Origin of the sequence: Posidoniimonas polymericola, from assembly GCF_007859935.1 — a bacterium.
Taxonomy (GTDB): domain Bacteria; phylum Planctomycetota; class Planctomycetia; order Pirellulales; family Lacipirellulaceae; genus Posidoniimonas; species Posidoniimonas polymericola.
Genome location: NZ_SJPO01000004.1, coordinates 173,015 through 284,799, shown reverse-complemented (window position 1 = coordinate 284,799; position 111,785 = coordinate 173,015). Strand labels below are relative to the sequence as shown.

General features: G+C 67.0%; 102 protein-coding genes and 3 tRNA genes (1 of these 105 cut by a window edge). 62 read left to right on the top strand and 43 right to left on the bottom strand.

From position 1 onward, the window contains the following. From Pla123a_RS10235 to Pla123a_RS10220, 4 genes are all read left to right on the top strand, one after another. Window positions 1-827, top strand: the 3' portion of a protein-coding gene (locus Pla123a_RS10235) for an aspartate-semialdehyde dehydrogenase (protein ID WP_146586526.1). 190 nt of this gene lie to the left of the window's left edge; 827 of the gene's 1,017 nt are visible here — the last part of the coding sequence; its start codon lies off the left edge, out of view; the stop codon is at window positions 825-827. A gap of 5 nt (window positions 828-832) precedes the next feature. Further along, on the top strand, window positions 833-1,570 hold the full coding sequence (gene truA, locus Pla123a_RS10230) for a tRNA pseudouridine(38-40) synthase TruA (RefSeq protein ID WP_146586524.1): 738 nt from the start codon (window positions 833-835) through the stop codon (window positions 1,568-1,570). Window positions 1,571-1,747: 177 nt separating this feature from the next. Continuing rightward, window positions 1,748-3,934 carry a GH92 family glycosyl hydrolase gene (locus Pla123a_RS10225; RefSeq protein WP_146586522.1) on the top strand — a complete coding sequence of 729 codons (2,187 nt, stop codon included), beginning with the start codon at window positions 1,748-1,750 and terminating at the stop codon, window positions 3,932-3,934. Window positions 3,935-3,972: 38 nt separating this feature from the next. Further along, window positions 3,973-4,431, top strand: coding sequence for a hypothetical protein (locus Pla123a_RS10220; RefSeq protein WP_146586520.1), 459 nt, complete (start codon window positions 3,973-3,975; stop codon window positions 4,429-4,431). 22 nt (window positions 4,432-4,453) lie between these two features. Here Pla123a_RS10220 and Pla123a_RS10215 read toward each other — a convergent pair whose 3' ends face one another. Next, window positions 4,454-6,823: an outer membrane protein assembly factor BamB family protein gene (locus tag Pla123a_RS10215; RefSeq protein WP_146586518.1), complete on the bottom strand. Its 2,370-nt coding sequence runs from the start codon at window positions 6,821-6,823 to the stop codon at window positions 4,454-4,456. Window positions 6,824-7,849: 1,026 nt separating this feature from the next. On the opposite strand from Pla123a_RS10215, the gene Pla123a_RS10210 reads away from it, so the two are divergent. Further along, a complete protein-coding gene (locus tag Pla123a_RS10210; protein WP_146586516.1) occupies window positions 7,850-8,713 on the top strand; it encodes a hypothetical protein in 864 nt (287 codons plus the stop codon). A 33-nt stretch (window positions 8,714-8,746) separates the two neighbouring features. Here Pla123a_RS10210 and Pla123a_RS10205 read toward each other — a convergent pair whose 3' ends face one another. After that, entirely contained in the window at window positions 8,747-9,325 is a 579-nt protein-coding gene (locus Pla123a_RS10205; protein WP_146586514.1) for a hypothetical protein, read from the bottom strand. A gap of 234 nt (window positions 9,326-9,559) precedes the next feature. Here Pla123a_RS10205 and Pla123a_RS10200 point away from each other — a divergent pair, with 234 nt between their 5' ends. Together Pla123a_RS10200 and Pla123a_RS10195 are read left to right on the top strand one after the other, a co-directional pair. Beyond that, window positions 9,560-10,165, top strand: a complete 606-nt coding sequence (locus Pla123a_RS10200; RefSeq protein WP_146586512.1) for an LOG family protein — start codon at window positions 9,560-9,562, stop codon at window positions 10,163-10,165. Between the two features lie 65 nt (window positions 10,166-10,230). Continuing rightward, window positions 10,231-10,866 (top strand): hypothetical protein, encoded by a 636-nt coding sequence (locus tag Pla123a_RS10195; protein ID WP_146586510.1) that lies wholly within the window; start codon window positions 10,231-10,233, stop codon window positions 10,864-10,866. A 70-nt stretch (window positions 10,867-10,936) separates the two neighbouring features. Here the strand turns inward: Pla123a_RS10195 and Pla123a_RS10190 are convergent, their stop codons facing one another. Next, window positions 10,937-11,371 (bottom strand): hypothetical protein, encoded by a 435-nt coding sequence (locus tag Pla123a_RS10190; protein ID WP_197527846.1) that lies wholly within the window; start codon window positions 11,369-11,371, stop codon window positions 10,937-10,939. Between the two features lie 330 nt (window positions 11,372-11,701). Between Pla123a_RS10190 and Pla123a_RS10185 the strand changes: the two genes are divergently transcribed. From Pla123a_RS10185 to Pla123a_RS10175, 3 genes are all read left to right on the top strand, one after another. Then, a complete protein-coding gene (locus Pla123a_RS10185; protein WP_146586508.1) occupies window positions 11,702-12,613 on the top strand; it encodes a serine/threonine-protein kinase in 912 nt (303 codons plus the stop codon). A gap of 162 nt (window positions 12,614-12,775) precedes the next feature. After that, entirely contained in the window at window positions 12,776-13,735 is a 960-nt protein-coding gene (locus tag Pla123a_RS10180; RefSeq protein WP_146586506.1) for an acetyl-CoA carboxylase carboxyltransferase subunit alpha, read from the top strand. 11 nt (window positions 13,736-13,746) lie between these two features. Further along, window positions 13,747-14,100, top strand: coding sequence for a hypothetical protein (locus Pla123a_RS10175; protein WP_146586504.1), 354 nt, complete (start codon window positions 13,747-13,749; stop codon window positions 14,098-14,100). Window positions 14,101-14,346: 246 nt separating this feature from the next. Here the strand turns inward: Pla123a_RS10175 and Pla123a_RS10170 are convergent, their stop codons facing one another. The 4 genes from Pla123a_RS10170 to Pla123a_RS24570 form a co-directional block, all read right to left on the bottom strand. Next, a complete protein-coding gene (locus Pla123a_RS10170; RefSeq protein ID WP_146586502.1) occupies window positions 14,347-15,363 on the bottom strand; it encodes a zinc-binding metallopeptidase family protein in 1,017 nt (338 codons plus the stop codon). 171 nt (window positions 15,364-15,534) lie between these two features. Then, window positions 15,535-16,869 carry an NAD(P)/FAD-dependent oxidoreductase gene (locus Pla123a_RS10165; protein WP_231956384.1) on the bottom strand — a complete coding sequence of 445 codons (1,335 nt, stop codon included), beginning with the start codon at window positions 16,867-16,869 and terminating at the stop codon, window positions 15,535-15,537. A 171-nt stretch (window positions 16,870-17,040) separates the two neighbouring features. Then, complete coding sequence (locus tag Pla123a_RS10160; RefSeq protein ID WP_146586500.1) at window positions 17,041-17,280, bottom strand: hypothetical protein; 240 nt, start codon at window positions 17,278-17,280, stop codon at window positions 17,041-17,043. Window positions 17,281-17,299: 19 nt separating this feature from the next. Beyond that, window positions 17,300-17,593: a hypothetical protein gene (locus Pla123a_RS24570; RefSeq protein WP_197527845.1), complete on the bottom strand. Its 294-nt coding sequence runs from the start codon at window positions 17,591-17,593 to the stop codon at window positions 17,300-17,302. 478 nt (window positions 17,594-18,071) lie between these two features. Here Pla123a_RS24570 and Pla123a_RS10150 point away from each other — a divergent pair, with 478 nt between their 5' ends. Together Pla123a_RS10150 and Pla123a_RS10145 are read left to right on the top strand one after the other, a co-directional pair. Then, complete coding sequence (locus Pla123a_RS10150) at window positions 18,072-19,841, top strand: glutamine--tRNA ligase/YqeY domain fusion protein (RefSeq protein WP_146586498.1); 1,770 nt, start codon at window positions 18,072-18,074, stop codon at window positions 19,839-19,841. A gap of 76 nt (window positions 19,842-19,917) precedes the next feature. Then, a complete protein-coding gene (locus Pla123a_RS10145) occupies window positions 19,918-20,133 on the top strand; it encodes a hypothetical protein (protein ID WP_231956383.1) in 216 nt (71 codons plus the stop codon). 153 nt (window positions 20,134-20,286) lie between these two features. Here the strand turns inward: Pla123a_RS10145 and Pla123a_RS10140 are convergent, their stop codons facing one another. Further along, window positions 20,287-21,147: a PP2C family protein-serine/threonine phosphatase gene (locus Pla123a_RS10140; RefSeq protein WP_146586494.1), complete on the bottom strand. Its 861-nt coding sequence runs from the start codon at window positions 21,145-21,147 to the stop codon at window positions 20,287-20,289. A 1-nt stretch (window position 21,148) separates the two neighbouring features. Next, entirely contained in the window at window positions 21,149-21,352 is a 204-nt protein-coding gene (locus tag Pla123a_RS10135; protein WP_146586492.1) for a hypothetical protein, read from the bottom strand. Window positions 21,353-21,604: 252 nt separating this feature from the next. Between Pla123a_RS10135 and Pla123a_RS10130 the strand changes: the two genes are divergently transcribed. Further along, window positions 21,605-23,884 carry a GH92 family glycosyl hydrolase gene (locus Pla123a_RS10130; RefSeq protein WP_231956382.1) on the top strand — a complete coding sequence of 760 codons (2,280 nt, stop codon included), beginning with the start codon at window positions 21,605-21,607 and terminating at the stop codon, window positions 23,882-23,884. Window positions 23,885-23,921: 37 nt separating this feature from the next. On the opposite strand, the gene Pla123a_RS10125 is transcribed toward Pla123a_RS10130, so the two are convergent. The 4 genes from Pla123a_RS10125 to Pla123a_RS10110 form a co-directional block, all read right to left on the bottom strand. After that, window positions 23,922-24,329, bottom strand: a complete 408-nt coding sequence (locus Pla123a_RS10125; RefSeq protein ID WP_146586488.1) for a hypothetical protein — start codon at window positions 24,327-24,329, stop codon at window positions 23,922-23,924. 26 nt (window positions 24,330-24,355) lie between these two features. Further along, complete coding sequence (locus Pla123a_RS10120; RefSeq protein WP_146586486.1) at window positions 24,356-25,774, bottom strand: Gfo/Idh/MocA family protein; 1,419 nt, start codon at window positions 25,772-25,774, stop codon at window positions 24,356-24,358. Between the two features lie 3 nt (window positions 25,775-25,777). After that, window positions 25,778-26,527, bottom strand: a complete 750-nt coding sequence (locus Pla123a_RS10115) for a 3-keto-disaccharide hydrolase (RefSeq protein WP_197527843.1) — start codon at window positions 26,525-26,527, stop codon at window positions 25,778-25,780. A gap of 158 nt (window positions 26,528-26,685) precedes the next feature. Continuing rightward, entirely contained in the window at window positions 26,686-26,970 is a 285-nt protein-coding gene (locus tag Pla123a_RS10110) for a hypothetical protein (protein ID WP_146586482.1), read from the bottom strand. Between the two features lie 223 nt (window positions 26,971-27,193). Here Pla123a_RS10110 and Pla123a_RS10105 point away from each other — a divergent pair, with 223 nt between their 5' ends. Further along, window positions 27,194-27,739 carry a DUF421 domain-containing protein gene (locus Pla123a_RS10105; protein WP_146586480.1) on the top strand — a complete coding sequence of 182 codons (546 nt, stop codon included), beginning with the start codon at window positions 27,194-27,196 and terminating at the stop codon, window positions 27,737-27,739. Window positions 27,740-27,864: 125 nt separating this feature from the next. Here the strand turns inward: Pla123a_RS10105 and Pla123a_RS10100 are convergent, their stop codons facing one another. Beyond that, window positions 27,865-28,815, bottom strand: coding sequence for a PEP-CTERM sorting domain-containing protein (locus Pla123a_RS10100; protein WP_146586478.1), 951 nt, complete (start codon window positions 28,813-28,815; stop codon window positions 27,865-27,867). Window positions 28,816-29,502: 687 nt separating this feature from the next. Here Pla123a_RS10100 and Pla123a_RS10095 point away from each other — a divergent pair. Further along, complete coding sequence (locus Pla123a_RS10095; protein WP_146586476.1) at window positions 29,503-31,239, top strand: DUF1559 domain-containing protein; 1,737 nt, start codon at window positions 29,503-29,505, stop codon at window positions 31,237-31,239. A gap of 173 nt (window positions 31,240-31,412) precedes the next feature. On the opposite strand, the gene Pla123a_RS10090 is transcribed toward Pla123a_RS10095, so the two are convergent. Together Pla123a_RS10090 and Pla123a_RS10085 are read right to left on the bottom strand one after the other, a co-directional pair. Then, on the bottom strand, window positions 31,413-32,057 hold the full coding sequence (locus Pla123a_RS10090) for a GNAT family N-acetyltransferase (RefSeq protein ID WP_146586474.1): 645 nt from the start codon (window positions 32,055-32,057) through the stop codon (window positions 31,413-31,415). Beyond that, complete coding sequence (locus Pla123a_RS10085) at window positions 32,012-32,731, bottom strand: YwaF family protein (RefSeq protein WP_197527842.1); 720 nt, start codon at window positions 32,729-32,731, stop codon at window positions 32,012-32,014. Before Pla123a_RS10085 ends, Pla123a_RS10090 begins: the two co-directional genes overlap by 46 nt. A 273-nt stretch (window positions 32,732-33,004) precedes the next feature. Between Pla123a_RS10085 and Pla123a_RS10080 the strand changes: the two genes are divergently transcribed. From Pla123a_RS10080 to Pla123a_RS10040, 9 genes are all read left to right on the top strand, one after another. Beyond that, entirely contained in the window at window positions 33,005-33,604 is a 600-nt protein-coding gene (locus tag Pla123a_RS10080; RefSeq protein ID WP_146586470.1) for a GDSL-type esterase/lipase family protein, read from the top strand. A 119-nt stretch (window positions 33,605-33,723) separates the two neighbouring features. Continuing rightward, a complete protein-coding gene (locus tag Pla123a_RS10075) occupies window positions 33,724-34,632 on the top strand; it encodes a PfkB family carbohydrate kinase (protein ID WP_146586468.1) in 909 nt (302 codons plus the stop codon). 101 nt (window positions 34,633-34,733) lie between these two features. Beyond that, window positions 34,734-35,297 (top strand): RNA 2',3'-cyclic phosphodiesterase, encoded by a 564-nt coding sequence (thpR, locus tag Pla123a_RS10070; protein WP_146586466.1) that lies wholly within the window; start codon window positions 34,734-34,736, stop codon window positions 35,295-35,297. A 238-nt stretch (window positions 35,298-35,535) separates the two neighbouring features. After that, on the top strand, window positions 35,536-36,669 hold the full coding sequence (gene recA / locus Pla123a_RS10065) for a recombinase RecA (protein WP_146586464.1): 1,134 nt from the start codon (window positions 35,536-35,538) through the stop codon (window positions 36,667-36,669). A gap of 60 nt (window positions 36,670-36,729) precedes the next feature. Further along, entirely contained in the window at window positions 36,730-38,352 is a 1,623-nt protein-coding gene (locus tag Pla123a_RS10060) for a trypsin-like peptidase domain-containing protein (RefSeq protein ID WP_146586462.1), read from the top strand. 11 nt (window positions 38,353-38,363) lie between these two features. Next, window positions 38,364-39,392: an esterase/lipase family protein gene (locus Pla123a_RS10055; RefSeq protein ID WP_146586460.1), complete on the top strand. Its 1,029-nt coding sequence runs from the start codon at window positions 38,364-38,366 to the stop codon at window positions 39,390-39,392. Between the two features lie 125 nt (window positions 39,393-39,517). Continuing rightward, window positions 39,518-40,849 carry a phosphomethylpyrimidine synthase ThiC gene (gene thiC, locus Pla123a_RS10050; RefSeq protein WP_146586850.1) on the top strand — a complete coding sequence of 444 codons (1,332 nt, stop codon included), beginning with the start codon at window positions 39,518-39,520 and terminating at the stop codon, window positions 40,847-40,849. A 104-nt stretch (window positions 40,850-40,953) separates the two neighbouring features. Next, entirely contained in the window at window positions 40,954-41,319 is a 366-nt protein-coding gene (locus Pla123a_RS10045) for a heavy-metal-associated domain-containing protein (RefSeq protein WP_146586458.1), read from the top strand. 118 nt (window positions 41,320-41,437) lie between these two features. Beyond that, complete coding sequence (locus Pla123a_RS10040; RefSeq protein ID WP_146586456.1) at window positions 41,438-42,295, top strand: ThuA domain-containing protein; 858 nt, start codon at window positions 41,438-41,440, stop codon at window positions 42,293-42,295. Window positions 42,296-42,334: 39 nt separating this feature from the next. Here Pla123a_RS10040 and Pla123a_RS10035 read toward each other — a convergent pair whose 3' ends face one another. From Pla123a_RS10035 to yajC, 3 genes are all read right to left on the bottom strand, one after another. After that, window positions 42,335-43,003: a hypothetical protein gene (locus Pla123a_RS10035; RefSeq protein WP_146586454.1), complete on the bottom strand. Its 669-nt coding sequence runs from the start codon at window positions 43,001-43,003 to the stop codon at window positions 42,335-42,337. Between the two features lie 188 nt (window positions 43,004-43,191). After that, window positions 43,192-46,440: a protein translocase subunit SecD gene (gene secD / locus Pla123a_RS10030; protein WP_146586452.1), complete on the bottom strand. Its 3,249-nt coding sequence runs from the start codon at window positions 46,438-46,440 to the stop codon at window positions 43,192-43,194. 83 nt (window positions 46,441-46,523) lie between these two features. Continuing rightward, entirely contained in the window at window positions 46,524-46,895 is a 372-nt protein-coding gene (yajC, locus tag Pla123a_RS10025) for a preprotein translocase subunit YajC (protein ID WP_197527841.1), read from the bottom strand. A gap of 598 nt (window positions 46,896-47,493) precedes the next feature. Between yajC and Pla123a_RS10020 the strand changes: the two genes are divergently transcribed. Together Pla123a_RS10020 and Pla123a_RS10015 are read left to right on the top strand one after the other, a co-directional pair. Continuing rightward, a complete protein-coding gene (locus Pla123a_RS10020) occupies window positions 47,494-48,636 on the top strand; it encodes a BBP7 family outer membrane beta-barrel protein (RefSeq protein WP_231956379.1) in 1,143 nt (380 codons plus the stop codon). A gap of 173 nt (window positions 48,637-48,809) precedes the next feature. Further along, on the top strand, window positions 48,810-49,757 hold the full coding sequence (locus Pla123a_RS10015; protein ID WP_146586435.1) for an aldo/keto reductase: 948 nt from the start codon (window positions 48,810-48,812) through the stop codon (window positions 49,755-49,757). A gap of 12 nt (window positions 49,758-49,769) precedes the next feature. Here Pla123a_RS10015 and Pla123a_RS24565 read toward each other — a convergent pair whose 3' ends face one another. Together Pla123a_RS24565 and Pla123a_RS10005 are read right to left on the bottom strand one after the other, a co-directional pair. Further along, a complete protein-coding gene (locus Pla123a_RS24565; RefSeq protein WP_197527840.1) occupies window positions 49,770-51,011 on the bottom strand; it encodes a 3-keto-disaccharide hydrolase in 1,242 nt (413 codons plus the stop codon). A 205-nt stretch (window positions 51,012-51,216) separates the two neighbouring features. Next, window positions 51,217-51,702 carry a hypothetical protein gene (locus Pla123a_RS10005; RefSeq protein WP_146586433.1) on the bottom strand — a complete coding sequence of 162 codons (486 nt, stop codon included), beginning with the start codon at window positions 51,700-51,702 and terminating at the stop codon, window positions 51,217-51,219. Window positions 51,703-51,969: 267 nt separating this feature from the next. Here Pla123a_RS10005 and Pla123a_RS24560 point away from each other — a divergent pair, with 267 nt between their 5' ends. Beyond that, window positions 51,970-52,140 (top strand): hypothetical protein, encoded by a 171-nt coding sequence (locus tag Pla123a_RS24560; RefSeq protein WP_197527839.1) that lies wholly within the window; start codon window positions 51,970-51,972, stop codon window positions 52,138-52,140. A gap of 17 nt (window positions 52,141-52,157) precedes the next feature. On the opposite strand, the gene Pla123a_RS10000 is transcribed toward Pla123a_RS24560, so the two are convergent. Both Pla123a_RS10000 and ilvD read right to left on the bottom strand, forming a co-directional pair. Then, a complete protein-coding gene (locus tag Pla123a_RS10000; protein ID WP_146586431.1) occupies window positions 52,158-53,084 on the bottom strand; it encodes a hypothetical protein in 927 nt (308 codons plus the stop codon). 520 nt (window positions 53,085-53,604) lie between these two features. Then, on the bottom strand, window positions 53,605-55,287 hold the full coding sequence (gene ilvD / locus Pla123a_RS09995) for a dihydroxy-acid dehydratase (RefSeq protein WP_146586429.1): 1,683 nt from the start codon (window positions 55,285-55,287) through the stop codon (window positions 53,605-53,607). Window positions 55,288-55,503: 216 nt separating this feature from the next. Here ilvD and Pla123a_RS09990 point away from each other — a divergent pair, with 216 nt between their 5' ends. The 4 genes from Pla123a_RS09990 to Pla123a_RS09975 all read left to right on the top strand — a co-directional run bounded on the left by Pla123a_RS09990 (window position 55,504) and on the right by Pla123a_RS09975 (window position 59,396). After that, entirely contained in the window at window positions 55,504-56,292 is a 789-nt protein-coding gene (locus Pla123a_RS09990) for a hypothetical protein (RefSeq protein WP_146586427.1), read from the top strand. Between the two features lie 183 nt (window positions 56,293-56,475). Next, a complete protein-coding gene (locus Pla123a_RS09985) occupies window positions 56,476-57,957 on the top strand; it encodes a B12-binding domain-containing radical SAM protein (RefSeq protein WP_146586426.1) in 1,482 nt (493 codons plus the stop codon). 48 nt (window positions 57,958-58,005) lie between these two features. Continuing rightward, window positions 58,006-58,629, top strand: coding sequence for an HAD family hydrolase (locus Pla123a_RS09980; protein ID WP_146586424.1), 624 nt, complete (start codon window positions 58,006-58,008; stop codon window positions 58,627-58,629). Between the two features lie 173 nt (window positions 58,630-58,802). Continuing rightward, a complete protein-coding gene (locus Pla123a_RS09975; RefSeq protein ID WP_146586422.1) occupies window positions 58,803-59,396 on the top strand; it encodes a peroxiredoxin in 594 nt (197 codons plus the stop codon). A 149-nt stretch (window positions 59,397-59,545) separates the two neighbouring features. Here the strand turns inward: Pla123a_RS09975 and Pla123a_RS09970 are convergent, their stop codons facing one another. From Pla123a_RS09970 to Pla123a_RS09955, 4 genes are all read right to left on the bottom strand, one after another. After that, window positions 59,546-59,908 carry a response regulator gene (locus Pla123a_RS09970; protein WP_146568323.1) on the bottom strand — a complete coding sequence of 121 codons (363 nt, stop codon included), beginning with the start codon at window positions 59,906-59,908 and terminating at the stop codon, window positions 59,546-59,548. 269 nt (window positions 59,909-60,177) lie between these two features. Further along, window positions 60,178-60,480 carry a polyhydroxyalkanoic acid system family protein gene (locus tag Pla123a_RS09965; protein WP_146586420.1) on the bottom strand — a complete coding sequence of 101 codons (303 nt, stop codon included), beginning with the start codon at window positions 60,478-60,480 and terminating at the stop codon, window positions 60,178-60,180. Between the two features lie 218 nt (window positions 60,481-60,698). Then, window positions 60,699-60,905, bottom strand: a complete 207-nt coding sequence (locus tag Pla123a_RS09960) for a hypothetical protein (protein ID WP_146586418.1) — start codon at window positions 60,903-60,905, stop codon at window positions 60,699-60,701. Between the two features lie 312 nt (window positions 60,906-61,217). Further along, the gene (locus tag Pla123a_RS09955; RefSeq protein ID WP_146586416.1) at window positions 61,218-61,967 is read right to left on the bottom strand and encodes a (5-formylfuran-3-yl)methyl phosphate synthase; all 750 of its coding nucleotides are present in this window, start codon (window positions 61,965-61,967) and stop codon (window positions 61,218-61,220) included. A 261-nt stretch (window positions 61,968-62,228) separates the two neighbouring features. Here Pla123a_RS09955 and Pla123a_RS09950 point away from each other — a divergent pair, with 261 nt between their 5' ends. The 4 genes from Pla123a_RS09950 (at window position 62,229) to Pla123a_RS09935 (ending at window position 66,901) form a co-directional block, all read left to right on the top strand. After that, complete coding sequence (locus Pla123a_RS09950; RefSeq protein ID WP_146586414.1) at window positions 62,229-63,941, top strand: sodium:proton antiporter; 1,713 nt, start codon at window positions 62,229-62,231, stop codon at window positions 63,939-63,941. 93 nt (window positions 63,942-64,034) lie between these two features. Next, window positions 64,035-65,237, top strand: a complete 1,203-nt coding sequence (locus Pla123a_RS09945) for a ribonuclease D (RefSeq protein WP_146586412.1) — start codon at window positions 64,035-64,037, stop codon at window positions 65,235-65,237. 341 nt (window positions 65,238-65,578) lie between these two features. Continuing rightward, window positions 65,579-66,340 (top strand): Crp/Fnr family transcriptional regulator, encoded by a 762-nt coding sequence (locus Pla123a_RS09940; protein ID WP_146586410.1) that lies wholly within the window; start codon window positions 65,579-65,581, stop codon window positions 66,338-66,340. A gap of 141 nt (window positions 66,341-66,481) precedes the next feature. Then, window positions 66,482-66,901, top strand: coding sequence for a zf-HC2 domain-containing protein (locus Pla123a_RS09935; protein WP_146586408.1), 420 nt, complete (start codon window positions 66,482-66,484; stop codon window positions 66,899-66,901). Window positions 66,902-66,919: 18 nt separating this feature from the next. On the opposite strand, the gene Pla123a_RS09930 is transcribed toward Pla123a_RS09935, so the two are convergent. Next, window positions 66,920-67,402: a DUF420 domain-containing protein gene (locus Pla123a_RS09930; RefSeq protein WP_146586406.1), complete on the bottom strand. Its 483-nt coding sequence runs from the start codon at window positions 67,400-67,402 to the stop codon at window positions 66,920-66,922. Window positions 67,403-67,544: 142 nt separating this feature from the next. Between Pla123a_RS09930 and Pla123a_RS09925 the strand changes: the two genes are divergently transcribed. Beyond that, window positions 67,545-67,630 (top strand) — tRNA-Leu (locus Pla123a_RS09925). A gap of 113 nt (window positions 67,631-67,743) precedes the next feature. Beyond that, window positions 67,744-67,950, top strand: coding sequence for a LuxR C-terminal-related transcriptional regulator (locus tag Pla123a_RS09920; protein WP_146586404.1), 207 nt, complete (start codon window positions 67,744-67,746; stop codon window positions 67,948-67,950). Window positions 67,951-67,985: 35 nt separating this feature from the next. Here Pla123a_RS09920 and Pla123a_RS09915 read toward each other — a convergent pair whose 3' ends face one another. The 4 genes from Pla123a_RS09915 to Pla123a_RS09900 form a co-directional block, all read right to left on the bottom strand. Next, complete coding sequence (locus tag Pla123a_RS09915; protein ID WP_146586402.1) at window positions 67,986-69,092, bottom strand: serine hydrolase domain-containing protein; 1,107 nt, start codon at window positions 69,090-69,092, stop codon at window positions 67,986-67,988. A gap of 149 nt (window positions 69,093-69,241) precedes the next feature. After that, window positions 69,242-70,192, bottom strand: a complete 951-nt coding sequence (locus Pla123a_RS09910) for a DUF1559 family PulG-like putative transporter (RefSeq protein ID WP_197527838.1) — start codon at window positions 70,190-70,192, stop codon at window positions 69,242-69,244. Then, a complete protein-coding gene (locus Pla123a_RS09905) occupies window positions 70,182-70,994 on the bottom strand; it encodes a hypothetical protein (protein WP_146586400.1) in 813 nt (270 codons plus the stop codon). Before Pla123a_RS09905 ends, Pla123a_RS09910 begins: the two co-directional genes overlap by 11 nt. Further along, window positions 70,991-71,566: an RNA polymerase sigma factor gene (locus Pla123a_RS09900; RefSeq protein WP_146586398.1), complete on the bottom strand. Its 576-nt coding sequence runs from the start codon at window positions 71,564-71,566 to the stop codon at window positions 70,991-70,993. The genes Pla123a_RS09905 and Pla123a_RS09900 overlap by 4 nt, the downstream gene beginning before the upstream one ends. 354 nt (window positions 71,567-71,920) lie before the next feature. Between Pla123a_RS09900 and Pla123a_RS09895 the strand changes: the two genes are divergently transcribed. Both Pla123a_RS09895 and Pla123a_RS09890 read left to right on the top strand, forming a co-directional pair. Continuing rightward, entirely contained in the window at window positions 71,921-72,730 is an 810-nt protein-coding gene (locus tag Pla123a_RS09895; protein ID WP_146586396.1) for a PEP-CTERM sorting domain-containing protein, read from the top strand. Window positions 72,731-72,869: 139 nt separating this feature from the next. After that, window positions 72,870-74,174 carry a PEP-CTERM sorting domain-containing protein gene (locus tag Pla123a_RS09890; protein WP_146586394.1) on the top strand — a complete coding sequence of 435 codons (1,305 nt, stop codon included), beginning with the start codon at window positions 72,870-72,872 and terminating at the stop codon, window positions 74,172-74,174. A 22-nt stretch (window positions 74,175-74,196) separates the two neighbouring features. Here the strand turns inward: Pla123a_RS09890 and Pla123a_RS09885 are convergent, their stop codons facing one another. Continuing rightward, a complete protein-coding gene (locus tag Pla123a_RS09885; protein ID WP_146586392.1) occupies window positions 74,197-75,201 on the bottom strand; it encodes an ABC transporter ATP-binding protein in 1,005 nt (334 codons plus the stop codon). Between the two features lie 177 nt (window positions 75,202-75,378). Between Pla123a_RS09885 and Pla123a_RS09880 the strand changes: the two genes are divergently transcribed. The 3 genes from Pla123a_RS09880 (at window position 75,379) to Pla123a_RS09870 (ending at window position 78,736) form a co-directional block, all read left to right on the top strand. Further along, window positions 75,379-76,170 (top strand): rhomboid family intramembrane serine protease, encoded by a 792-nt coding sequence (locus Pla123a_RS09880; protein ID WP_146586390.1) that lies wholly within the window; start codon window positions 75,379-75,381, stop codon window positions 76,168-76,170. Between the two features lie 135 nt (window positions 76,171-76,305). Then, a complete protein-coding gene (locus tag Pla123a_RS09875; protein ID WP_146586388.1) occupies window positions 76,306-77,751 on the top strand; it encodes a Gfo/Idh/MocA family protein in 1,446 nt (481 codons plus the stop codon). A 121-nt stretch (window positions 77,752-77,872) separates the two neighbouring features. After that, window positions 77,873-78,736: an alpha/beta hydrolase gene (locus Pla123a_RS09870; protein ID WP_197527837.1), complete on the top strand. Its 864-nt coding sequence runs from the start codon at window positions 77,873-77,875 to the stop codon at window positions 78,734-78,736. 11 nt (window positions 78,737-78,747) lie between these two features. Here the strand turns inward: Pla123a_RS09870 and Pla123a_RS09865 are convergent, their stop codons facing one another. From Pla123a_RS09865 to Pla123a_RS09845, 5 genes are all read right to left on the bottom strand, one after another. Then, a complete protein-coding gene (locus tag Pla123a_RS09865) occupies window positions 78,748-80,169 on the bottom strand; it encodes a 3-deoxy-D-manno-octulosonic acid transferase (protein WP_146586384.1) in 1,422 nt (473 codons plus the stop codon). 55 nt (window positions 80,170-80,224) lie between these two features. Further along, complete coding sequence (locus tag Pla123a_RS09860; protein ID WP_146586382.1) at window positions 80,225-80,521, bottom strand: type II toxin-antitoxin system RelE/ParE family toxin; 297 nt, start codon at window positions 80,519-80,521, stop codon at window positions 80,225-80,227. Further along, the gene (locus Pla123a_RS09855; protein ID WP_146586380.1) at window positions 80,509-80,709 is read right to left on the bottom strand and encodes a hypothetical protein; all 201 of its coding nucleotides are present in this window, start codon (window positions 80,707-80,709) and stop codon (window positions 80,509-80,511) included. Before Pla123a_RS09855 ends, Pla123a_RS09860 begins: the two co-directional genes overlap by 13 nt. Window positions 80,710-80,788: 79 nt before the next feature. Further along, a complete protein-coding gene (locus tag Pla123a_RS09850) occupies window positions 80,789-81,073 on the bottom strand; it encodes a hypothetical protein (RefSeq protein ID WP_146586378.1) in 285 nt (94 codons plus the stop codon). Between the two features lie 160 nt (window positions 81,074-81,233). Then, window positions 81,234-84,944, bottom strand: coding sequence for a preprotein translocase subunit SecA (locus tag Pla123a_RS09845; protein WP_146586376.1), 3,711 nt, complete (start codon window positions 84,942-84,944; stop codon window positions 81,234-81,236). Window positions 84,945-85,320: 376 nt separating this feature from the next. Here Pla123a_RS09845 and Pla123a_RS09840 point away from each other — a divergent pair, with 376 nt between their 5' ends. The 16 genes from Pla123a_RS09840 to Pla123a_RS09765 all read left to right on the top strand — a co-directional run bounded on the left by Pla123a_RS09840 (window position 85,321) and on the right by Pla123a_RS09765 (window position 105,287). Then, window positions 85,321-85,785: a HAMP domain-containing protein gene (locus tag Pla123a_RS09840; protein WP_146586374.1), complete on the top strand. Its 465-nt coding sequence runs from the start codon at window positions 85,321-85,323 to the stop codon at window positions 85,783-85,785. 46 nt (window positions 85,786-85,831) lie between these two features. Beyond that, window positions 85,832-86,254 carry a TadE/TadG family type IV pilus assembly protein gene (locus Pla123a_RS09835; RefSeq protein WP_146586373.1) on the top strand — a complete coding sequence of 141 codons (423 nt, stop codon included), beginning with the start codon at window positions 85,832-85,834 and terminating at the stop codon, window positions 86,252-86,254. A gap of 3 nt (window positions 86,255-86,257) precedes the next feature. Next, window positions 86,258-87,394 carry a VWA domain-containing protein gene (locus Pla123a_RS09830; RefSeq protein WP_146586371.1) on the top strand — a complete coding sequence of 379 codons (1,137 nt, stop codon included), beginning with the start codon at window positions 86,258-86,260 and terminating at the stop codon, window positions 87,392-87,394. A gap of 5 nt (window positions 87,395-87,399) precedes the next feature. After that, the gene (locus Pla123a_RS09825) at window positions 87,400-87,822 is read left to right on the top strand and encodes a TadE/TadG family type IV pilus assembly protein (RefSeq protein WP_146586369.1); all 423 of its coding nucleotides are present in this window, start codon (window positions 87,400-87,402) and stop codon (window positions 87,820-87,822) included. 310 nt (window positions 87,823-88,132) lie between these two features. Then, window positions 88,133-89,647 carry a hypothetical protein gene (locus Pla123a_RS09820; RefSeq protein WP_146586367.1) on the top strand — a complete coding sequence of 505 codons (1,515 nt, stop codon included), beginning with the start codon at window positions 88,133-88,135 and terminating at the stop codon, window positions 89,645-89,647. A gap of 74 nt (window positions 89,648-89,721) precedes the next feature. Continuing rightward, on the top strand, window positions 89,722-91,803 hold the full coding sequence (locus Pla123a_RS09815) for an outer membrane protein assembly factor BamB family protein (RefSeq protein WP_146586365.1): 2,082 nt from the start codon (window positions 89,722-89,724) through the stop codon (window positions 91,801-91,803). A gap of 97 nt (window positions 91,804-91,900) precedes the next feature. Beyond that, window positions 91,901-92,449 (top strand): YqgE/AlgH family protein, encoded by a 549-nt coding sequence (locus tag Pla123a_RS09810; protein WP_146586363.1) that lies wholly within the window; start codon window positions 91,901-91,903, stop codon window positions 92,447-92,449. Between the two features lie 4 nt (window positions 92,450-92,453). Continuing rightward, entirely contained in the window at window positions 92,454-92,897 is a 444-nt protein-coding gene (locus Pla123a_RS09805; RefSeq protein WP_146586361.1) for a GNAT family N-acetyltransferase, read from the top strand. Window positions 92,898-93,224: 327 nt separating this feature from the next. Continuing rightward, window positions 93,225-94,178, top strand: a complete 954-nt coding sequence (epsC, locus tag Pla123a_RS09800; RefSeq protein WP_146586359.1) for a serine O-acetyltransferase EpsC — start codon at window positions 93,225-93,227, stop codon at window positions 94,176-94,178. A gap of 161 nt (window positions 94,179-94,339) precedes the next feature. Continuing rightward, window positions 94,340-96,184, top strand: coding sequence for a sigma 54-interacting transcriptional regulator (locus tag Pla123a_RS09795; protein ID WP_231956378.1), 1,845 nt, complete (start codon window positions 94,340-94,342; stop codon window positions 96,182-96,184). Window positions 96,185-96,652: 468 nt separating this feature from the next. Continuing rightward, window positions 96,653-98,413, top strand: a complete 1,761-nt coding sequence (locus tag Pla123a_RS09790; protein WP_146586356.1) for a SulP family inorganic anion transporter — start codon at window positions 96,653-96,655, stop codon at window positions 98,411-98,413. A gap of 215 nt (window positions 98,414-98,628) precedes the next feature. After that, window positions 98,629-100,095 carry an HD-GYP domain-containing protein gene (locus Pla123a_RS09785; protein ID WP_146586354.1) on the top strand — a complete coding sequence of 489 codons (1,467 nt, stop codon included), beginning with the start codon at window positions 98,629-98,631 and terminating at the stop codon, window positions 100,093-100,095. Between the two features lie 194 nt (window positions 100,096-100,289). Beyond that, on the top strand, window positions 100,290-101,288 hold the full coding sequence (locus Pla123a_RS09780; RefSeq protein WP_146586352.1) for a DUF6666 family protein: 999 nt from the start codon (window positions 100,290-100,292) through the stop codon (window positions 101,286-101,288). A 605-nt stretch (window positions 101,289-101,893) separates the two neighbouring features. Further along, window positions 101,894-103,162 (top strand): outer membrane protein assembly factor BamB family protein, encoded by a 1,269-nt coding sequence (locus tag Pla123a_RS09775; protein ID WP_146586350.1) that lies wholly within the window; start codon window positions 101,894-101,896, stop codon window positions 103,160-103,162. Window positions 103,163-103,181: 19 nt separating this feature from the next. Beyond that, window positions 103,182-104,486 carry a phenylacetate--CoA ligase family protein gene (locus Pla123a_RS09770; RefSeq protein ID WP_146586348.1) on the top strand — a complete coding sequence of 435 codons (1,305 nt, stop codon included), beginning with the start codon at window positions 103,182-103,184 and terminating at the stop codon, window positions 104,484-104,486. A gap of 24 nt (window positions 104,487-104,510) precedes the next feature. Then, entirely contained in the window at window positions 104,511-105,287 is a 777-nt protein-coding gene (locus Pla123a_RS09765) for a M90 family metallopeptidase (protein ID WP_146586347.1), read from the top strand. A gap of 30 nt (window positions 105,288-105,317) precedes the next feature. Here the strand turns inward: Pla123a_RS09765 and Pla123a_RS09760 are convergent. Next, window positions 105,318-105,402, bottom strand: a tRNA-Ser gene (locus tag Pla123a_RS09760). Window positions 105,403-105,607: 205 nt separating this feature from the next. On the opposite strand from Pla123a_RS09760, the gene Pla123a_RS09755 reads away from it, so the two are divergent. Further along, window positions 105,608-105,799 (top strand): DUF6800 family protein, encoded by a 192-nt coding sequence (locus Pla123a_RS09755; RefSeq protein WP_146586345.1) that lies wholly within the window; start codon window positions 105,608-105,610, stop codon window positions 105,797-105,799. Between the two features lie 141 nt (window positions 105,800-105,940). On the opposite strand, the gene clpB is transcribed toward Pla123a_RS09755, so the two are convergent. Then, window positions 105,941-108,592, bottom strand: a complete 2,652-nt coding sequence (gene clpB / locus Pla123a_RS09750; protein ID WP_146586343.1) for an ATP-dependent chaperone ClpB — start codon at window positions 108,590-108,592, stop codon at window positions 105,941-105,943. Window positions 108,593-108,819: 227 nt separating this feature from the next. Here clpB and Pla123a_RS09745 point away from each other — a divergent pair. Continuing rightward, a tRNA-Pro gene (locus tag Pla123a_RS09745) sits at window positions 108,820-108,894 on the top strand. On the opposite strand, the gene Pla123a_RS09740 is transcribed toward Pla123a_RS09745, so the two are convergent. The 3 genes from Pla123a_RS09740 to Pla123a_RS09730 are packed head-to-tail and all read right to left on the bottom strand — an operon-like array spanning window position 108,876 to window position 110,839. Next, entirely contained in the window at window positions 108,876-110,369 is a 1,494-nt protein-coding gene (locus tag Pla123a_RS09740) for a recombinase family protein (protein ID WP_146586341.1), read from the bottom strand. The genes Pla123a_RS09745 and Pla123a_RS09740 overlap by 19 nt on opposite strands. Then, window positions 110,341-110,577: a hypothetical protein gene (locus tag Pla123a_RS09735; RefSeq protein WP_146586339.1), complete on the bottom strand. Its 237-nt coding sequence runs from the start codon at window positions 110,575-110,577 to the stop codon at window positions 110,341-110,343. Before Pla123a_RS09735 ends, Pla123a_RS09740 begins: the two co-directional genes overlap by 29 nt. 55 nt (window positions 110,578-110,632) lie before the next feature. Further along, the gene (locus Pla123a_RS09730) at window positions 110,633-110,839 is read right to left on the bottom strand and encodes a hypothetical protein (protein WP_146586337.1); all 207 of its coding nucleotides are present in this window, start codon (window positions 110,837-110,839) and stop codon (window positions 110,633-110,635) included. A 210-nt stretch (window positions 110,840-111,049) separates the two neighbouring features. Here Pla123a_RS09730 and Pla123a_RS09725 point away from each other — a divergent pair, with 210 nt between their 5' ends. Next, window positions 111,050-111,379, top strand: a complete 330-nt coding sequence (locus Pla123a_RS09725) for a hypothetical protein (RefSeq protein ID WP_197527836.1) — start codon at window positions 111,050-111,052, stop codon at window positions 111,377-111,379. Window positions 111,380-111,390: 11 nt separating this feature from the next. Continuing rightward, the gene (locus tag Pla123a_RS09720; RefSeq protein WP_146586335.1) at window positions 111,391-111,696 is read left to right on the top strand and encodes a hypothetical protein; all 306 of its coding nucleotides are present in this window, start codon (window positions 111,391-111,393) and stop codon (window positions 111,694-111,696) included. Window positions 111,697-111,785 lie beyond the last annotated feature (89 nt).

Genomic DNA, 111,785 nt, shown 5'->3' with positions numbered 1-111,785 from the left:
ACATCGACCTGGCGATCGGCAGCACGCCGGACGACGTCGCCCAGGAGTTCTGCCCGTGGGCGGTCGAACGCAACTGCGTGGTGGTCGACGAGTCGGGTTACTGGCGGATGGACCCAAAGGTGCCGCTGGTCGTCCCCGAGATCAATCCGGAGGCGGCGCTCAAGCACCAGGGCATCATCTCCAGCCCGAACTGCAGCACCACGCAGATGGTGCTCGCCATGAAGCCGCTGCACGACGCCGGCAAGATCCGCCGCGTGATCGTCAGCACCTACCAGGCGACCAGCGGCGCGGGCGTCGCGGGGCAGCGTGACCTCGACAACGGCTCGCGGGCGTACCTCGACGGCAAGCAGCACGACTACGAAGTTTTCGCCCACCCGATCGCGTTCAACCTGATCCCGCAGATCGGCTCGCACAAGGAGCAGGGCTACACGTCCGAAGAGATGAAGATGGTCTACGAGACCCAGAAGATCTTCGGCGATGACTCGATCAAGGTGTGCCCGACCTGCGTCCGCGTGCCGGTGAGCAACTGCCACAGCGAGAGCATCCTGGTCGAGACCGAACGCAAGATCACAGTCCATCAGGCCCGCGAGCTGTTCGCCGCCACGCCCGGCATCAAGGTGGTCGACGATCTGGGCGCCGGTCAGTACCCAATGCCGCAGACCTGCGCCGGCGACGACAACACGTTCATCGGCCGTATCCGCGAGGACCTGTCCTGCGACAACGGCCTGGCGTTCTGGTGCGTCAGCGACAACCTCCGCAAGGGCGCCGCGACCAACGCGGTGCAGATTGCCGAGCTGCTGGTCAAGCAGGCCGCCGGTGCGGTTTAGCTCGGATGCCGCGCGTCAAGCTCACCATCGCCTACGACGGGGCCGCCTACGCGGGCTGGCAGGTCCAGCCCGCGCGGCGGACCGTGCAGGGCGAGGTAGAGCGTGCCTGGCGTGAGATCACCGGCGAGGAGGTCCGCCTGACCGCTAGCGGCCGTACCGACGCCGGCGTGCACGCGCTGGGGCAGGTGGCTGGAGTGGAGACCCAGACCATGATCGCGACCGAGCAGATCGCCCGGGCGCTCAACGCCCACCTGCCGGACGACATCGTGGTGGTTTCCTCCGAAGCCGCGCCGCCCAACTTCCACGCCACGCACGACGCGCTCCGCAAGACCTACCGGTACCAGATCCACAACAGCCGCACCCGGCCGCTGATGGACCGCGGCTACGTGTGGCACTTCCCCGCCGGCGAGCTCGACGCCGAGCTGATGCGGCAGGGCGGCCAGCACCTGCTCGGGCGGCACGACTTCGTCAGCTTCGAGTCGACCGGCTCCGAACGCGCGACCACGGTCCGGACCATCCTCCGACTCGACATCACGCAGCGCGGCGAGCGGTTCGAAATCGAGGTCACCGGCGACGGCTTCCTCTACAACATGGTCCGCGCGATCGCCGGCACGCTGGTCGAGGTCGGCCGCGGCGCAAAGCCGCCCGAGTGGGTCGCCGAGGTGATCGCTGCCCGCAGCCGCAAGGCCGCCGGGCCGACGGCCCCGCCGCAGGGGCTGGTGCTGGTTTCGGTGGAGTACTAGCGGCAGGAGCGGCACGCGTGGCGGAGCCGCTGTTTGCTGTATGCGCGGCGGAGCCAAGGGTGCTGTATGCGCGGCGGAGCCGCGACGCTTCCTAATTGCGTTCGCTTCTGGGGAGTGGGATAGGCTAGAATTGGAAGCTGAGCCCTCCTAACTACCCTACCTGAGTCGCGAGCATCGATGAACGCCGCACGAGTTCTTGCCGTACTTACTTCACTTGCGCTGTGCGCGGCCGCCGGCGCCCAGCAGCGTCCGGTCGACCTGGTCGACCCCTTCCTCGGCACGGCGCCGCTGACGGATCCGGCGGACATTGGCTTTGAGCCGCCGTACCGCGTGTGGGCGGGGCTGACGTTCCCCGGCGCGTCGCGGCCCAACGCGATGGTGCAGCTCAGCCCGATGACCGAGTACCGCAGCGGCGCGGGCTACGAGTACGAGGACGAGCGGATCCTCGCCTTCACGCACACCAACAAGGGGCACTGGAACCTCTGCTACCTGCCGGTGCTGCCGGTTACTGGCGAGATCGACACGCGACGCGAGGGCAGGGGAGGGCCGCGCGGCGAGTTGCTCGGCTCGCGGTTCCGGCACGAGGAGGAGTCGGCCTCGCCCGGCTACTACCGCGTGCGGCTCGACGACTACGGCGTCGACGCCGAGCTGACCTCCACGCTCCGCTGCGGTCTGCACCGCTACCGCTACCCGGCAGGGCAGGAGGCCAAGATAGTGTTCGATATCGCCCGCTCCAACGAACGCGTGCGGGATTTCGAGCTCGAGCAGGACGGGTTCCACGCGGTGTCGGGCTTTCAGCAGGCAAACGAGAAGGTCTACTTCTACGCGACCGTTAGCCGCGACATCGAAGAGTTTGAGACCATCGACCTAGGCCGCGGCCGCTGGGGCCGCCCGCTCAAGGTGCTCCGCCTGGCCGCGGGTGACGAGCCGGTCGAGCTGCGGATCGGCTTGTCGTTTGTGAGCGTCGAGAACGCGCGACGCAACCTCGAGGCCGAGCTCGACGGCCGCTCGTTCGACGAGGTCCGCCGCGAGGCGACCGACGAGTGGAGCACGCTGCTCTCCAAGGCCGAGGTTGCCGGCGGCACGCCGCGGCAGCGGGGGCTGTACTACTCGTGCCTGTACCGCTCGTTCCTGTGGCCCGCCCTGCGGTCCGACGCCAACGGCGAGTTCACCGACGCCCAGGGCCGGGTCGTGCGGAAGGAGTTCCGCTACTACACCAAGCCCTCGCTGTGGGACGACTACCGCAACAAGCTGGTGCTGCTGGCGATGCTCTCGCCCGATGTCACGGCGGACGTGATCTCGTCGCTGGTCGACCGGGGCGAGATCGAGGGCTACATGCCGACCTTCTTCCACGGCGACCACGCGGCGCCGTACATCGCCGGCTGCTACTTGCGCGGCGTCCGCGGTTACGATGTTCACGCCGCTTATCAGCTGCTCAAGAAAAACGCCACGGTCCCCGGCCGCGGCGGGCGGCCCCACCTGAGGGAGTACGACGAGCGGGGCTACATCGCCACGCCGCCGGTCGACCGCCCCGAGGTCGAGACCAAGGCTAAGGCCGGCGTCACCAAGACCCTCGAGTACGCCTACGATGACTACGCCGTCGGCCTGCTGGCCCGCGAGCTTGGCGACGGCGCCACGCGGCTGCAGATGGAAGACCGCGTGAAGAACTACGCCAACGTGTTCGACCCCGCGACCGGGCTAATGCGGGGGCGGCTCGACGACGGGCAGTTCGTCACCCCGTTCGATCCCGAGCAGCCGTACTACGAGTACATGTACCGCGAGGCGAACGCCTGGCAGAGCACGTTCTTCGCCCCGCACGACACGGCCGGCCTGGTCGAGCTGTTCGGCGGCAAGCAGGCGTGCGAGGCCCAGCTCGACCGGCTGTTCACTATCCCTTGGAACCCGCGGCATATCGCGCGCAACGTGTCGTGCTTCCTGGGGCAGTACTGCCACGGCAACCAGCCGGACCATGGGTTCCCGTACGTCTACTACTGGGTCGACCGTCAGGAGAAGTGCCAGGCGGTGCTCAATACGCTGATGGACCGCTTCTACGGCATGGCGGGCGGCCACGCCCTGTGCGGCATGGACGACGCCGGCGAGATGTCCTCGTGGTACGTGATGAACGCGATCGGCCTTTACTCGTACTCGCCGGCGGATCCAGAGTACGTCGTGACCGTGCCGCTGTTCGACGAGGTCAAGCTGACACTGCCGAACAATACGGTGACGATCAAGCGTCGGGGCGCCGGCGAGAAGATCCGCCGCGTGACGCTGGACGGAACGCCGCTGGACGGCTGGATCGTGACGCATGACGATCTGACCCGCGCCGGCGAACTCGTCATCGAAGCCGAAGCAACCCGCAATTAGCGCGGGCCGCCAGGCCGCCTCCCTCATTGAGCACGCCGATGCGCACCGTCCTCCGTTTCGTCGCCGCCGTGGTGTTAGGGCTCGCGTTGTCGCTGATCGGCGTGATCGCGGTCGAGTTCTACAGCTCGATTGTGCACCCCTTCCCGCCGGGGATTCAGCAGATGGAGGACCCCGAGAAGCAGATGGAGGCGATGTGCGTGCACGTCGCCAACTACCCGGGCTGGGTGCTGGCGAGCGTCGTGCCGATGTGGCTGGGCACGGTCTGCCTGGGCGTCTACGCCGCGCGGCGGATCCAGGGCGTCGCCGCGGCGTTGACGGTCGCGGCGCCGCTGTTCTTGGCCCTCGGATTGAACCTGTCGATGCTGCCCTACCCGTGGTGGTTCACGGCGGCGATGCTGGTGGGCTTTCCGATCGCAGTGTGGCTAGTCTTTACGGCGTCGCAGCCGAGGGCGGTAGGCGAAGGCCCGGAGCAAGACGCAAAGGAAGTCGCTGTGTAGCGGCTCGCTATCTCCTGCCCGGTTACGCGACGCCGGTCGCCTCGAGCCTCGTCACCACGCCGTCCATACCGGTGACCCACCACCGCCGGCCGTTGCCAGCGGCCGCTGGTGGCGCGAGCACGAACAAACGCGGCGTCGCCGAGTGCCGGTGCAGAACTGCGCCGCCTTCGCCGGCCAGCAGTGTCACCAATCCGCGGTCGGACACGCAGCAGTAGGTCTGCTGGTTGGGCGCCGGGCTGGTTACTGCTACGCCGCGGGGGCAGCGGCCGGTCTCGACGTGCTGCTCCCACAGCGTCTCGCCCGTTGGTGTTAGCTTTACGACCCGGTCGTCGAGGTGCGTAACGACGACCGCAGGCGAATCAGTGGCGGTAGCGGTAACGCCGGCAACCTGCTCGGCCACGATCCCTAAGAACTCGCCGGTCGCCGCCACGTAGCGGCCGAGCCGGTAGCCGCGGTCAACGATCCACAGCTCCTCGCCAACCATCACCGGCGAGCAGTCGCCCGCCGCGTAGTAGCGGCTCTTGGACTGCACCTGCCCGGTTGGCGCCGCCGCGGACCAGACGAGCTCGCCGCTCTCGGGATCGAATGCGTACAACTGGCCGTCCCACGCGCCGCAGCCGATCAGGCCACTCGCGCCGAGCGGCGATGGGGCGGCCTCGAACGCGAAGCCCGCCAGGTCCCGCGACCAAGCGATCTTGCTGCTGGCCAAATCGAATGCGTGCATCGCGCCATTTGCGTCGCCAAGCAATGCCCGGCCGCCAACGACGAGGGCCGCCGCGAACAGCGGGGCGGGGAGCTGCTGCCTATTTCGCACCTCGCCCGACGCGGCGTCGAGCAGCCATAGACCGCCGTCCGAGTCCCCGACGATTAGCAGCCCTCGCTCGGCTTCGTGCGCCAGCGAGTGCAGCACCTCGCGGCCGGTCTGCCGCCGCCACATGGGCTGCATCGTCTCGGTGTCGAGGGCCGTGACCAGGCCGGCGGTGTCGGCGAACACGAGCAAGTTACCGTCGGCGCCGCTTACCTGAAGCAGTTCGGTCTTGATGCCGGCGGCGTTGGCGTAGGTCGAGGCCTCGTACCGGCCGCTCTTGTCGGGCCAATCGAATTCGACCGCCTGCTCGTTGACCACGGCCTGCGGCGGGATGTCGAGGTCGGTGTCGAGTCGGACCTCGCCGCCCGGCGCGGCCATGCGGACTTTGATAAAGTGCCGACCCGCGACCAGACCCTCGGCCGGCAACAGCGCGGTGTAGTGCACGGCGGCCGTGTTGGCATTGATCGCCGGCTTTGGCCGCTTGGCGGCCTGCAGCTTGTGCGGCTGCGTTGCATCGCCGTCGATGGTCGCCACCACGCGGGCGTGCTCGGGCGGGTGGTCGATCGAGAGCGGCTCAACCCACGCGTGCAGCCGGACCGAACTGGGGTGCTTCGGCGCCTGCCGCGCCTGCAGCTCGGCGCGGAAGCCGACCCGCGGCTCGGCCAGCGGCAGACGCAGCGTCGTGACGTCGCGCGGGCCGCCTGCGGCCGACTCGTGGAAGTGGTAGCGGTGGGTCAGCCGCCCGCCGGCCACCGCGACCGTCGCGTAGCCGGGGTTCTTGCGGAAGGTCTCGCCGCCGTTGATCCGCGGGGTGTTCTGCCACGTCCGGGCGTCGACCTGGTGCCAGTGCCCGTCGAGCATCAGCCGCAGGTTGTGGCCGCGGAGCGCCTCCCACAGGCGGAGCTTGTCGTACTCGCTGGCGTAGCCGGCATTGCCGCTGAGCGGGTGGTGCAGGCAGAGGATCAGCGGCGTCGACGGGTCGACCTGCTCGAGGTCCGACCGCAGCCAGCCGAGCGTCCGCTGGTCGATGCAGGGGAGCGGGTCGAGCGATCCGGCCGAGTTGAGGCAGACAAAGTGCACGCCGCCGTGGTCGAAGCTGTACGAGTCGCCGCCGTGCCGCTCGCGGAGGTAGCGGCCGATCATCGACCAGGTGTTGTCGTGGTTGCCGGCGACGCAGTACACCGGCAGGCCGAAGCCGTCGATCGCCCGGCCCCAGTCGTCCCAGCAGTCGTCGACCACGCTGTACTCGAACACGTCGCCGGTGTGCAGGGCGAACGCCGGCGTCAGCGGCCCGCCCTCGACCGCTTCATCTTTGACCGGCTGGGCGTCGGCACCGATCGGCCGCGCGGCCCGTTCGGCGAACCAGCCCAGCACGCCGACGCTACGCCCGCCGCCGGTGTACGCCTGGCCCGCCGGCCGCGGGTCGAGGTGGGTGTCGGACAGGTGGATGAACGCGAAGTCGTCGACCAGCGGCGCATCGGCCGCCGCTCCCACCGCGGCGTGGCTCGATCGTTTTGCGAGCACCCTACCAGCGGTGAGCGAGGAGAGCACCTGAGCAAACCGGCGGCGGGACAATCCAAACATGGCGAGCTCCAAGAGGGCAGGGCGGGGAGTTCGATTCTACCGCGCCGGGCCCGACGATTTACGGAGGCGGGGCGTCCTGGTTGCGCAGAAATAGGCGGGTTATCGGCCTAAAATGGGAATAGAAGGACGCGGAGGGAACGAAGAGAATTGGAGGCGGACAGGTCACGGCGGTTCTTTGTTTTCTTCGTTAGCTTCTGTTCTACTGGCACGGAGTTCTAAGGAGTCGGCCACTTGCTGGCGGCGCACCGCCAAACTGGTACCTGCTGTAACTCGGTTAGCCATGCGCGATCTGACGCACCCCATTAAGGCGGAAGACTTCAAGACGCATGTAGATGATCGCGCGGCAGTTGAATCGCTCTCTCAGTCGAACGCAAGGTTCCAGGTAACCCGCCGCGGCCGAGTGTATGGCGTCTGCATGGGCGGGCTAGGAGACATGGAGTCCCTGGTGTGGCTTCACTCACTGCCGAAGTTGAGGAGCTTCTCGGTAGCGACGATCGGCGCCCGCAAGTGGTTTGGCGATGCAGAACTTGCCGCGGTTGTTGCGGTTCCGCAGCTCAGGGCAGTCGCCGCGTGCACCTGCGAACGGGTCACTGCTTCGAGGGTTTGCGCCTCTGGTCGGTTTGATCACATTCGATGGCTGGCTCTCCCTAGTTGCCAAGTCGCCGACGAAGGCGTGAACGAAATTCAACGCCTGTCAAATCTGTTCAGTCTGTCACTGATCGGCAGTACTTCGTCGGACAAAGTATTGAAGGGCCTTGACTCCCTACGCAACCTCTGGCGGCTCCACTTAGGGGTAACCAACGCCAGTCCGACGACGATCGACCATCTCGCTGCTTCGTTGCAGCGGTGTCAGATCTACATGCCAGATCGAAGTTTCAGGGAACGCGGGCGCCGAGGGCGTTCCAGGTAGAACCTCGCTGCGATGCACAATTCGGCGGTGGTCCATCGCGTTTCTTTGTTTTCTTCGTTTGCTTCTGTTCTACTGAGTGCAGTACCTCAGGGCCCGCTCAAATAGAGAGGATTCGAATGAAGACGAACACCGTTGTGGAGGTTCTGCGATCCATTGTGTTCGTAGCAGCTCTCGTCGGAGCCGCTTCCAGCGAGGCCGACTTCTGGGGCCGTTTTGAAGAGACCGAGTTCTACTCAGCCAACAACACCCACCTGCTGCAGGTCAAGCCGCACGACGATTGGTCGAGCAAGCCCGGGCATTGCCTGGCCACACTCTATCGAGTGGACGGCGAGGAGCGCATAGAGTTGTGGTCGCGGAACCTCATCAACGACTACGCGCCTGTTCGTGTGTTAGTTGCCGACTCTGGCGACTACGTCGTGACGATGGACGAGTGGGGCGAACTGGGGACTCTGCCTGTCGTGATCTATGGCCGCGCGGGCCGTTTGATCCAGGTTCACAGTATTGAGTCGCTCGGGCTCGCGTCCGACCAGTCCCATATCCGGCGAACAATTTCGAGCTCTTGGTGGAGCGAAGGGGCAATGAGTTTCTTACGGCCCGATGAGGAGACGCTCTGGATACGGCTTCATTGGGGCAAGAAAATCGCTATCGAACTTCGCGGTGGCGAATTGATGGACGCCGAGTGGCGCAAGCTAGTGCGAGGTTGGCATCTAAGCGACGAGAAGTGGCAATCGCTCGAGGCGTTCGCAAACAAGCAAGTCCCTGAGCGTGCCCTCCGGTGGTTGGACTCCGAAGATTCCAGCCGCCGCGAGTGGGGCGCCAAGATCTGCGGGCAGGAACGTATCCGAGGGGCGATCCCACGTCTGCGCGAGCTGCTGAATGATGAGAAGTCGGTGCTGGTAGGCAATAGCAGCGGCTCTTCGGAGGTGTTTCCTGTTCGCGTTGCAGCCAAGCAGGCGTTGGAATCACTCGAGGCTCAGTGAGTTCTGATGGCACGCGGCCGTGTGATCCGCAAATCACACCAGCAAGGCCGCCTGCATCTCTAGCGGCGTGCAAGTTGCGCAGCTCAGCATCGCCTCAGCCTCGATCTTTCTTCCCGACGCCAGCAGGCCGGCACACCATTGGCCGACCAGCCCTGGAAGGTCGTCGATGAATTGCTGCACCAGCGGCAGGGCGGCGGTTTCCTGCTCGTTGAGGTTGATAAGCAGGCTGTCGTTCCGTGGCGTGCCGGTCGCCTGCAGCAGATCATCAGAGAGGCCCGTGTACTCAATCGGCAGCCGCTGACGCAGCCACGCGAAGGTTAGGAGATCGACCGGGTCCGCGTCGCCGAGAAATACGAACCGCCGCTCTCCGACGAACTGACGCATCCAGTCGACCTCGTGATCGGCTGGCAAGAAGCCACGGGCGATGGCGGCGAATCGGCGGTTCTCGCCGAGTCTTTGAATAAGCCACCGAAAGGTTGTGGTCTTGGAGAAGTAGACGACCACGTTAGTGTCGTGATCAGGCGGCAAGACAGAAAACGCATTGATAGGCTCGGCGACGAAGAAGTCGCCGCCGTTGGTCTTTGCAAAGTATTCGCGGATTGGGCAGTCCATGCGACGTATCGTAGTCGATTGGCGGGTGCCCGGGGCGCTCCTGCTAGGGAAGCCCCGGAGAGGTACTCGTCAGCGTTAGTACATCGCGGGGGCTTCCGCTGCTGCGGAGCGCCCCCGGCACCCGCCGGATTTCTTCTTCGTTGCCCCCTCTGTGACCTCTGTGCCCTCTGTGGTTAAATCGGCGTCAGCAACGCCCCCCCACGGTTCCCCCTCGTTGTGTCCGACGCCGCTCCTATGCCTGCTGCTGCCTCACCCCGTGTTTGTGTTTACTGCGGTTCGAGTCCTGCCTGCGACGCGGCGTTCCTGGAGGGCGCGCGGCGGTTGGGGCGGGTGCTGGCCGACGCGGGGATTGGCGTGGTATACGGCGGGGGCGGGATCGGCTCGATGGGCGAGCTGGCCGAGGGCGTGCTCGAGCGGGGCGGCAAGATTACGGGCGTGATCCCGCGGTTCATGATCGAGCTCGAGTGGGCCCACTCGCGGCTCGAGGAGCTGCAGGTGGTCGAGGACATGCGGACCCGCAAGCACCTGATGCTCGAGGGGAGCGCGGCCGCCATCGCCCTGCCGGGCGGCTGCGGCACCTTCGAGGAGCTGATGGAGGCGATCACCCTCAAGCGGCTCGGCATCTACCTGCAGCCGATCGTGCTGGTCAACCAGCGGGGCTACTTCGACCCGCTAATCACGATGCTCGAGCGGGCCGCCGCTGAGCACTTCATGGCCGACAAGCACCTGCAGATGTGGACCGTGGTCGACGAGCCGGAGGACGCACCGGCGGCGATCGCCGACGCCCCGGCTTGGGACGCCGACGCGCGGCGGTTTGCGAATTTGCGGGATCAGGCTTAGGCTAGGAATAGACTGCCGAAGCCACTCGGCTGCTGAGAATCCGCCTTCTCGAATGGAAACCGGAAATGAAATTCTCGCTACAACCTGTCATCGTTTCCGCCCTTCACATCGCAGTGCTAGTGGGCTCAACCAGCGCCGAGGATTTCGTTGTGACAATGCTTTCGAACGGTGAAGAACTCAGCCGTTCTCGGCTCTCGATAGAGCCGGATGCCGCAACTTTGCGTGTTGGGGATGAGGTCGAATCGTTTGACTTGAAGGGCACTCGGTGGCTTGATGGCAGGAGCGGCGTATGGGTGACTCTAGCGCAGTGTGAAGCTTGGGCCAAACAGACCGTGGCGATCACAAAGCAGAGCGTCGCCGACGCGCCGGCCAATATTCGTCAGTTTGTGTCGTGGACGATCGAGCCGTCATTCGAGATACAGGATCGCGGTGCCGGCACGCTGACCTTGACTTCAGGGGTTGTCGACTACGCCATCGCAGGGGAGCAGCGCGAAGAAGGCCTCTCGAACTTCTTCCGGTACGCGAAGTTGAATGCGTACAAGAAGGCGATGGTTGAGAGGAAAGTCGCCCCGTTCGCAGAATTGAAGGTGATAGAAGAACTCGAGCGTCGTCGGCTGTTCCCGGTTGTGATGTCAGTTGAGATTCCCGGAGTTCCTAGTGCGCCTGCGTTCGAGATTCGCACCGAGGCGGTAGCCGATTGAGTGACCTGCGAACCTGCAGGATTTCCGCGCGGCTTGTGCGCGGCTCGGAGAACCGCGGGTACATTGGCGGCTACGCTCGCCAGCCGCCGGGCGGCCGGCGGCAGTCGTCGTGGTTGTAGGCCTCGACCTCGAACGGGTTGTCGCGGTAGGGCCGCGGTGAGCGTCGCAGCCAGAGCCAGACCGAGCAGCCGATGTAGGCCGGGCCCATCAGCGGGCCCCAGCGTTCGAACTGGCGGACGTGCACGTGCTCGTGCTCGCGGGCCAGGTCGAGCGCGGCGGTGGTCTGGCCGAGGATCGTGTGGCCGAGGGTCATCGCCATCGCCCCGCCGATGCCGGGGACCCGCTCTAGCAGCCAGCGGACCAGGCCGCCGTGGAACTCGAGGGCGCCGCGGCGGAGCTGGGCGCCGCCGCCGGTCGCCAGTCCGAGCACCCCCACCAGCACGCCCAGCAGCGTGTAAGGGCTGGCCCAGACTAGCTTTAGGATTCGGGCGAAGGGGCAGCACACGGGCGGTTCGGCCTTTGCGGGGCCGCCGGAGGGGGATAAACTGGGGGGCTGTCCTCGGGACGGTTCCGCCCCCTGTCACGCCTGGGGTCGCGAACACCGTAAGTGGCGCGGCATCCTCGGCGTGCGTTCATGACGGGGCCGCCCGCAGCCCCCGGCTCTGTCGGGGGCTGGATTGATTCCGAACAAACGAACACGAAGCAGATCCCTCGGCAGAGCCGGGGGCTACGAGTCTTGCCGTAGGCTAACCGATCGAGTGGGCTTCCAGGAAGCGCAGGGCGGCGGCCACGACGAAGACCGACGCGTCGCCGGAATGGCGAGAAAGGGCCGAGTGTGGCTGCAGCGAACGAGATGGTCGGCGAGTACCGCCTGTTCTACTTGATCAGGGCGGGCGCCACGTTCGAGATCTGGGCGGTGCGTCACCGCTCGGAAACCGAGGCCTACGCCATCAAGTTTCTCAAGAAGGGCTCGAAGTACAGCCGCACGACGGTCGCGGAGTTGAAGCACGAGTTCAACGTCGGCAAGGCGCTCGACCACCCGTCCGTTATCGAGACCCACGACTTCGGCGTGGCGAAGGAGGGCGCGTGGCTGCGGATGGAGCTGTTCAAAGAGCTCAGCATCAAGCAGCAACTGGTCGCCTGCAAACAGACGCCCGCCCTCAAGACCAAGCTCACCTACCGGATGAAAGAGATCCTCACCAAGTGCGCGGCGGGCATCGCCCACATGCACGAGAAGGGGTGGGTGCACCGCGACATCAAGCCAGACAACTTCTTGCTGAGCGACGCGACCGACGTGCGGTTGATCGACTTCACGATCGCGGCCAAGCCGACCGGCGGGCTCGGCAAGCTGCTCGGCGGCAAGACCAAGATCCAGGGCACCTACAGCTACATGTCGCCCGACCAGATCCGCGGCAACGGCGTCGACCCGCGTGACGACGTCTACAGCTTCGGCTGCATGGTGCACGAACTGATGTGCGGCGCGCTGCCGTTCACGGCCAACAGCCCCAACGAGCTGATGCAGAAGCACATCAAGAGCCGCCCGCCGTCGCTGGTCGTGGCGGACAAGAACATCAACCCCGACTTCGCCGCCTACGTGCAGCGGATGCTCGCCAAGGACCGCAAGGAGCGGCCGGAGAGCATGAAAGAGGTGATGATGAAGATCAAGGCCGACCGCATCTTCTACCAGACGCCCGACCCGCCGGCCGAGGGCGCCGAGGACGCCGCGCCGGAAGAGGACGAGGGCTAGAAGACCAGTACTCCCTCCCCCTCTGGGGGAGGGCCGGGGAGGGGGTGAAGTAGGTACACGGCTCGCCAGTGAAATGGCAGACCCGGTACTCGACACACCCCCACCCTAACCCTCCCCCAATGGGGGAGGGGATAACAATCGACAAGAACCAAACGACCAACCATGCAGCAACTCGAATTCGAACAGCCGCTCTACGAGCTAGAAGACAACATCCGCGAGCTCGACGCCGTGGCCGACAAGACGGCCGAGCAGCACGAGCGGCTGCGGGCGCTCAAGAAGGAGCTGCTCGACAAGACTCGCGACCTGTACTCCGACCTCGACCCGTGGGACACGGTCCGCGTGGCGCGGCTGCAGGACCGGCCGAAGTTCACCGACTACGTCGACACGGTGTTCGAGGAGTTCGTCGAGCTGCACGGCGACCGATTCTTCGGCGACGACCGCGCCCTGCGGACCGGCTTCGCCAAGCTCGACGAGCACAAGGTGATGGTGGTCGGCCACCACAAGGGGAAGACCTTCAAAGAACGCACCGAGTGCTACTTCGGCTGCGCCCACCCCGAGGGCTACCGCAAGGCGATGCGGAAGATGAAGATGGCCGCCAAGTACGGCATGCCGATCATCTGCTTCATCGACACGCCTGGCGCCTACCCCGGCATCGGCGCCGAGGAACGCGGCCAGGCCCAGGTGATTGCCGAAAGCATGCTCGAGATGTCGCGCCTGCCGACGCCGATTATTTGCGTGGTGATCGGCGAGGGGGGCTCCGGCGGTGCGCTGGGCATCGGCGTGGGCGACCGCGTGGCGATGCTGCAGCACGCTTACTACTCGGTGATCAGCCCCGAGGGGTGCGCTGGCATCCTCTGGAAGAGCCACGACTTCGCCGAGAACGCCGCCCGCGCGCTGCGGCTGACCTCCAAGCACCTGTCCGAGCTGGGCGTCATCGACGACGTGATCGAAGAGCCGGTGGGCGGCGCGCACCGCGACCACTACCAGATGGCCGCGCGGCTGAAGATGTACCTCGGCCGCACGCTCCGCGAGCTGGTCGACATCCCCACCGACGAGCTGGTCGCCCAGCGGTACGAGAAGTTCCGCAACATGGGGCAGTACTTGGAAGGCGACCAGGCTTAAGGGTAAGACGCATGGGTCTTTTTGACTGGCTATTCCCGCGCAAACCCCCCGCTGAAATGGCAGGTCCAGAGCAGGCAGTGATTGTTTACTTCCAGTACTCTGGCCCGGACTTGGAGGACCTCTTCACGCTGGAAGAGCGGCTTGAGAAGGCCATCGCGAAAGAGGGCGTTGGGGAATACGATGGGAATGAAGTTGCTGTCGATGGCAGGGACGGCTATCTGTACATGTACGGGCCGGACGCCGATCGACTGTTCGAAGTCGTGAAGCCTGTTCTTGCGGCGTCGTCCGAGATTGGGAAAGCGGTTGCCCGCCTGCGATACGGGCCGCCTGAAGATGGTGTGAGAGAGACTCATGTACGCATCTGATCGTCGACGCTTCAGCGGATGAGCCGGGCAGCGAGTCGAAAACGGGGGCTGGCTCGAAGCGTCGTTGGAGCGTGAAGGCGAGCCGCGTAAGACCGCGCCGTGGCTGTCCCCGTTTTCGACGCACCCTTCGCGTGGCCCGCTTGAGATCGGGACAGGCACACGACCGCAGCGATGCCCTCACCAGGGCGAGCCGCCTTCGTGCGGTCGAGAGCCAGCCCCCGTTTCAAGCTCGCTGACCGCTGCGTGTTAAACCGACGCCAGCAGCTCGGCGTGCACCGGAAACAGCCCGTGGACAAATCGGAGCTTCTCACGGACCGGCTCGTTGACCACCTCGGGGACCAGGTCGGTGAGGCCCATCGTGCGGTTGATCTCGTTGAGCGTGAGCCCGGCCTCGATGTAGGCGTCGAGCAGCTCGTCGAGGTCGGCGCCGCGGCGGACCGACAGCGAGCGGACACTCTGGTGCTCCAGCGTGTCGAGCACCGCCCGCATGTCGAGGTAGAAGCCGCAGGTTTCTGCGAAATCTTCCCACGGGTGGCTCGACGCGTACTGGCTGATGTAGTTGGCCTGCCAGTTGGGGTCGGGACCCTCGGCGTAGTAGCGGTCCATCGCCTCGCCGTAGGGCGGGTTCTCGTGGTCGCCAAATAGCCGGACGCAGTCGTCGTGGGGCGCTTCGTTCTCCACCAGCCGCATCCACAGGAAGTGACCCACCTCGTGCCGGAAGTGCCCGATGATGGTCCGCTGCGGCTCGCCAAACTGCTGGCGGCCCTTTTCGCGGACCACCGGGTCGGCCTCGGCGAGGTTGATCGTGATCACGCCGTCGGCGTGGCCGGTAATGATGTGCTCGTCGGGCGTGTCGGCCAGGAACCGGTAGGTGAGTGGCGGCTCGGCGTCGAGCTGCTGGTCGGTCACGCCGATCAGGGCCAGGTCGTAGTGCAGCCGGCGCTTGCCGCGCTCGAGGGCCCGCCACTGCGTGAGGTTGCGGGCGTCGGACGGATCAGGGGCATGCGTGGTCCGCTGGCAGCCGCGGCACAGGGCGCCAGATCCGGCGTCGGCGGAGACCATCGCGTTGCAGACCTCGTAGGCGTCGCGGTTGGCGCAGGGCTGAAGCCTTTGCCCGCAGCCGGGCGTCTCGCACTGGCCGGACTTGGAAACCGAGGTCACCGCGCGGCACGCGTCGCACCAACCAACCGTGCGTCCGCAGGTGTGGCAGTGGGTGTTGGTGAAGAACAGCGTTGCTCCGCATGAGCAGTCGTAGGTACGCATCGGATGTGCCGGGGCCGGTAAGGGGAGGGAATCAGGATGTTCCGCGGAATGCGAATGCCGTGCCGTCGGCAATATCGGGAGCCGGCGGGCGGTCTTGGCAGCGCGGGCGGGCGTCCGTCCTACTAGCGAGGTGGTCAGAAGGCGATCATTGTGACGCAGGGCGAGCCAACCTCAGCCCGCCACGGCCTCCTCCACCTCGTGCGGCGCGGCCCTGTCGGCGCGATGCTCGTGGGTCCGGGTGATGAGCCGGGCCGAGCGGCCCCGCGTCACGTAGCTCCACGCCCACTGCATCAGCACCAGCACGCGGTTCTGGAAGTTCACCAGCTGCATCAGGTGCACGAACAGCCACGTCAGCCAGGCGAAGAAGCCGGCGAACTTGAGCTTGCCCATGCTGACCACCGCCGCCGAACGGCCAACGGTCGCCATGGAACCCATGTCGAAGTACTTGAAGGGCTTGGTCGGTTGGCCGCGGAGCAGGTTCTTGATCCGCTTGGCGGCGTGCTTGCCCTGCTGAATGGCGACCGGCGCCACGCCGGGCAGGGGGCGGCCGTCCTTGCCGGTGAAGCTGGCCATGTCGCCGATGACCATTACCTCGTCGTGCCCGGCGAGGCTCAGGTTCTCGTCGACAGCGACGCGGCCCGCGCGGTCTGCCTGCAGGCCGGCCGCGTCGGCCAGCCGCCGCGCCAACGGCGAGGCCGCGACGCCAGCGGCCCACAGGATCGTCTCGGCCTGAATCGAGCTGGCGCCTGTGTCGTTTTCGATCTCGACGCAGTCGTCGGTGATTTTCGTGACGCGGACCCCGGTGTGGACCTCTACGCCCAGCCGGTCGAGGAACGCGCTCGCCTTCTCCGACAGGCTCTCCGGGTAGACCGACAGCACCCGCGGCGAGGCGTCGATCAGCACGATGCGGGCCTCGGCCGGGTCGATGCTGCGGAACTCGCCCTTGAGCGTGTGCCGCGACAGCTCCGACAGGGCGCCTGCCATCTCCACGCCGGTCGGGCCGCCGCCGACGATCACAAACGTCAGCAGCCGGCGGCGTTCGGCCGGGTCTTCGATGCGCTCGGCCTGCTCGAACGCCGAGAGCACCTGGGCGCGGATCTCCGTGGCGTTGTCGAGCGTCTTGAGGCCGGGGGCGTGCTCGGCCCACTCGTCGTGCCCGAAGTAGCTGTGGGTCGAGCCGGCCGCCACAATCAGGTAGTCGTACGGCAGCTCGCCTTCGGCGAGCAGTAGGCGCCGGCGGTCGAGGTCGAAGTCGTCGACCTCGGCCTGCAGCACTTTGGCGTTGGTCTGGGAGCGGAGGATCCCGCGGAGCGGAGCCGCAATGTTGGCCGGCGATAGGCCGCCGGTCGCGACCTGGTAGAGCAGCGGCTGGAACAGGTGGAAGTTGGCCCGGTCGACCAGCGTCAGGTCGACCTCGGCGTGTCGCAGGGCGCGGGCGGCGTGCAGGCCGCCGAAGCCGCCCCCGACGATCACGACCCGGGGGCGTTTTGCTTGCTTGTTGGCCACGGTTGGGGCCTCGGTGCTTATTGGGTAGGCACGGTTTCGGCCGTCGAGCCTGGGATACTCGGGCCGGGTAGGAACGGCCGCAATCATTGCAAACGCCGCGCCGAGTCGACCGGCGTTGGCCCGCGTGTCGCACCAGCAGGACACCTGCCGCTGCGGGCGGTTCGGGGGCGGTTAGGAAGCATATAGGGAGTCGCGCCATTCGAACCGCAGCCAGCCGCGGGTCTTGCTCTGCAGGCCGAACGTATTGTACTCACCGCGGAGCACCATCGCGGCTGCAAACCACTGCACACCGACTGCAAGCCGCGGGCGGCACAGGATGCGGTTGGCGCCGCGCACAAAAAAAGCCGCCCCGGACGACGCTGTCCGGGTCGGCTTCTTGATCAGAGCGGTGGGAAGCGTCTCGCGTGGCACACGCGGCGCAGTCGGTGGCTCAATAGCCCCACACCGGCGCGTAGCCGACGCGGGTGCGGGTCACGGTGCCGCCCAGGAACGGGCGCCAGCGGGTCCGCGTCACGGCCACCGGGGCGACCACGGGCCGGGCGACCGAATAGGTCACCGGAGCCGGGTACACCGGCGCCGCGTAGACCGGCGCAGGGCGGTAGACGACCGTCGGCGCTGGGGCCACGACGGGCGAGTAGTAGGTCACGTACTGGGCGGCGGCCTCTTGCTGCGACATCAGCAGCAGGGCCATCGCGACGGCAGACGCCAAGGCGAGCTTTTTCATGGTTCTAGGCAGGATTGGAGTGGGGGGACGGGAAATCACCGCTCACCGGGCATTATCGCTCCGCGGCGGTTGGCAATCAAATCGATAAAGACCATTGGGCAACTCGCGGGCCAGTACGCGGATCTAGAGCGTATCTCAGGAATCCGGCCATTCTCCCGCCAAAAGCATAGCTCACGCCTGGCCACCCAGGCTTCAATCTGACTGCCCAAGGCCTAGGTTGCTGGCATTGGCCACCCCCGAGTCTCCGCAGGCCCGCATTGCCCAGGGCAGCAGGGCGCCGCAGGCCCGCCTGAAGTCACAGAGCGCCCGCGGAATCGCCCCGCAACGGGTCTGCTAATGACGCAACCGGCCTGCTAGGGAACCTTTGCATCTGCTAAGTTGTCTGCCAGCAGGGCCAGTAGGCCCGACCCATCTGGCCCAGCTTAACGCCCCGTTGAGCGGCCAACTCAGGCGACGATCACGGACACGAAACACCACTATGGCAGCCGACGCCCCCAAACCCAACAAGACCGCTGGAGCCAACGACAAGGGAGGCCTCGGGGCAGACTCGAAAGCCGCCTCGCGGAACTTCATCCAGCAGATCATCGATGCCGACATTGCCGCCGGCAAGTACAAGCCGGCCGAGATCCACACCCGGTTCCCTCCCGAGCCCAACGGCTACCTGCACATCGGCCACGCCAAGAGCATCTGCCTGAACGCGGGCCTGGCGCGTGAGTTCGGCGGACGCTTCAACCTCCGCTTCGACGACACCAACCCGGTCAAGGAAGAGCAGGAGTACGTCGACGCCATCATGGACGACGTCCGCTGGCTCGGCGGCGAGTGGGAGGACCGTTTGTTCCACGCGTCCGACTACTTCGACACGCTGTACGACTGGGCGGTCGCGCTGATCAAGGCGGGCAAGGCGTTCGTTTGCGACCTCGACGCCGACCAGATGCGCGAGCACCGCGGCACGCTCACCGAGCCCGGCAAGGAGTCGCCGTTCCGCGACCGCACGGTGGACGAGAACCTCGAACTGTTCGCCGCCATGAAGGCCGGCAAGTTTAAGGACGGCGAGCGCACGCTACGCGCCAAGATCGACATGGCGTCGTCCAACATCAACCTCCGCGACCCGGTGATGTACCGCATCAAGCACGCCCACCACCAGCGGACCGGCGACAAGTGGTGCATCTACCCTTCGTACGACTACACACACGGGCAGTCGGACGCGCTCGAGGGCATCACGCACTCGATCTGCACGCTGGAGTTCGAGAACCACCGCCCGCTGTACGACTGGTGCCTGGACCAACTCAACGAGCTCGGCCTGCTGCCGGCGGGGCGGCCGCGGCAGATCGAGTTCGCGCGGCTCAACCTGACCTACACGGTGATGAGCAAGCGGAAGCTGCTGCAGCTCGTGCAGGAGAAGCACGTCAGCGGCTGGGACGACCCCCGCATGCCGACCATCCGCGGGCTCCGCCGCCGCGGCTACACCTCAGAGTCGATCCGCGCGTTCTGCGAGCGGATCGGCGTGGCCAAGTTCAACAGCACGATCGACATGCTGTGGCTCGAGGACGCGCTCCGCGAGCACCTCAACGAGGTCGCGCTGCGCCGCATGGCGGTGCTCGAGCCCCTGAAGGTCACGCTGGTCGACGACGCCGGCCAGCCGCTAGCGGACGAAGTGGTGAAGACCTGCAGCCTCGCCAACCACCCGCAGGACCCGTACCAGGGCGAACGCGAGATCCCCCTCGGCCCGATGATCTACATCGAGCAGGGCGACTTCATGGAGGAGGCCCCCAAGAAGTTCTTCCGCCTCAAGCCGGGCGGCCCGGTCCGGCTCCGCGGCGCGGGCATCATCGTCTGCCAGGAGGTGGTGAAGGACAGCGCCGGCAAGGTGACCGAGCTCCGCTGCACCTTCAACCCCGACACCAGCGCCAAGATCGACGACAAGAAGGTCAAGGGCACTGTTCATTGGGTCGACGCCGCCACCGCGGTGGACGCGCCGGTGCGGATGTACGACCACCTGTTCGGCGTCGAGAACCCCGACAAGGCGCCCGAGGGGGGCACGTTCCTCGACAACCTGAACCCCAACTCGCTGGCGACCCTCACCGCCAAGCTCGAGCCCGCCCTGGCCGAAGCGGCCGCCGGCGACACCTTCCAGTTCGAACGCCTGGGGTACTTCACCGCCGACACGGTCGAATCGAAGCCGGGCAAGCCCGTGTTCAACCGCACGGTGACGTTGCGGGATACGTGGGGGAAAGAAAGCGGGAAGTGATTGTGGTGGCAGGTGTGCCATGAATCGACCGGTCGCATACGAGTTGCTGTCGAACAGTCTGGGCTCACTCAAGGCAATGCCCGCGGTAGAACTGCTGGGGTTGGAGGAAACGTCCCTCGAAGAGACGACCCGTGGCGTCGACGGCGTTGAATACGCGATCGAGGTTCGCGTGACCAGAGATCCTGACGATGCTTCCCGGCTGAGAGTATCTGGCAGCGTCAGTGAGGCCGCGTGGGGATCGCCCCACGATCAGCTAGCCGAGTCGTTCACGATTGAGCTGCCGACGGGGTGACTGGGAGCCGGGAACGCTCTGCGACCTTGCCTTAGTAGCCGATGGATTACATCCATCGGAGGCCCCGATGTACGCTAGCCTGTGGGCGGAGCTCTTCTCCACTTCCTCCGACGGATGTAATCCGTCGGCTAATGATGGTCGCGACGATCGCCGCTAAGCCAGCGTCGTCCGGTCGCGGACCGGGCGGAGCAGCCTCAGCGGGGCTTTGAGGTTGTCGCTCAGCGTCGTGGTTGAGTCGACCGCCCGGACGAGAATCACGGTGGCGTCGTCTTGGTCGAGATTCGTCGCGTCGGCGTGCTTCAAGCGATCTCGCAGCTCCGAGACGATCGCCTCGGGCGTGGCGGCGTCGATCTGGCGGATCACCTCGAGCAGCCCGGCCGAGCCGAGTTGCCGGCCCGCGGCGTCGACCGACTCGGTGAAGGCGTCGCTGAAGCAGAGCAGCATGTCGCCGGTGGTGAGCCGCGTCTCGAGCCGCGTGTATTCGGCCGCAGGCAGGACGCCCAGCGGGAAGTCGGCCGGCTCGCTCGACTCGTCGGTGTCGGCGGGCGGGGCGGGGTAAGTCCAATCGCCCTCGCCAGCGCGGTAGAGCAGCGGGGCAGGGTGGCCGGCGTTGCAGATCTGCAGCGACTGCTTCGGCGAGAAGTACGAGCAGACAATCGCGGTCGCGAAACGATCGGTCTTGAGCGATTCAGAGAACTGCCGGTTCATCTCGCGGACGAAGCGGGTGTGGTCGATCAGATTGACGTTCTCCCTCATCAAATCGCGGAGCGAGACCGCCAGCCGCGACACGCCCTCGCCGTGGCCGCTCACGTCGGCCAGCAGCAGGCGGGTAATTCGGCCCGACGCGCAGGAAGAAAGATAGTGCACATCTCCGCCGCCGCTGGCGTCGGCGTGCGGCCGGCTGTGCACCCGCACCTCGAGCCCCGGCGTCGAGACCGATCGCGAGGTCGAGGTGTTGCCGCCCCAGACCTCCATGCACTGCATGCGGTCGTGGCAGGCTGCTGCGGTCGTCATGTCAGGCTCCGGCGTCTCGCTGGTCGTGGTCGTCCGCCGGCGGCTCGGCGTCGGCCTGAGTCGGGGCCTGACCGGGAGTGTTGTAGCGGGCCTCGAGCTCCTCGGTCGACAGGTAGTCACGGTCCCAGTGGCTGACGTGTTCTTGTTTGACCGGCTCGGTGTGGATCTTCGACGGCGCCTGGTGATCGCGGTCGGGCAGGGTCATGGCATAGCTCTCTCTATGGGGGCGGAGGGTACCTACACAGTAGCGTTCCGGAGGAGTCAGACAACTGCACGAAACGCAGCCGATTTGCCGTATTGCCGGGCGATTCCGCGAGTTACCGCGGGCCAGTGGGTTGTAACCAGCAACGCCCGTAGTGGTATTCTAGGTGGGCCGCTGCACGCCGTGTGCCGCGGCCTGTTGCTACGTCCCCCCGCTCTTCCATGCGTTGTGCCCCTCATGTCACTTCGATTTCCTGTGTTGGCCGCTCTGCTGCCGTGTGTCGCTCTCCTCTCCGTCTCCAGCGGGTTCGAGCCGGCCGACTATGTGAACCCGTTCATCGGGGCCAGCACCAGCACCGCCAAGGCGGGCGTGCTGCACGGGCTCGGCAAGACCTTCCCCGGGGCGACCACGCCGTTCGGGATGGTGCAGGTGAACCCGAACACGATCACCGGCGGCGACAACGGACCGGGCTACAGCTACGAGATGGAGCACATCGAGGGCTTTGCGTTCACCCAGATGAGCGGCATCGGCTGGTACGGCGACCTCGGCAACTTCCTGGTCACGCCAACCACCGGCGAGCTGCAAGTGGTTGCCGGCCGCCATGGGGAGGTCGCCCGCGGGTACCGCTCCCGCTACGACAAACAGAGCGAGGTCGCCGAGGCGGGCTACTACGCCGCGACCCTGACCGACTACGACGTGAGGGTCGAGGCGACCGCCGCGCCGCGGGCCGGCATGCTGCGGCTCACCTACCCCGAGCACCAGCAGTCCCGCGTGCAGATCGACCTCGCCCACCGCACCGGCGGCACGTCGACCCACCAGTCGGTCCGCGTGGTCGGCGACAACGCCATCGAGGGCGCCATTCGCTGCACACCCGACGGCGGCGGCTGGGGCAACGGCGACGGCCACGCCGACTACACGGTGTACTACCGCGCCGAGTTCAGCAAGCCGCTCGCCAACTTCGGCGTCTGGAAAGCCACGATCCCGGCCGGGCAGTCACGCAGACGCGAGGCGATCGAGAGCGCCGCGTACGACAAGCTGATCGCCGCCGCCGAGATCCTCGACAAGCCCGAAGCGATCGAGGGGGACCACCTCGGCTTCTTCACGGAGTTCGCTACCGACGAGGGCGAGCAGGTGCTGGTCAAGGTCGGCATCTCCTACGCGAGTGTCGACGGCGCCCGGGCGAACCTGGCGGCGGAGATCCCCGGCTGGGATTTCGACCAGCAGCGGCAGGCCGCGCGTGGGCTGTGGAACGATGCGCTCTCGCGGGTCGCGATTGCCGGCGGCTCGGACGACCAGCGGACGATCTTCTACACCGCGCTGTACCACACGATGATCGACCCCCGCGCGATCGTCGACGTCGACGGCGGCTACCCGGGCGGCGACGGTAAGCGTCACACGGCCCACGGCTTCACCAAACGGACGATCTTCAGCGGCTGGGACGTGTTCCGCAGCCAGTTCCCGCTGCAGAGCATCATCAACCCCTCGGTCGTGACCGACACGATCAACTCGCTGATCGAACTCGCCGACGACACCGGCCGCGACTACCTCGAGCGGTGGGAGATGCTCAACGCCTACAGCGGCTGCATGCTCGGCAACCCGGCGGTGGTTGTGATCGCCGACGCCTACGCCAAGGGGCTGCGTGATTTTGACCTCGAGCGGGCGTACGAGCTGTGCCGCGACTCGGTCGAGCGGGACGGCAACGGCCAGCGCGGCCACGCGGGCGGCATCTCGCACACGCTTGAGTTCGCGTACACCGAGTGGTGCCTGTCGCAGTTGGCCGACGCCCTCGGCCACGACGCCGACGCACGGCTCTACGCCGAGCGGGCCCAGAGCTACCGCAACCTGTTCGACCCGCGGGTCGGCTGGTTCCGCCCCCGCGGCGGAAACGGCGACTTCCAGCCCTGGCCCGCCAAGGGCCGCCTGCAGCAGGACTACGGCTCGGTCGAGAGCAACCCGTACCAGCAGGGCTGGTTCGTGCCGCACGACCTCGACGGCCTGGTTGGGCTGTTGGGCGGACGTGCGGCGGCGCTGGCGGACCTCGAGAGCTTCTTCGACAACACGCCGTCCGACTTCCGCTGGAACGACTACTACAACCACGCCAATGAGCCGGTGCACCACGTGCCGTTCCTGTTCAACGTGCTCGGCAAGCCGTGGCTCACCCAGCGGTGGACCCGCACCATCTGCGACCAGGCGTACCACAACTCGGTCGAGGGCCTGGTGGGCAACGAGGACGTCGGGCAGATGTCGGCGTGGTACGTGCTGGCCTCGTGCGGCATGCACCCTATCACGCCCGGCACGACCCGCTACGAGGTCACCAGCCCCGCGTGGGGCGAGGCGCGCCTGCGGGTCGGCGACGACAAGTTCTTCACCGTCACCGCCCACAACCAGTCGCCCGAGAACCTGTACATCCAGTCCGCCAAGCTCGACGGCAAGCCCCTTGGCCGCTGCTGGATCGACTACCCCGAGATCATGAGCGGCGCGACTCTCGAGCTGGAGCTTGGCCCCGAGCCGAATGAGGCCTGGGGCACGCGGTAGCCGCGTGCGACGGACGCCTTGAGTCCGCGAAAACGCGTTAGGTCACCCGCGGTTGCCAGAGAAACGCGACCGTCAGCAACGCGACCAGCCAAGCCACGCTCCACACCACCGCCCCCGCAAGCAGGTTGGCGTACATCAGCCCCGGGTCGCTCAACGCCCGCTCGAGCGAGGTCAGCGGGTACACCAGCCGCGACGCCCACACGCACCACGGGTGCGCGGGGTCGAGCAACCCGGCCAGCCGCAGGCAGTTGCTGATCATCAGGGCGGTCACGTAGCCAGCAAACAGGATTGGCACTGCCGACAACACAAGCACCGGCTCATTGCCTGCGGGCCTCGGCGCCGACTTGTCCCACGGCGGCATGCGCAGCCTGCCGAGCCACGAGGGTCGGAAGTCCGATTGCGTCCTTGGGCTCTGGTAGGGATTGATGTCCAGCGATCTGGGCATGCCGCGACCCTCCGTAGGGTTTGGGGTCAGCCGACCTCCGGCAGCTCCCACCCCGCACGGCGCGGGCGGGAGAGCATCGCGTTGGCCTCGTCGCTGTTGGTGAACCGCTCGGCGGCCGGGTCCCACTTGAGCGGCACGCCGACCAGGCCGACGTGGCGGGCGATGTTGACCAGCTCGCACAGCGAGTTGGCCCGCTGGCCGTACTCGATGTCGGCGTTGCACCGCTCGCGGGTCTTGATGCAGTTGACCCAGTTCTCGATGTGGTAGGAGGTCTCCGGCCGGGTGTTGGGGCCCGGGTTGTTGGAGCCGCGGACCAGCTCCTTGGGGTTGCTGGCGACCTTGTTGCGGTTGATCTCGATCTTGCCGTGCTCGCCGACAAAGATCGCGCCTAGGCCGGGGCCGCGGTCGCCGTCGAGGTGCATCCGCAGCTCGGTCCCGTTGGCCATGGTCAATCGCACCTTGCCACGGGGGCCGGCCAGCTTGGCCATCGAGTAGTAGTCGGCGCCGGTGTCCAGGTCGCCAGTTAAGTGGTCGCCGGTGGCGCCGAGCGCGACTCCGCCGACGGTCTCCTGCGGGGCGAAGCGGCCCGAGTCGCGGACGGCGACCTCCTCCTCCAGCAGCACCTCGACCGGTCCGGTCTCGTCGGCGCCGATCGCGCGGAGGATCTGATCGTAGGAGTGCGCGCCCCAGCCGCTGACGCCGAAGCACAGCCCGCCCGAGTCGTACGCCCGCCAGCGGGCCCAGCCGAGGTGCAGCTGCGGGTCGTATGGCCGCAGCTCCGCCTGGTTGGTCCAGACGTCCCACCACGGGTCGACCTTGTCGCCGGGCTCGACGGTCGAGGCGCCCTGCCACTCGAACGGGCCGATGAAGTTGGGCGCCAGGACCGCCTTGATCTTGCCGATCGCCCCGTTCTTCACGAGGTCGCTCGCCCAGTTGTTGATCGGCATGCTCCGCTGCTGCGTGCCGACCTGGGTGACGCGCTGGAGGGCGCGGGCGGCGTCGACCATCGCGCGGCCCTCGGAGATCGTCAACGCCATCGGCTTCTCGATGTACGCGTCCATGCCCATCTGCATGGCGTGGATGGCGATCCACGCGCGGGCGTGGGTGGTGGTCTCGACCATGACGCCGTCGAGCTGCTCGGCGTCGATCATCTGGCGGAAGTCCTCGTAGGCGGGCCACTTTCCGCCTGAGTGCTGGTTGGAGAAATTGACCGCCCGCTCCTTGAGGCAGTCGGCCACGGCCACGACCTGAAAGCCGGGGACGTCCGCGCCCTCGCGGACCAGCGTGGCCCGCCCGCCGCAGCCGATGAGTCCAACGCGGACGGTCTCGCTCGGCGGGGTCGCGCCGTCGCGGCCCAGCACCGAGGCGGGCAGCACGGTCGGGGCGGCGATTGCGGCGGCGCCGAGCTTAAGAATGTCGCGGCGGCTGGTGGTGGGCTTGGTCATCCCTTACTCCCCTGATTTGGTGGTTGGGTTGGTCTGGTCGTTGCGAGTGAACTCACGCAGGCGGATGCTCTTGAACTCCGCCTTCATCGGCGGGCCCTGGTGCATCTGCAGGGCGATGACGCCGCTCGGCAGGGCGAACCGCGGTTGGTGGTCGGTTGCCTCGCACATCTTCCGGCCGTTGATCCAGAGCGTGATGTGCGGGCCGTCGGCGACCACGCGGTACTCGTTCCAGTCGTTGTCGTGGACGGCGGCGAGCAGCTCTTCGGCGTCGGCGAAGGTCTCGATGCTCTTGGCGCCGTCGGCGTCGATCGTGACCCGCTGGCCACGCAGCGCCACCAGGCCACGCTCGTGCTGGTACAGGCAGCCGGTGTACTCGTTGGCCGAGTCGGCGTCGGCCTGGTAGCCCCAGGTGTCGAAGTCGGGGCGACGCCGGCTACGGAACTGCACGCCGGAGTTGGCGGCGCCGGTCAGGCGGTACACCATCCGCAGCTCGAAGTTGGCGGGCTCGCCGCCGGTCCAATAGAGGTAGTGCGAACGCTCGCACGGGTGCTCGGGCGTGCTCTCGGCGGTCAGCACGCCGTCGCGGACTTCCCACCAGCCGGGCGCGCCCTCCCACCCGTCGAGGCTCTGGCCGTTGAACAGCTCGCGGAATCCGTTTGGAGCGGGGGAGGCCGTTGGCTCGGCGGCCGGGGCGAGCTGAACGAATACCGACAGCGCAGCCAGCGCGGTGGCGCATTGCAGGGGGGAAGGCACGGCAGTCGTAGTTTTGGTAGGCGGGGGCGACGACGGCCAGGACGGCGCCAAGAGATTGGAAGCCCGCATTGTGCCGCATCGGGCAGGCGGATGCAACTTTTCTCCCCGATAGCAACCTCGGCGATCCAGAATCAGTGAGGACCTGCCATCGTTGACCGCTAGCCGGGCCGCGCGTCCGCGGCCCGCTTGAGTTCGATGTCGTGCCCCTCGATCCGCAGGTAGCTCTTGAGGTACATGGCGTACTCGTCGAGCAAGCAGACCACGGTCTGCGTCTGGGAGGCGAGCACGTCCGGGTCGTCTCCGTGCAGCGCCGCGAGTCGGCCCGCGACCTGCCTAAGCCACATGCGTAGCGCAACGCACTCTGCGTGGCTAAGCGCGGGCCCTGGCGCTTTCTCGAGCGACAGCCAATCAAGCTCACCGTCGTAGTCGTGGGAGAGTGTCATGGCGACTCCTGTACTGTTGGGGCGGGGCTCTCCTGATTAGAAGTCGATCAGCGGGCTCTTACTAGAGCCCGCCCGGGGCAACCCGGCCCCCAAAGGAGAACGCAGCAGTAGATGGGCACAGCAGTTGCACTGGAATCTATACTGGCAGTTGCCTCGGGGCTGGCTATGCCGGTCGCCGGAGGATCTCTCTCGCTTCCTACCCTGCAGTGGTCAACCGGGTCTCATGCTCAAAGAATGGATCGTTTCTGGCTGGTCAAACGTGCCGATGGTCGTGCTCTCGACCCTTGTCACCTACTCGGCCATCCTCCTCTACACCCGGCTGGTTGGTCTCCGCAGCTTCTCCAAGATGTCGGCCGCCGACTTCGCGATGACCGTGGCGGTAGGTTCGCTGTTCGCTTCGACGATCTCGTCGCCATCGCCGAGTCTGGTGATTGGTCTCACCGCGCTCGCGATGCTGTACCTCGGCCAGTTGCTGGTGGCGGTGCTCCGCGTCCGCGTCCCGGCGACGACCAAGGTGATCGAGAACCAGCCGCTGCTGTTGATGCACGGCGCCGAGATCCTCGACGCCAACCTGCGGCGGGCCAACCTGACGCGGCAGGACCTGTACGGCAAACTGCGTGCGGCCAACGCGTTCAACTTCGATCAGGTGCTCGCCGTTGTGTTCGAAGCGACAGGCGACGTCTCGGTGCTGCACAGCGCTGATCCGGACGCGCGGGTCGACCCCGCGATCTTTGCCGGGGTAGCCGACTCCGATCGGCTATCGGCGTGACGCGGCAGCGGGCCAACAAGAAAGATCGGGAGCCGCGGCCGTTGCCGCCGCTCCCGAGCAGAAGGGGCACTTGATTCCGCCTGAACCAGTAACGCGACTCCGAAGGGTCGCACCGCAGCCGGTCGTTAGGACCGCTTACGGAAGAACAACCCGCCGGCCGCAGCGGCCAGCGACAGCAGCACGCTGGAAGGCTCCGGCACGAGCTGAGACACCTGCACGTTGTCGATCAGCGTGACGTTCAGCAGCTCGGCGTTGGGATCCGACGACGAGCCGTTGTTGGTGTCGCCGTGGCCGAACAGGATGTTGCCGCCGCCAAGCGTCAGGGCCGACATGTCGACAATGCCGATCGGCAGGCCGTCGATCGACATCGTGGCGACGTCCGCGATGACATCAATGGTCACCTCGCGCCAAGCGAACGCGATCTCGCCCGCGTCGGTGACGCCGGTCTGTGCGGGGTAGAGCGTGACCTGATCGACAGGCGCCGCGTCGCCGCCGAACACGGCGTAGTAGGGGTTGCTGCCATTGCGATCGGCGCCGCCGGCGAAGGAAGCCGCGTCGGTGCGACCGGTGGGGTTCGCCGAGTCATAGATGCGGTAGTCGACCGACGATCCGCCGTCCAGCGTGACGCCGAAGGTAACGCTTTCCTTCGTCGCCGCACCGGCCCACATGGCCTCGGTGCCCGAGGTGCCGACGCCGAAGAAAGAGAGCTGGGTGGTGCCGCTGCCGCCGGGGCCGACAGGGCCGACGTAGTTCTGCCACAGGTCAAACTTGACCTGGTAGTTGCCGGAGAAGCTCTGCCCGGTGGGCGAGACGCTAAAGCCGCTGAACACGCCGCCGGTGCTGTTGGCAGACATCTTCAGCCCGCTGGTGCCGGCTCCATTGGGCGCCGACGGGACGCCGATCGCCGAATAGTCGTAGTTGAAGTTGACAGAAATGTCAGAGAGGGCCGAGTCGTTGACCGTCCAGTTAGCGGTCGGATCGACCTCAAAGTCTTCGCTAAAGATCGTGGCGGAGGCTTGGCCTCCCACGCACAGCGCGATGGCCAGCGAGGCCACGCTCGAGGTGAACAGCTTCATTAGTCGCATTCCTAAGTCAAGGTTGCAGAATCAGTGGCGGATCAAACATGCACCCACTATCCAATCCACATTGACTTCCGCCGTAGAAATGCACAACAAACCCGAATTTGCCGCAGTCCTGCAATTCACGGGAGATGCTACTAACTGGGATAAAGCATTACGCAAAACAGAGAGCCATACCACGTTCCTACGACCCCGGCACGCGGACAGCCGCGACTCCGACACAAGCGCGGCAGTTGATCTTGCGTGGCGGCGATGGTGTCGAAGCTGCCACGGGAGTTGGGGCTTGGGAGCGTTGGTAGCTTCCTGCCGTGGCCGGCCATTTTGTTGCTGAATGTAGGCCAGCAAGTGTGCTCTAATGGTGGGCAACCCGCATTGTCGGGCCGGCGTCGTCGCTCAGGCCGCGGCTGGCAGACTTCTGTCCGTTGCTGTGGGCAAAAACGGACAGAAGTCGCTTTCGGTTTGATGCTGGCGAATGCGTAAGTAGATAGTTAATAAAGGCTTGCGGCGTCCGTCGGCCGAAATCGGGACCGACTTTTGTCCCTAAAATTGATGGGCCGAATTCGGGACAAAAGTCGCCGTTGGCCTCCGCCGCATGATCCACGGTCCACCGGCGAATAAAGCACCGCGGGCGCCACGACGCCGCCGCAGACGACTTCTCACGGGACACGAACACAGGGGGCAGCGATGGTTGACCGACGCTCAACGAACACTCACGGATTCGGGACGCTCAATTCCAGGCTGGAGGTCGCGTCGTTGCTGCGGCTGGTGCTCGCGTGGTCGGTGCTGATCTACCCGTACTCGGCGGTTCGGGCGCAGGCGCCGCCAGACGAGGCGAATGATAGGCAGCCGCAAGCCGGGGCGATCGACCCTGCCTACCTGACGCCGCAGACGATGGCCGCGGCGAGCCTCCGCCCGCAGCAGGTGCTGACCGACCCGAACCTGCAGATGCTGCCGATCGAGGTCGCTCAGGCGGCCGGTCTGAAGTACCTCGGCATCGACCCGACGCACGCCAGCCGCGTGACGGTGGTGGTCGAGCCGCCCGCCGGCCCGACTCCGTTCTACGCCATCGCCTTTGAGACCGACCAGCCCGTCGACCTTGGGGCCCTGGCTGCCGAGCTGACCGAGCACACCGAGCCGGGGCAGATCGACGGCCACGACGCGATCGTCAGCCGGGCGCCGGCGCTGCCGTGCTTCCTGGTGCAGGGCGGCAACACGCTGCTGGTTGGCTCGGCGCCGATGCTGAAGAAGCTGCTGAAGGCGGACCGCCCCAAGCCCACCGGCGTGCTGCCCGATCAGATCTTGGCGCACCCGGCGACCGACGACCTCTACCTGACCGCCAACCTCGAGATGCTGCGGCCGTTCATCCAGATGGGACTGGCCGCCGCCCAACGCGAGACGCCCGAGGAGTTCCAGGACCTGCTGCGGATTCCGACCCTGATCCAGTCGGCCGAGCTGACGCTGAACCTCAATCTGCAGCGGCCCAGTTCCCTGCTGGTGCACGCCGCCAACGCGTCGGACGCCGAGCAGATTGAGTCGCTCACGCTCGACGGCGTCGCGCTGCTGCGCGAGCAGATCCGCCGCAAGAGCGAGGTCGAGCTGAGCCGCCTCCGCCAGAGCGACGACCCGGTCGAGCGTGCGATGGCGGCCTACTCCGACCGGATGTCGCAGGGGACGCTCGACGGCATCAAGCTCGATCGCGACGGCAATACCCTGACCGTGTTCGAGGCCACCCCCTCGAACGCCCAGCAACTGGGCAGCGTCGCCGTGATCGGCGTGCTGGTGGCCCTGCTGCTACCGGCCGTGCAGGCCGCCCGCGAGGCCGCGCGGCGGACCCAGTCGACAAATAATCTGAAGCAGCTGATGCTGGCGCTGCTCAACTACGAGTCGGCCAACGGGCGCCTGCCGGCCCACGCTATCTACTCGGCCGACGGCGAGCCGCTGTTGAGCTGGCGGGTGGCGATCCTCCCCTACATCGAGGAGCAGGCGTTGTACAACGAGTTCCACCTCGACGAGCCGTGGGACAGCGAGCACAACCTGACGCTGATCGAGAAGATGCCCGAGGTGTACATCGACCCGAGCTCGGGCCTGGCCGTGAAGGACGGCAAGACGAGCTACCTGGCGCCGGTCGGCGAGGGGCTGCTGTTCGAAGAGAAGGAAGGCGGGACCACCCTGCGTGAGATCACCGACGGCACGTCGAAAACGATCGCGATTGTCCAGGTGAGTGACGACACGGCCGCCACCTGGACGAAGCCCGAAGACTGGTCGCCGGCCGCCGACAATCCGCTTCAGGGCGTGGGCGACCTGCACCCCAGCGTGTTCCTGGCGGCGTTCGTCGACGGCCACATTGAGAACATCTCCACGAATATCAACGCGCAAACCTGGGGCTTCATGCTTACCCGCGGCGGCGGCGAGGCTTGGTAAGTCTAGACCGAGCCGATCCGGCGTTGGCGGGCCGCCGCCGGGCGGCAGAACTTAAACCCTAGTACACGACCAGGGGCCGGCCCGACCCAACCGCTGGCGACGGTCGTTGGGCTCGGCCGGGCGGCGGAGCTCACGCGGCACACGAGCAGGGGGGACGCGGCGGCTGGCTCGCCTCACACGGCCTCAACCGGCTTGGCCATGGTGTCGACCGCGTTGAACCCGGCGCGGGCGGTGAAGGGCCAGGTACTCTCGGTCTTCTTGGTGGTGAAGCCGAGCCGCTCGTACAACCGCTTGGCCTGGGGGTTGGTGTCGACCACTTCGAGCGTGAGTTCGCGGAAGGCGTGCCGGCCGGCGTAGCGCTGGGCCTCGTTTACCAGCAGTGTGCCGAGGCCCTGGTTGCGGAGCTCGGCTCGGACGGTGATGGCCTGGATGTTGAGCTCGGTGGGCCGGCGTTTCTTCTCGTGGACCAGCCAGTAGTTGATCCGGCGGCCGATCGTGCCGAGCAGGCCGAACTCGCTGACGCCCAGCCGCCAGTCGAATCGGAAGCAGCGGTCGCGGCCCTGGTTCATGAACAGCACGCCGCAGACCCGCCCGCCACGCACAGCAACCAAACTCTGCGAGAAATCGACGAGCTGCGGGATGAGCCGCTTGGCCTGCTCCTCGCTCTTGGAAAGCAGGAGCAGGTGGTGGATCTTCCGCTCGAACCCCTCGTACAGCACGTCGACAACTGCCGACTGCTGGGCGGGGGTGAGGTCGCTGCCGATGGCGACCTCTACTCGGGTGACGGATCGCTCAGGTGCGGTTGAGGTTCGGGGCAAGGGCTGGTTCGTTTCGAAAGGGCAAACGGCAGGTAGGCCAAATGGAAGTTGACGAGGCCGAGCAGCATCGTGGCCGTAACGTAGGTCGGCCACGGGCCTAGGAGCTCCTGCACAGAGCCGGCCGGTTTTTCGCGGAGGTAGAAGTAGTTTGCGCCGAACCATTGATTGACCGGGATCACAACGCACAGCACACAGGCGATGACGCCGACCGTGGTGAAGATCCCCTGGTAGCTCGGGCGGCGGCCGAGTGCGAGAATCGCGAAGATGGCGGTTACCACAGCGCCGCCGTGAAGCGCCCAGAAGGCGAAGAACCTCGGGTGCGGGAAGGACGGCGCAAACACCGGCGTGATACAGGCGTGCAGCACGCCGGAGGTGGCCCCGTAGTACAAGAAGTCGAATGCCACTTGGCTGCGCGTCAACAGCGCGAACGGTGCTACGATGCCAACCACGTAGCAGAACTCGAGCGGCAGGTCACGGGTCGGCACAAACGCCCCGAGCCACACCACGGCCACGAGCCACAACAGGTAGCCCGAGGCCGAGATCATCGCCAACCCGGCGCCGACGCCCGCCGGCAAGGTCCGGCCGGGCCACGCCCGGCCGGCAATCGGCAGCAGCACCGCCATCCCAACCACTGTCGCCAGGCACGCCAGGTGCTCGGCGCTAAAGTGGGACATCGTGTCCCAGCTCAGGAAAGCCTCGCGGCTCCACATCGGGCGATTCGTAGTGGACAAGGGGCAGAAATACCGGCCGGTGCATCTTAGTGGAAGAACGCGGCGGCCCGAAGAACCGAACGGGGGTTTTCGGCGGTTTTGGCGGGATCCTTCCTGCCGGACCGATGGAAACTCCGACGCCGTCCCTTGCGGGCTCTGGTCAAAGCTGACCGCCTGCGTGAGATTGGCGGCGTCGGCGCGGCAGGAACTACGAATCCCGGAAACGAGAGCATCGAGATGAGCGAAGAAAAGCAGCACCCGTGCCGCGTCGCCTGCGTGGGGGCGAGCCTGGTGTTCGGCCGTGGGCTGGAGAACCGGCGGGAGGAGTGCTTCCCGGCGGTGCTCGGCCGGCTGCTGGGCGGGGCGTACCAGGTCCGGAACTTTGGCTACAGTGGCGCGACTGCCGGCCGCGAGACCAACGAGCCGTACTGGCAGACGGCTTCGTTCACCTCGGCCAACCGCTTTGCGGCAGAGATTGCTCTGGTGTCACTCGGCACGAACGACGCCCAGCACGCCAACCTCGCCAACCTGCCGAACTTCCGCGCCGACTACACCGACCTGATCGAGCACTTCCGGCGGCTCCGCTCGGGCGCCCAGGTGGTGGTGGTGATCCCGCCGCCGGTGTTCGAGCCGCTCCCGGAGATCGACATCGCTGCACTCGACGCCGAGGTCCGCCCCGCGATCATCGAGGTCGCCGCAGAACTCGGGCTGCCGACGCTCGACGGCCAGGAGTTGTTCGCCGGCCGCGGGGAGCTGTTCCCCGACAACCTGCACCCCAACGCCGAGGGCGCCCGGATGGTCGGCCAGGCGGCGTACGAGGTCGTAAGAGAGCTGTAGCAGCGGCTCTTCCCGGGCAAAACGTCCCCCGCAGCCCGGTTGTAGGACAACCAGAACGCAGCGATAATCTCCGGTCTTGGTGCATTCCCTTTCGCCTTTCCCCTATCCCCTCCCAGAATATGCCCCTGCTTGTTGTCGGTTCGGTCGCCATTGATAACGTCGAGACCCCCGAGGGCGGTCGCCACGACAACCTGCTGGGCGGGTCGGCGACCCACTTCTCGTACGCCGCCAGCTTCTTCACCCCGGTCCGGCTGGTCGGCGTGGTGGGCGAGGACTGGCCGGCCGAGCACACCGTGCTGCTGCAGAGCCGCAACATCGACACCACCGGCCTCCAGCAGGTCGCCGGCGGCAAGACCTTCACCTGGACCGGCCGCTACGAGCCGAACATGAACGACCGCGAGACGCTCAACGTCGAGCTGAACGTGTTCGGCGAGTTCAACCCGGTCCTGCCCGAGAGCTACCAAGAGGCCAAGTACGTCTTCCTGGCGAACGGCGTGCCGGGCGTGCAGCAGAAGGTGCTCGACCAGACCCCCGGGCGGCGGCTCGCCGTGGCCGACACCATGGACCTCTGGATCGAGACCCAGCGCCGTGACCTCGACGCGCTGCTCGGCCAGCTCGACGGCCTGGTCCTCAACGACAGCGAGGCCAAGCTGATGACCGGCACCGAGAACCTAGTGAAGGCCGGCCACCTGGTCCGCGAGATGGGCCCCAAATTTGTGATCATCAAGAAGGGCGAGCACGGAGCGATGTTCTTCTCCGAGCACGAGACCTACGTCATGCCCGCCTTCCCGACCGACAAGGTGGTCGACCCGACCGGCGCCGGCGACAGCTTCGCGGGCGGTATGATGGGCTACCTCGCCGAGCAGGACAACGGCTTCGAGCCAGAGCAGATCAAGACCGCCATGGCGTACGGCACGCTGACCGCCAGCTTTAACGTCGAGGGCTTTGGCCTGGCGCGGATGAAGGAGATCAGCCGCGACGACATCGAGGACCGGATGACCAAGTTCCGCAAGATGCTGTCGTTCTAGCCGGCGTCCGCCAGTCCATTGCGCATTGAGCCGTGGGGCGCTAGCCTCCGGTTTGGCCTGCAGGAACCGGGGGCTAACGCCCCGCGGCTAATAGCTGCACCGTGAAGACACGCACCTTTATCGCCGTTGAAGCGTCTGCCGAGGTCCGCACCGGGGCCGTGGCCGCCAAGCAGCGTCTCGCTGCGCACGGCAGCGACTACCGCTGGGTAGAAAAAGAGAACCTGCACTTCACGCTGCAGTTCTTGGGCGACATCACCGACCAAGAGATCGTCGACGTCTGCGGCCGGGTGACCGCTGCGGTCGAGGGCTTCGAACCGTTCGAGATTGCCGCCCAGGGCGTTGGCGCCTTCCCGTCGGCCGACCGGCCAAAGACCCTCTGGGTCGGTGTGGGCGAGGGCGGAGAGCCATTCACCGAGCTGCACGCCGCCATCGACGACCAGCTGGCCGACCTGGGGTTCCGCGGCGAAAACCGGCGGTACGTGCCCCACCTCACGATCGGGCGGTTGATCCGCAACACGCGGCCCTCCCGCGAACTGGCCGACCAGCTGTCTAGCTTGGCCGATTTCGAGGCCGGGAAAATGCTAGTCGATGCTGTCACCGTGTTCGCCAGCCAGCTGCGACCCGATGGGCCGGAGTACCATGTGCTGGCCCGCGTGACCCTGTAGGTTTGACATCAGCGGCATCGGGAACACAAAACAGCGACGAAAAATCTCTTGCTGGGGGTACTGTACACCGATATACTATTCGGACGTACAGTAGTTGGTGTTTGCCCACTCAGCCTCCTTGTTGGGCGGAGCAGATTCCCGAGGCGGGTGGCTTGCGTCATCCGTAACCCTCCACCATAAAAGGACTTGTCGCATGGTTTCTACAGCAACAGTGAACAACGGAACGGCAAAGAATCGTATGGCTAAGCGGGGGAAAGCGTCGAAGGCAGCGTCGAAAAAGGCGGACAAGCCCGAGAAGAAGACAGCCATGGACACTGTGCTGGAGAACAGCGACGACCTGCGGCACACCGTGGCCGCGATCGAGAAGCAGTTCGGCGAAGGCGCCATCATGCCGCTCGGCAGCGAGTCGGACCGCCGGATCGAGGGCATCTCGACCAGCAGCCTGTCGCTCGACATGGCGCTGGGCGGGCAGGGCATCCCCTGCGGACGCATCATCGAGGTGTTTGGCCCCGAGTCCAGCGGCAAGACCACGCTCGCCCTGCACGTGATCGCGGAGTCGCAGAAGAAGGGTGGCATCGCCGCGTTCATCGACGCCGAGCACGCCCTCGACCCTAGCTGGGCGAGGAAGCTGGGCGTCGACCTCGAGACTTTGCTGGTCAGCCAGCCGAGCCACGGCGAGGAGGCGATGCACATCACCGAGATGCTGATCAAGAGCAACGCGGTGGACGTGATTGTGATCGACTCGGTCGCCGCGCTGGTGCCAAAGAAGGAGCTCGACGGCGAGATCGGCGACTCGCACGTCGGCCTGCAGGCCCGGCTGATGAGCCAGTCGATGCGGAAGCTGACCGGCGCGATCGCCAAGAGCAAGACCTCCGTCATCTTCATCAACCAGATCCGCGAGAAGATCGGCGTGATGTTCGGCAGCCCCGAGACCACGCCGGGCGGCCGGGCGCTCAAGTTCTACTGCTCCTGCCGCATCGACGTGCGGCGGATCGGCCAGCTGAAGGACGGCGAGGAGGTGGTCGGCCAGCGGGTGCGGACCAAGATCGTCAAGAACAAGGTGGCGCCGCCGTTCCGTGTCGCCGAGTTCGACATGATGCACAAAGACGGCGTGAGCTACGAGGGCGACCTGATCGACCTCGGCATCGAGCAGAAGATCATCAGCCGCACCGGCGCCTGGTTCCGGTACGGCGAGATGCAGCTTGGTCAGGGCAAGGAGAAGGCGCGGCTCTTCCTCAAGGAAAACCCCGACATTGCCGCCGAAATCAAGGACAAGATCTTGGCCGCCGGCGGCTTTGACGACCTGCTGGCCATGAAGCCGGCCGAGGTGGCCGCCGAAGCCAGCGACGAAGACGAAGCCCCCGAAGAGTAGCCGCCACCGCGGCTACGCGCCGGTTGGCTCGTCGGCAGTAATTCAACGAGCAAGTACCAAATGACGCACGGCCAGAGCCACGATCCCCTCGCCCCTTGCACCGGCCCGCGGGCAGCCCGACCGCTTCCCGCGGGCCGCCTGCTGTCGTGCGTTGCGGCGCTGCTGCTGGGCGGTGGAACGGCCGCTGCGCAGCAACCGGCGGCCCAATCGGGGTCTTCGTCGGCGGCGGGGCTGCTGGCCGCGTTTGAGTCGAAGCTAGTCGAGGTGATCCAGCGGGTAGAGCCTTCGGTAGTAGCGATTTCCAGGGCGCCCGCGCCGCGTCAACCGCAGGCCGCGTCGCCCGCCGACGAGGCCCGCCTGCGGAGCCAGTTCCAGCCCGGCGAGCTGCAGGCGTTGCAGCAGCTCGACCGCGGCTTCCCCGGCGTCGACCCGTTGGGCCGCTTCCGGGGCGAAGCCGAGGAGCAGGCCGCGCGGGTCACCGGCGCCGGCGTGGTCATTGACGCCAGCGGGCTGATCCTCACACAGTACCTGGTGGTGAAGCCGGGCGATCGGCACTTTGTCACGACCACCGCGGGCGACGAGCTGCCCGCCGAGATCGTCGGCGCCGACCCCCGCAGCGGGCTGGCTGTGCTGAGGGCCAGGACCGATAAGCTGCAGCCGCTGAAGTTCGGCCAGGCCGAGGACCTCAGGAAGGGTAATCTTGTCATCGCGGTCGGCAACCCGTTTGCCATCGAGAGCGACGGCCAGCCGAGCGTCAGCTACGGGATGGTCTCGAACCTCGCGCAGAAAGCGCCGGGCGGCGAAAACCTCAACGACACCGAACGCGGCGACGAGTACCGCACGACGCTGCACCACCTCGGCACCCTGATCCAGACCGACGCCAAGCTCGGCTGGAACGCCTCGGGCGGCGCGCTGGTCAATCTGCAGGGCGAGCTCATCGGCCTGATCACCAGCGTCGCGTCGATCGCCGGGCACGAGCAGCCAGCGGGCTACGCGATCCCAATAAACAAGGTGATGCGGCGGGTGATCGAGGACCTGTGTGCGGGCCGCGAGGTCGAGTACGGCCTGCTCGGAATCGGCTTCGAGCCGGACCACCTGGTGGCGGTCGGCAGCGGCATCCAGGGAGTGGTCGTGAACCACGTGTACGAGGGGAGCGCGGCCGACCGGGCCGGCCTCCGCAAGACCGACGTCGTGGTCGCGATCGACGGCGAGGACCTCGACGGGTCGGACGAGCTGCAGCTCGTGGTTGGCGGCCTGGCCCCGGGCGTCGAGACGCCCCTCGCCTACCTGCGTGATGGGCGGCGGAACAACACCACTGTCCGGCTCGACAAGATTTACGTGCCGGGCGAGAAGGTCGTCACCAGCCCCCGACCGGCGTGGCAAGGGATGCACGTCGACTACGCCACGGCGGTCGACACCACGCTGCTGGCCCAGGCGTCCTCCCAGGGGCACATTGACCGCGACGGCTGTGTCGCGGTGGTCGAGGTCGACGAGGGCAGTGTTTCCTGGCGTCAGGGAATCCGACCGGGGATGTTTATCAGCCACGTCTCTGGACAGCGGGTGTCCAACCCCGAAGAATTCCGCGAGGCCGTGCAACAGGCGGGGGACAGTGTGCGGCTGAGGTTCACGCCCGGCAACACCCCGCAGAACGCCAAGCCGGTCGAACGCCCCGCGATCCCGTAGTTAACGCGCCTATGATTTCCGGAAACCGAGGCCCGTTGCGACGCGTGCTGCTCGTCGCGGGCCTGCTGGCTGCCCTCTCACCGGCGGCCAGCGCCGACTTACCCCAGCAGCCAGGATGGCGTGGGTGGCTGCGCCAGTGCGCGACCTGCGACGCCGACCATCAACGCTACTGTATGAAGCTCGACGACGCTTGGGCCGAGGCACCAACCGAGGTGCCTGTGGTCGTTCAGGTGCACGGCTTCAACTCCAACCCGGCCCACACCCGGGCGCTCGTTAAGTTGGTCCGTGGGCAGGGGCTGCCGTGCGGCGAATTCGCCTATCCGAACGACCAGCCATTGCGGGCCTCGGCGGAGCTGCTGTCGGCTCAGCTGCGGCTGTTTGCCGAGCAGCACCCCGAGCGTCGGGTGGCGTTGGTGACCCACTCGATGGGCGGCTTGGTGGCGCGAGAGTGCCTGGAGGACGACGGCCTCTGGCCCGGCAACGTCGACCGCCTGATAATGGTCGCCCCGCCAACGCACGGCTCAACCCTCGCCCGCTACGCGGTTGGGCTCGACCTATGGGAGCACTGGATCGTCCGCAACGACGGCGCCGACCCGTGGCGGCGGGTGAGGGAGTCGATCGCCGACGGCCTCAGCGAGGCTCCAGCCGACCTCCGGCCGGGCTCCAAGTTCCTCCGCCGACTCAACGCCCGCGACCGACGCGAGGAGGTGCGATACACCGTACTGCTCGGCTCGGCCGCTCAGGTCAGCGAGGAGCATCGCTACCTGGTCCGCCAGACCCTGCTGAAGACAGCCGAACTGACCCCCGGGTGGGAAACCGACGCGGCCGCGGTCGATAGGGCCCTGGCTTGCATGGACGAGGTCACCGACGGCAAAGGGGATGGGGCCGTTGCGATCAGTCGGGGGCGGCTGCCTGGCGTTGCCGACACCGTGGTGCTGCCGTTCAGTCACCTCGGCGTCGTGCACGGCGACCAAGAGCCGGGCGGACTGGAGGCACGGCAGGTGATTCTCGACCGCCTGCTGCAGGCGGCCCCGCGTTGACACCCCCCGCCAGCGCGATACGATAAACCGGAAACACAAGCGAGCTAACGGCTTGCGCTGCTATCTAACGGTCGGATCGACCGTTCCCATACTTCTGGAGGTTCCCCCCCGAAATGCCTAGTCCGATCACGCAACTCGAGCTCGCCCGGGCGGGCGAGACCACCCCAGAGATGAAGTTTGTCGCCGAACGCGAGAAGATCTCGGCCGAGGTGGTGCGTGACGAGTTAGCCAAAGGGACGATGGTGATCCCGGCCAACCGGGTGCACCTGGCTGGTCGGCTGGAGCCGATGGCCATCGGGATCGAGTCCACTTGCAAGGTGAACGCCAATATCGGCAACTCGGCCGTCACCAGCGACATCGACGCCGAGCTCGAGAAGCTGCACACCGCCGTCCACTTCGGCGCCGACACCGTGATGGACCTGTCGACCGGCAAGGACATCGACCGCATCCGCGAGGCGATCATCGCCGCGTCGCCGGTGCCGATCGGCACCGTGCCGATCTACCAGATGCTCGAAGAGCTCGGCGGCGAGATCGAGGACATGCGGGCCCAGCACTTCCTCGACATGGTCGAGCACCAGGCCAAACAGGGCGTCGACTACATGACCGTCCACTGCGGCGTGCTGCTGGAGCACCTGCACCTGTCGATGAACCGCGTGACCGGCATCGTCAGCCGCGGCGGGTCGCTGATCGCCAAGTGGATGATGTCGCACCGCAAGCAGAACCCGCTGTACGAGGCGTTCGACGACCTCTGCGACATCATGCGGCAGTACGACGTCACCTGGAGCCTGGGCGACGGCATGCGGCCCGGCAGCGTGGCCGACGCCAGCGACGCCGCGCAGTTCGCCGAGCTCGACGTGCTGGGTGAGCTGACCAAGCGGGGCCGCGAACGTGGAACGCAGGTCATGGTCGAGGGCCCCGGCCACGTGCCGATGGACCAGATCCAGATGAACATGGAACGCCAGGCCGAGGTCTGCGACGGCGCCCCGTTCTACGTGCTCGGCCCGCTGGTCACCGACATCGCGCCGGGCTACGACCACATCACCAGCGGCATCGGCGCCGCGCTCGCCGGCTGGCACGGGGCCGCGATGCTCTGCTACGTGACCCCCAAGGAGCACCTCGGCCTGCCCGAGAAGGAGGACGTCAAGCAGGGGATGATGGCGTACAAGATCGCGGCCCACGCGGCCGACGTCGCCCGCCACCGCCCCGGCGCCCGCGACCGCGACGACGCCCTCTCTAAGGCCCGCTTCGAGTTCGACTGGAACGAGCAGTTCCGCCTCTCGCTCGACCCAGAGACCGCCCGCGAGTACCACGACCAGACCCTGCCGCAGGACACCTTCAAGAGCGCCCACTTCTGCAGCATGTGCGGGCCGAAGTACTGCTCGATGAAGATCACCCAGGACATCCGCAAGATGGCCGAGGACGGCGACCTGGTTCAGCTCGGGACCACCGCCGAGTAAAACCCCACAGTGTGACTTGTCGCACATTGCGGCCAGGGCCTCCCGGGCTAGACTTGCGTTGTGGCCCCGCGGCCAGACTGCCACCCGTCAGACGGAGACTACCAATGCTACGCACGACCCTCACCCTGTTGTCGCTCACGCTACTCGTGGGTTGCGGCGACGCCGAAGCCCCGGCGGTGGACAAGACCCAGGTGATCAGCTCCGATCCGGTCGAACAGGTTGCGTTCAACACCGAAGGCCTGCCCACGGTCGAGTTCCAGGTGCCGTCGATGCACTGCGAGGTGATGTGCGTCCCCAAGGTCCGCGAGACGCTGGCCAAGCAGCCGGGCGTGAAGGACGTGAGCGTCGACCTCGAGACCAAGACCGCCGTGGTCGCCGTTGAGGGGGGCGAGTTCGACCCCGCCAAGGCCATCGAGGCCCTCGAGATGGAAGACTTCACAGACGTCGAGCTGAAGGTAGACGCCTCGTAACACCGGGCGCCGACCCACGCTATCGGTTAGAATACAACCGCCTGGCCCCCGTGTGTGGCCGGGCGGTTTTTTCTTGTCCTTTGGCCGCCGGCGACGGCCGGCGTTGCGGGAGATTTTCATGCGTTCCCCTCTCCTCGGAGCGGCGTTGCTGACCCTCTGCGTGGCGTCCGCCAGCGGCGAGCCTTCCTACAGAATGCCGGTCTACCCCGAGAAGGCCCCGCCGGCCGCGAGGACCCAGGCCGAGGTCGAAACGCTGCTCGCCGGCAGCGACGCCACCGCCCCAGCGAAGCCGCTCAAGGTGCTGCTGGTCGCCGGGCCGAAGGACCACTCGACCGGCGAGCACGACTACCCGGCCTGGCAGAAGGTGTGGAAGCCGCTGCTGGAGAGGACGCCGCAGACCACGGTCGAGGACGCGTGGGAGCTGCCGACCGAAGAGCAGGCAGCCGACGCCGACGTCATGGTGTTCTACCAACGCGGCCGCTGGGACGACGACCGATCGTTCGTGATCGATCCGTTCCTGGCCCGCGGCGGCGGGCTGGTCTACATCCACTGGGCCGTCGACGGGCGCGGCGGCGAGGCGGAGTTCGCCAAGCGGATCGGCCTGGCCAGCAAGGGTGGCAGCATCAGCTACCGGCACGGCCTGCTGCACATGGACTTCTCGCCCGGCGCCGACCACCCGATCGCCCGGAACCTCGACAAGGTCGACTTTGTCGACGAGGCCTACTGGCGGCTGACCGGCGACCCGAGCAAGCTCGACCTGATCGGCACGTCGGAGGAAGAGGGCGAGCCACGCCCGCTATTCTGGACCGTCGAGCGGGGCAGGGGACGCGTGTTCGTGTCGATCCCGGGCCACTACATGTGGACCTTCGACGACCCGGTGTTCCGCGCCCTGCTGCTGCGGGGCATCGCCTGGGCCGGCAGGGCGGACGTCGACCGCTTCAACGAACTGGTGACGCTCGATGCGCGGGTTGAGTAGTCCGCCGACGGCATCTCGCTGCGGCGCGTAAGACTCTTGCTACCGGATCGACAGTGCGTCGGTGGCGAACCCGGCGTGCGGGTCGTGCTTGTAGAAGTGTCGGGCGATCGCCCCAGAGAGGATCTCGACATACTGCCGCTGGAAGTCCTGGACGCTGCGGTCCTGAACCGGCACGCCGCCGTGCTCCGGGAAGATAAACTCGCCCATCTCGCGGTCCCACAGCCGGCGGCCGTTGTCACGCATGTCGTACACGGTCACGGAGACCTCCGACACGCCCTGGTAGAGGGTCTTGCCGCTGAACAGCTCGAAGTGGTCGAGCTCGACGTGCACGACGCGGTCGGCGTCGACCGCCTTTCCGAGGGCCTTGTAGTCGTCCGAGTCGTTCTCGTCGATCCACTGGTCGACTTCCTGCGGGTGCACGATGTCGATCTTGGGCACGTTCTGCTCGAGCATGCTGCTGACCCGCTTGGCGATGTCCCGCGCGGCGCCGGCGTGGCTGAACGTCGACGACGAAGGCGGGCGGCAGAACACCACCACCCGCTGCTGCTTGAGTCCGTCGTAGTCGGCGTCAACCATGTTGCCGCCTTCCCAGAAGTACACGCCCGACGCCAGCAGCATCGGGCAGCCGGCGGACGGCAGCAGGCACGACAGCGCCAGCAGGAGCGAGAGCCAGGCGGCGGGGCGACGGGAAGCAGCTTGGGGCGGCATAGCCAACCTCGGGAACGCGCGGTGAGCAAGGGGGTTCAGTAGCGGGCGGAGAATAGAGGCAGGCCCGGGGCACGGCAAGAGGAGTCCGCAGGGGGCGCCAGCACCCGCCGGCGCGGGTGTGCGCACAAAAAATCCCCCGCGGGCGTCGGGCCCGCGGGGGATGGGTAGGTCTCGCTGGCGTGGCGCCGCTAGGCGGCGTCGGAAGACGAGGAGCCGCCCGACGAACCGCCCGACTTAGCGGCCGGGTCGGGCGAGGCGCCCACCATCGACAGCAGCGCCGGGCAGGCGATGAAGATCGTGCTGTAGGTACCAACGATCACGCCGACCACTAAGGCGAACGCGAAGCTGTGGATGCCGGGGCCGCCGAAGAAGTACAGCAGGATTACCACGAGCAGGGTCGTGAGCGAGGTCAGCACGGTCCGGCTCAGCGTCTGGTTGATGCTGGTGTTGACCATCGAGAACGTGAGCTTAGGGCTCTTGCCCCGCACCTCGCGCACCCGGTCGAAGATGACGATGGTGTCGTTCAGCGAGTAGCCGATGATCGTCAGGAACGCGGCGACCACGGTTAGGCTGATCTGGAACGACTGGATCTGCAGGGCCTCGGCCAGGGCCGGCACCATGTTCACCAGGTAGGCCGAGATCGCGATGGCGCCGAGCGTGACGAGCACGTCGTGCACGAGCGCGACCACCGCCGCCAGTCCGAACGCGATGTTCTGGAACCGGAACCAGACGTACGCGATGATGCCCAGCAGGCTCACCACGATCGCCTGGATCGCCTTCCGCTGCATGCCGCCGGCCACCTTGCCGCCGATCTTATTGGCCAGCGGGAAGATCGGCTGGCCGGCGAGCTGCTGCTGCAGGTCTTCGGCGACCGCGCGGGTCTGCTCGGCGGTCTGGCCCTGCAGCTTTAGCGTCCAGTCCTTGAAACGCAGGCTGCTGTCTTCGACATACTCGGGGTTCTCGAGCACCGGGGCGACCTTGGCGCCCTTGTCGGCCAGGATGGCCGCGATGCGTTCCTCCAGCACGTCGTGCGAGAAGCCGTCGTCCTTGGAGTAGGCGTCGCCCTGGTTGAAGGTCAGCTCGACCTGCGAGCCCTCGAAGCCGCCCTCGGTGAACGGATTGACCTCGCCGATCGCGACCGAGTTCTTCAGCAGCTTGTCGCCGAACGCGTCGGTCAGGGCCTGCTTCACCGAGTCGACGTCCTCGACGCTCGAGCGGACGGTGAAACGCTTGCCGCCCTCGCCCCGCTCGGTGACCGTCAGGTTCTTGTCGCCGAGGGTCTCCTCGCCGACCTGGGCGGCGGCCACGGTGTCGCGGACCTCTGCGATACCCATGTCGACGCCCTCGGCCAGCACCTGGGTGACGCTGGCGCCGCCGGTGAAGTCGATGTCGAGGATTCCCGAGCCGCGGCCGAACACGCTGAACAGGCCGATCGCGATCAGCGCGATCGAGAAGACCGCGGCCATGCCACGCTTGCCGATGAAGTCGAAGCTGGTGTCGCCAATGATCTGCGAGAAGCTGAGCGACTTGATCCACCGCTTCCGTTCGGCGATGTCGAACACCAGCCGCGAGCAGAAGATGGCCGAGTACATACTCATCAGGATGCCGAGGATGAGCGTCACCGCGAAGCCGCGGATCTGGTCGGTGCCGATCGCGTACAGCACCACGCCGGTGATCAGCGTCGTGACGTTGGCGTCGACGATGGTGGTGGTGGCGCGGTCGAAGCCGTTGCGGATCGCCATCCGCAGGGCGGCGCCGCGGGCCATCTCCTCGCGGATACGCTCGAAGATCAGCACGTTCGCGTCGACGCTCATGCCGACCGTCAGCACCAGGCCGGCCAGGCCGGGCAGGGTAAACGCGGCGCCGAACAGCACCATCAGCGCCAGCACCAGCAGCATGTTGATGGCGAGCGCCAGGCAGGCAACCAGGCCGGCGAAGCGGTAGTAGATCACGATGAAAATCAGCACGGCGATCAGCGAGACCGAGATGGCGAACTTGCCCTGCTCAATCGTCTTAACGCCGATCGTGGCGCTGATGGTCTCTTCGCTGATTGGCGTCTTGTTGAGCGCCGCCGGCAGGCTGCCCGCGTCGAGCACCGCGACGATCCGCTCCACCTCCTGCTTGGTCATCGAGCCGCCAGAGATCTGGCCGTTGCTCGTGATCCGCGACTTGATGCCGGGCGCCGAGAGGATCTTCTCGTCGAGGATGATGGCGAGCGAGCGCTGCCGGCCCGAGGCGTTCGGCAGGTTGTCGCCGGTGAGCTGGCCAAACCTGGCGCTCCCGCGGGCGTCGAAGCGGAAGCCGACCGCGGGGCGGCCGGTCTCGTCAAAGTCGGAGCGGGCCGAGGTGAGGTACTCGCCGGTGACGTTGAGCGGGTCGATCAGCACCAGGGCCTCGGGCTCGGCGCGGGTCTGGCGGGTAACCAGGCGGCCCTCGCCATCGCCAAACTCACGCTCGTCGAATTGGACCCAGCGGCCACGCTCCTGACCACCGATCTCGACGCTCTTCTGGCTCGGCGGGAGCGCCATTGCCGCGTCGATGACGGGCTTGTCGTTCGGCCAACCGGCGCTGGCGAGGATGCGGAACTCCAGCTCGCCGAGGTCGGTCAGCATTGCCTTGACGTGTTTCAGTTCGTCCTGCGACGACGCCTGCGGCACGATCACCTCGATGTCATCACCGTACGACCGGATGGCGACTTCCTTGGTGCCGGACGGGTCGACACGCATCTTTAGGGCGTTGATGACCTGGTCGATCTTGACCTTCTGCTTGCCCTCGCCGCTCTCTTCTGGCGCGGACGCGTTGGGGTTGTTCTCATCGATGATGCGGTCTTTGTCGGCGATCTCATAGACCAGGGTTGTGCCGCCGCTGAGGTCGGTGCCGCCCTTGAACGTGCCGGTGGCGACGATCAACCCGCCCACGGCGACCGAGGTCAGCACCAGGGCCAGCTTCCAGCCGTGGTCCGGCATCTTCAGCACGCCGGCCAGCCAGTTGCCGACCACGACCGGCACGACCAGCACGGCGATAATCAGCAGGGCGTTGGCCCAGTCGAACCCGGCGGCCTCTTCGCCTGCTAGGGTGGCCCCGCCTGCGGCGGCGTTTGTCGTCGAATCGCCCTCGGCGTCGGTCGCCGCGGCATTTGCCTCTTCGGCAGCCGGATCTTCAGTCGTTGCCTCTTCGGCGGGCTCGGCCGTGCCGGAGTCCTCGGCCGCAGGCGCGGGGTCGGTCGCGTCGGCTGCCGGCTCCTCGCTAGCGGCTTCTTCGCCGGCAGGGGCTTCGTCTGCCGGGGCGGCTGCCTCGGCGGTGGCGGCGTCGCCCTCGTCCTGCGAGTAGGCGGCCTGCGGCGCGGCGAACGACACCATCAGGGCCGCCAGCAGGCAGGCAAGCAGCCCGGCCCGGGCGAACGGGGAGAAACGAAACGCTGGCTTCGTGTGTCGCATTTTCGAATGAGTGCCTGAGAGAGGAAGAAGGCCGAACCAGATTGAGGAAGCCCGATTGAGAAAGGTGGTCCTCGGTCGGCCGCTTATTTCTTGCTGTCCTTGGCGGGCGACGCGGCGTCGCCCGGCTTTTCGTCCGTGATCACATCGGTAATGGCCCACATCGCGACGCGGATCTTGGCCCCTGTGGCCTCGTCCACCCGGATGGTGACTCTTTCCTGGTCCCGCTGCACGCCGGTCACCACCCCGTAGATCCCGGCGGAGGTCAGCACGTGGTCCTTTTCCTTGAGATTGGCGACCATTTCCCGGTACGAACGCTCTTTCTTCTGCTGGGGCAGCACGAACATGGCGTAGCCCAACGCCATGATCAGCACCAGCGGCAGGAGCGATAGCAGGCTGCCGCCGCCCCCCTGAGCGAGGACAACGGGGCAGGTCGAGATCTCAGCAAGGACTAGCACGCGGCTCCGAGGATCTTGTTGGGGGTTGTGATTGTCGGTCGTGATTCGGGCAGCACAGACCGTGGGCGCCCCATCAGGGGACGCCGAAGCCCGCATCATAAAGTCAAGCGGCGCAAGGGGGAAGGGGAGATAGCAGGCGACCGGCGGACCCCCCGAAGCGTGCTGTATTGCGGCAGGCCGCTGTTGTCGCTGAGCAGCGAGTGGGTGGCTCGCAGCCCGCACTCTCAATCTGCTTGCAGGCGGGGCCTGCCGGCGACGCCAAGGCGCCTCGAGGGTCTGTTTTCTACCGGCCTTGGCGGTCTGGTTGGCTCGTTTTCTGGCGGCCTGCAACTGTGTGGCCTGTAGCGGTTAAACGGGAGAAGGAACGGTGAACGGCCGTCCTTCGACCACTCGGACTGGCAAAGGCGGACCGCCAGCGACCGATAATCAGCACCGGCGGACACGGCAGGGAGCCGCGTCCTGACTCGGTCGCAGGGAGGCGACGCTCATGACTCGGGCCTGGTTGGCCGCAGCGACTGCGGTTGTTTGGTTTTGTGGAACGAATCTGCCCCTGCTAGCCCAGGGCGCTAGCTGGGAGTCGTACTGCGCCCCGTGCGGCGTGAACCCCGGCTGCAGCACCTGCGGGCCGACGGGCGCCGATGCTGGCGCCGCCTACGGATACGGCGCCGGCTGTGCTGGTGACTCCGCGTACTCCGGTGGGTCCTGCTACGGCTCTGATGCGGCGGCGTGTGGCGTTGCGTACCCGTCCTGTGCCGCCCCGGCGCCCCCATCGGCGGTTTGGTCGTTCTCGCTTGGCGCCCTCTACCTGCAGCGCGACCACGGCAACAACTACGCCTTCTCCTACGACGACCCGAACGAAGACCTCCAGTACCTCAATCAGCGTGACGCCGATTTCAGCGGCGGCATGGGCTTCGAGACCCGCCTCGCCCGCTACGACGCCTGCACCAAGCACGGGCTGGAACTGGTCTACTGGCAGCTGCTGCCGACCGACGAGGAGGCGATGGTGCTCGGCTCGTCGCTGGCGGGCAACCTGAGCGCGATTCTCAACTACGACCAGCTCGACTACAGCGGCGCCACCGCCGACAACTTCACCAACAACGCCTTCGCCCACCGCCTGCGGCGGGAGATGGACGTCTACAACGTCGAGGCGAACCACGGCATTGTTCTGACCGACGCCTGCGGCTCGGGGGCGACGGTGGCGTCGCTGGTCGGTTTCCGCCTGTTCCGCTTCGACGAGCGGCTGCAGTTCGCGTCCGACCCGAACGACTCGATGTTCACCTACGAGACCGACGAGCTCTACTACGACATCGACACGCAGAACCTGCTGGTCGGCTGCCAGCTAGGCGGCAGCGTCAACCGCCCGATGACCGGCTGCTTCAGCCTGACCGCGGTGGCCAAGGCGGGCGTGTTCGGCAATTTCTGCGAGTCGAGCTCGCGGATCTCCGGCGCCGCCGGCACGGCGACCATCAACAACGGCCCCAACAACGGCGCCAGCTGGATGGTCAGCAACGACAAGGTAGACGTCGCGATGATGGCCGAGATGGCGCTCGGCTTCGCCTACCAGCCGACCCGCCGCTGGCGGTTGACGGCCGACTACCGCGTGATCGGCGTGTCGGGCGTCGCGCTGCCGACCAACCAGATCTACCACGACCTGCGCGGCATCAACGACGTCGCCCTGCTGCAGACCAACGGCCACGTGATCCTGCACGGCGCCTACCTCGGCATGGAACGCTGCTTCTGATTCTCGTCTGCGAGCCGCGGCGGAGTGGCCCCCGTCCCCCCGGGGGCCGCCGCCCTGGCTGGTTCTCTCGCCTGACCGAGCGGGGTATGATGGCGGGGGCGTTTGCCGCTCTCGCTAGTCACTCCTCACCGTCTCCTTGAGGGGCCCCGCGGCCCTCGGAAAGGCTTCTCATCATGTCGGATCTTGATCGCAGGAAGTTTCTCGGCGCCTCGGCCGGCCTGGCCGCGGGCATGGCCGCCGCCCAGTCAGCGGTAGCGGCCGAGCAGTCGTCGACCATCGACCAGCCGCAGGACCTGCCGCCCGGTGAGGTTCCGCCCCCTCCGATGATCACCCTCGGCGACACCGGCGTGAAGATGTCGCGGCTGGGGCAGGGCACCGGAGTGCACGGCGGCAACCGGCAGTCCGACCAGACGCGGATGGGATTCCAGGAAATCGTCAGTCTGTTCCACCACGCCTACGACCGCGGCCTCCGCTTCTTCGACCTCGCCGACCTGTACGGCACGCACGTCTACTTCCGCGAGGCGCTCCGCACGATCCCCCGCGACGAGGTCGCCATCCTGACGAAGGTCTGGTGGCGGTACGACGGCCCCGAGGACAAGACCTCCGACGCCGAGCGCGCCCAGGACACCCGCGCCACGCTCGAGCGATTCCGCCACGAGCTCACCACCGACTACCTCGACATCGTCCTCCTGCACTGCCTGATGGACGGCCAGTGGCGCGGCAAGATGGACCCGTACATGGACGTCATGAACGAGGAGAAGGAGAAGGGCCGCATCAAGGCGGTCGGCGTGTCGTGCCACGACTTCACCGCCCTCAAGGCCGCCGCCGCCGAGCCGTGGGTCGACGTTATCCTCGCCCGCATTAACCCCAAGGGCGTGCTGATGGACGCCTCGCCCGACGAGGTCATCGCCGTCCTGCGTCAGGCCAAGGCCGCCGGCAAGGCGATCATCGGCATGAAGATCTTAGGCGAGGGCAAGCTGGCCGATCAGCGCGAGGAGTGCATGAAGTTTGCCCAGGGCCACGACTTCATGGACGCCATGACCATCGGCTTCGAGAAGCCCGAGCAGATCGACGAGGTGCTAAGGCTGATGGCCAAGTACCCGTCGCAGGCCAACGGTTGACGAGAACGGGAGCTATTCCGGCGCCGCGTCGCTCAACTCGGTGATCGGCGTCAGCAGCAGCTTACGGAACTCGACCTCCGAGCCCTCGGCCTGCACGGCAATCTGGCCCTGCTTGGCGGTGCAGTCGTGGCCGTGGTTGACCAGGTCGCCGTTGACCCACACCTTGATCTGGTTGCCCAGGCATTCGACGACCATCCGGTTCCACTCGCCGAGCGGCTTCTCGGAGCCGTCGGTTAGGTTGACGATCCGCCGTGCGTCGCCGTCGCGGCCGCCCCACTTCTCCTTTGGACCGCGCCGGGCGACCATGTCGGGCACGGCGATGTCCTCGTGGATGCACCAGAAGTCGCCGGCGTTCTCGTGCATCATCTGCACCTCGAGCGACTGCGGGAACATCCCGTACAGCGCCCGCGGCTGCGACGCGTGCACCAGCACACCACAGTTGCCGGGCTTGCCGGCAAAGCGGTACTCGACCTCCAAGCGGTAGTCGCCGTGCTGCTCGTCCGTGATCAAATGCCCGCCCGGCGTGCCGAGACTCACCAGCATGCCGTCCCGCACGACAAACGGCATCCGCGCTTCGGGGTTGTTGTCCCGCTCCGGCACGTCGGCGTGCCAGCCTGTGAGGTCCTGGCCGTTGAACAAGCTGACCGACTCGCCAGACGCCGAAGGGGGGATGTTCGCACTGATGGCCTGAACCAGCTGGTCGACCTCGGCGTCGGTCATAGAGCCGCCGGAGATTTGGGCCCGGCTGGTGATCCTTGTCCGCAGGCTGGGCGCCGAAATCAGCCTACCGTCAACCAAGACGCCAAGCCGACGCGCACGGCCGGAGGCGTCGGGAAGGTTGTCCCCAGTCAGGCGCCCGAAACGGTCGGCGCCTTCATCGTTGAGTTCGAAGCTGATCGCTGCTCGGCCGGTCTCGTCTTTGCTCTTCTCGATTTGAGCGAGGTCTTGCTCGGTCACATTGAGCGGATCAATCAGCACCAATGCTTCCCGGGCGCCGTTTGCATTACGCGTCGCCAGACGCCCGAAATTGGCGTTCGGTCCAAACTCCCGATCCTCGAGCTCGACCCAGCGGGCCCGCACTTCTCCGTCCACCGTGACGGTCTTTTGGCCGGGGGGGAGTTGCTGGGCCACCTCAATCACCGATTGGTCGTCTTCCCGGGTTGGCTCGGCCACGATGCGGAACTCGAGCCGACCGCTGTCGGCGGCCGCCGGTTCGTCGGCGGGCGAGACCGTCGCCGCGAGCAAGCAGACCATGGTTGCTAGGTGACGGCTGCATCGGCTCGATATCATCATTCCACCTAAAGAGAGTTGTGGGGCTTGAATCAGCGTTCGCACACGCGACTAAGAAGGCGCGCACGCATTCATTAGAGCAGCCTCGCGACGCGAATGCAGCAAGAAACAGGGCCAACAAGAAACAAGGCCAAGAAGTGGCCGGGCCAAATGAGCAAGCCGCCGCCGCTCAGGCGTCGCCGAAAGCGTCGGCCGCGGCCGCCGACTGCAACGCCCGCAGCTCGGCGAGCTGGCGATCTGCCTGATCGCAGAGCTCGTCCCAGTCCGGGGAAGGCTCGCCGGCAAAGGTCACCCCGCTCGCCGACAGGCACCGCCACAGCATCAGCCGGGCCTGGGTCGCCACGGTCAGGCCCTCGAGTTCTAGCACCCGCGACGCCGGCGCGTAGCCGGTGATCTGGCCGTTGAGCTTAAGCCGGCCGAGCTTCTCGGCTAGCCAGGCCGCGGTGGTCTTGAGGCTGCTGGCGTTTGCGCCGCGGCTCTTAAGCAGGTCGCGGACGATGCGCTCGCCCTCCTCGCACAGCCCGCGGTGCTCTTGGAGGTACCCGGCCAACGGCGTTTGCTCGTTCTCCTGCTCCATGCGTTGGCAGAGCTCGCGCTCGGCGACGAGCACAGCCAGGTGGTCGTTCAGGTAGATGTCGAGGGCGTCGCTGAGCATAGGGGAATCGTACGCGCTGCTATTGAATGCAGCCAGCTGGGAATGGCCGCATTTCAACCCTACCTTACGGGGTCGTTCTCGGGGCCGCGGAGCGGCGCCGTCCCCATCTGTTCATCACCATCGGTGCGATCCGACCGCCAAGCTGATCGAATTGCGGCCACACGCGGGGATCCCCAGCGCAGGCCTGCCCGCCGCGCGGATAGGGTAGACGCAGCGAGGGGCGACTCAAGCCCACGAGATCTCACACCGAACAAGCGGAGCCTACCCATGAAACGCCACTCCACCCTAGCGCTTGCGGCCGCCCTGCTGATGATCGGCGCCACGACCGGCTGCGAGCGGAAAGAAAAGGTCCTCGAAGTCGACAGCCCCGGCCTGCAAGTCGATGTCGAGCGCAACGTCGACACCGGCGAGGTAGAAGTGAACGTCGACGAGGAGTAGCGTTGTTGCTTCTGGGCCTACGGGGCGGCCCTTTCGCGACCGAAACTCCGACGCATGGCAAACAGGGCGGCTGGCCCGAGCAGGGCCAGCCCGCCCGGTGTCGGCACGCCGCCAACTACTCGGTAGGTCTGGTCGGGCCAATTCAACGGGTACGTGAACGGCGACCCGTCCTGCAGCGTGGCGGTAAGCTCCACGCCACGCTGCGGAATCTCGATGGCCTCGCCCGGCGCCAGCCGCGGCAGTGGCAGGCCGTCAATGGCAAAGTCGGATCCAACCAGCGAGAGTACGCCAGAGCCCGCGTACTCGAAGCTGCCCGATCGCGGGTCGGCGAGCAGGCCGCCCGAGATAGTGACCTTTGTATCGCTGCCAAGGAATCCGCCCCCCAGGATCTCACCCCCAGTGATATTCACGATCAGCTCGTCATAGCTCTCGATTCCCTTGAGGGCGCCGCCCTGCATCTCGAACGTCGAACCGTTGCCCGCAATCAGGTAGATCTCGCCGCCCGTCATCCTTGCGCCAACGTTGTCGAAGATCACAGAGTTGTCGCCGCCGGCGATCAGCACTTGGTCGGTGTTGCTTGCTTGGTAGCCAAAGTAACCTCCGCCAAAGACGTTGAGTTCTCCCGCGAAACCCGCGTAGTCGTACAAGGTCCCGCCGTAGAGGTTGGCGACGCTCCCGGCTTCGGCAAACAGATACCCGCCGCCCTCGATGTGCGAGCCGTCGAGAAAGTTGACGACACTTCCGGACTGCGCTACAAGGGTGTCGTCCAGGTCGATGTAGAGCTCACCAGAGAGGTTCAGCGTCTGTCCGGCCGTCAGCACGCTCGGCGTGGGATCGGGCGGCACGTTGATGACAGCCTCGCCCGGAACCTCGAACCCCCAAGCAGCGCCTGTGAGAAGTAGCAGGGCGGTGGCGGCAAAGCAGGCGTTTCTCGGGGCAGGCACGGGGGGTAGTCTCGTCTGGGGGTAGCGTCTGCAGCAGGCGGGGGGGACTTCGCGCTACCGGCCACACTAAACGGGGCGGCATTGCGGGTCAACGCGCTGACGGGCGAGATCGCCAGCAAAAGAACGAACCCAAGTCGATCCTTCGGCCACCGCCGCTAGGCATCGGGGCCAGGTCATGCTCCTCGGATCTGCTGAATCAGCCACATAATAACCCCGCCAGCGAGCAGCAGTGTACCAGCGGCGATCACCAGCAGGGCAGGGGCCATCCATATCGATGCGGGCGACGTCAGTTCCGCCAGGACCTCGGAGTCCGGTCCGGCAGGAGAGTAGTCAAATCCTTCAGCGAGAAACTGATAGTGAATGAAGCCGCATGCAACTACGAGCGGCCCTACGATTACGATCATCGCGAATCCGAGGACCAGTAGTCCGGTTGGCGATCTCCACCAGCGAACGGCTCGCTTCTTGCTGTCGGCCGGTGGGGATCTTGGCGACTGATACGGATTGCTGCTACTCAACTCGCTCACTCATCCGTCACGCACCCCTCGCTAGCGCTCTTCACGTTCTTGATGTACTTGTAAAGCGTGCCGCGGGTCGCCTTGTACTCGGGAGCCTTCCAGGCGGACTTGCGCTTGGCCAATTCGTCGTCGGTGACGTCGAGGGTGATGAGGTTGGCCTCGGCGTCGATGGTGAGCTTGTCGCCGTTCTTGACCAGGGCGATCGGGCCGCCGACCTGGGCCTCGGGCGTGACGTGGCCGACGATGAAGCCGTGGCTGCCGCCGGAGAAGCGGCCGTCGGTGATCAGCGCGACGTCCTTGCCGAGGCCGGCGCCCATGATGGCGCTGGTCGGGGTGAGCATCTCCGGCATGCCGGGGCCGCCCTGGGGGCCCTCGTAGCGGATGATCACGACGTCGCCTTTATTGATCTTCTTCTCTTCCAAGGCGTGCAGCATGTCCTCTTCGCTGTCGAAACAGTTGGCCACGCCGGTGAACACCAGGCCTTCCTTGCCGGTGATCTTGGCGACCGCGCCGTCGGGGCAGAAGTTGCCGCGCATGATGCGGATGTGGCCGGTCTCTTTGAGCGGCTTGTCGAGCGGACGCACGATGGTCTGGCCCTCCTTGAGGCCGGGCAGGTTCTCGAGGTTCTCGGCGATGGACTTGCCGGTGACCGTCATGCACGAGCCGTCGATCAGGTCGGCGTCGAGCAGCATCTTCATCACCGCCGGCGTGCCGCCGATGGTGTGCAGGTCCTCCTGCACGAACGATCCGGACGGCTTGAGGTCGGCCAGGTAGGGGATCTTGTCGCTCACCTTCTGGAAGTCGTCGATCGTCAGCTCCACGTCCACGCTGCGGGCCATCGCCAACAGGTGCAGCACGGCGTTGGTCGAGCCGCCGAGCGCCATGATCAGTACCATCGCGTTCTCGAACGCGGCGCGGGTCATGATGTCGCGCGGCTTGAGGTCGAGTTCCAGCAGGTTGTAGATCGCCTTGGCCGCCTCGTGGCACTCCCGCTTCTTGTCGGGGTGCTCGGCCGGGATCGAGCTGCTGTAAGGCAGGCTCATGCCCATCGCCTCGATGGCGCTGGCCATGGTGTTGGCGGTGTACATGCCGCCGCACGCGCCGGCGCCGGGGCAGCTGTGCTGCACGATGTCCTTCCGCTCCTCCTCGGTGATCCGGCCCGCGAGCCACTCGCCGTAGCACTGGAACGCCGAGACAATGTCACGCTTCTCGTCGCCGCCGGAGCCCTTGGTGAAGCCGGGCTTGATGGTGCCGCCGTAGATCATGATCGCCGGGCGGTTGAGCCGGCCCATCGCGATCAAGCAGCCCGGCATGTTCTTGTCGCAGCCGGGCAGGGCGATCAACGCGTCGTACCACTGGGCCTGCATGACGGTCTCGATGCTGTCGGCGATCAGGTCACGCGACTGCAGGCTGTAGCTCATCCCGCTGGTGCCCATTGAGATGCCGTCGGACACGCCGATCGTGTTGAACCGCATGCCGACCAGCCCGGCGGGGCGCATGCCTTCCTTGACTTCATTGCCGAGGTCCAGCAGGTGCATGTTGCAGGTGTTGCCGTCGTACCACATGCTGGCGATGCCGACCTGCGGCAGGTTCATGTCGGATTCGTTCAGGCCCGTGCCGTACAGCATCGCCTGGCTGGCGCCCTGGGACTTCGGTTGGGTGATCTTGCTGGAGTACTTGTTGAGCATGGGACGTGCGTGGCAGGTGTGTGGTGGTTGGTGACGAATGCTTGGCCGCCGGCCCTTGGCTAAGATTGCCGCCGCCGGTCTTAAGCCCACCTCGCCAGAGGTGGGACCTCCGCGTTGGATTGGGTGCAATCCGGCGATTTTAGCCGGAAAAGCCGCGGAGTGCGATGCGCCCACTGGCCTTAACCGATTGCGGCGGACCCGCTAATCTCCGCGGCTATGCGAGTACTCGACACCGAAGCCGACGCCCAGGTTCCCCGCGGAGTCTCCCGCAGAGCCACACTCTGGCGCCGCGCGCCGCCGGGGGGGTGGGTCGTGCTGGCACTGCTGATGCTGCTGCACGGGCCGCGGGGCGCGTGCTGGGCCGTGCTGGAGCAGGCCTGGTCGTTGATCGCGACGCTGCTGGGCGGCGATCAGGTAGTGCTGGCGGTGCTCAGCCAAACGGCGCCGCTGACGCTGGCGACCGCGCTGATTGTCTTCCTCTACTGCAGCGAGTGGATCACCTTCGAGAGCATGTGGTCGGTGCTCGCCTCCGCCGGCATCCTGATCGGCGGCGCGTCGCTCGGCGCCGAGTTGCGTGGCGTTATGCAGCGGGCGTTGCCGGAGTTCGCCGAGGCAGACCAGTCCGGCGAGCACTCCGGCAGCTCTGACATGACGCTGACCAGCCTGACTATCCGCGCGCGGATGCACGGGGGACGCCTGCCCGCCGCCGAGGCGTGGCGCGTGCTGACCGACTGGCGGTACATCAGCGAGCTCGGCGCGTCGGCCAATTGGCCCGAGCAGATCCCGCGCGTCGCGCTGCTGCCCGAGGGGACCAACTGGTTCGGCGTGGTGGGGCAGGGCGTCAACCAACTGCTCGGCTACCTGGTGTTCTACCGCCCGCGGATGTTCTTCGCGGCGCTCTTGGCGGGCGGCTACCTCGGCTGGGCGTGGCACCGTCGGCTGGAGTGGGCCAATGACCGCGCAATTGATTGGACGAACGAGCGCGCGAGCCGCCGCGCTGCCTGACGCCTGGCGGGCTTGCGCCGATCGAGGACCCGCGGGTAAACAGGTCTTCTTAGCCCCTATGCAACCTGGCATTGGCGCGGTTGGAACGCGCGCTATACTCGGCGCAACACCCCGCGTTCGCGCCCCCGAGTCTCCCCCTCGCGTTAGCGTCGTCGAACGCTCCCGCCTACTAGAGAGACTGCGATGCGCGCGCTGCTGATCGCCCCCTGCTTCCCCGACACGTTCTGGTCGTTCAGCCACGCGTTGTGGTTCGTCCGGAAGCGTTCCTCGTTCCCACCGCTGGGGCTGCTCACGGTCGCCGGCATGTTTCCCGCAGACTGGGAGGTGCGGCTGGTCGACACCAACGTGCGTCGCCTCCGCGCCAGTGACCTGCGGTGGGCGGACACCGCGTGGATCGGCGGCATGACCGTGCAGAAGAAGTCGGCGCTCGAGATCCTGTCTCGCTGCCGCGCCGCGGGCGTGAAGACCGTCGTCGGCGGCCCGATGGCGACCTGCGAGCCCGACGCGTTCGACGAGGCCGACCACCTGGTGCTCAACGAGGCCGAGGTGACCCTGCCGGGGATGCTCAGCGACCTGGAGTCTGGTTCGCTGCGGCGGGTCTACGAGAACGACGAGAAGCCGGACCTGGCGCTGACGCCGCCGCCGCGGTGGGACCTCGCGCCGCTGCGGCGCTACGCGTCGATGTGCGTGCAGTTCAGCCGGGGCTGCCCCTACGACTGCGAGTTCTGCAACGTCACCGCGCTGCTGGGCAAACGCCCCCGCACCAAACCGCCCGAGCGGGTGATTGCCGAGCTCGACGGCCTGTACGTGCAGGGTTGGCGGGGGCCGGTGTTTTTTGTCGACGACAACCTGATCGGCAACCGCAAGGAGGTCCGCAAGTTGTTGCCAATGCTCGCCGGCTGGCAGCGCGGCAAGCAGCCGACCCCCTTCTACACCGAGGCCACCATCAACCTGGCCGACGACGAGCCGCTCCAGCGGTCGATGGTTGACGCCGGTTTCGACACCGTGTTTGTCGGCATCGAGACCCCCGACCAGGACTCGCTCACCGAGTGCCACAAGACGCAGAATCTCAAGCGTGACCTCGTGGCAGACGTCCGCAAGCTGCACCGCGCTGGGCTGCAGGTGCAGGCCGGGTTTATCGTCGGATTCGACTCCGACACGGCGAGCATCTTCCGGCGGCAGATCGACTTCATCCAGCAGAGCGGCATCGTCACCGCAATGGTCGGCCTGCTGCAGGCGCCCGTCGGCACGCGGCTGTACGAGTCGCTCAAGAACCAGGGGCGGCTGCTCACCAACAGCAGCGGCGACAACGTCGACGGCACCACCAACGTGCTCACCAAGATGCCGCTCGACCGGCTGACCGCCGGCTACAAGTCGATCATGAACAGCGTCTACGCGCCCGAGGCATACTACCAGCGGCTCAAGACATTCCTGAGCGACTACCGCACACCGCCGCTCCGGCCGCGGCTGACGGTGGGACAACTGATGGCGTTTGGCCGCAGCGTCTGGCGGCTGGGCGTCTGGTCGCGGGGTCGCGGCCAGTTCTGGCGGCTGCTGGGCTGGACCGCCTGGAACCGCCCGCAGCACTTCGCGCTGGCGGTGCGGCTGTGGATCTACGGTCACCATTTCCGCGAGGTCTGCCGACTGCGGCTGCAGGAAACCTGAGCTGGGGGCGCCTGATCGTTCTCGACCCGATGGTCTAGAATCGGCGGCATGAAGCCCAAGTTCCTGTACTTCGATCTCGGCAACGTGCTGGTCCGGTTCTGCAACGACACCATGGTCCGCCAGATGGCCGAGGTAGCCGGGATCCGTGAGGACGCGGTCCGCGCGGCGGCGTTCCCGACCGGCACGCCCGACGACATCCAGTGGCAGTTCGAGTGCGGTCGGCTCACGCCCGACGAGTACTACGCCTGGTTTTGCGAGGCGACCAACTCGTCGCCGGACCGCGCGGCGCTCGAGCTGGCCTGCAGCGACATCTTCGCCCCGATTGACGCGTCGCTGGAGCTGGTCACTGCGCTTGCGGCGGCCGGCCACCGGCTGGGGATCTTGTCGAATACCAACGCGGTGCACTGGCCGTTCCTGACCAGCAGCTTCCCGCAGCTCAATGAAGCATTCGAGCTGCACGTGACCAGCTTCGGCGCCCGGTCGATGAAGCCGGACCGCGAGATCTACGACCAGGCCGCCGAGCGGGCCGGCTGCGAGCTGGGCGAGCTGTTCTTCACCGACGACCGCCACGAGAACGTCGCGGGGGCCGTCGCCGTGGGGATCGACGCCGTGCCGTTCGAGTCGACCGAGCAGCTCGCCGGCGAGCTGCGGCGGCGGGGCGTTGCGTGGTGACTCCAATCGGCTGGGGCCATGCGTGCGATGCATGGCTGCTATGCGTCGATTCTGCCCCTTCATCGCCCGGGCCGGTCCCCGTATAACTGTCCAGACAGGGCCGGCCGGGGCCGAACGACCTGGCGGCCCGCCCCACTGCATCCCCCCTAAACATCGATAAGCGAGGTTCCCCGATGAGCGTGCTCGTCCAGAAAGAAGCCCCAGATTTCACCGCCCAAGCGGTCATGCCGGACGGGACGTTCAAGGAGCTGAAGCTGTCGGACTACCGCGGCAAGTACGTGCTGCTGTTCTTCTACCCGTTGGACTTCACGTTCGTCTGCCCGACGGAGATCATCGCGTTCTCCGAGGCGGCCGCCAAGTTCGAAGAGAAGGGCGTGCAGATCCTTGGCTGTTCGGTCGACAGCCACTTCTCGCACCTCGCCTGGACCCAGACCGCGCGCAACTCGGGCGGCATCGGCGCTACGGCCTACCCGCTGGTGGCCGACCTCAGCAAGTCGATCGCCAGGGACTACGACGTGCTCTTGGATGGCGGGGTCGCGCTGCGTGGCCTGTTCCTGATCGACAAGGACGGCGTGGTTCGCCACCAGGTGGTGAACGACCTGCCGCTGGGCCGCAGCGTCGACGAGGCGCTCCGGATGGTCGAGGCCCTGCAGTACTTCGAGAAGAACGGCGAGGTCTGCCCCGCCAACTGGAAGGAAGGCTCGCGGACGATCAAGCCGTCGGTCGACGCCAGCAAGGAGTTCTTCAACGCCGAGTACACCGGCTAGGCGCTGGTTTGAGGGCGCCAGGCGCTCGTTGAAAACGATAAAAAGGCGGCTGCCCCAAAGGGCAGCCGCCTTTTTTTATTCGTAGGTGATCGGCTGGGTGGCGTGCTCCGGGCAACTAGCGCCCATCGCCCCCCCCAACCAGCGCCCGCTCAGCAGCCGTGCTTCTCGAGCTTCTCGCGGAGCGTGTCGGCCGTGAATGGCTTGACCAGGTAGTCGGAGACGCCCGCCTGGATCGCTTCCAGCACGCGCGACTTCTCGGCCTCGGTCGTGACCATAATGATCGTGACGTTGGTGTCCTGCTTGCGGATCTCCTGGATTACCTCCAGGCCGTTCTTCCGCGGCATGTTCCAATCGGTCAGGACCAGGTCGAACTCGCCCGGCTTAAAGGCGTTGATGGCTTCTTCTCCATCGGCGGCCTCAATGGCGCTCGGGACGCCCACGGCGTTCAGTGAGCGGAGGATGATCTTGCGCATCGTGCTCGAATCGTCGGCCACCAGAACTCGTGTACTCATCTTTGGAAGCTCCTCGCAGTAGTTCGCGATCCATTTGCAGGCGCTGCGGAACGATGGGCCGTTGGTGGCCACGCCTGCGCCGCGATTTCTGTCAACGAAACCTAGGTCGCTAGCGGGACCAGTCAACCGGTATTGAGAGAAGATCGCGGCGGCGGGCCGCCGACACGACCAACCGGCACGATCGGGTCGCGTATCCGGACCAGCCGGCACGACCGGCGGCGCTGCTGTGGGGAACCCCGTTAGAGTGGCCGGGGGCGCCTGGGGCTGAATCAGGTCAGCAGGCGGGTGATCTCGTCGCGGAGCGTCGACTCGATCTTGCCCTTGAACATCATCGCGGTGAACGGCAGGTCGCCGCGGACGTGGATGTCGTTGTCGTTGACGGTCAGGTTTCCCTTAATACCGACCCCCATGGTCTTGAAACCGAAGTGCAGGGTGTCGCCCTCCCAGTTCTGTTCGACTTCCTTCACCATCTCGGAGTAGTGCTCCCGAACCTTCTCAGAGAAGTTCTTGAGCCGTTCGTGGGCGTCCTGCTTGGATTGGCCATGGGGGACCGAGACTTCGAACTGGGGCATCGCGATTGCTATCGGCTAGCGGGTAGGGGGGCCGCCATTGAGCATTGTGGCGGGTCTGCCGGTAGTGTAACGCTTGGCGGGTTGGGCAGGTAGGCCGGCCCCGCTCGCAGTGCACCGGCAATTGCACGGCCGTGGGTGCACCCACAGACACCCCGGGCGCGGGGGCGCTCGGGCAGGGGGAGGCTAGTTGCCGCAGGCAGAGCCGCGGGGAACGCCGATTAGCGTTCTCTGGGCAGGTCTTCGTAGGTCAGCCGGTCGCGGCCGTGCCACAGGGGCAGCCCGCGTTCGGCCCGGGCGGCGAGCACGGAGATCTTCTCGTGGGTGCCGGGCAGGGCGGGGGTGGCGGGGTGAACAGTATCGCTGATGTCGTCGGGCTCGAAGTCCCAATCTCCCTCACGAATCGCATCTAGTACAGAACGTTGCACAATGGTTGCCCTCTTGTTGTGGCGGATACGCGGCGGCCGGACTGTCCGACCAGACGCGTACGCCCGCCGTGCGCCATCGTGAGTCTCCATCTCGTGGATCCCCCGGCTTCCTGTGCCGCGGGGCTGAGCCGGCCCCGACGCCATGTCGGACCGAACTCGCCGTGGCGTCGCGGTTTAGAAACCGCTGCAACAGAGCCAGCCGCCTGGCAGAAAAGGTTGAGCCGCAGCCATCGAGCGGCGCCGCTCGACAAGACTCGTTGGGTTCTGTTGGTCTCACCACAAATGCCGAGTATCGGGATTGGCGGGGCCGTGTCAAGTTTTTTCGCTTGGCACTCTTGCCGCAGCGGGCCCCGCGCAGACCAACGCTGCAACCGTTGACACCAACGCCGCATCGATTTTACCCGTCCGGCCGCCGACGCAGACAGCGCCGCGGACCCCCAGCACGGCTGGCGCCAGCCGCCGCAGCGAGGCCAGCCCGGCAAGGCCCAGCCGCCCCGCCAACGCTACCCGCATGCCCGCATCTGCCGCGTCTGACAGTAGTTGGGTGATCTGCTGTCGGCTCCAGATAGCGTTCAGAGGACGACCCGACTTGTCGGCGGTGTCCACAACCAGCCACGAGGCGTCGGCCGCCTGGCGGAGGCTTTGCAGCAGACTCAGCGGTGGGGGCTCCGGCAGCAGGTCCGCGTACAGGACCGGGGCCAGGGCCGTTTTCTGGTCCAGCGCGGCACGGACCGCCGACAGGCCGGCTAGCGTTGACTGCTCGCCTGCCGTGGGAAGCCCAAGCTTGACGAACCGCGCCCCGGCGTCGTCGGCCCAGGCCGCAAGCCCGGCGGCCGGCAACTCGCCCAGGTCGCCGGCGGCCACCGTGACCGGCCGCGCCCCGCCTACGCGATCGGTGATCGCGCGGACCTGCTCGGCGGCGGGCCGCCCCAGCGGGCCACGTGACGGGTCCTTGATGTCGACCAGGTCGGCGCCGCCCGCCAGGCAGGCGTCGACTTCGGCAAGTTCTTGCACACTGATCAGCAGCATGGTCGGTGGGGTGGTCGGCAGCTCGGTGGGCACTCGCTTGGCCTCAAGGGGGCGTGGCTACGGTTGGTCCGATTCTAACGGCGGGGACGCGCTGCTGTGGAGATCCGCCCGTTCCGCGAGCGCGCCGGCGCGACCGGCGCCGGGCGGCGGGGCCTAAGCTTGCCTCGCTGGAGCCGCCCCGCGGGCGTCGTTGCGCCCCGCGACTCCAATAGACGAATATTAGTACGCTCGCTACCTTTAACCGTCTCTCTCGGTTGATCACTGGCGGACAATAACAACGGATCGAAGCCGCACATGTCTACAGAGTCCCATCACTCCGCTGAAGGCGGCGGCAAGGTCGTTCTCGCAATTGTGCTGGTGGCCGCTATCTATGTGGCGGCATTGGTGGCTGGTCTGCCCCAAAAGGCAACCGCGCTAATTGTGGCGTCCAACGCGGCGCACGGCGCCACTGAGCACGCCGACGGCGGTCATGCCGACGCTGCGCACGCGGACGAAGACCACGCCGATGGCGAGCACGCCGATGAGGAACACGCGGCCGACGACCACGCCGGTGAGCAGGCCGGTGAGGCCGGCCACTCGGATTCCGAGCACGCCGACGCTGAGCACGCCGACCACGGTCATGGGGAGGGGATTGTTGCTCCGCCGGTCTGGACCGTGATCCCGTTTGTGCTGCTGCTGGGCGCGATCGCCCTGCTGCCGCTGATCCCATTCACCGAACACTGGTGGGAATCGAACCTGCACCGCTTGCAGCTAGCTGCTGTGCTGGGCCTGCTGACGCTCGCCTACTACGGGTTCTTGCATGAGCACCCGATCGACGGCCACTTCCCGGCGCACTATATCGCGGATTTCGACGCCGACGGGTTCAACTGGGACGAGGTGACCGCCATCCTGGGCGGATCCGTGGCCCAGGAGTACGTGCCGTTTATCGTCCTGCTGTTCAGCCTGTACACCATCTGCGGCGGCATCCGCATCGAGGGCGACCTGCAGGCCAACCCAATGACCAACGCGATCTTCATGGGTGTCGGCGGCGCGTTGGCGAGCTTTATCGGCACCACCGGCGCCGCCATGCTGTTCATCCGACCGCTGCTCGAGACCAACAGCGAACGCAAGCACGTCGTGCACACGGTGGTGTTCTTCATCTTCATCGTCTGCAACTGCGGCGGCTGCCTGCTGCCGATCGGCGACCCGCCGCTGTTCCTCGGCTACCTGGCCGGCGTCAACTTCTTCTGGACCATGGAGCTGTGGCCCGAGTGGCTGATGTGCAACGGCCTGCTGCTGATCGTCTACCTGCTGCTCGACGAGCTGATCTACTACCGCCGCGAGACCGAGGCCGACATCACCCGCGACATCCGCCAGATCCGCCACCTGAAGTACATGGGCGTGTGGCTCAACGGCCCGCTGCTGCTGGGCGTGGTCGCCGCGGTGGCGTTCCTTGACCCCTCCAAGACGGTTCCCGGGACCGACTGGCACCCGTGGCTCTACCTCCGCGAGATGGTGCAGCTCGGCCTGGTTGCCACATCGCTGGCGCTGGGGGCGCGTGAGGTGCGTCGGGCCAACTCGTTCAACTACCACGCCATCCAAGAGGTGGCGGCGCTGTTCATCGGCATTTTCGTCTGCATGCAGCCCGCGCTGCAGATCCTGGGGCTGAACGGCAAGTACCTGGCCGACAACTACCTGACCTCGCCGATGCACTTCTACTGGGTGACCGGCGCGCTCTCCAGCGTGCTCGACAACGCCCCCACCTACCTCGTGTTCTTCAAGACCGCCCAGGTTCCCGGATTGGGCGGGCCGACCGCCGGCGTCGAGCCGCACTACCTGACCGCCATCAGCCTGGGGGCCGTCTTTATGGGAGCCATGACCTACATCGGCAACGGACCGAACTTTATGGTTAAGGCGATCGCCGAGAAGTCGGGCGTGAAGATGCCCAGCTTCTTCGGGTACATGGCCTACAGCTGCCTGATCCTGCTGCCGATCCTGGCGATCGTCGGCTGGCGGACGTTTAGGTAGCGGGGGCCGACGGCCTTCCTAATTGCCGCCGCAGCCGCCATAATCCGGGCTTTCCAGCGCCCGCAGGCAACACCGCATACTCCCCCGAGTCTCTTGTCTTACCAGCACGTAAAGAGTGACGCCCACCTGGCCGAGGTGCTCGAGCAGCTCCGCTCGGCCAAGCGGATCGGCTTCGACACCGAGTTTGTCTCAGAGGACACCTACCGGCCTGAGCTCTGCCTGATCCAGGTGGCGTCGGAGGACGTGCTGGCGGTGATCGACCCGCAGACGATCACGGACATGACGCCGTTCTGGAAGCTGCTCTCCGAGGGCGACCACATCACCATCGCCCACGCCGCGCGGGAGGAGCTGAACTTCTCGCTCACCTCGGTGGGGGCGCCGCCGGCCAACCTGTTCGACACGCAGATCGCCGCCGCCTTCTGCAGCAACGAGTACCCGGCCGCCTACAGCTCGGTAGTCAGCCGCTTTGTCGGCCACAAGATCGCCAAGGGCGAGCAGCGCACCGACTGGCGCCGCCGGCCGCTAACCGAGGACCAGCTCAACTACGCGCTGGAGGACGTCCGCTACCTGCACGAGCTGCACGACAAGATCATGGCCAAGCTCGTTAAGCACAACCGCGTGGCCTGGCTCGAAGAGGAGATGCAGAGCTTCGTCGAAGAGGTGACCGCCGCCCGCACCCGCAAGCGGTGGCGCAAGGTCTCGGGCATCGGCAACCTCAGCCCCCGCAACCTGGCGATCGTGCGCGAGCTGTGGGAGTGGCGGCAGAGCGAGGCCGAGCGTCGCGACGTGCCGCCCCGCCGGGTGCTGCGCGACGACCTGATCGTCGAGCTCGCCAAGCAGAAGAACGCCAAGGCGGAGCGGATCCGCTCGATCCGCGGGATGCAGTACGGCCAGCTCAAGAAGATGACCGACCAGATCGCCGACTGCGTGCAGCGCGGGCTCGACGCGTCGCTCGACGAGTTCAAACGCAAGCGTGGGCCCGCGCCCCCGCCACAGCTAAACCTTTTGGGCCAGTTCCTCTCACCGGCGATCGCCAGCGTCTGCCGCGGCAAGCACGTGGCCGCCAGCCTGACCGGCACCGCCAGCGACTTCCGCGACATGATTGCCGACCACCTTGGCTACGGCACCGAGGACGGCGAGCCGCCGGCGCTGGCGCAGGGCTGGCGGGCGGAACTGATCGGCAACCTCATCAACGACCTGCTGGACGGCAAGAAGAGCATCCGGATCAAGAACCCCAAGAGCGAGCACCCGCTCGCCATCGACGGCGTCGAGGACGACCCCGAAGACGACGACTGATCCCGCCGGGAGGGAGCGTTCGATGGCCCAACCCGACCCATAGGGCCACTTTTGCGCTGCCGTTTGTGTGCCCCCATACCAAACGGGGCCCGATTGGCCATTCTGCCGTGCCGCCAGCAGAACCCTCTAGCTATCCTTCCGTACCCCTGGGAAGCCGCTGCCCCCTGGGGAGCAATCGACGCGGTCGCCCGTGGCGAGCCTCTCGCCCTGCCTGCCGATCGGCCCCAAGCCCGTGATGCTAGCCTCCGGCGATTGCCGTTCGCGGATCTGGCTCGCTGGGTCTTCCGCGTGCGGCTAGACTGGGCGGAAGCACAACGCGCTTCGATCAAGGAGAGACCCCGATGACCGAATCCCTCTGGTGGCTGAAGCAGAGCGAGATCTTCCGCCGGCTCTCGGCGGAGCAGCTCGCGCGGCTCGAGGCGCAGAGCACACGGCGGAGCTTCGCGCCGCGCAGCCCGCTGCTGCTCCCCTCCGAGGCGACCGACAACGTCTTCCTGCTGACCGAGGGCCTGCTGAAGGTGGCGCACGTCACCGGCGACGGCCGCGAGACCATCCTTGGGTACATCGAGCCGGGCGAGCTGTTCGGCGAGCTTGCGATCCTCAACGACGCCGACCGCGACGACTACGTCGAGGCGGTGGAACGCTCGTCGGTCGTCGCGCTGCCGGCCGCCGAGATACGCACGCTGATGTCCGAGCACGCCGACATGGCCGTCGCGATCACCCGCCTGGTAGGGATGCGGCGGCAGCGGATCGAGCGGCGGCTGCGGAACCTGCTGTTCCGGTCCAACCGCGAGCGGCTGCTGCACCTGCTGCTCGACCTGGCCGAGCAGTTCGGCGTGCCCAGCGATCAGGGCGTCGAGCTCCGGGTGCGGCTCTCGCACCAGGACCTCGCCGGCCTGATCGGCAGCACCCGCGAGTCGGTAACCGTGCTGATGGGCGAGCTCCGCGCCGCGGGCGACATCGGCGGCGGGCGGCGGCGGGTCGTGCTGCTCAACCCGTGCAGCATCGCGCGGTCGGTGGGCCGCGAGAAGATCCGCCTGCCGGAGCGTGGCCTGTCCGAACGCAAGCCGCTCCTGCCGTGCCTGGACCGGGCGTCCAGCTAGCGGGGCGACCGGCCGCCGAGTGTGAGGCGACTCACAGACCACGCTGCGCGAGAGTCCGATAATCGAATAAGAAGCGGGCGCGTGCAGGATGCGTCGCCCAAACCGTGACAACCCCCTTTCAATTCAACACAGCGTTTCGGCATGAACAGCCAACAAGAAGCATCGAGTGGGTGGACCCCGTGCGAACCCGGCAGACTGCAAGAGCTCTCCCGGCGGCTGCAGTGCGAGAGTTCGGCGTGCGTGGTGCGCCGTGCGGCGATCGCGTTGTCGCTCAGCGCCGCGGCGGTGCTGCTGGTCGGGCTCGCGTTCAACTTCCGGACCGAGGCCGCCCCGGCGGCAATCGCCTGCCAAGAGGTGGGCCAGCACCTGGTCGCCTACGCCCGCGGCGACTGCGCCCCAGAGCTCCACGACCGGATCGAACGCCACCTGCAGCGCTGCCCCCGCTGCGTCAAGCACCTTGAGGAGGTGCGGCAGGCCAATGCGTTGGCAGCCCCGGCCGGGCGGTTAGCCCTGCTTGGCGCCGCGTGGTCGGACGCCGGCCGCTCTAGGCCGGCCCGCTAGCGGACGAACGCGACCCCCTTAGCGGACGAACGCGACGCAGTAGAACGTCCAGCCGGTGACCGCGGTCAGCGTCATGATGATCGCCGCTAGCCGGGCCCAGAAGATGTGGCTCCGGCTGTGCTCGCCCGGCGCCGGCGGCGACGGGAACCGTCGCAACGCCCGCCAGGCGACCGCGGGCCACAGGAAGAACGAGGTCACGGCGAACACCAGGTGCACGTACAGCACCTGCCAAGTTAGCGGCGACGCTTGTCCGCCGAGCTCGCCGGCGGACCGCTCCTCCCAGCCGTACAGCCGCATCTCGATCTCGAACGCGAGCACCGCAACGATCAGCGCCACGGTCAGACCGACCTGCGTCCACTTGTGCAGCTGGAAATTGCCACGCTTGACCTGCAGCACACTCCAAGCCAAAGCGACGAGGACCACGGCCATGGCCAGCACCACAACGTCCAGCATCAGCGAGGCGCGGGTGCCGAGGAATCCGTCGGGTCCGGGGAAATCCATGGGGTTGAATATCCTTCAGCCGTCGCGGGTCTGGGGGAATAGAGAAGGCGCCCAAATTCTATCGGCCCGCGTCCCCCCCGCGGTAGACGAGTTTTTCATCGCTGCGTGCCTTCCGCGAATGGTTTATGATGTCCGGCGTACCGGCCGCGTGGCGGAATTGGCAGACGCAGCAGACTTAAAATCTGCAGGGGGGTAACCCCCGTGGGGGTTCGAGTCCCCCCGCGGCTAGATTTATCGGGGAGCCGAGGGACCGCTTCGGCGCGGGTCCGGTTGCGCAGGTTAGCGCAGCTTAACGGACCCATGTGGAAAGTGTTCTATAATTGGGTGGAGGAACACACCCTATGATTGCGCTCAACCAAGACGAGGTCCGTCTGCTGCGGCTGTTGGTAGAAGGGGCGTCCAACAGCACAGCGGCCAAACGCCAGGGCATCGCCCTCCGCACGATGGAGCTCCATCGGCAGAAGGTGATGAAGAAGCTTGGGGCCAAGTCGGCCGCCCAGCTCGGCTACCTGTTCGCCCGGTACGAGGGCGAGCACGCAAGTCAGTAGCCGCAACGCCCACGCCACGGCCCCGCCTGCGACTGCTAGTTACTCTGCCCAGGCAGATCCTGGAGACGCTGCGCCCCGGCCAGCTCCTCGACCACCGCCGCACGCATCAGCTCGGCGGCCGGCTCGAGGTTCGCAAAGGTCGTCTCGTCGGTTGACAGCGTCAGCACCAGGCCGCGTCCGCGATCGATCCAGCTGTGGAACCCCCGCGCCCCGCCCGCCATCGCGTCGACCGCCGGGCCGGGCTCGGCCAGCTGGTCGAGCCACACGCCGATCCCGTAGCGGTTGTTGTCGACCGGCGAGTGGTCGATCGGCAGCGACTCGTTGGTCTGCCGGGTCAGCAACGCGTTGACCGCCTGCGCGCTCAGCACGCGGCGGCCGCTCGGCCGGTCGACTCCGTGGTTGAGCAGCATGTCCATGTAGCGGCTGAAGTCGGCCGCGGTCGACTGCACCCCGCCGGCCACCCGCGGGTTCGAGTCGCTCGCCAGCGTGTACCGCGTGTGGTGCATCCCGAGCGGCCCGGTGATCCGCTCGGCGAACAGCTCGCAGTAGGGCGTGCCGGTTGCCGCTTCGAGCGCGGCGCCGGTCGCCTGCATCGACAACCCGCCGTACGCGAACCGCGACCCAGGGGGGCCGTGCTCGAGAGATTGTCGCGCGATCAGCCTGGCCCCTTGCCGCAGCTCGATCCGCTTGGTGCGGAGGATCAGCGAGCCGACGTCCTGCCCCTTGATGCCCGAGGAGTGGGAGAACGCCTGCCGCACTGTGATCGGCGCGAGCTCCCCCTTGGCGAACTCCGGCAGGAACTCGCCCAGGCGGCTGTCGAGCGAGAAACCTTGCTCACCGCTGTCGACCACCGACATCACCAGCCCGCCGGCGAGCGTTTTCGAGCTGCTGTCGGTCTGCGCCAGCCGGCCGAGCTCCCAGTCGCCGAACGCCCGGTGATAGACCGGCTGACCGTCCCGCAGCAGCAGGATCTCGAACCCGGGGACCCGCCGCCGGACGTGATCGCCGCGGAGCAGGCCTTCGGCGAGCTGGGTCAACTTGCTGAAACCTTCATTGTGTGCGAAGTCGGCAGCGGGGCAGTCCGGCGTAGCGACCAGCAGCAGCCAGATCAGGGCGATCGCAGTGGCGTGTTCTCGGAGCATCGCAGGCGCCTCAGGGGGACGGTGGCTTCGAGCAGGCCGCCGCCGGCGCGGGCCGCAACGCCGCTCTGCTATAGGGTTGCTCACAGAACCGGCAAACGGGGACAAGAATTTTACCGTCGCCGCCAAGAATGCGGCACACGTTGGCTCCGCTAGAATTCGCCCACGGGCGTGCCGTCGGCGATCGCCGCGGCGGCGTTGTAGACCACCGGGTCGAGACCATCGGTCACGAACGTCACGTGACCGTCGCCGAAGGCAAAGTTGGCGCCGCTGCTGTGCCAGCTGCCGAAGGCGGCGTTGCGGCGTTCGCGGACAACGCCGGCGCCGGGCGTTTCGTTGAGCAGATTGCGGGTGCTGCGGAGCGTGTCGGCCCCGTGCCGGCCGTAGGTCCACACATTGGTCGAGACCCAGGTCTCGGCGTGGGTCACCTCGCCGAGGAAGAACGTGTGCGACAGCCCGTCGGTGACTTCGGCGATCCGCCGGGTGCGGGCGTACATGAACACGCCGTCGTTGAGGTAGATGGCCTGGGCCAGGTCGGCGTCGGGGCCGAGGGTCCCCTGCGAGAACGCGTAGTCGCCGGTCGCCACGAGCGTCGGCGGGTAGACCTCGCACAGCTCCTCGGACTGGGAGCTCGGGCACCGCATCACGTCCGGCGTCTGACGGAGGGCTTCGAGCTTGCCTTCGCCCGCGGTGTTGTACCAGGTTAGCTCGTTGAGGTTGTCGTTCCACAGGCCGCCACTTGCCGGCTCGAGCGCGTCGAAGCGGGCCTGTTCCTCAAGGTCGGGCAGCAGGTAGACAAGGCCGCTGGCTCCGTTCAGTCGGTCCGCTTCATCAACCCGCTGACAGACGTTCCCGGGCCAGGGCGCCAGTGGGTTCTTCGCGCAGCCGCGGCGTCCGGCTGGGAAACGGCGACTGCGGGACTCGTAATTGGCAATGGCCAGGCCGAGCTGTCGGAGGTTGTTGCTGCAGGACGACCTCCGCGACGCCTCGCGCGCCGCCTGCACGGCTGGCATCAGCAGCGCTGCCAGGACGCCGATAATGGCAATCACGACCAGCAACTCGACCAGCGTGAACCCGACCTGCCGCGATTGGTTACTCGGCATCGGCTTTCCCATTTGCTGGCGTTAGCGGCTGGAAGTACGGGAGCAGCATCGGCTCGTCGAGCGGCGTCACCTCGTACAACACCAGGCCGGACCGTTCGACGCGGAACACGTTCAGGTCGGTCTGTTCGTCGTGCCCTACGGGCGGGCGCCAGTCTTTCTCGAGTCGGTCGACCACCACGATTACCGGCCGACCATCGACGTGGGCGAGCATGCTGGTAGAGCTGTCGCTCAGCCCGCCGAGGTAGGACAGGCCGGCCATGACGCGGTCCTCGGGGAGCTCTTCGAGCTTGAGCGGCACGCCCTGGCGGCGGCGGAAGGTCTCGGCGAAGACCGCTGGGTCGTCGCAGATCCAGTACGGCTGGAAGCCTTCTCGAACGCTGGTCTCGTACACCTCGGACAGCGGACGCTCGACAAACGCCACCTCGGGCCCGCCGCGGGGCGACAGCCACTGCCACCCGAACAGGGCCCACGCCAGGGTCGCCGCGGTGGCGTACCAGATAAGCCGCCCGCGTGAACGCGGCGGGTCGTCGATTGGCTCTTGCCTGAGGGTCCCCGGAGAGACCCGCTCGGCCGTCGGGGCGGCGTCGGCCCGCGGCCCATCGTCAAGCGCCGGGAACACCGGCGGCGGTGGGGCAAACGCCCGCCGCAGCGCAGCGTCGACCTGGGCGTCCCGCTTGAGGGCTTGGGACAGGTCGGCGTCTTGTTCGGCGCGCCGGGTGATCTGGGCTTGCTCCTCCGGCGACAGCAGCCCGTCGCTCAGGCGGGTGGCGAGGTCGTCGTGCTGTTGGCGGGGGTTGCTCATGCTGCCCCCCCTTCGGTCGGGACATTGGCCGACAATTGACTCTTCAGGGCCGCCTTGGCGCGGTGGACGTGGCTCATAGCGGTAGAGGCGGGGATGCCGAGCATCTCTGCGATCTCGTCGTACGACAGCGCCTGCACGATCCGCAGCAGCAGGCAGATCCGACGGTCCGCGGGCAGCGTGACAAGCGCGGCCGCCAGTTGGTCGTCGATCCCTAGCTTGTCTGGGTCGAAAGCTCCCGAGGCGTGGGTCAGCACAGGCTCGGCGGTCGTGTTCTGTCCGCGGGCCGAGTCTGCGGTCGCCTCTACTATATGTTGCGGGTCGGCCGTTCTATCCCGCTTTTCTCGCTTGCGGAGGTAATTCAGCGACGTGAACCGAACGATCTGCGACATCCACGCAGCAAAATTGGTTCCCCGCTCGTAGGAGTCGACCTTATTCAGGCCTGTGATCGCCGCGTCCTGCAGGGCGTCTTCGGCCAGGTCGCGGTCGCCAATCACCGCCACCGCAACCGTCCACAGCTTCGGGTGGGCGGCCAGGTAGAGCTCGGTGAATTCGTCGCGGGAGAGCGGCGGCATCGGCGGGGCGGGGAGGTCGTCGGCGGGGCGGCGGGTGTCGAGGCCCCGGAGATACAGTCAAGGCCGCGTCCAGCATAGAGGGTACACGCAGGTCGAGCCAATAGTTTTATTCTGCACCTGCGGCCGAGCAACGTTCGGCGGCTGGGTCTGAGAGCCGTAGCAATCCGCTGCGGCGGTCCGCGTAGAGAGCGATGCAGAGAGAATTTTGGGCGACCGCAATAGGCCCGCTCGCCGTTGACATTGGCCTGTAGTTCGAAGGCACGCTCGCGAAATGCAACGCAGCAGTGCCCACGCCCGTTGGCACGCGAACACCGTCCCCCAGTGTCCTCAGGACACCACTCAAGGAGCAAGAGAATGAAGATGCGCGCCCACCCAACCACTTTCCTGATTGTCCTGGCCGCCGCCGCCGGCGCCACATCTGCTGCGTCGGCCGTGTTGATCCGCGAGATCAACGGCCCCGACGCCGCCAGCATCCAGGCCACGGTCGACGCGTTCCGGGCAGACCTGGGCGCGCCGAACGCCCCCGAGCCGGTCAACCACCCCGGCGGACGCCGTGAGGTTAACTGGGACGCCGCGCCTGATTCCGTGAGCGACCCCAACCCATTCCCCGGCGACTTCTTCAACGCAGGGTCCTTCCCCCGCGCCCGCGGCATTGAGTTCCTGCCGACCGGCGAAACCACCGGCTTCGAGCTCAGCAGCACCGCCGCCAGCGGCGAGCCGGTCGAGTTCGGCTTCGACGCCGGCTTCACGTTCTTCAGCGCCGAACGCCTGTTCACCCCGATCGGCGGAGAAACGTTCGACGTTCGGTTCTTTGACCCGGCCAACCCCGGCACGCCAGCGTTCTCCACCGGCCTCGGCGTGGTGTTCACCGACGTCGAGTCGGCGGACAGCACGACCATGACTTTCTACGACGCCTACGACAACGTGCTGCTCACGCGGTCGGTGCTCGAGGGCGACAACGCCGGTTTGTCGTTCCTCGGCGCGTCATTCGACGAGGCGATTGTCGCCCGGGTGTCGATCGTCGGCGGCCTCGACGCGTCCGATTCGGTTGTGATGGACGACTTCATCTTCGGCGAGCCACAGGCGGTCCCCGAGCCGTCCTCGCTGGCCGTGCTCTGCCTGGCGGCGGTTGGCGGCATCATGGGCCGCCGCCGAGCCTGCTAGTTGGGTCCGCAGCGGGGCAGGGGACTCGTCGTGCTCCGATCGCCTGTCCCGCTCCTTTCTCGGCGGCCCATCCTCGGACTAAGATCACAACTACTGCCGGCCCACGCGACGGCGAATCCTGGAACCAAGTAGGGAAGCAATGGCATTCAATTCTGCACGCGTCGCAGCGCTGCTGGTGGCGTTCGCCTCGATGGCCGGCGCCGCCAGCGCCCAGCTGACCGTCTTCACCGATCAGGCCGCCTGGGAATCGGCGGTCCTCGGCCTCGGACTGACCCCCACCACAGAGACCTTCGATGGGCTCTCGATCTTCGATATGCAGCCTTCAGACGGCCTGCTGCCGATTAACGGCGACTTCGGCATCACGGTCACTGGGGCCGATAGCGGCGACGCGGACGACGCGTTCATCGACGCCGGCCAGTTCCACGGCGAAATCTTCCCGCTAACCGAGCACGCCAGCTACGACCATGTGTTCAACCGGCCGGTGCGCGCGTTTGGTCAGTTCTTCGACGGGGCCGCGTCGGGGCTGGGCATCAAAATATCAACGCCCGACGGCGATATCGACATACACGACTTCTACAGCGGTTTTGAAGATGGCTTCCTCGGGTTCTTGTCGACCAACGCATACGACCGGGTCCGCATCATCGGCAGCGACGCCGACGGCGGGTCTGAAGTGGGCGAGATCTACGAGGCCCTGGATGTGTCCTATGCGTCGTCCGGGGTGCTCTTCGGGAAGTCGCTGCGTTTCCAGCTCGTTACCAACCAGGGAGGAGTCGACGTGTTCTTCTCCGAGACGGTCGATAAGGTGGTCGACGACCAAGTCGAGTTCGAGAGCATCGCCGGGTTGCAGTTCTTCGAACCCAATGGGCCTTCGTCGCTACGAGCTGTCGACGTTGGTTTTGACATTACTAGCAGCGATTCAATTGTGTTTGATTTTTCGAACGCCGGCAGCGGGAGATTCTCGACCCGCGACTTCAACGGCTACGTGTTCTCCGACGCGGCGGACAACCTGCCCCCGATCATCGGGGTCAGCATCGATCCATCAAGCACGTTCGGTCTGACGCCAGAAGACATCCTCTTCACCGAGGACGAGATCCGTATCGATGTCTCCGGCCTGAGTCGCAGCCCATCCACAACCGCGATCCTGCACCTCGAGTTCGGCCCCGAAATCGCCCTGCCGGGCGACTACAACGCCGACGGCGTGGTCGACGCGGCCGACTACACCGTGTGGCGGGAAAACGTCGACGGCCCGGCCGGCGTTCTTCCTAACGACCCGAATGGCGGCACGATTGGCGACGCCCAGTACGCGACCTGGAAGACGCATTTCGGGAAGACGCTCACGCCGAATCCGACCCTCAGTCCTGCCACGGTCCCGGAGCCGGCTTCGGTGGCGCTGCTCGCGTTCGCCGCAGCGGCGGGGCTGACCCGACGTCGGGTCGGTTTCTGAGCAAGCGAGGGGCTGGCGAGCGCTACCCGCCGACCGCGGCGGCCTGCTGCTCGGCCGACTCGGTGAACATCTGGCTGATGATCTCCTCGAGCGGCGGGTCCTCGACGCTGACATCGTTGATCGCGTGGCTCGACAGCACGCGGGAGAGCACGTCGGCGATCACCTCGCGCTCGACCTTCAGCCGCGCCTTGGGCGGGGCGATGTCGAGCACCTCGCCGAAGCGGGCCAGGTCGCTCGGCATCGGGTCGTCGCCGAACTGCAGCGACAGCACCTTGTGGCTGCTGAACCGGTCGACGATGCCGCTCAGCGAGCCGTCGTACATGATCTGCCCGGCGGCGATGATCACCACCCGGCGGCACAACGCCGCGACGTCCTTCATGTAGTGGCTGGTCAGCAGGATCGTGCAGCCGCGCGTCTGTTGGTAGTGCTTCAGGAACTCCTGGATCTTGTGCTGCGCGACCACGTCTAGCCCGATGGTCGGCTCGTCGAGGAACAGCACCTCGGGCGAGTGGAGCAGGGCGGCGGTGAGCTCCATCTTCATCCGCTCGCCGAGCGACAGCTCGCGGACCGGCTGGTTCAGCAGCCGCCGCACGTCGAGCAGGTCGGACAGCTCGTCGAGTGTGCGGTCGAACGCGGCCGGCTCGATGCGGTAGATCTGCTGGTGCAGCCGGAACGACTCGGCGGCGGGCAGGTCCCACCACAGCTGGTTCTTCTGGCCCATCACCAACGCGAACCGGCGGCGGTACTCGTTGGCCCGCTGCCAGGGGACAAAGCCCATCACGCGGGCCTCGCCGTCGGTTGGGCTGATGACGCCCGAGAGGAGCTTGAGTGTGGTGGTCTTGCCGGCGCCGTTGGGGCCGAGGAAGGCGATGAACTCGCCCGCCTCGACATCCAGGTCGATGCCGCGGACGGCGTGCACGTCGCGGTGCTCGCGGCTCCACAGCCCACGCACCGACGCCAGCAGGCCCTCCTGCTTCTGGTAGACTCGGTAGGACTTCTTCAGCCCGCGGATTTCGATGACGCTCATTGTTCCGCATTATAGGCGGCCGGGCCGGGTCTGGGGAGGAAGGCCCCGCGCGGATCGGCGGCCCCGCGGGGCTCGCCGCCCACGGCCGCTTGCGTTAGGGTAATCGATTCCCCCGGGACCGATTTTCCCCTGCTAGACGCCCCCTAAGGGCCCGCTGTTGCGGGCCGCCTGTCGCGGATGACCAGACTGCTTGATTGGCTCGACCGACGCATCGGCCGCTTCGCGGTGCCGCACGTCACGCTTGCGCTGATCCTCGGCCAGGTGCTGGTGTTCTTCGCGATGATGACGCAGGAGCAGAACGTGGTCGGCCGGATCTTGCTCGGCCGCGAAGCGGTGCTGGCTGGCGAGTGGTGGCGGCTGGTGACGTACGTGTTTGTGCCGCCCAGCGGCAACGTGCTGTTCGCCCTGATTGGCTGGATGTTCTTCCACTTCCTGGGCTCGACCTTAGAGAGCACGTGGGGCGACTTCCGCTACAACGCGTACCTGCTGATCGACTGGGTGCTGACTACCGCCGTGGCGATGCTGGTCCCGGGAACCATCGCGACGAACGTCTTTATTGGCGTGTCGGTGCTGCTGGCGTTCGCGCGGCTGTACCCTGACTACACCATCCAGCTTTATTTTATCTTGCCGATCAAGATCAAGTGGCTCGGGTACCTAGCGGCGGCCGGCTACGCGTTGACCCTCATCACCGGCGACTGGCCCACCCGGGCGATGGTGCTGGCGTCGGTCGCCAACTACCTGCTGTTCTTCGGCGGCGAGCACGTCCGCGACTTCAAGGCCGACGCTCGCCGCAAGTCGTACCAGGCCAAGGCCAAGCCGGCCGGCAAGCTGCAGCACGTCTGCGCGGTGTGCGGGCGGAACTCGGCCGACGAGCCGGGCGTGGCGTTCCGGTACTGCTCGAAGTGCGCAGGGGGCGCCTGCTACTGCCCCGATCACCTGCATGACCACGAGCACGTCGAGGCGGGCTAGCGGCGGGGCACGGCCCGATTTGCCGCGGCCGGCGGCCTGTTTGCATCCGCCACGCGCGACCGCATAGAATAGCGGGATTGGCCAATTCCCCGCTGCGTCCCTGGCAGCGTCCCCTACGCTCGGTTGGAGATATTCATGGCTCGTCACACTCGTCGGTTCTTCCTTGGTTCGACAGCGGCCGCGGCGGCCGGCCTGGCGATCCGCCCCACGCGGACCCTGGCGGCGGGCGCCTCGCGGGATGTCACGATGGGCTTCATCGGCATGGGGGGCCGCGGCGGCGAGGTGTTCCGCCAGTTCATCGGCGACAAGAACATCCGCGTCGGGGCGTTCTGCGACCCGGACACCGACCACCTGGCGAAGTACGCGAAGGATTACCCCGACGCGAAGATCGAGACCGACCTGCGGCGCGTGATCGACAACCCGGACATCGACGCCGTCATGATCACCACGCCCAACCACTGGCACTGCCTGGCCGCTATCTGGGCCGTGCAGGCCGGCAAGCACGTGTACGTCGAGAAGCCGCTCAGCCACAACGTGTGGGAGGGCCGCCAGCTGGTCAACGCAATCGACAAGCACAAGGTGGTCGCCCAGATCGGCACCCAGCAACGCAGCGACCCTCTGCAGGCAGAGGCCAAGCAGTTCCTGCACGCGGACCAGAAGCTCGGCAAGCCACAGTACGTGCAGGCGTGCCGCTTTGGCGTTCGTGAGCCAATCGGCAAACGCGACACGCCGCTGACGCCACCGGAGAGCCTCGATTACAGCCTGTGGCTCGGCCCCGCGGCCGACCAGCCGCTGTACCGCGACCGCCTGCACTACGACTGGCACTGGAACTTCAACACTGGCAACGGCGAGATGGGCAACTGGGGCCCGCACATCCTCGACGACATCCGCAACGTCGCGTTCCAGGACGAGGTGACCATCCCGACCCGCGTGTTCGCCTGCGGCGGCCGCGTTTTATGGGAAGACGCCGGCGAGTCGCCCAACCTGCACATGGCCTACTACGACACGCCCGTCATGCCGGTGTTCCTGGGGCTCAGCAACCTGCCGGCCCGCCCGGGCGCGAAGGGCGCGCTGCGGTTCCGCGGCGTCGAGTCGGGCTACGTGGTGCAGTGCGAGGACGGCTACTACACCGGCTGGCGGGCCGGCGGCAGGGCCTACGACGCCAACGGCAAGCTGCTCCGCGAGTTCAAGGGCGACGGCGGCAGCCGGCATGTCGACAACTTCCTAACCGCCATCCGCGAGGACGACGCCACGCTGCTCAACGCGCCGGTCGTCCAGGGCCACCACTCGACCAACTGGTGCCACCTCGCCAACATCGCCGTGCAGAGCGGCGGCCGGGTCGACGGCGAGAAGATCCCCGGCGTCGCTGATGGATCGCCCGGCTGGGACCAGCTGTTGGGCGTCATGCAGGAGCACGTCGCTTCGCACGGGCTCGACGCCACGCACGCCGGCTCGCGGATGAGCGAGGTGCTGTCGGTCGACCCCGAGAACGAACGCTTCACTGGCTCCGGCAGCGACAAGGCCAACCAGTACCTCCGCCGCGAGTACCGCGACGGCTTCGCCGTGCCGGAGATCGCGTAGCCGGCGGGCGAGCATCCTGTGCCCGGCGGCCTCGACGGTCGCCCAGCGAGTCGCCTTGCGGCAACCAACGCCGATGGTTAGAGTCCGCGCCTTCCGAGCCAATACTCCGGAGACGTGGACGATGCTCTCGCTGCGGCTGACGCCGATGCTTGCACTGCTCGCGTGCGCGGGCTGCGTCAGCGTGTCGCCGCTTGGACTCGACTGGCCGGACAGCACCCTGCTGTACCAGCCCTCGCACCCGGCCGATGACGGGTGGCACCCGCCAGGGCTCGACTACGAAGACGTCTTCTTCGAGTCAGACGACGGCCAGCGGCTCCACGCGTGGTACTGCCCGGTTGAGGGGCCCTCGGCGTTGGTCGTGTTCGCTCACGGGAACGCCGGGAGCCTGGAAGACCGCTGGCACGTCGCCCGGCAACTGAACGAGGTCTGCAACTTCACCGTTCTGCTGTTTGACTACCGCGGCTACGGCAAGAGCGAGGGCCGGCCGAGCGAAGCGGGCCTTGTCGCCGACACCAAGGCGGCGCGGGACTGGCTCGCCAACCGAGAAGGGGTCGAGCCGTCGGACATCGTGCTGTACGGGCGGTCGCTCGGCGGCGCCGCCGTGGTGCAGGTCGCCGCGGACGACGGCGCCAGGGCGTTGGTGCTCGAGAGCACCTTCACGTCGCTTCCGGATGTCGCCAACAGCCTGCTGCCATTCACGCGGCTGGGGCCGTTGATGCACAACCGCTTCGCGTCATTCGACCGGATTGCCGAGTACCACGGCCCGACCTGGATCGCCCACGGCGACGAGGACTCCTTGGTGCCCTACGACCACGGCAAGCGGCTCTACTGGCAGGCGAACGAGCCCAAGCAGTTCTATCCCCTGACCGGTCAGGACCACAACTGGGTCGCCAACCGGATGTACCTGGAGCAGCTCGCTCGATTCATCGACCACCCTCAGACGCAGCCCGGGGCAGAGCACTGGTCCAAGCCCGAAGGCGGTTGAGACGCCGCCGTCTAGGCCGCGTCGCGTTGCGTGGCGGAATCGGCAGCCGGCAGCAGTTCCCGCAGCAGCTCGACCGTCCGCTCGGTGGCGCCGAGCTGGGTCGCCACGAACCGGCGGGCCCGCTCTCCAACGCCGGCGGCGTACGACCGGTCGCGGAGGCAGTGCCAAACGAACGACTCGAGCTGCTCGGCGTCGTTGACCACGACCGCGCCGCCGGCCGCCAGCAGCGGCCGCACGATGTCGCGGAAGTTGCGGGTGTTGGGGCCGAAGCAGGTCGCCACGCCGTAGGCGGCGGGCTCGATCATGTTCTGGCCGCCGCGGTCGCCGAAGCTGCCGCCGACAAAGCCGATGTCGGCCGCGCCCCACCACGCGCCGAGCTCGCCGATCACGTCGACCAGGATGGCCTGTGGCATTGCGGGTTGCGGATTGTGGAGTGCGGATTCCATCTGGGTGCGCCTCGTCCAAGGCAATCCGCTCTCGCGGAGCAGAGCCGCGACCTCTTCGAACCGCTCGGGGTGCCGGGGCACGAGCACCAGCCGCAGGCCGGGGTGCTGCTGCGCGAGCCGTCGGTAGGAATCGATGGCGATCTGCTCTTCCGGCGCCTGGGTGCTGCCGGCCAGCAGCACGGTGTGCTCGGCGGTCAGGCCGGCCAGCCCGCGGAGCGTTGTGGTGCGTTCGTTTGCGCGGTCGGTCTCGGCGCCGTCGTACTTGAGCGAGCCGGTGACGGTGATGCGGCTCCCCCGGCTGACGCCGGAGGCTCCCGATGCGCCAGGATCGCCGACCGCTCCCCAAGAGCCCTCGGCGTCAGCCGGGGGAGCAATGCTCTCTCGCTCTCTGTCCCCCAGCAACGCCGCGAACCGCTCGGCGGTCGCCTGGTCCTGCGCCGCAATCAGGTCGACCTGCCGCAGCACCCGCGCCGCCAGCGGCCGCACGCGGCGGTAGCCCTTGAAGCTGTTCTCGCTCAGCCGGCCGTTGATGATGGCGACCCGCGCGCCGTGCGACCTGGCCGCCGAAATCAGGTTCGGCCACAGCTCGAGCTCCGCCAGCACCAAGAGGTCGGGCCGAACCCGCCGCATGGCCAGCTTGACGGCCCAGCTGAAGTCTAGCGGGCAGTAGAATACCGGGTGCTGGCTGCCGTACTTCTTCTGCGCGAGGTCGTAGCCGGTCTTGGTGGTGGTCGAGATGACCAACTCGCAGTCGGGCCGCTCGGCCGCGAGCGTGCGGAGCGTGGTCGCCAGCAGGTTCACCTCGCCGACGCTCACCGCGTGCAGCCACACGCAGGGCCGGCCGCCCTCACGCACCGGCGCCAGGCCGAGCAGCTTCGCGGCGTACCCCTCCCGGTACTTGCCGGTCCGCCACGCGGTCCAGGCAATCACCGGCGAGAACGCCGTCAGCAGCGTCAGGTAAACAAGGTTCAGCAGCCACGCTAGCATCGAGGGATCCTTTCCCGAGCAGCGTAGCAGGAATCGAGGATTCGTCAGAGAGCAGCTAGAAACGCAGCCGCGACACATCCATCGAGGTGTGGATGACTGCCAGCACCCGGACTTCGTCGACTTCTATTAGTTCGTACACGATTCGGTAGTGACCGTAGACGAGCGAGCGGAGGTTGCGGTCCGGGGTCTCTTCGTGCCGCCACCCGATCTCGGGGTAGCGCTCGAGCACCTGGGCCTTCCAGTAGATGCCCTCGGTCACTGAAGCCGCGGCCTCCTGACTCTGCTCGGCAAGGTAGTCAACAATCTGCCTGAGGCATTCGAGTGACTCCTCCGTCCAGATCAGCTCCGCCATGACTTGATCCGGAGCAGGGCCTCGTCATTCGAAACCACTCGACCAGCTTCAGCATCCTTCAGTCCGCGTTCAATCGAACGCGCCGCGGCCAGCTCCCGCAGCAGCTCGTCGAACGAGCTGTCGTCTGGCTGGTTCTGCAGGATCGCGATCATCTGATCTTTGGCGGTTTGGTGCTCGACGGTCGACATGCGTGTCTCCTGAAGTGAGGCAAAGTCTCGCTTCTTCTATTCTACTACGAATCCGCGGTTCGTGACCCGACCTGCGGTGCTACTCCTCGATCACCGGGAACGGGCTCGTGCTTGGCATCCGCAGCTCGAGCGGTTGCTGGCTCGGCCGGATCCGCAGCTCCAGCGGTGGCGAGAGCCGAAGGAGGGGCAGGGGCGAGGCGCGCAGCGTCGCTGGTTCGGGTGCCAGACGGAGCTCGCGGAACGAGGCGTCGGGCGTGACCCCGTCCATCAGCATGGCCCGCTCGACCGAGTAAGGGATACCGAGCGCGGTGCGCGGCTCGGCGTTGATATCGACCTTGAGCGGCTCGAAGTGGAGGCCACCCATCGCGGGGACGGGGACTCGACCAGGAGCATCATGAATCAGTCCGGCTGTCTGCTGAGCAGAGGCTAACCGAGCTACCATCACGACGATGGGGATCGAAAGCACGCAGGTAACTATCGTCGTCCGGCTTCGCATCACAAACTCCGTGGTCTGAATTGGTCGTCTATCCAGCCCCGCCGGCTCTTCCGCAGCACTGCTTGTACTTCTTGCCGCTTCCGCAGGGGCAGGGCTCGTTGCGGCCGACCTTCTCCTCGCGGTTGCGGATCGGCTCGGGCTTTTTTTCGCCCTGGTTGCTGGCGTCGATGCCGGCTTCTTGCTGCTTGGCGATGTCGGTCGCGCTGGGGCCGGCGTCGTGGCGTTCCTGGGCGTGCTCGACCCACGTGCTCTGGACGAAGCCGGTGTCGAGGGTCTCCATCTTGAAGACCAGGTCCGTCACGTACGCGCCGAGCGAGTCCCACATCTGCTCGAACATCCGCATGCCCTCTCGCTTGTACTCGACCTTCGGGTCGACCTGGGCGTAGCCGCGGAGGCCGACGCTGGACCGCAGGTGGTCCATCGCCAGCAGGTGCTCCTTCCAGGCGCTGTCCAAGAGCTGCAGCAAGAGACCGCGCTCCATGCGGCGCATCTCGGGGCGGAAGCGGTCCTCCACGGCCTGCGACACGCGGCGGCGGGCCGCCTCCTGGTCGAGGTCGGCGAGCTCCTCGGTCGACAGCTCGGCACCGGTGTTGGTCTTGAGCCAGTTGGCCAGGTCGTCGAGCTTGCCGTTCATCCCGCTGACGGCGCCGAGCGTGTCGGCGTGGGCGTTCTGCGAGCCGGCGAACAGCGTGTCGAGCTTGCTCATCGCCTCGGTGAAGACCTCCTGGGCCTTCTTGTTGGCGTCGGCGCTGTGGGCGATCAGCAGCTTGGCGATCTCCTCGCCCTGCTTGTTCTTGATGTCGTCGAGCGACAATTCGACGTTGAACCGGCGGTTGGCCCACTCGACCAGGCCCTCGCGGTCGAGCGCGCCGCGCTGACCGCCGGCGCCGGCGCCGGCGCGGAACCGGTTGAAGGCGGCCATGATGGCGTACTCGGCCTCGCGGGAGTCGTAGGCCTCCTCGGCCTTGGCGTGCGCCAGCTCGGTGATCTGGTGGGCCTCCTTGTCGGCGACCTCCTCCTCGGTCAGCTGGATGGCGAACTTGTCCCACAGCCAGCCGCGGGCCGTGTTGACGCCGAAGTCCTTGTCGAGGAACCGGGCGGTGTCGCTCAGGTCGACCGCGGCGACCCACTTGCGGGCGTCGTCCACGAGCCGCTCGTCGAGCATGTCGCGGCCGACCTTCTTGAGGTCGCGGTCGCGGTAGTTGGTGCCGTAGCGGGTGTTGGCCCAGGTCGCGAGGGCGGACCAGTTCCACTCGTCCTCGGCGTCCTGCGGCAGGTTCTCGTCGATCGCGTCCTGGACGTTCGACTCGGCCATCCGCTCGGCCTCGTCGTGGGCGATCTTCTCGGCTTCTTCGTAGGGCGTGTTGCGGTAGTCGCGGGGGTCGAGCTCGGCCCCGAGCAGCGACCCGGCGGCGGCCGAGAAGGTCTCGACGCCGTAGGTGGGCGAGAGGATCGTGCCGAGGCGGTCGTCGATCTGCTCGCGGATCATCTCGAGCATCAGGTCGCGGCAGTTGACGCCGTCGAGGATCGCCTGGCGGTAGTTGTAGACCCGCTTCCGCTGCTCGTCCATCACCTCGTCGTACTCGAGGAGGTTCTTGCGGATCTCGAAATTGCGTTCCTCGACCTTTTTCTGGGCCCCCTCGATGCGGCGGCTGACCATCTTGCTCTCGATGGCCTCGCCCTCCTGCATGCCGAGCCGGGTGAGGATCGAGCGGACCCACTCGCCGGCGAAGATCCGCATCAGGTCGTCTTCGAGCGACAGGTAGAAGCGGCTCGAGCCGGGGTCGCCCTGGCGGCCGCAGCGGCCGCGGAGCTGCAGGTCGATGCGGCGGGCCTCGTGACGCTCGGTGCCGATCACGCACAAGCCGCCGAGTCCCTTGGCCAGCTCGCCCTCGGCCTTCATCTGGTACTGCTTCTCGTAGTGGTCGACGCGTTCTTCCCAGACCTCGTTGGGGACGTCCAGCCGCGAGGCGTAGGTGTTCTGCAGCTCGGCCCAGGCCATGGTCTCGGGGTTGCCGCCCATGACGATGTCGGTGCCGCGGCCGGCCATGTTGGTGGCGATGGTCACCGCGCCCAGGCGGCCCGCCTGCGCGACGATCTCGGCCTCGCGTTTGTGCTGCTTGGCGTTGAGCACCTCGTGCTTGACGCCGCGGCCGTTGAGCAGGGCTCCGAGGGCCTCGCTCTTCTCGATCGACACCGTGCCGACCAGGATCGGGCGGCCCGGCTTCTGGATGTGCTTGACCTTGTTCATCGGGATCACCTCCCGACGCTTCGTGGCGTCGGACAGCTCGACCTCGACCTCCGATTCGGTCTCACGCACCAGCTTGCCGATGTGCCAGTCGCCGCCGGTGGTCTCGACCGTGGTGAACTTGTTGAGCCGCTCGATCTCGTCGGCGATCGCGACGTACTTCTCGCGCTCGCTGCGGTAGATGACGTCGGGGCTCTCGATCCGCTGCATCGGCCGGTTGGTGGGGACGCCGATGACGTCGAGCTTGTAGATCTTCCAGAACTCACCCGCCTCGGTGAGCGCGGTGCCGGTCATGCCGCCGAGCTTGTCGTAGAGCTTGAAGAAGTTCTGCAGCGTGACCGTGGCGAGGGTCTGGTTCTCCTGCTTGATCTGCACGCCCTCCTTGGCCTCGACCGCCTGGTGCAGGCCGTCGGACCACTGGCGGCCCTCCATCAGACGACCGGTAAACTCGTCGACGATGACGATCTTGCCGTCGTTGATGACGTAGTTGACGTCGCGCTTGTAGAGGAAGTGGGCCTTGAGCGAGTTGTCGATCAGGTGCGGCCACTGCATGTTGCCGGCCGTGTAGAAGCTCTCCACGCCGGCCAGCTTCTCCGCCTCGCGGACGCCCTCGTCAGTCAGGCTGACGTTGTGCTCCTTCTCCTTGACCTCGAAGTGCACTTCCTTCTTGAGCCCGCGGGCGACCTTGTCGGCCCGCTGGTACTTGGTGATGTCGTCCTCGGCCGGGCCGGAGATGATCAGCGGCGTGCGGGCCTCGTCGATCAGGATGTTGTCGACCTCGTCGATGATGGCGAAGGTCAGCGGGCCCTGGCTCTGCTGCATGTGCTTGGGGAAGCGGTCGTCCCCCTTGGCGGCCATGCGCATGTTGTCGCGGAGGTAGTCGAAGCCGAACTCGTTGTTGGTGCCGTAGGTGATGTCGCAGTCGTAGGCGTGCTGGCGTTCGGCGGCGTCCATGCCGGAGTAGATCGCGCCGACCGTCAGGCCGAGGTTGGTGAACAGCGGGCCCATCCACTCCATGTCGCGGCGGGCGAGGTAGTCGTTGACCGTGATCACGTGCACGCTGCCGCCCAGCGCATTGAGGTACGCGGCGAGCGTCGCGACCAGCGTCTTGCCTTCGCCGGTCACCATCTCGGCGATGGAGCCGTCGTGAAGGATCATGCCGCCGAGCAGCTGCACGTCGTAGTGCCGCATGCTGCGGAACCGCTTGCCCGCCTCGCGGCAGACGGCGAACGCCTCGACGAGGATGTCGTCGAGGGTCTCGCCCTTGGCCAGACGCTGGCGGAAGAGCGTGGTCTGCTCGCGCAGCTCGTCGTGGCTCATCGCCTCGTACTTGGGCTCCAGCGCATTGATCGCGTCGACCCTGGGCTGCAGCCGCTTTAGGTAGCGGGCGTTGGCCGAGCCGAAGATGCTGGTGATCAGCCGCTCGAAGCGGCCGAGAATGGCGTTGACAATCCCCGAGAGGACTTCCCAAACGCGTTCCAAAATATCCATGATTTCGCAGGGTAAGCAGTGCCGCCACGGCTAGGCGAATCGACGGGGCGCCTTGGGCGGTAGGGTGTTCTCGTTGGCTGGACGACGCCCCAACCGAGCCCTGAGCGGGCCTAGTCCGGTGGCGCAGTTCTGCTAGGTCCCCCGGGTCCGGGGGGCGCGAAAGCGCGCAACTCCTAGCAGCGCAGAAGTTTATTGCGATTCTAAGAGGGGGTCAAGATGAACGCTCTGGAGGGCTTTTGCCGGGCGTCCGGCCGCCGCTAGCGGGTATTCGCCCCCCGCGGCAAGCAATTGGGGCGCTGCGCCCGCCCGGGACCTAGTTTTCAGTGATTGTGGATACCGTCCTCGTAGCGCCAACCAGCGTTTCCGGAGTTCCCAGATGGCCCAGCGTGACAACCAGCGTCATACCCATTTCATTGACCCCGAGGTGCAGGGTGCGCTGACCCGTCGGATCGTGGGCCAGTGGGTGGTGTTCACCGCGGCCGCCACGGCGATCGCGTTCCTGCTGACCTGGATGAGCGACCCGTTCAGCCCGCTGACCACGATCCTCAGCGAGACCTGGTGGCGGTACGCCCCGCTGCTGCTGGTGCTGGTCTGCATGCTGCCGATCTTCGTGATGGACACGGTCAAGCTCTCGAACAAGTTCACCGGGCCGGTCTTCCGGCTGCGGCAGGTTGCCCGCAAGCTGGCCGCCGGCGAACGACCCGAGCCGGTCAACTTCCGCGGCGGCGACTTCTGGCGCGGCCTGGCCGACGACATGAACCTGGTGATCCAGCGGGTGGCGGACGCCGAGTCGGCGTCGGGCCTGCAGGAGAGCCCCTCGCAGCCGTCGTCCAACAACTAGCCGCCCCGCCGGACCGAACTAGACACCGAGCCCTCCGGAGCTAGCGATGCTCGCCCGCCCCACCCGATCCCACAGGCCCCGGCCGACCACCCGCCGCGGCGTCGCCGCGGCGGAGTTCGCCGTCTGCCTGCCGATGCTGCTCCTGCTGCTGCTGGGCATGCTGGAGTGCTGCACGATGATCTTCCTGAAGCAGTCGCTGGCGGTGGCCGCCTACGAGGGCGCCCACACCGCGCTGTCGCCCGGAGCCACCGACGCCGACGTCCAGACCGTCTGCGCCGGCATCCTGACCGACCGCCGGGTCAACGGCGGCGCGACCCAGATCCTGCCCGGCCCGCTGGCCGGCATCGCCGAGGGCGAGTACGTCCGCGTGCAGGTGACCGCCGCCACAGACGCGAACGCGATCCTGCCCGCCCGGTTCTTCCGCGGCCGGCAGCTGCAGTCGACCGCCGTCATGATGAAGGAGCTGTAGCCGATGACGCTCCGACCCCAAGCCAACAAGAATCGTCGCCGCGGCGCCGTGATGGTGCTGGTGGCCGTGCTGCTGCCGGTGTTCGCGATGATGGCCGCCTTCGCGATCGACGTCGCGTGGATGCAGCTGGTCCGCACCGAGCTCCGCACCGCCACCGACTCCGCCGCCCGCGCCGGGGCCAAGACGCTCTCGATGTCGCAGGACATCCCCACCGCCCGCGCCGCCGCCCGCGACGCCGCGCTGCAGAACACGGTCGGCAGCCAGCCGATGACGGTCGCCGACGCGAACGTTCAGTTCGGGCTCTCGACCGAGAACGCCGCCGGCCGGTTTGTCTTCGCCAACGGCGGCGACCCGATCAACGCGGTCCACGTCGACGGCCTGCGCACGGCCGGCTCGGCCGCCGGCCCGGTCAACCTGTTCTTCGGCGGCCTGATGGGCGTCAACAACTTCCAGCCGACCTCGACCGCCACCAGCACCATGCTCGACCGCGACATCGTGCTGGTGATCGACCGTTCCGGCTCGATGGGACTCCGCGCCACCGACCGTGGCGGCGGCAACGGGCAGAACTGCGGCCCGCTGCGGAACAACACCCGCTTCGCCGCGCTCGACCAGGCGGTCTCGGCGTTCCTGGCGGAGCTCGACCTCACCTTCCCGCACGAGCGGGTCGGCCTGGTGAGCTACAGCAGCCGCAACCGCGTCCGCTGCGGCGGCGGCAACCTCGACTTCCAGGTCGCCGACACCCGCGTCGCGCTGACCGACGACTACACCGCCATCGAAGGCCAGATGGACGCCTTCATGCAGAACGGCATCGGCGGCAGCACCGCCATCGGCGAGGGCCTGGCCGAGGGGCTGCGCTGCATCGCCGGCGCGGGCGCGCGACCGTTCGCGCTCAAGACGGTCGTGCTGATGACCGACGGCCTGCACAACTCCGGCTTCGAGCCGATCGTCCCCGCCCGCACCGCCTCTGGCGACGACATCACCGTGCACACGGTGACCTTCAGCCCCGGAGCCGATCAGGCGCGGATGCGGGCCGTCGCCGCCGAGACCGGCGGCCGGCACTTCCACGCCGACACCACCTCGGACCTCAGCGCTGTGTTCCGCGAGATCGCCCGCACGCTGCCGGTCCTGCTGACGGAGTAAACGCCATGAAGAGCAGCAATCAACTTCGTCGGGCACGCGGCGAGCGCCGCGGGGCGGTGGTCGTCGAGTTTGCGATCATTGCGCCGCTGTTCTTCCTGGTGATCTTCTCGATGTTCGAGTTCAGCCGCCTGAACGTGATCCGGCACACCGCCGACAACGCCGCCTACGAGGCGGCCCGGCTGGCGATCGTGCCGGGCGCCACCGCGGCCGACGCCCAGAACGAGGCCAACCGGATCATGGGCGTCGTCGGCGCCCGCGACGTGGTGGTCACGGTCACGCCATCGACCATCACCCGCGACACCGAACAGGTGACGGTCGAAGTCGCCGTGCCGCTCAGCCGCAACGCGCTGGTTGCGCCACGATTCACCGGCGGCCAGGTGCTCCGCGCCCAGTCGACCCTCCGCACCGAACGGGTGGCGACCCGCTAGCAGCGACGGGCATTGGTCGTCGCGAACGCCCCCCCAGTCGGAGGCCTCTCACAACCACGCCCGTGTGGTTCGCCCCGGTTGCATCTGCTCCTGCGCCACTATTTAGGCTGGCGCCTCGCCGTTGTCGGGCAGGGCGATTTCGGACGTTCTTGGCCAATTGCAGAGGAATCAAGGCAACAAAACGGGTAGAACATGCGTCTAGACGCAGGCCGATCGCATGACTTCTGACGTTCGTGCGATTAGCCTTCCTGCGAGCCGACCGATGTGGTCCTCGCCTCGGGTTTACCCTTTGAGAGACGGAGCCTCTGCCATGCGATCTTCTGCGAAGCTGCTCTGCGGGATGCTTGCCCTGTTAGTGATTGTCGGCGGCGGGTGGTTAGAAACCACGCTGCTGGCCGAGGAGGAAGCGGCGAACGACGCAGCGCAGCCGATGATTCGGCTTAGCGTGCCCGCTGTCGTCGTGACGCCAGCGGTCGCGGGGCAGGCCGATCAGGCAGCCGCCTGCGACGCCAAGACCTGCGAGAACGAAGCATGCGAGGACGAGGCCTGCGAGGTCCACGCGGGCGCCGATGCCCAGCCGGCGGCAGACCAGCAGGCAGCGGTCGCGCGGCCCACGCACAAGCAGACCAAGGTGATCAGCATCAACCCGTCTGACCTGACCGAGGCGAGCCTCAAGAGCTTCTGCCTGACCCCCGATGGGACCGTGCTGGCGGCCTGCGTCGGCGACGGGGGCGAGGTGCGGCTGTTCTCGGCCGACGGCGAGTTCCAGACCTCCTGGTCGCTGCCGGTCGACCCTGAAGCGATCAACGTTGGATCGGACGGCAACGTGTACGTCGCCGGCGACGGCAAGCTGCTGCGTCTCGACGCGAGCGGCAAGGTGCTGCTCGAGGCCGACGGGCCGCACATCAACGAGGGCGCCGAGCGGCGCGAAGAGGTTAAGCAGCAGATCATTGAACAGCAGAAAAAGTCGGTCGAGTCGTACTCGCGGATGAGCAAGCAGTACGACGACCGGCTGGCCAAGCTCAAGGAGCAGAAGGCTGAGCTCGAAGAGGCCGACGAAGAGGCCCCCGAAGCGCTCGACGTCCAGATCGCCAATGCCGAGCGGATGGTCAAGCAGTGGGCGGACATCGTCAAGCAGCTCGGCGGCGCTGAGATGACCGAGGAACAGCTCAACGAGCGGGTCACGGCTTCGCTGCAGAGCTCGGCGGCGGTCGCCTCGATCAGCGAGGCGGCGGGCGAGGTGTTCGTCGCGACCCGCGAGGCGGCCGGCTACGGCTTCTGCGTCTGGAAGATGGACCACCAGTTTGCCGGTGGCGAGGTAATTACCACCGGCCTGCGGGGCTGCTGCGGCCAGATGGACGTGCAGTGCTGTGAGAACGGCGTGTACGTCGCCGAGAACTCGCGGCACCGCGTGTACCACCTCAGCACCACCGGCGAAGAGCTCGGCGAGTGGGGCCACGGCGCCCGCGAAGGGCTCGAAGGCTTCGGCAGCTGCTGCAACCCGATGAACGTCGCGATCGGCCCCGAACGCACCGTCTACACCGCCGAGTCCGGCACCGGCCGCATCAAGCGCTACACGCCCGGGGGCGAGCTGATCGAGCTGGTCGGCAAGGTCGACATCGTGCCGGGCTGCAAGAAGGTGTCGATCGCGGTCGACAAGTCGGGCGACCGGGTCTACATGCTCGACATCACCCGCGACCACATCGTGCTGATGGAGCGGCTGACCGACGGCGAGGAGTCGGAGTACACCGAGGTCGGCTCGGTCGAGGCCAGCGCGAAGGCCGCCATGGCGACAGGGTCCGTCGACGTGGTAGAGACGTTCTAGCCGTCCAATAAAACCAAACCCGCGGCCGATCGGGCCGCGGGTTTTTTTATTGGCCTCAAGACCGAAGGAATCCCATGCAGCGCAACTTCACAGCCCTCGTCGCGTTCGCCGTATTGGCGGCTGGTCAGGCGTCGGGGGCCGACGTCTCGTCCGGCCCCGCGGCCGATGCATTCTCGCTGGTGGTGATGGACCCGCTCGCCGCGCCGCTCTCCTGCCCCTGCGTCGAGGGGTACGCGCAGCGCAAGTACGAGGTGCTCGGCGAACGCCTCGAGCAAGCCTTAGGGGTGCCGGTCACGGTGACCTTCGCCGAGTCGCTCGCGGCCGCCCTCAAGAAGGACCACTGCGACCACGCCGACCTGATCATCGGCAAGGACTCGGTGGTCCGTTCGGATGCAGGCAAGGCGGGCTACAGCGTCACGGCCGTGGGGCGGCTGACCGACAAGTCCGGCGACGTCACGCAGCACGGCCTAATCGTGGTCCGCAGCGCCGACCCGGCCCAGCAGGTGACCGACCTGAAGGGCTACCGGATCTTGTTCGGGCCGCAGGAATGCGACGAGAAGTTCGCCGCGCCGCGCGAGCTGCTGAAGCAGTCGGGCGTGCAGGTCGTCGACGCCCAGCAGGCCGAGATCAGCACCGCCTGCAGTGACGGCGCGTGCAAGATCATCGAGTGGGGCGACAGCGAGCACGCCGCGGCGGTGATCTCGAGCTACGCGGCGCCGCTGCTGGAGGGGTGCGGCACGATCAACAAGGGCGACCTCCGCGTCGTTGGTGAGACCGGCCCCGTGCCGTTCATCACCGCCTTCCTGACCGACCGGGTCGCCGCGCCGCAGGCGGAGTCCGTGCGGCAGACGCTGCGGTCGGTCGCCGCAGACCCCAAGCTGCTGATCGCGCTGGAGACGATGCTCGGTTTCGTGGAGCCGGACGAGGAGTACCTCGAGCATCATCGGAAGCCGGCCGACCAGCCGACCGACACCGACGCAGCGGCGGTCAACCAACAGGCGTGGTGCGACTTCCTCGGCCCGACGCGCGACGGGCGGGTGGCGTGGCTCCCCGAGTCTCTCTCCGCGGATCCGACCGTTGTCTGGCGGCAGCCGCTGCTGCGGCCCGGCATGGGGGGCATCGCCGCTACTTCCGAGTACGTGGTCATCGGCGACCGCGACCCCTCCAACAACCTCGACGCCTGGCGCTGCTACTCCGCTCGCGACGGCACGCCGTTGTGGACGATCGAGTACCCGGCGCTCGGCACGCTGGACTACGACAACCTGCCCCGCGCGACGCCGGTCATCGACGGCGACCGCGTGTTCTTGATGGGCGCCTTCGGCGATCTGGTCTGCGTCGAGCTAGCGACTGGCCTGCGCCTGTGGGAGACCAACCTGCGACTCATGTTCGCCGCCGAGGGCGAGCTGGTGTGGGGGACCTGCTCCACTCCGTTGCTAGTCGACGGCGTGCTGATCGTGAACCCCGGCGCGCCGGAGGCCTCGCTGGCGGCGCTCGACGCAGCAAACGGCGAGCCGGTTTGGCAGTCGCCCGGCGGTCGGCACGCGTACGCGTCGCCGCGGCTCATGACACTCGGCGGGGTGCGGCAGGTGGTCGCCTACGACAAGACCTCTGCTGGTGGATGGGACCCGGCAACCGGCCGCCGGCTGTGGACGCTGACGCCGCCGAACCCCGGCGACTTCAACGTCCCCACGCCAGCCCTAGTTGACGGCAGGCTGCTGCTGGTGAGCGAGAACAACGGCGCCCGCCTGCACGCGTTCGACGACTCCGGTTGCATCATCGACGAACCGGCCGCCCGCTTCCGCAAGCTGCAGCCCGATATGAGCACCCCCGTCGTCGCGGCCGGGCGGGTCTTTTGTGTGAAGGACCAGCTCTACTGCCTCGACGCGAAAACTCTCGAGCCGATCTGGCAGGGGGGCCGCCGCCGGTTGGGCGGCTACGCGCCAATCCTGGCGACCGACCACCGGCTGCTCACCACCGGCAAGGGGGGCGAGCTGCTGCTGATCGACGCCCTCGCCGACGGGTTCCGCGTGATCGGGGCGTGCCGGCCGTTCTCGGGCGGGTCGAACGCGGTGCTGTACGGCTGCCCTGCGCTGGTGGGGACGCGGCTCTACCTGCGCGGCGCCGAGGAGATTGTCTGCTGCGACCTCGCCGGGTAGCCCACCGATCGCTCCGGTTCGGGTTCTTGCCCGCCCGCCGCTCAGACGCGACAATTGCGGGAGAGCCGTCCCTCACGCCCGTACCTCCGCGCTGTTTATGTCTTTCGCTGGCCACCTGCTGACCGCCTCCCGTGACCTGCGGGACCCGAATTTCCAACGGACCGTCGTGCTGCTGCTGGAGCACGGCGAGCAGGGCGCCCTCGGCGTGGTGCTCAACCGGACCGGCGACAGCTCGGTCGCCGAGGTCTGGGACCACATCGACGCCGAGCCGTGCGACTGCGATCAGCTGATGAACATCGGCGGGCCGGTGCAGGGGCCGCTGATCGCGCTGCACACGTCCGAGGTGCTCGGCGAGAAGCAGGTGCTGCCGGGCCTGTACATGTCGCTGCAGCGGGGCTCGATTGACCTGCTGGTCCGCCAGGACGAGCACGAGTTCCGGCTGTACAGCGGCAACTCCGGCTGGGGGGGCGGGCAGCTCGAGGAGGAGCTCGAGGCCGGCGGCTGGCTCACCACGCCCGCCCGCCGCGACGAGGTCTTCGCCGACCCCGACGAGCTGTGGCGGAGCGTCACCAGCCGCATCGGCCTGGAGATCATGCTTCCCGGCAAGAAGCCCACTCACCTGCCGGTCGACCCCAACCTCAACTGACGCCATGCCGGCCGCCTCCGAAACGTTCCGCGTCCGGCCGATGACGATCGACGACTACCCGGCGGTCTACGCGCTGTGGGTGTCGACCCCCGGCGTCGGCGTCGACGAGACCGACGAGCGTGACCCGACCGCCAGGTTCCTCGAGCGGAATCCCGGGCTGAGCCTGGTCGCCGCCGATTCCGACCAGCAGATCGTCGCCGCGGTGCTGTGTGGGCACGACGGCCGTCGCGGCTACCTTTCGCACCTGGCCGTGGACGAGCGCGCCCGCGGCGTGGGGCTGGGGCGGCGGCTGGTGGCCGAGTGCCTAGCGGCGTTGGCGGGGCAGGGGGTCGGCAAGTGCAACGTGCGGATCTTCGCCGAGAACGAGGCCGCGGCTCGATTCTGGGAGCGGATGGGGTACGCCCGCCGGGCCGATCTGGCGGTATGGCAGCGGACAACTAGCAGCTAGCAGAGCACCCTGTAGCAGCTAGCAGAGCCACGTGCCGCGAACCCGCCGGGCCTGGAAAGGCTCAATTCACCAGCCCCCAACTGCCGAAAGGCTACCTAGAGGTTGGATTCTACCGATCTTAACGCCTAGAATTGGCCCGATGAACGTCGCCCCGCCCCACAGCTGTCTGTGTATGATCCCGGCTTGAGCCACGCGGCTTGAGCTGGGCCTTCTATGTCTACCGAGCGGGATCCGCCGCGCCGTCTGGCCGGCTTCTCGCTATCTTCTACTACGACACGGCGGCGACTACCGCGCGCCGCCCGACCCCAGAGCGGAGCCTCTGATTCCATGGCGACCGACTTCCGACTCAAAGAGCGGCTCCCCCGGCTTACCGACCGGCTGGTTGAGACCTACAGCCAGCACGCGATCATCAACCACCTGGACCACTGCCCGCTGCCCAAAGAGGCGGCCGTGATCGACGCGGTGTCCGACCTGCAGGAGATCCTGTTCCCCGGGTACCGCCGCCGCGAGGGCCTGCACCACGGCAACATCCAGTACTACGTCGGCGACCTGGTCGACCGGCTGCACGACCAGCTCACCAAGCAGGTCGGCCGCGCCCTGCTGCACGAGGCGGGCGGGCACTGCGACGACGACACCGACTTCGAGGCCCTCGGCCAGGCGAAGGTGCTCGAGTTCCTCGACCGCCTGCCGCAGATACGCGCCCAGCTCGCCACCGACGTCCAGGCCGCCTACGACGGCGACCCCGCGTGCAAGTGCCCCGCCGAGGTGATCTTCTGCTACCCGGGCCTCGAAGCCGTGACCGTCCACCGGCTGGCGCACGAGCTCTACAAGCTCGAGATCCCGTTCATTCCCCGCATCATGGCCGAGTGGGCCCACTCCAAGACCGGCATCGACATCCACCCGGGCGCGACCATCGGCGACTACTTCTTTATCGACCACGGCACGGGCGTCGTGATCGGCGAGACCTGCGAGATCGGCGACCACGTGAAGATCTACCAGGGCGTGACCCTGGGCGCCGTCAGCTTCCCGACCGACGAGAACGGCCAGCTGGTCCGCGACCAGAAACGCCACCCGACGATCGAGAACCACGTGGTGGTGTACGCCAACGCCACGATCCTGGGCGGCCGGACCGTGATCGGCGCGCACTCGGTGATCGGGTCGAGTGTCTGGTTGACAAAGAGCGTCGCCCCGCACACCACGGTCACGATGGAAGCGCCCAGCCTGCGCATCAAGAACGAGGAGTCCGACGCGCTGAAGCCGGAGGTCAACTACAAGATCTGATCCTCCAGGCGGGGCCATTGCGGTTTTTCCGGTTGGGACGACCCTGACGGCTGGCGAAGCCGCCAGGCCCGCAGATCCGACGAAGATCGATTCCCGAATACCCACACGACGGGTATCATAATGAGACGGAATCAGATCACCCCAACGGCCGGATCACTGCGTTGTACGCCTATTTCACGGTCCTCAACGGCGAACAGATCGGCGACAACCTGCCGCTTGACGCGGAGGTCGAGAACCTCGTCGGCCGCGGCGGCGACTGCCAGGTCGCGCTGCAGGACCGCATCTGCTCGCGCGTGCACGCCATCGTGCGGCTCGACGACGAAGCCTGGGTCATCGCCGACGCCGACAGCCGCAACGGCACCTTCGTCAACGGGCAGAAGGTGGCCGAGGCGACCCTGGCCGACGGGCACACGGTCAAGATCGGCGCGACCGAGCTGGAGTTCCACCAGAGCGCCGACCCGCTCACCGCCGAGGACGACGCCGCCAGCCTTACGCAGACGATCGTCCAGAACATGGAGGTCAGCGAGAACTCGCTCAACGAGGCCTCGCTGACCGGGCTGCCCAACGCCGAGCAGGTCAAGGAGCTGATGCTGCTGTACCAGCTCTGCATCCGCCTCTTGGGGAGCGGCGACACCGACCAGGTCGTGCACACGGCGCTCGACCTGTTGAAGACCCGCACCAGCGCGTCGGTGGTCGGCTTCCTGTGGCTCAACGAGCAGGGCGAGCTGCGCCCCAAGATGGTGCTGCCGACCGACGCCGCCAGCCGCGTGTCGCTCAGCCCGTCGCTGACGGAGCTGGTCTCTAAGCAGGGGCACGCGGTGTGGGTCGCCAACCAGGGCGGCAAGGACGCGACCGAGAAGCTCGAGCACTTTGCCGACGCCATCTGCGCGCCGCTGGTCAAACGCAGCCCCGAGGGCGAGCGCAACACCCTCGGCGCCATCCACGTCTACCTCGAGGCGGGCCGCTTCCGCCAGTCGGACTTCGACTTCATCATCTCGGTCGCCAACATCGTGGTGACCGCGCTCGCCCGGGCGATGCAGTTCAACTCAATGCGCTCCAACTACGAGCGGCTGGTGAGCACCTCGCCCGGCTATGACGAGCTGATCGGCGAGAGCGAACCGATGCTGGCGCTGAAGAACAAGATCAGCCGCGTCGCCCGCGCGGCCGGCTGCGTGCTGGTCCGCGGCGAGAGCGGCGCCGGCAAGGAGCTGGTCGCCCGCGCCATCCACCGCGCCAGTCCCCGCGCCGAGCGGCCGATGGTGTCGGTCAACTGCGCGGCGATCCCGGCCGACCTGATGGAGAGCCAGCTGTTCGGGCACAAGGCGGGCTCGTTCACCGGCGCCGACCGCGACCACACCGGCTACTTCCAGCAGGCCGACCTCGGCACGCTGTTCCTCGACGAGGTCGGCGAGATGACCCTCGAGGGCCAGGCCAAGCTGCTCCGCGTGATGGAGGGGCACCCGTTCCTGCCGGTCGGCGCCACCGAGCCGATCTCGGTCGACGTGCGGGTCGTGGCGGCCACCAACCAGGACCTGCAGGACTACGTCCGCAAAGGCAAATTCCGCGAGGACCTGTACTACCGGCTGAGCGTGTTCGAGCTGTACCTGCCTCCCTTGCGCGACCGCGACGACGACATCGGCCGGCTGGTCGAGTTCTTCCTCGACCACTTCCGCAAGCAGCACGGCCGCCCCGGCCTGCGGCTCAGCAGCAAGGCGGTGCACCGGCTGCTGGAGTACCGCTGGCCCGGCAACGTGCGGCAGCTCCGCAACGTGATCGACAGCGCCGTGGTGATGGCCGACGGCGACGAGATCGAGCCCGGCGACCTGGCCCTCCGCGACTCGGGCCGCGAGGAGCTCGACACCCTGCAGATCGACCAGTGGGAGAAGAAGCTCATCATCGAGGCCCTCAAACGCACCTCCGACAACGTGCCGGAGGCGGCCAAGCTGCTAGGCATCGGCCGCGCGACGCTTTATCGGAAGATTGAGCAGTATCATATCGAGCGGTGAGCGGGCGGTTTCGCTAATCTCTCGATCGATAACCCCTGGCTGAAGCCAGAGGGATCCCAGCAATGGGGCGGAACGGGCCTGAGTCCCCGGTTGACGCCCGGGGCTCGTGCCCTGCCAATGGCTCTTGCGTTGCTCTGCATTCAGGGCCACCGCCGTTGCGTACACCGCAATTCTCCCTATCTCCGCCACCGGGGGCGAACTATACTGGCAGACCCGTTCCGGGCGGCTTGCCGCTTGGTTCGACCCGCCCGCCGCGCACTGCGGTTCTGCTCCAATCAACCGCTGAGCAGGCCCTCCCCGCGGCGACTACCTACCTAAACGCTACCTGCCCGATAGCTGCCCCTCACTTCGGCCTGGCTTGGATGGTTCTCGGTTTGTTCTTGCGAGCAGACCGCGGCTCGTTCTGCGCTCAGCCGCGTGCCATGGGCTGCCGGGGCAGCCACCGAACCGCAGCGACAAAGACCAACTATGCTCGACCTGTTTGCCTCCCGAGAACGCAACTTCAAGAACGATGTCCTCTCGGGCATCACGGTCGCCCTGGCGCTGGTGCCCGAGGCCGTGGCGTTCGCCTTCGTGGCGGGCGTTTCGCCGGTGATCGGGCTCTACTCGGCGTTCTTCCTGGGGCTGATCACCGCGGTGTTCGGCGGCCGGCCCGGCATGATCTCGGGCGCCACCGGCGCGATGGCCGTCGTGGTCGTGACGCTGGTCGCGCAGCACGGCGTCGAGTACCTGTTCCCGGCCGTGATGCTGTGTGGGCTGTTTCAGATCGCGGTCGGCATCGGGCGGCTCGGCAAGCTGATCCGGATGGTGCCGCACCCGGTGGTGCTCGGCTTTGTGAACGGCCTGGCGATCGTGATCTTCATGGCCCAGTTCGGCAGCTTCCAAACGATCAACGAACTCGGCCAGGCCGCCTACATGCGGGGGCCGGCGCTGTGGATCATGCTCGGGCTTATCGGGCTGACGATGGCCATCATCTGGCTGCTGCCGAAGCTGACCAAGGCGGTGCCGGCCTCGCTGGTGGCGATCCTGGTCGTGACCCTGGCGGCGACCGGCCTAAACCGCTCGCTCGACCCCAGCCTGGCCGCCAAGAACCAGTCGAACGTCGTGCTGACGGTGAGCGACATGCTGGTGACCAAATCAAAGCTCGCCGCTGCCGGTGAGGAGCACGGCGCTGTGCAGGATAAGACCGAGGCCGAGGCCGCCGAGGCGGCGCTCGCCGCGCAAGAAATCACCCCAGAGTCCGTCAGCCTCAGCGCCGGGCTGCCGCGGCTGTTCTTCTGGGAGTACACGGTCCCGCCGCTCTCGCTCAAGACCCTGTGGATCATCCTGCCGTACTCCTGCATCCTGGCGGCGGTCGGGCTGATCGAGTCGCTGATGACGCTCACCCTGATCGACGAGATCACCGAGACCCGCGGCCAGGGCAACCGCGAGTGCATCGGCCAGGGCCTGGCCAACCTGACCTGCGGCCTGTTCGGCGGCATGGGCGGGTGCGCGATGATCGGCCAGTCGCTGATCAACGTCAATTCCGGCGGACGCGGGAGGCTGTCGGGCATCGTGGCGGCGGTCGGCCTGCTGCTGATCGTGCTGTTCCTGGCGCCCTGGATCGAGATGATCCCGATGGCAGCGCTGGTCGGTGTGATGTTCATGGTGGTGATCGGCACGTTCGAGTGGGCCTCGCTGCACATGGCCACGAAGGTCCCCGCGACCGACTACGCCGTGATGGTGCTGGTGGCCGGCTACACCGCCATCATGCACGACCTGGCGACCGCGGTGATCCTGGGCGTGATCGCCTCGGCCCTGGCGTTCGCCTGGCAGCACGCCAAGCACATCGGCGCGGACGTCAAGCACAACGAGTTCGGCAGCAAGATCTACCAGCTGCACGGGCCGCTGTTCTTCGCGTCGACCTCGTCGTTCAAGGAGCTGTTCGACCCGAAGAACGACCCGGACGACGTCGTGATCGACTTCTACTACACCCGCGTGTACGACCAGTCGGCCCTCGAGGCGATCAACTTCCTGGCCGACAAGTACGAGCAGCAGGGCAAGCGCCTGCACCTGACGCACCTCAGCGCCGAGTGCCGCAGGCTGCTGGACCGCGCGAGCAGCCTGGTCGAGGTGAACGTGTCGGAGGACCCGCACTACCACGTCGCGACCGACCGGATCCTGGTCGACCAAGACCAGGCCGAAGACCACCGCGAGGCGAGCGGCGAAGAGGTCGCGGTCGCGACCTAGCGCGCCCGTCGGCGGGTAGGCGCGGCGTTCTCCTCAACGGAGGGGGTGGGTGGGGCCGGTTGTAGCGGCGTCGCGCCGGGGGGGCCATCGATTCGCGGGGCGCGAGATCTTCCGGCGCCACAAGCACGCGCCAGGTGTCCTAGGCTTTCTTAGCCCCGTGGTTCTGCGGGTAATCGCCGTTCGGATTCCCACCCCCCTCGAGCCCTGTTATCCCCATGGCCCGCGCACCCGCGTCATTAACCCCCGAACTCACTTCGCCGATCGCGGTCGGATTCTCGCCGGACGTTGAGCGGAAGGTCAAGATGTCCGGGCTGGTCGCGGCGCTGTCGTACGCGCTCGACATCACCGAGGGCCAGCCGGCCGGGCACGCGGCGCGGACCTGCCTGATCGGCATGCGGCTGGCGGAGCTGCTCGGGCTGCCGGTCGCCGACCGCTCCGACCTGTTCTACGCGCTGCTGCTCAAGGACCTGGGCTGCAGCAGCAACGCGTCGAAGATGTGCTACCTGTTCGGCGCCGACGACCGCACCGTCAAACGCGACCTCAAGTCGGTTGACTGGCCGAAGATGTCCGAGAGCTTCAAGTTCCTCACCAAGCAGGTCTCGCCAGAGGGCTCGCCGGTCCAGCGGGCGCTCAAGATTGCGGCGATGCTGCTCAAGGGACCCAAGGGCGCTCAGCAGCTGGTTGAGACCCGCTGCGAGCGCGGCGCCGAGATCGCCCGCGGCATGGGCTTCAGCGACGGCGTCGCCCTCGCCATCACGCACCTCGACGAGCACTGGGACGGTCAGGGCCACCCCGAGGGGCGTCAGGGGCTGGAGATCTCGCCGCTGGCGCGGATCGCCGGCCTGGCGCAGACCTTCGAGGTGTTCCACGCCCAGCTCGGCCGCGACGCGGCGTTGGCGATGGCCGCCACGCGGAGCGGCGGCTGGTTCGAGCCCGCCCTGGTCGAACTGCTCGCCGCGCTCCCTGCCGACGACCGGCTGTGGGCCGACCTCCGCTCGGGCGAGCCCGACCAGCTAGTGACCCAGTACGAGCCGGACGACCGCGTGATGATGATCGACGAACTCGGGGTTGACCGCGTGGCGGAGGGCTTCGCCCAAGTGGTCGACGCCAAGAGCCCGTGGACCTTCCGCCACTCCGACGAGGTGGCGCGGATCGCGGTCGGCATGGGCGAGCGGCTCGGCTTCACGCCGGCCGAGCAGCGGGCGATCCGGCGGATGGCGCTGCTGCACGACCTCGGCAAGCTGGGGGTCTCCAACGCGGTGCTCGACAAGCCGGGCCGGCCGACCGACGACGAGTTTGCACAGCTCAAGCGGCACCCCCGGTACACGCACGACATCCTCGTCCGCGCCGGCTGCTTCCAGGACCTGGCCGACGTCGCGGCCGCGCACCACGAGAAACTCGACGGCCGCGGCTACCACCGCGGCATCCCGGCGGCGGAGCTGCCGATCGGCGCCCGCCTGCTGTGCGTCGCCGACATGTACGAGGCGATGACCGCCTCGCGGCCTTACCGCGAAGGGATGCCCCAAGAGAAGGTGCTCGGGATCCTCGACAGCGAGGCCGGCACGCAGATCTGCCCGGAGTCGGTAGCCTCGCTCAAGCTGTGGCTCAGCCACGCAGAGTTCGAGAGTCGGGTGAACGATCAGATGCAGGCACTCGACCGCCTGATGGACGAGCTGACCTAGCAGGCGCCCGCACAGATTGCCACCGTGCACCGAACCGCACGGCTGGATAAGTGGATTCCCGTCATCCGCTGACGCCCCACTGTTCGAAACAATAGAAGTCAGGCGAGTCCACAATCGCCATTGACGCCAGCAGCAGGGATGGCTGCTTTGACGATCTGACCTCTCGCGTTGGAGCTGTAGGGATGCGTGTTCCGATGACCACTGCCCGCGTCGTGGCGTGCGCCGCGACCCTGCTCGGCGGCATGCGGCTGCTCGCCCAGGCCGGCGAGGCTTGCCTGCTGCTCCCTACGCCGCCGCCCATCGTCGACGCCGCCGTGACGCCGGTCGACTACTCGCCGATCGACGGTTCGCCCGTCGACGTTTTGCCGGTCAACTTCACGCTGGGCTCCGCCTGCGCCGCCCGCTGCCGGGACGACTGGTCGCTCTTCGCTGGGCTGGAGGGCTCGAAGCAGCCGCAGGACTTTGGGATCAACGCCCACTTTGGCGCGCGGGTCGCGCTCAACTACGGCCGACTCGTCAGCGACGACTCGACCCTTGGCTGGCAGGTTGGCACGGCGGTCGTGGCGACCGACAACGCCGTGCAGGTGGTCGAGCGCGTCGAGGGGTCGAGCAGCCGGCTGCAGTCGTTCACGACCCTCGGCGTGTTCCAGCACACCGACATCGGCGTGCACTGGAGCATCGTCTACGACCTCTTGTGGCAGGACTACTACGACGACTTCTTCCTCGGCCAGTGGCGCGGCGAGTGGGGCCTCGACCTTGGCTGCCAGGACCGAGTCGGCGTGATGGCGATGCTGCACGGGCACGGCGACGCCGGCTCGTTCGGAGGGACCGGCGTCTACCTGCGGCCGATCAACCAGGCGAGCCTGTTCTGGCGCCACGCCTGGCCGACCGGCGGCGCGGTGCGCGGCTGGGTCGGCCTGGCCGACGGCCACGCCGAGGCGAACGCCGCGCTGGGCGACTGGCCCCGCCGCGACGCGATGATGGTGTTCGGCTCCGACTTCCGCGTGCCGCTGACCGACTACCTGGCGCTGACCGGGCAGGCCAACTTCATCATGCCCGCCGACACCGGCACGGTCGACGCCTTCCTGGGCTTCGAGTACTTCCCGGGCGGCCGCTCCGCCACCGGCCGCGCCGCCCGCCCACTGCTCCCGGTCGCCAGCAACGCGACGTTCTCGGTCGATCTGTTCCGGTAGCGGTGAGGGCCACCCACCGGGCCGAAGCGGGGACTAACGCCCCGCCGCCGATGAGGGATTCGGGTGGCACGCCCTGACAGGGCGTGGTTGCCCTGCTGGTGACCCCCCACGCCCTTGGGGGCGTGCCACCCGCAGGCTCTGCGGATCGATGCCGCCGCCGATTTCGTTGCTGAAACGAGCCGCCCCGCGCGGTCTAATAAGGGGTGCGGCAGAGCATTCCACGGCGTTCCAACTACCAGCTCAGTCGGTAGAGGTGGGGGGCTGCGCGCTCGCGGAATGGTGGTTGGCAGGCAAGAAGGTCTTGTCCCCTGACGCCGTTGCCCGTGGTGTGCCGACAAAACCCTCCGGCGGGGCCTCATTGGGATTGTCGCAAACGCTTGTCAGCTAAGCGATTACAGCTGACCAGCAGCGGCGTGCGCCGGGGTTTTGTCCCCTCCGATCGGATATTCGGTCCAAACCCCGCGCTGCTCCAGCGACCCCGCAAAGCCTGCGTTGCTTGACGCGGCGCGGGCGAGCGTTGAAAACGAGGGCCCGCGGCCGAGCCGGCCGCGGTACGGGAAATAGATCTCGCAGTTTTTTGCAGCTAGTCGAAGGCGGTGACACCGATGCTTTGTGGATACACTCGGCCCCTGCTGGCGTTGGCCTTTATCGCAAGCGTCCCCCACCCATCGAGCGCCGACTGGCCGCGGTTCCGCGGGCCCAACGGCGATGGCCTGGCGCCGGCGGCCGATATCCCGCTCAACTGGACGCCCGACAACACGCTGTGGCTGGTCGAGCTGGGGGGCGTGGGGCACGGCTCGCCGGTGATTGCCGGCGACCGGCTGTTCGTCGTAGCCGCCGCTGCGGACTCGGCCAGCATCAGCCTCGACTGCTACCACGCGATCTCCGGCAAGCGTCTCTGGCGCCGCGAGCAGCCCGGCCAGCCGACCCACCTGCACGCGCTGAACAGTTACGCGTCGGGCACGCCCGCGGTGGCCGACGGCGTGGTCGCCGTGAGCTGGGCCGACGCGGAGTCGTTCTACCTGGCGGCGTACTCGGTCGAGGGCCGGGAGCTGTGGCGGAAGGACCTCGGCGGCTACTCGAGCAGCCACGGATACTCCCGCTCGCCAATCATCGTCGACGGCGTCGTGTACCTGGCGAGCAACCAGCAGTCGGGCTCGTACGTGCTGGCGGCCGACCTGCACAGCGGCGACGAGCAGTGGCGGCGCGAGCTCGAGCCCGGCAAGGCGTCGTACGACACGCCGTGCGTTGTGCCGACCGCCGCCGGCGGCCAAGCCCTGGTGGTCGGCAGCAGCGAGCTGCGGATGGACGCCGTCGACCTGAAGACCGGCGAGGTGGCATGGTCGGCCGACGGGGTCTTCCCGCAGCGCTGCGTCAGCTCGCCGATCTACGCCGGCGGCCTGGTGTTCGAGTCGTCGGGCAGCGGCGGCGGCGGCAAGTTGCTGGTCGGCGTGCGGCCCCCGCAAGCGGGTACGAAGGCGGCCGAGGTCGCGGTCGAGATCGGCCGCGGCGCGCCCTACGTGCCGACGCCGCTCGCGCTGGGCGACATGCTGGTGGTGTGGCACGAACGAGGCTCGGTGGCCGGCTTCGATATCAGCACCGGCAAGCAGCTGTGGCAGGAGCGTTTGGGCGGCAAGTACTTTGCCTCGCCGGTGGCGGTGGGCGACGTCGTGTGGAACGTGTCGATGGACGGCGAAGCGGTGGCCCTGGCCGCCGACCGCGACGGCTGCCGCGTGCTCGCCCGCAACAACCTGGGCGAGCCAACCGAGGCGACCCTGGCGGTCGCCGGCAACCGGTTGTACGTCCGCACAGAGAAATCGCTGATGTGCATCGGCACGCCGCAGACCGCGGCGGTCCTACCCGCCCGGCATTGATCCGGGGTATGCTGAAGACATGCCGCTTTCGACCTATGAAGAACGCCGCGCGTGGGAGCGACTCGACCGCGCCGAGCTTGAGTCGCGCCAGCTCGAGAAGCTCAACCACCTGCTCGCTGAGTTGCGTGCCGCGGGCGGTTTCTACGCCGACAAGCTGGCCGACGCGCCCGACAATGTCGCGTCGCTCGCCGAGTTCAGCAACCTGCCGTTCACGTACAAGGACGAGCTGCCCGCCGGCGAGTCTGTCGATGGGCACGCGGACGGGGCCGTCAATCGGACCTACCCGCTGGCCCGCTACGTGCGGTTCCACCAGACGTCGGGCTCGCGCGGTCGGCCGATGGCGGTGTACGACACGCAGGAGGACTGGGAGTGGTGGCTCGAGGGCTGGCAGTACGTGCTCGACGCGGCCGGCGTTGAGTCCGACGATCGGGCCATGCTGGCGTTCAGCTTCGGGCCGTTCGTAGGGTTCTGGAGCGCGTTCGACGCCCTCGCCGCGCGGGGCGTGCTGACGATCCCGGGCGGCGGCATGGGGAGCCTCACGCGGCTGGACCTGATCCGCCGCTCGGAAGCCAACGTGCTGCTCTCGACGCCAAACTACGCGATGCGGCTGGCAGAGGTCGCGGCCGAGCACCAGCTGCCGCTGGCCGAGCTGCCGGTCGAGAAGATCATTGTCGCCGGCGAGCCGGGCGGCAGCGTGCCGGCGGTGCGGGAACGGATCGAGCAGACGTGGGGCGCCAGGCTGTTCGACCACGCCGGCGCGACCGAGGTCGGCCCGTGGGGCTACAGCGAGGTCGCCGGGGGCCGGCGCGAGGGCAGGGGGGTGTACGTCAACGAGAGCCAGTTCCTAGCGGAGTTCCTCTCGGTCGAGACCGGCCAGCCGGCCGGCGAAGGAGAGCTGTCGCACCTGGTGATCACAACCCTTGGCCGCGCGGGCGCGCCGGTCATCCGGTACCGCACCGGCGACCTCGTGCGGCCCGCCTGGAGCGTCGAGGGCGACAACAACTTTGTGTTCCTGGAGGGGGGCGTGCTGTCGCGGGCGGACGACATGATGATCATCCGCGGCGTCAACGTGTTCCCGGCGGCGATTGACCAGATCCTCCGCGGCTTCCCCGAGGTGGTCGAGTACCGCATGACCGCCCGCAAGCACGGCGAGATGGACGAGCTGGTCGTGGAGGTTGAGGACCGCCTGCAAGATCCCCGCCGGATCGCCGAAGAACTGCAGGTGCGGCTGGGACTGACCATCGACGTGCGGCTGGCCCCCGCGATGTCGCTGCCGCGGAGCGAGGGCAAGTCGCAGCGCTTCGTCGACCTCCGCAACACCTAACTCCGCCAGGACCCTCACCCGCCGATGCTGTTCTCGTGGCTCAAGAAGCGATCGCGCCGCCGGCTGGCGAAGGCCGGCCTATCGGACGAGTTGCGGGCGCTGCTGCCCGCGGCGGTGTGGCAGTACGAGCGGCTGACGGAGGACGAGCAGCGGCGGCTGGAGGCGTCGGCCGCGGTGTTCTTGCACGAGAAGAATTGGGAGGGGTGCGGCGGCCTGCCGATGAGCGACGAGATCCGGCTGACCATCGCCGCCCAGATGGCGCTGTTCACGCTCGGCCTGCCGGGCGAGTACTTCGACCGCGTGCTGTCGGTGCTGGTTTACCCGGATGCGTACCGCGTGCCGGACGAGCACGCGGCGGGCGGGATGGTGGTCGGCGGCGAGTCGACCCGCCTCGGCGAGGCGTGGCACCGCGGCCCGGTGGTGTTGTCGTGGAAGCAGGTGAAGCGGGCGGGGGAGTCGCGCTACGGCGGCCGCAGTTTGGTGGCGCACGAGTTTGCCCACCAGCTCGACATGCTCAACGGCCGCCACGCCGACGGCGTGCCGCCGATGCCCGACAACCAATCCGCCGAGCACTGGATCGAGACATTGGACGCCGCGCTCGCGCGGCTGCGGCGGGACTGCCGCCGCAGGATGGACCCGCTGATGGACTGCTACGGGGCGACCGACCGCAGCGAGTTCTTGGCGGTCGCCAGCGAGGTGTTCTTCCAGTGGCCCGCCCGGATGGCCGAACGCGAGCCCGAGCTGTTGGCGGCCCTCCGCGGTTACTACCGTCAGGACCCGCTGCGGTGGGACGAAACCTAGAGGAGCCGACCCGCTGGCGGGGCAGAATAGCGGTCGGGGAGGGATTCGAACCCCCGGTGAGTTTCCCCACGCCGGTTTTCAAAACCGGTGCATTCGACCACTCTGCCACCCGACCGGAACGCCCGATTCGCCGGGCTTGTGGCGGGATTATCGTCTAGCACGCCACGGCACACAAGACAGGCTTGGCCCGTCAAATCGGGCATTGCGGGGCCGCTGCAGCCGAAAACGCCCGTTGACGAACCAGCGATTCCTCGGCCAAAATACGTGACTCTTAAGAATCCGGCCCTTCCCCCAGTTCATACCAAGACCAGGAGTCCCCTATGCCAGGCAGCGAACGCCGCCGCGAACTACGCCGCCGCCGCAAGCGCCGCGAGACCGTCGCCCAGTTTGCGGCTCGCATCCCCAAGGCGTCCAACAGCGAAAAGGTCGAGATCGCACGCAAGCTGCGTGAGATGACCCCCGGCGCCGAGGAGTTGATCGCCCGGTGGGAGCTCGCCGAGGTCGACCGCTAGGGTCCTTCCAATCGTCGACCAATCGGCGGTTGGCAAGCCAAGGGCTCGTCAGGTCAAGGGCGGGGCAGGGGACACGCTGAATAACGGGTCCCACTGCCCCGAGCTGGTCACTCGACGCGTGCTGATCTGTCCCCGGGCCGCCTACTGGTCGCGGCTGAAGGTGAACTCCGAGCCGTCCCAGTCGATCCTGACCGTCGCGCCCTCGGGGAACTCGCCCCGCAGGAGCTCACTCGCCAGCGGGTTCTGCAGCTGCTGCTGCATGACCCGCTTGAGCGGCCGCGCCCCGTAGGTCGGGTCGTAGCCCTCGTTGGCGATCTCCTGCCGCGCAGCATCGGTCACTTCGAGGCTCAGCCCGTTGCGACCGAGCAGCTTCGCTAGCTGCTGGACCTGCAGGTCGACCACGCGGCGGATCTCCTCCCGCTTGAGCGGGTGGAACACGATGGTCTCGTCGACGCGGTTGAGGAACTCCGGCAGGAACTGCCCACGCAGCGCCTCGCCGACGGCGTCCTGCATCTCGTCGACCCCGCCTCCTTCTTCCGCGATCTTCTGGATCAGCTGGCTGCCGATGTTGCTGGTCATCACGATCAGCGTGTTGGAGAAGTCGACCGTGTGGCCGTGGTTGTCGGTCAGTCGGCCGTCGTCCAGCACCTGCAGCAGGATGTTGAAGACGTCGCGGTGGGCCTTCTCGATCTCGTCGAGCAGGACCACGCTGTAGGGCCGACGCCGCACCGCCTCGGTCAGCTTGCCGCCCTCCTCGTAGCCGACGTAGCCGGGGGGCGCCCCGATCAGCCGGCTCACGGTGTGCTTCTCCATGAACTCGCTCATGTCGAGCCGCACCATCGAGTTCTCGTTGTCGAACAACGTCTCGGCGAGCGCCTTGCAGAGCTCGGTCTTGCCGACGCCGGTCGGGCCGCAGAAGATGAACGAGCCGATCGGCCGGTTGGGGTCCTGCAGGCCGCTGCGGCTCCGCCGCACGGCGTTCGCCACGGCCTCGACCGCCTCGTCCTGGCCGATGACCCGCTGGTGCAGACGCTCCTCCAGCACCAGCAGCTTGGCGCGCTCGGTCTCGAGCATCCGCGTGACCGGCACGCCGGTCCACGAGCTGACCACCTCCGCGATCTCGTCGGGCGTCACCTCCTGACGCAGCAGCCGCTTGTGCGGCGAGGCGCCGTCGGATGCCGGCTCGTTGGCTTCGCGGGCCTCGATCTCGGCGATCCGCTTCTCCAGCGACGACCGCGCGACGTCCAGCTCGTACAGCTTCTGGTAGGTCGCCTCCTCGATCGGCTGGCCGGCCGACTGCTGCTCCTTGATGGTGGTCGCCTGGTGCTCGTAGGCGAGCTTGGCCTCCTCGAGCTGCCGCCGCACGTCCGCGACGTCGCCCACGCCGAGCTTCTCGGCCTCCCACTGCTCGCGGAGGCTGGCCAGCGTGTGACGCTGCTCCTGCATCTCCTCGTTGATGTCCGCCAGCCGCTGCTGGGCGTGCTCCTCCTTCTCTTCGGCGAGCTGTCGTGCCGCGAGCTCCAGTTGGACCAGCCGCCGCTGCACCTCGTCGATCTCGGTGGGGACGCTCTCCAGCTCCATCGCCAGCCGGCTCATCGCCTCGTCGACCAGGTCGATCGCCTTGTCGGGCAGCTGCCGGTCGGCGATGTAGCGGTTCGACAGCTCAGCCGCGGCGACCAACGCCGAGTCGCGTACCTTGACGCCCTTGTGGTGGGCCTCGTACCGCGGCTTCAGGCCGCGGAGGATCGCGATCGTGTCCTCGACCGAGGGCTCGCCTACGAACACCGGCTGGAACCGACGCTCGAGCGCGGCGTCCTTCTCGATATACTTGCGATACTCGTCGAGCGTCGTCGCGCCAACGCACCGCAAATCGCCGCGGGCGAGGGCGGGCTTCAGCAGGTTGGCGGCGTCGGCGCCCCCCTCAGCGGCCCCGGCGCCAACGACCGTGTGCAGCTCGTCGATAAACAGGATCACCTGGCCGTTGGCATCCTCGACCTCCTTGAGCAACGCCTTGAGGCGTTCCTCGAACTCGCCACGGAACTTCGCGCCGGCGATCAGCGCGCCCATGTCGAGCGCAACCACCCGTTTCGACTTCAGGCTCTGTGGCACATCGCCGGCGACGATGCGGCCGGCCAGGCCCTCGGCGATCGCGGTCTTGCCGACGCCCGGCTCGCCGATCAGCACCGGGTTGTTCTTGCGCCGCCGCGAGAGCACCTGCACGACGCGGCGGATCTCCTGGTCGCGACCAATCACCGGGTCGAGCTTGCCCTGCTTGGCCCGTTCGACCAGGTCGATGCCGTACTTCTCGAGCGCCTGGAACTTGCCCTCGGGCGCTTGGTCGGTCACGCGGGTCGAGCCCCGCACCTGCTGCAGCGCCTTGAGGAGGTCCGACTCTTGGACCGCGTTGAGTTTGAGCAGCTCACGGGCCTTGGAAGGCGACTTCACGAGCGCGAGCAGCAGGTGCTCGGTCGAGACAAAGTCGTCCTTCATTTTCTCGGCCTCGGCCTGGCCCGCCTCAAGCACCGCCAAGAAGTCTCGCGACGCCTGCGGCGCGGCGCCGCCGCTGGTCGAAGGCAGGTGCTTCAGCTCCGACTCGACGATCTGAGCCAGCTGCCCGATATTGGCGCCGGTCTTGTCGAGCACGGGGCGCACGACCCCCTCGCTCTGCTGCAGCATGGCCGCGAGCAGGTGGAGCGGCTCGACCTGCGGATTCCCCGCGTCCGCCGCCAGCTCCTGGGCGTTCTGCACAGCCTCTTGTGATTTGTGAGTCAGTTTATCGAAGCGTACCGCCATGAGACCTACCGTTCCTCCCCTGGGCGTTTTTAGGCAACAGGCAACGAGCGCAATTCTCGCCGCCAGGAGTCTGTACGCAAGGAGCAAACCCGAGGTTCTGGTCTCGGAAATGCGAATGAAAGAAATCGCCCGATTCTAAGCCCGCACGCCGCTGATAGCGCCCCAACACAGCTTGCGGCCGGGGCTTCGGTCTGATAACCTGCTGAGCTCGGCACAACCGCCGACAACGGGCTGTAGCTCAGCTTGGCTAGAGCGCTGCGTTCGGGACGCAGAGGTCGCAGGTTCAAATCCTGTCAGCCCGACTGTTTTCAGAATGAGGCCCTTCGGCGAGTACGTCGAAGGGCTTTCTCCATTCAGGGACAAGACTTGCGTCGACAAGAGTGAAGTTCAAACAGACGATTTCGAGCAACCGTCGTTTGGCTCGGTAATCGGACGTAAGCCATTTCTCTTTCAGGGTTTGCGAAAGTTCAAACGCCTGGAGGGCAACCTGGCCGTTCTCGGCCCTGCCGCGGTCAAACGCGTCGATCTGTAGCTGGAGCTTGGCGGCTCGGTCACGGAGCTCGGTGCTCTTGGACGCGAAGGTTTGCGGGTCGATCTCTTCCAGCAGCCGCAGGTTGAGAAGCTGGTCCTGCTGGTTGCGCACCAGGGTGAGCTGGCGATTGAGCTCACCCAGCCGCTCGCGGCTTTCTTCCTGTTGGCCCCTGGTCCGTTCGCGGAGCACGCGGGCGAACCAATCCCGCGTCTTCTCGTCTTGGATCCGCAGTCGATCCAGGAGGGTGAGCATCTGCTGGTCCAGTTTGGACTCTGGCAAACGGGTGCGTGGATGTCCCTTGGCGAGGTAGCCGGCACAGCGATAGTAGCGGTACTGCTTGTCGCCGTTCTTGCTCTTCTTGGTGATCGTCTCACCCGTGATCCCTCGCCCGCAGCAGCCGCAGGTAATCAGGCCGCCGGCGTAGGTAAGCTCGTGCGATCGGTACACCTGCCCGCCGAGCAGCTCTTGAACGCGGTCGAAGGTCCCGCGGTCGACCAGCGGCTCCTGGACGCCCGGGTACCACTGGTCGTGGTAGAAGATCTCCCCGATGTAGGAGCGGTCGCGCAGGAGCGTGTGGAGCTTGCTCCGCGTGAAACGCCTGGTCTTCGCGGTGTAGACGAAGCCTTCGTCATCCAGAGCGTCGACCAGCGAGTCAATGGTGTGGCCGTGATAGGCGTAGAGGTCAAAGGCCCGGCGGACGACCCGGGCACGCTGGCAATCAGTCTCGACCAGGCTGCGGCCGTCGCGGCGGAAATTACGGTAGCCGTAGGGCGCCTTGCCCATGAACAAGCCCGTTTGCACGCGGCGGAACAAGCCGTCCTTGACGTCGAGGGACTGCTGCTCCGTGTAGAACGACGCCATGTTGGCCAGCGTCCGCCGCATCATCCGACCGGCGGGCGTGTTTTCTGTGGGCTGGGTGACGTAGATCACCTCCAGGCCATGGTCGATCTCCAGCCGCTCAAGCTCGACGTAGTCGAATAGGTTCCGGGCGGCTCGGTCGACCTTGAAGAACAGGACCGCGGTGAGGTCCGAGGCGTGCTGGCGGGCGTACTCGAGGAGTTCCTTGAAGGTCCGCCGCTCATCCGGTTTGGTGGCGGTCTCGGCGATCCGGAACAGCTTCGAGATCTCGCCGCCGCGCTCGTTGGCGTAGCGGGTGAGCGCCTCCTCCTGCACTTCGAGCGAGAATCCTTCGCGCTCCTGCTCTCGCGAGGAGACCCTAGCGAGGGCCAGATAGTTCTTCGTCATCGGACTGTTCCCTATGCTCCAAGTGGTCGAACAAGCGGGCGACAGTCAGCAGTATCTCCAGAGCGTCGTCGACGGTCAACGAGTGGGCGTAGCGCGGCTGCCACGTGTTGAGCGTGTCTTCGAGGAGCTCCGCTGTGACCCACGACGGTGCGCCGTGCGGCACAACGCTCTCCGGTGCGGAAGCGGTCTGGATGGACGAAGAACGCATGGCGGCCCACCTGAGGCGCATCTGGGCTGGCATAGAAGCGAAACGCACGTCATGGCTAGGCTGGCTTGGAGCCTACCCGGCGGCTTTCCAGATCGAGGCGTAGTACCCGGATGATCTCCCCTTCGGTTCCGAAGTTGAACGAGCGGAGTTCCCGAATCGTCACGAGACGCTCGACCTCGGCGATGGGCTGCTTGAGCACGCGTGCAGCTTCAGCGATCGAAAGCAATTCGAGCGGATGGCCGGCAAGGGTTTGGCGAATCATGATCGCGCAGCTCCTTCGGGTTAGGTGTGGTCTTCACCAACCCACGCGCCGCATTCCTGGACTGTTGCACGCCCCAGGAACGCAAACAGCCGATCGGCGCTGGCCGCCGAGACCGACTACGTCATCGCTGACGGGCCCGGCAGCCAGACCGAGACCAGCCGAGCACTTCTTCTTCGTGCCGATCTGGCGATAGTGCCCTGCAAGGCTTCGATGCTCGAGGTACGGGCCCTGGCGAAGGCGACCGAGGTGCTGCGGCAGGCCCAGGACATCCGCGGCGGCATCCCCGAGGCGGTGATTGTGCTGAGCATGGTCGGCAAGCGGTACCGCTTGACCAAAGACATGCAGGACGCGGCAGCGGCGCTGCAGCTGCCGATGGCTAGCACAGCGATGACGCTGCGGCAGATCTTCGCCGACGCGCCGGGGCAAGGATCGGTTGTGTGGCAGATGGGCGCCCGTGCCCGGACGGCGGGTGAGGAAGTTCGGCGACTATTCGCTGAGCTACTTCCTGAGGCCGTCCAAATCAGCAAGAAATCGGCGTAGAGGGAGGACAGATGGTAGAGCGACGTTCATTGGTGGAGGGGATTTCGGGGGCAAAGCCCGAAGACGAGAAGGAGTTCGTGTACGGTGAAGAGCCATCAGCCAAAAAGTCGAACTCGTTCGACAAGCACTCGCAGCCAAAGATTCTGCCGCAGATGGCGAGCCGCGTGCCGATAACCACGCGGGCCCGCCCGGAAATCGCGTCGGCCCTCAAGCGGGCCTCGCTAGAGAGGCAGCTCAGCGGCGAGCAGCCGTTCTATGTCCAGGAGATCTTAGAAGAGGCCCTTGACGCGTGGTTACGGAGCCGTGGATTTCTCTGAGGCTGATCGTTTGGGACGATGTCAGCAAGAATTCGAGCATGAGCCACGGACCTCGGTCCAAACCGAACCGTCGCTGGCCTCTCTCTTGC

What these genes read in the sequence shown, in the direction of transcription:
- truA (WP_146586524.1), top strand. Translation starts at nt 833, where the DNA reads ATGCCGCGCGTCAAGCTCACCATCGCCTACGACGGGGCCGCCTACGCG.
- Pla123a_RS10225 (WP_146586522.1), top strand. Translation starts at nt 1,748, where the DNA reads ATGAACGCCGCACGAGTTCTTGCCGTACTTACTTCACTTGCGCTGTGC.
- Pla123a_RS10220 (WP_146586520.1), top strand. Translation starts at nt 3,973, where the DNA reads ATGCGCACCGTCCTCCGTTTCGTCGCCGCCGTGGTGTTAGGGCTCGCG.
- Pla123a_RS10215 (WP_146586518.1), bottom strand. Translation starts at nt 6,823, where the DNA reads ATGTTTGGATTGTCCCGCCGCCGGTTTGCTCAGGTGCTCTCCTCGCTC.
- Pla123a_RS10210 (WP_146586516.1), top strand. Translation starts at nt 7,850, where the DNA reads ATGAAGACGAACACCGTTGTGGAGGTTCTGCGATCCATTGTGTTCGTA.
- Pla123a_RS10205 (WP_146586514.1), bottom strand. Translation starts at nt 9,325, where the DNA reads ATGGACTGCCCAATCCGCGAATACTTTGCAAAGACCAACGGCGGCGAC.
- Pla123a_RS10200 (WP_146586512.1), top strand. Translation starts at nt 9,560, where the DNA reads ATGCCTGCTGCTGCCTCACCCCGTGTTTGTGTTTACTGCGGTTCGAGT.
- Pla123a_RS10195 (WP_146586510.1), top strand. Translation starts at nt 10,231, where the DNA reads ATGAAATTCTCGCTACAACCTGTCATCGTTTCCGCCCTTCACATCGCA.
- Pla123a_RS10180 (WP_146586506.1), top strand. Translation starts at nt 12,776, where the DNA reads ATGCAGCAACTCGAATTCGAACAGCCGCTCTACGAGCTAGAAGACAAC.
- Pla123a_RS10175 (WP_146586504.1), top strand. Translation starts at nt 13,747, where the DNA reads ATGGGTCTTTTTGACTGGCTATTCCCGCGCAAACCCCCCGCTGAAATG.
- Pla123a_RS10170 (WP_146586502.1), bottom strand. Translation starts at nt 15,363, where the DNA reads ATGCGTACCTACGACTGCTCATGCGGAGCAACGCTGTTCTTCACCAAC.
- Pla123a_RS24570 (WP_197527845.1), bottom strand. Translation starts at nt 17,593, where the DNA reads ATGAAAAAGCTCGCCTTGGCGTCTGCCGTCGCGATGGCCCTGCTGCTG.
- Pla123a_RS10150 (WP_146586498.1), top strand. Translation starts at nt 18,072, where the DNA reads ATGGCAGCCGACGCCCCCAAACCCAACAAGACCGCTGGAGCCAACGAC.
- Pla123a_RS10145 (WP_231956383.1), top strand. Translation starts at nt 19,918, where the DNA reads ATGCCCGCGGTAGAACTGCTGGGGTTGGAGGAAACGTCCCTCGAAGAG.
- Pla123a_RS10140 (WP_146586494.1), bottom strand. Translation starts at nt 21,147, where the DNA reads ATGACGACCGCAGCAGCCTGCCACGACCGCATGCAGTGCATGGAGGTC.
- Pla123a_RS10135 (WP_146586492.1), bottom strand. Translation starts at nt 21,352, where the DNA reads ATGACCCTGCCCGACCGCGATCACCAGGCGCCGTCGAAGATCCACACC.
- Pla123a_RS10125 (WP_146586488.1), bottom strand. Translation starts at nt 24,329, where the DNA reads ATGCCCAGATCGCTGGACATCAATCCCTACCAGAGCCCAAGGACGCAA.
- Pla123a_RS10120 (WP_146586486.1), bottom strand. Translation starts at nt 25,774, where the DNA reads ATGACCAAGCCCACCACCAGCCGCCGCGACATTCTTAAGCTCGGCGCC.
- Pla123a_RS10110 (WP_146586482.1), bottom strand. Translation starts at nt 26,970, where the DNA reads ATGACACTCTCCCACGACTACGACGGTGAGCTTGATTGGCTGTCGCTC.
- Pla123a_RS10105 (WP_146586480.1), top strand. Translation starts at nt 27,194, where the DNA reads ATGCTCAAAGAATGGATCGTTTCTGGCTGGTCAAACGTGCCGATGGTC.
- Pla123a_RS10100 (WP_146586478.1), bottom strand. Translation starts at nt 28,815, where the DNA reads ATGAAGCTGTTCACCTCGAGCGTGGCCTCGCTGGCCATCGCGCTGTGC.
- Pla123a_RS10095 (WP_146586476.1), top strand. Translation starts at nt 29,503, where the DNA reads ATGGTTGACCGACGCTCAACGAACACTCACGGATTCGGGACGCTCAAT.
- Pla123a_RS10085 (WP_197527842.1), bottom strand. Translation starts at nt 32,731, where the DNA reads ATGTCCCACTTTAGCGCCGAGCACCTGGCGTGCCTGGCGACAGTGGTT.
- Pla123a_RS10080 (WP_146586470.1), top strand. Translation starts at nt 33,005, where the DNA reads ATGAGCGAAGAAAAGCAGCACCCGTGCCGCGTCGCCTGCGTGGGGGCG.
- Pla123a_RS10075 (WP_146586468.1), top strand. Translation starts at nt 33,724, where the DNA reads ATGCCCCTGCTTGTTGTCGGTTCGGTCGCCATTGATAACGTCGAGACC.
- recA (WP_146586464.1), top strand. Translation starts at nt 35,536, where the DNA reads ATGGCTAAGCGGGGGAAAGCGTCGAAGGCAGCGTCGAAAAAGGCGGAC.
- Pla123a_RS10060 (WP_146586462.1), top strand. Translation starts at nt 36,730, where the DNA reads ATGACGCACGGCCAGAGCCACGATCCCCTCGCCCCTTGCACCGGCCCG.
- Pla123a_RS10055 (WP_146586460.1), top strand. Translation starts at nt 38,364, where the DNA reads ATGATTTCCGGAAACCGAGGCCCGTTGCGACGCGTGCTGCTCGTCGCG.
- Pla123a_RS10045 (WP_146586458.1), top strand. Translation starts at nt 40,954, where the DNA reads ATGCTACGCACGACCCTCACCCTGTTGTCGCTCACGCTACTCGTGGGT.
- Pla123a_RS10040 (WP_146586456.1), top strand. Translation starts at nt 41,438, where the DNA reads ATGCGTTCCCCTCTCCTCGGAGCGGCGTTGCTGACCCTCTGCGTGGCG.
- Pla123a_RS10035 (WP_146586454.1), bottom strand. Translation starts at nt 43,003, where the DNA reads ATGCCGCCCCAAGCTGCTTCCCGTCGCCCCGCCGCCTGGCTCTCGCTC.
- secD (WP_146586452.1), bottom strand. Translation starts at nt 46,440, where the DNA reads ATGCGACACACGAAGCCAGCGTTTCGTTTCTCCCCGTTCGCCCGGGCC.
- Pla123a_RS10015 (WP_146586435.1), top strand. Translation starts at nt 48,810, where the DNA reads ATGTCGGATCTTGATCGCAGGAAGTTTCTCGGCGCCTCGGCCGGCCTG.
- Pla123a_RS24565 (WP_197527840.1), bottom strand. Translation starts at nt 51,011, where the DNA reads ATGGTCTGCTTGCTCGCGGCGACGGTCTCGCCCGCCGACGAACCGGCG.
- Pla123a_RS10005 (WP_146586433.1), bottom strand. Translation starts at nt 51,702, where the DNA reads ATGCTCAGCGACGCCCTCGACATCTACCTGAACGACCACCTGGCTGTG.
- Pla123a_RS24560 (WP_197527839.1), top strand. Translation starts at nt 51,970, where the DNA reads ATGAAACGCCACTCCACCCTAGCGCTTGCGGCCGCCCTGCTGATGATC.
- ilvD (WP_146586429.1), bottom strand. Translation starts at nt 55,287, where the DNA reads ATGCTCAACAAGTACTCCAGCAAGATCACCCAACCGAAGTCCCAGGGC.
- Pla123a_RS09990 (WP_146586427.1), top strand. Translation starts at nt 55,504, where the DNA reads ATGCGAGTACTCGACACCGAAGCCGACGCCCAGGTTCCCCGCGGAGTC.
- Pla123a_RS09985 (WP_146586426.1), top strand. Translation starts at nt 56,476, where the DNA reads ATGCGCGCGCTGCTGATCGCCCCCTGCTTCCCCGACACGTTCTGGTCG.
- Pla123a_RS09980 (WP_146586424.1), top strand. Translation starts at nt 58,006, where the DNA reads ATGAAGCCCAAGTTCCTGTACTTCGATCTCGGCAACGTGCTGGTCCGG.
- Pla123a_RS09975 (WP_146586422.1), top strand. Translation starts at nt 58,803, where the DNA reads ATGAGCGTGCTCGTCCAGAAAGAAGCCCCAGATTTCACCGCCCAAGCG.
- Pla123a_RS09970 (WP_146568323.1), bottom strand. Translation starts at nt 59,908, where the DNA reads ATGAGTACACGAGTTCTGGTGGCCGACGATTCGAGCACGATGCGCAAG.
- Pla123a_RS09965 (WP_146586420.1), bottom strand. Translation starts at nt 60,480, where the DNA reads ATGCCCCAGTTCGAAGTCTCGGTCCCCCATGGCCAATCCAAGCAGGAC.
- Pla123a_RS09950 (WP_146586414.1), top strand. Translation starts at nt 62,229, where the DNA reads ATGTCTACAGAGTCCCATCACTCCGCTGAAGGCGGCGGCAAGGTCGTT.
- Pla123a_RS09940 (WP_146586410.1), top strand. Translation starts at nt 65,579, where the DNA reads ATGACCGAATCCCTCTGGTGGCTGAAGCAGAGCGAGATCTTCCGCCGG.
- Pla123a_RS09935 (WP_146586408.1), top strand. Translation starts at nt 66,482, where the DNA reads ATGAACAGCCAACAAGAAGCATCGAGTGGGTGGACCCCGTGCGAACCC.
- Pla123a_RS09930 (WP_146586406.1), bottom strand. Translation starts at nt 67,402, where the DNA reads ATGGATTTCCCCGGACCCGACGGATTCCTCGGCACCCGCGCCTCGCTG.
- Pla123a_RS09920 (WP_146586404.1), top strand. Translation starts at nt 67,744, where the DNA reads ATGATTGCGCTCAACCAAGACGAGGTCCGTCTGCTGCGGCTGTTGGTA.
- Pla123a_RS09915 (WP_146586402.1), bottom strand. Translation starts at nt 69,092, where the DNA reads ATGCTCCGAGAACACGCCACTGCGATCGCCCTGATCTGGCTGCTGCTG.
- Pla123a_RS09910 (WP_197527838.1), bottom strand. Translation starts at nt 70,192, where the DNA reads ATGCCGAGTAACCAATCGCGGCAGGTCGGGTTCACGCTGGTCGAGTTG.
- Pla123a_RS09905 (WP_146586400.1), bottom strand. Translation starts at nt 70,994, where the DNA reads ATGAGCAACCCCCGCCAACAGCACGACGACCTCGCCACCCGCCTGAGC.
- Pla123a_RS09900 (WP_146586398.1), bottom strand. Translation starts at nt 71,566, where the DNA reads ATGCCGCCGCTCTCCCGCGACGAATTCACCGAGCTCTACCTGGCCGCC.
- Pla123a_RS09895 (WP_146586396.1), top strand. Translation starts at nt 71,921, where the DNA reads ATGAAGATGCGCGCCCACCCAACCACTTTCCTGATTGTCCTGGCCGCC.
- Pla123a_RS09890 (WP_146586394.1), top strand. Translation starts at nt 72,870, where the DNA reads ATGGCATTCAATTCTGCACGCGTCGCAGCGCTGCTGGTGGCGTTCGCC.
- Pla123a_RS09885 (WP_146586392.1), bottom strand. Translation starts at nt 75,201, where the DNA reads ATGAGCGTCATCGAAATCCGCGGGCTGAAGAAGTCCTACCGAGTCTAC.
- Pla123a_RS09880 (WP_146586390.1), top strand. Translation starts at nt 75,379, where the DNA reads ATGACCAGACTGCTTGATTGGCTCGACCGACGCATCGGCCGCTTCGCG.
- Pla123a_RS09875 (WP_146586388.1), top strand. Translation starts at nt 76,306, where the DNA reads ATGGCTCGTCACACTCGTCGGTTCTTCCTTGGTTCGACAGCGGCCGCG.
- Pla123a_RS09870 (WP_197527837.1), top strand. Translation starts at nt 77,873, where the DNA reads ATGCTCTCGCTGCGGCTGACGCCGATGCTTGCACTGCTCGCGTGCGCG.
- Pla123a_RS09865 (WP_146586384.1), bottom strand. Translation starts at nt 80,169, where the DNA reads ATGCTAGCGTGGCTGCTGAACCTTGTTTACCTGACGCTGCTGACGGCG.
- Pla123a_RS09860 (WP_146586382.1), bottom strand. Translation starts at nt 80,521, where the DNA reads ATGGCGGAGCTGATCTGGACGGAGGAGTCACTCGAATGCCTCAGGCAG.
- Pla123a_RS09855 (WP_146586380.1), bottom strand. Translation starts at nt 80,709, where the DNA reads ATGTCGACCGTCGAGCACCAAACCGCCAAAGATCAGATGATCGCGATC.
- Pla123a_RS09850 (WP_146586378.1), bottom strand. Translation starts at nt 81,073, where the DNA reads ATGGGTGGCCTCCACTTCGAGCCGCTCAAGGTCGATATCAACGCCGAG.
- Pla123a_RS09845 (WP_146586376.1), bottom strand. Translation starts at nt 84,944, where the DNA reads ATGGATATTTTGGAACGCGTTTGGGAAGTCCTCTCGGGGATTGTCAAC.
- Pla123a_RS09840 (WP_146586374.1), top strand. Translation starts at nt 85,321, where the DNA reads ATGGCCCAGCGTGACAACCAGCGTCATACCCATTTCATTGACCCCGAG.
- Pla123a_RS09835 (WP_146586373.1), top strand. Translation starts at nt 85,832, where the DNA reads ATGCTCGCCCGCCCCACCCGATCCCACAGGCCCCGGCCGACCACCCGC.
- Pla123a_RS09830 (WP_146586371.1), top strand. Translation starts at nt 86,258, where the DNA reads ATGACGCTCCGACCCCAAGCCAACAAGAATCGTCGCCGCGGCGCCGTG.
- Pla123a_RS09825 (WP_146586369.1), top strand. Translation starts at nt 87,400, where the DNA reads ATGAAGAGCAGCAATCAACTTCGTCGGGCACGCGGCGAGCGCCGCGGG.
- Pla123a_RS09820 (WP_146586367.1), top strand. Translation starts at nt 88,133, where the DNA reads ATGCGATCTTCTGCGAAGCTGCTCTGCGGGATGCTTGCCCTGTTAGTG.
- Pla123a_RS09815 (WP_146586365.1), top strand. Translation starts at nt 89,722, where the DNA reads ATGCAGCGCAACTTCACAGCCCTCGTCGCGTTCGCCGTATTGGCGGCT.
- Pla123a_RS09810 (WP_146586363.1), top strand. Translation starts at nt 91,901, where the DNA reads ATGTCTTTCGCTGGCCACCTGCTGACCGCCTCCCGTGACCTGCGGGAC.
- Pla123a_RS09805 (WP_146586361.1), top strand. Translation starts at nt 92,454, where the DNA reads ATGCCGGCCGCCTCCGAAACGTTCCGCGTCCGGCCGATGACGATCGAC.
- epsC (WP_146586359.1), top strand. Translation starts at nt 93,225, where the DNA reads ATGGCGACCGACTTCCGACTCAAAGAGCGGCTCCCCCGGCTTACCGAC.
- Pla123a_RS09790 (WP_146586356.1), top strand. Translation starts at nt 96,653, where the DNA reads ATGCTCGACCTGTTTGCCTCCCGAGAACGCAACTTCAAGAACGATGTC.
- Pla123a_RS09785 (WP_146586354.1), top strand. Translation starts at nt 98,629, where the DNA reads ATGGCCCGCGCACCCGCGTCATTAACCCCCGAACTCACTTCGCCGATC.
- Pla123a_RS09780 (WP_146586352.1), top strand. Translation starts at nt 100,290, where the DNA reads ATGACCACTGCCCGCGTCGTGGCGTGCGCCGCGACCCTGCTCGGCGGC.
- Pla123a_RS09775 (WP_146586350.1), top strand. Translation starts at nt 101,894, where the DNA reads ATGCTTTGTGGATACACTCGGCCCCTGCTGGCGTTGGCCTTTATCGCA.
- Pla123a_RS09770 (WP_146586348.1), top strand. Translation starts at nt 103,182, where the DNA reads ATGCCGCTTTCGACCTATGAAGAACGCCGCGCGTGGGAGCGACTCGAC.
- Pla123a_RS09765 (WP_146586347.1), top strand. Translation starts at nt 104,511, where the DNA reads ATGCTGTTCTCGTGGCTCAAGAAGCGATCGCGCCGCCGGCTGGCGAAG.
- Pla123a_RS09755 (WP_146586345.1), top strand. Translation starts at nt 105,608, where the DNA reads ATGCCAGGCAGCGAACGCCGCCGCGAACTACGCCGCCGCCGCAAGCGC.
- clpB (WP_146586343.1), bottom strand. Translation starts at nt 108,592, where the DNA reads ATGGCGGTACGCTTCGATAAACTGACTCACAAATCACAAGAGGCTGTG.
- Pla123a_RS09740 (WP_146586341.1), bottom strand. Translation starts at nt 110,369, where the DNA reads ATGACGAAGAACTATCTGGCCCTCGCTAGGGTCTCCTCGCGAGAGCAG.
- Pla123a_RS09735 (WP_146586339.1), bottom strand. Translation starts at nt 110,577, where the DNA reads ATGCGTTCTTCGTCCATCCAGACCGCTTCCGCACCGGAGAGCGTTGTG.
- Pla123a_RS09730 (WP_146586337.1), bottom strand. Translation starts at nt 110,839, where the DNA reads ATGATTCGCCAAACCCTTGCCGGCCATCCGCTCGAATTGCTTTCGATC.
- Pla123a_RS09725 (WP_197527836.1), top strand. Translation starts at nt 111,050, where the DNA reads ATGCTCGAGGTACGGGCCCTGGCGAAGGCGACCGAGGTGCTGCGGCAG.
- Pla123a_RS09720 (WP_146586335.1), top strand. Translation starts at nt 111,391, where the DNA reads ATGGTAGAGCGACGTTCATTGGTGGAGGGGATTTCGGGGGCAAAGCCC.